This window comes from Algibacter mikhailovii (genome assembly GCF_014651495.1).
Taxonomy (GTDB): domain Bacteria; phylum Bacteroidota; class Bacteroidia; order Flavobacteriales; family Flavobacteriaceae; genus Algibacter_E; species Algibacter_E mikhailovii.
Map to the genome: position 1 here is coordinate 461,373 of NZ_BMWZ01000003.1, position 115,343 is coordinate 576,715.

Annotated in this window: 98 protein-coding genes and 1 tRNA gene (2 of these 99 cut by a window edge); 28 read left to right on the forward strand and 71 right to left on the reverse strand. The window is 34.6% G+C overall.

The features are described from left to right. The 4 genes from gcvP to IE051_RS08175 all read left to right on the forward strand — a co-directional run. Positions 1-2,379, forward strand: partial view of an aminomethyl-transferring glycine dehydrogenase gene (gcvP, locus tag IE051_RS08160; protein ID WP_189360283.1) — the 3' portion only. Its footprint begins 471 nt before the window's first position; only the last 2,379 of its 2,850 coding nucleotides appear in the window; the start codon falls outside the window, past its left edge; it ends in the stop codon at positions 2,377-2,379. Between the two features lie 104 nt (positions 2,380-2,483). Next, positions 2,484-3,542: a 3-oxoacyl-ACP synthase III family protein gene (locus IE051_RS08165; protein ID WP_189360284.1), complete on the forward strand. Its 1,059-nt coding sequence runs from the start codon at positions 2,484-2,486 to the stop codon at positions 3,540-3,542. Positions 3,543-3,544: 2 nt separating this feature from the next. After that, positions 3,545-4,072: a methyltransferase gene (locus IE051_RS08170; protein ID WP_189360285.1), complete on the forward strand. Its 528-nt coding sequence runs from the start codon at positions 3,545-3,547 to the stop codon at positions 4,070-4,072. Positions 4,073-4,120: 48 nt separating this feature from the next. Next, positions 4,121-4,969, forward strand: a complete 849-nt coding sequence (locus IE051_RS08175) for a glycosyltransferase family 2 protein (protein WP_189360286.1) — start codon at positions 4,121-4,123, stop codon at positions 4,967-4,969. Positions 4,970-4,992: 23 nt separating this feature from the next. Here IE051_RS08175 and IE051_RS08180 read toward each other — a convergent pair whose 3' ends face one another. From IE051_RS08180 to pafA, 3 genes are all read right to left on the reverse strand, one after another. After that, positions 4,993-5,802: a DNA/RNA non-specific endonuclease gene (locus tag IE051_RS08180; protein WP_189360287.1), complete on the reverse strand. Its 810-nt coding sequence runs from the start codon at positions 5,800-5,802 to the stop codon at positions 4,993-4,995. A gap of 45 nt (positions 5,803-5,847) precedes the next feature. Continuing rightward, complete coding sequence (locus IE051_RS08185; RefSeq protein ID WP_189360288.1) at positions 5,848-7,125, reverse strand: NTP/NDP exchange transporter; 1,278 nt, start codon at positions 7,123-7,125, stop codon at positions 5,848-5,850. A gap of 191 nt (positions 7,126-7,316) precedes the next feature. Continuing rightward, the gene (gene pafA / locus IE051_RS08190) at positions 7,317-8,960 is read right to left on the reverse strand and encodes an alkaline phosphatase PafA (protein ID WP_189360289.1); all 1,644 of its coding nucleotides are present in this window, start codon (positions 8,958-8,960) and stop codon (positions 7,317-7,319) included. Between the two features lie 110 nt (positions 8,961-9,070). On the opposite strand from pafA, the gene IE051_RS08195 reads away from it, so the two are divergent. From IE051_RS08195 to IE051_RS08205, 3 genes are all read left to right on the forward strand, one after another. Further along, entirely contained in the window at positions 9,071-9,808 is a 738-nt protein-coding gene (locus IE051_RS08195; protein WP_189360290.1) for an MlaE family ABC transporter permease, read from the forward strand. Beyond that, the gene (locus tag IE051_RS08200; RefSeq protein WP_189360291.1) at positions 9,808-10,575 is read left to right on the forward strand and encodes an ABC transporter ATP-binding protein; all 768 of its coding nucleotides are present in this window, start codon (positions 9,808-9,810) and stop codon (positions 10,573-10,575) included. Before IE051_RS08195 ends, IE051_RS08200 begins: the two co-directional genes overlap by 1 nt. Before the next feature lie 324 nt (positions 10,576-10,899). Continuing rightward, complete coding sequence (locus tag IE051_RS08205) at positions 10,900-12,723, forward strand: sulfatase-like hydrolase/transferase (RefSeq protein ID WP_189360292.1); 1,824 nt, start codon at positions 10,900-10,902, stop codon at positions 12,721-12,723. A gap of 39 nt (positions 12,724-12,762) precedes the next feature. Here the strand turns inward: IE051_RS08205 and IE051_RS08210 are convergent, their stop codons facing one another. The 13 genes from IE051_RS08210 to porU form a co-directional block, all read right to left on the reverse strand. Then, positions 12,763-15,195 carry a glycoside hydrolase family 88 protein gene (locus IE051_RS08210; RefSeq protein ID WP_189360293.1) on the reverse strand — a complete coding sequence of 811 codons (2,433 nt, stop codon included), beginning with the start codon at positions 15,193-15,195 and terminating at the stop codon, positions 12,763-12,765. A 98-nt stretch (positions 15,196-15,293) separates the two neighbouring features. Continuing rightward, positions 15,294-16,010: an SDR family oxidoreductase gene (locus tag IE051_RS08215; protein ID WP_189360294.1), complete on the reverse strand. Its 717-nt coding sequence runs from the start codon at positions 16,008-16,010 to the stop codon at positions 15,294-15,296. Positions 16,011-16,014: 4 nt separating this feature from the next. Then, complete coding sequence (locus IE051_RS08220) at positions 16,015-17,490, reverse strand: DUF389 domain-containing protein (protein ID WP_189360295.1); 1,476 nt, start codon at positions 17,488-17,490, stop codon at positions 16,015-16,017. A 6-nt stretch (positions 17,491-17,496) separates the two neighbouring features. Further along, entirely contained in the window at positions 17,497-18,576 is a 1,080-nt protein-coding gene (locus IE051_RS08225) for a mannose-1-phosphate guanylyltransferase (protein WP_189360296.1), read from the reverse strand. Further along, positions 18,569-19,180, reverse strand: coding sequence for a SprT-like domain-containing protein (locus IE051_RS08230; protein ID WP_189360297.1), 612 nt, complete (start codon positions 19,178-19,180; stop codon positions 18,569-18,571). Before IE051_RS08230 ends, IE051_RS08225 begins: the two co-directional genes overlap by 8 nt. A gap of 23 nt (positions 19,181-19,203) precedes the next feature. Continuing rightward, on the reverse strand, positions 19,204-19,845 hold the full coding sequence (locus tag IE051_RS08235; protein ID WP_189360298.1) for an HAD family hydrolase: 642 nt from the start codon (positions 19,843-19,845) through the stop codon (positions 19,204-19,206). 3 nt (positions 19,846-19,848) lie between these two features. Then, positions 19,849-20,532: an SDR family NAD(P)-dependent oxidoreductase gene (locus tag IE051_RS08240; RefSeq protein WP_189360299.1), complete on the reverse strand. Its 684-nt coding sequence runs from the start codon at positions 20,530-20,532 to the stop codon at positions 19,849-19,851. Continuing rightward, positions 20,525-21,496 carry a M28 family metallopeptidase gene (locus IE051_RS08245; RefSeq protein WP_189360300.1) on the reverse strand — a complete coding sequence of 324 codons (972 nt, stop codon included), beginning with the start codon at positions 21,494-21,496 and terminating at the stop codon, positions 20,525-20,527. Before IE051_RS08245 ends, IE051_RS08240 begins: the two co-directional genes overlap by 8 nt. 87 nt (positions 21,497-21,583) lie before the next feature. Next, positions 21,584-23,200: a dihydrolipoamide acetyltransferase family protein gene (locus IE051_RS08250; protein ID WP_189360301.1), complete on the reverse strand. Its 1,617-nt coding sequence runs from the start codon at positions 23,198-23,200 to the stop codon at positions 21,584-21,586. A 3-nt stretch (positions 23,201-23,203) separates the two neighbouring features. Next, positions 23,204-24,202, reverse strand: coding sequence for a pyruvate dehydrogenase (acetyl-transferring) E1 component subunit alpha (gene pdhA, locus IE051_RS08255; RefSeq protein WP_189360302.1), 999 nt, complete (start codon positions 24,200-24,202; stop codon positions 23,204-23,206). Positions 24,203-24,385: 183 nt separating this feature from the next. Continuing rightward, positions 24,386-24,868, reverse strand: a complete 483-nt coding sequence (gene cdd / locus IE051_RS08260) for a cytidine deaminase (RefSeq protein ID WP_189360303.1) — start codon at positions 24,866-24,868, stop codon at positions 24,386-24,388. Between the two features lie 93 nt (positions 24,869-24,961). Further along, positions 24,962-26,188 carry a type IX secretion system outer membrane channel protein PorV gene (gene porV, locus IE051_RS08265; RefSeq protein WP_189360304.1) on the reverse strand — a complete coding sequence of 409 codons (1,227 nt, stop codon included), beginning with the start codon at positions 26,186-26,188 and terminating at the stop codon, positions 24,962-24,964. 35 nt (positions 26,189-26,223) lie between these two features. Continuing rightward, a complete protein-coding gene (gene porU / locus IE051_RS08270) occupies positions 26,224-30,108 on the reverse strand; it encodes a type IX secretion system sortase PorU (RefSeq protein ID WP_189360305.1) in 3,885 nt (1,294 codons plus the stop codon). Between the two features lie 262 nt (positions 30,109-30,370). Between porU and gldJ the strand changes: the two genes are divergently transcribed. Together gldJ and IE051_RS08280 are read left to right on the forward strand one after the other, a co-directional pair. Beyond that, complete coding sequence (gene gldJ / locus IE051_RS08275) at positions 30,371-32,044, forward strand: gliding motility lipoprotein GldJ (protein ID WP_189360306.1); 1,674 nt, start codon at positions 30,371-30,373, stop codon at positions 32,042-32,044. 80 nt (positions 32,045-32,124) lie between these two features. Further along, positions 32,125-33,405: a UDP-N-acetylmuramoyl-tripeptide--D-alanyl-D-alanine ligase gene (locus IE051_RS08280; RefSeq protein ID WP_189360307.1), complete on the forward strand. Its 1,281-nt coding sequence runs from the start codon at positions 32,125-32,127 to the stop codon at positions 33,403-33,405. Positions 33,406-33,676: 271 nt separating this feature from the next. On the opposite strand, the gene IE051_RS08285 is transcribed toward IE051_RS08280, so the two are convergent. The 9 genes from IE051_RS08285 to IE051_RS08325 form a co-directional block, all read right to left on the reverse strand. Next, on the reverse strand, positions 33,677-34,447 hold the full coding sequence (locus IE051_RS08285; protein WP_189360308.1) for a LuxR C-terminal-related transcriptional regulator: 771 nt from the start codon (positions 34,445-34,447) through the stop codon (positions 33,677-33,679). A 562-nt stretch (positions 34,448-35,009) separates the two neighbouring features. After that, a tRNA-Val gene (locus tag IE051_RS08290) sits at positions 35,010-35,084 on the reverse strand. A gap of 64 nt (positions 35,085-35,148) precedes the next feature. Then, the gene (locus tag IE051_RS08295; RefSeq protein ID WP_189360309.1) at positions 35,149-36,366 is read right to left on the reverse strand and encodes a bifunctional folylpolyglutamate synthase/dihydrofolate synthase; all 1,218 of its coding nucleotides are present in this window, start codon (positions 36,364-36,366) and stop codon (positions 35,149-35,151) included. Between the two features lie 3 nt (positions 36,367-36,369). Next, a complete protein-coding gene (locus IE051_RS08300) occupies positions 36,370-37,236 on the reverse strand; it encodes an energy transducer TonB (protein ID WP_189360310.1) in 867 nt (288 codons plus the stop codon). A 3-nt stretch (positions 37,237-37,239) separates the two neighbouring features. Beyond that, positions 37,240-37,632: an ExbD/TolR family protein gene (locus tag IE051_RS08305; RefSeq protein WP_189360311.1), complete on the reverse strand. Its 393-nt coding sequence runs from the start codon at positions 37,630-37,632 to the stop codon at positions 37,240-37,242. Between the two features lies 1 nt (position 37,633). Next, complete coding sequence (locus IE051_RS08310; RefSeq protein ID WP_373294345.1) at positions 37,634-38,326, reverse strand: MotA/TolQ/ExbB proton channel family protein; 693 nt, start codon at positions 38,324-38,326, stop codon at positions 37,634-37,636. A 60-nt stretch (positions 38,327-38,386) separates the two neighbouring features. Further along, positions 38,387-39,778: a sodium:proton antiporter NhaD gene (gene nhaD / locus IE051_RS08315; RefSeq protein ID WP_189360313.1), complete on the reverse strand. Its 1,392-nt coding sequence runs from the start codon at positions 39,776-39,778 to the stop codon at positions 38,387-38,389. Between the two features lie 13 nt (positions 39,779-39,791). Then, positions 39,792-41,018: a Glu/Leu/Phe/Val dehydrogenase dimerization domain-containing protein gene (locus IE051_RS08320; RefSeq protein ID WP_189360314.1), complete on the reverse strand. Its 1,227-nt coding sequence runs from the start codon at positions 41,016-41,018 to the stop codon at positions 39,792-39,794. Positions 41,019-41,174: 156 nt separating this feature from the next. Beyond that, positions 41,175-42,239, reverse strand: a complete 1,065-nt coding sequence (locus IE051_RS08325; RefSeq protein ID WP_189360315.1) for an anhydro-N-acetylmuramic acid kinase — start codon at positions 42,237-42,239, stop codon at positions 41,175-41,177. Positions 42,240-42,334: 95 nt separating this feature from the next. Between IE051_RS08325 and IE051_RS08330 the strand changes: the two genes are divergently transcribed. Beyond that, a complete protein-coding gene (locus tag IE051_RS08330) occupies positions 42,335-43,477 on the forward strand; it encodes an acyl-CoA dehydrogenase (RefSeq protein ID WP_189360316.1) in 1,143 nt (380 codons plus the stop codon). On the opposite strand, the gene IE051_RS08335 is transcribed toward IE051_RS08330, so the two are convergent. After that, positions 43,474-44,715, reverse strand: a complete 1,242-nt coding sequence (locus IE051_RS08335; RefSeq protein ID WP_189360317.1) for a cation:proton antiporter — start codon at positions 44,713-44,715, stop codon at positions 43,474-43,476. The genes IE051_RS08330 and IE051_RS08335 overlap by 4 nt on opposite strands. A gap of 120 nt (positions 44,716-44,835) precedes the next feature. On the opposite strand from IE051_RS08335, the gene IE051_RS08340 reads away from it, so the two are divergent. From IE051_RS08340 to IE051_RS08385, 10 genes are all read left to right on the forward strand, one after another. After that, on the forward strand, positions 44,836-45,171 hold the full coding sequence (locus IE051_RS08340) for an arsenosugar biosynthesis-associated peroxidase-like protein (protein WP_189360318.1): 336 nt from the start codon (positions 44,836-44,838) through the stop codon (positions 45,169-45,171). 127 nt (positions 45,172-45,298) lie between these two features. Next, positions 45,299-46,354: an arsenosugar biosynthesis radical SAM (seleno)protein ArsS gene (gene arsS / locus IE051_RS08345; protein WP_189360319.1), complete on the forward strand. Its 1,056-nt coding sequence runs from the start codon at positions 45,299-45,301 to the stop codon at positions 46,352-46,354. A 10-nt stretch (positions 46,355-46,364) separates the two neighbouring features. Next, a complete protein-coding gene (locus IE051_RS08350) occupies positions 46,365-46,859 on the forward strand; it encodes a rhodanese-like domain-containing protein (protein ID WP_189360320.1) in 495 nt (164 codons plus the stop codon). After that, a complete protein-coding gene (locus IE051_RS08355) occupies positions 46,852-47,451 on the forward strand; it encodes a TIGR04282 family arsenosugar biosynthesis glycosyltransferase (protein WP_189360321.1) in 600 nt (199 codons plus the stop codon). Before IE051_RS08350 ends, IE051_RS08355 begins: the two co-directional genes overlap by 8 nt. A gap of 293 nt (positions 47,452-47,744) precedes the next feature. Next, complete coding sequence (locus tag IE051_RS08360; RefSeq protein WP_189360322.1) at positions 47,745-48,557, forward strand: purine-nucleoside phosphorylase; 813 nt, start codon at positions 47,745-47,747, stop codon at positions 48,555-48,557. A gap of 70 nt (positions 48,558-48,627) precedes the next feature. After that, on the forward strand, positions 48,628-49,596 hold the full coding sequence (arsM, locus tag IE051_RS08365) for an arsenosugar biosynthesis arsenite methyltransferase ArsM (RefSeq protein WP_189360323.1): 969 nt from the start codon (positions 48,628-48,630) through the stop codon (positions 49,594-49,596). A 46-nt stretch (positions 49,597-49,642) separates the two neighbouring features. Beyond that, positions 49,643-50,527, forward strand: a complete 885-nt coding sequence (locus IE051_RS08370; protein WP_189360324.1) for a sterol desaturase family protein — start codon at positions 49,643-49,645, stop codon at positions 50,525-50,527. A 7-nt stretch (positions 50,528-50,534) separates the two neighbouring features. Continuing rightward, positions 50,535-51,404 (forward strand): DUF547 domain-containing protein, encoded by an 870-nt coding sequence (locus IE051_RS08375; RefSeq protein WP_189360325.1) that lies wholly within the window; start codon positions 50,535-50,537, stop codon positions 51,402-51,404. Positions 51,405-51,408: 4 nt separating this feature from the next. Further along, the gene (locus IE051_RS08380) at positions 51,409-52,206 is read left to right on the forward strand and encodes a TIGR04283 family arsenosugar biosynthesis glycosyltransferase (RefSeq protein WP_189360326.1); all 798 of its coding nucleotides are present in this window, start codon (positions 51,409-51,411) and stop codon (positions 52,204-52,206) included. Between the two features lie 74 nt (positions 52,207-52,280). Continuing rightward, positions 52,281-53,804 carry a carboxypeptidase-like regulatory domain-containing protein gene (locus tag IE051_RS08385; protein WP_189360327.1) on the forward strand — a complete coding sequence of 508 codons (1,524 nt, stop codon included), beginning with the start codon at positions 52,281-52,283 and terminating at the stop codon, positions 53,802-53,804. Positions 53,805-53,809: 5 nt separating this feature from the next. Here the strand turns inward: IE051_RS08385 and IE051_RS08390 are convergent, their stop codons facing one another. From IE051_RS08390 to IE051_RS08415, 6 genes are all read right to left on the reverse strand, one after another. Next, positions 53,810-54,541 (reverse strand): metallophosphoesterase family protein, encoded by a 732-nt coding sequence (locus IE051_RS08390; protein ID WP_189360328.1) that lies wholly within the window; start codon positions 54,539-54,541, stop codon positions 53,810-53,812. 70 nt (positions 54,542-54,611) lie between these two features. Continuing rightward, positions 54,612-55,874, reverse strand: a complete 1,263-nt coding sequence (locus IE051_RS08395) for a BamA/TamA family outer membrane protein (RefSeq protein ID WP_189360329.1) — start codon at positions 55,872-55,874, stop codon at positions 54,612-54,614. Beyond that, entirely contained in the window at positions 55,871-56,599 is a 729-nt protein-coding gene (locus IE051_RS08400; protein ID WP_189360330.1) for a hypothetical protein, read from the reverse strand. The genes IE051_RS08395 and IE051_RS08400 overlap by 4 nt, the downstream gene beginning before the upstream one ends. Beyond that, positions 56,596-57,573, reverse strand: a complete 978-nt coding sequence (locus tag IE051_RS08405) for a glycoside hydrolase family 113 (protein WP_229796756.1) — start codon at positions 57,571-57,573, stop codon at positions 56,596-56,598. The genes IE051_RS08400 and IE051_RS08405 overlap by 4 nt, the downstream gene beginning before the upstream one ends. 52 nt (positions 57,574-57,625) lie before the next feature. Further along, on the reverse strand, positions 57,626-58,555 hold the full coding sequence (locus tag IE051_RS08410) for a hypothetical protein (RefSeq protein ID WP_189360332.1): 930 nt from the start codon (positions 58,553-58,555) through the stop codon (positions 57,626-57,628). A 30-nt stretch (positions 58,556-58,585) separates the two neighbouring features. Then, positions 58,586-59,296 (reverse strand): DUF547 domain-containing protein, encoded by a 711-nt coding sequence (locus IE051_RS08415; protein ID WP_189360333.1) that lies wholly within the window; start codon positions 59,294-59,296, stop codon positions 58,586-58,588. Between the two features lie 215 nt (positions 59,297-59,511). Between IE051_RS08415 and IE051_RS08420 the strand changes: the two genes are divergently transcribed. From IE051_RS08420 to IE051_RS08440, 5 genes are read left to right on the forward strand one after another with little or no spacing between them, the layout of a single operon-like run. After that, positions 59,512-60,819: an NAD(P)/FAD-dependent oxidoreductase gene (locus tag IE051_RS08420; protein ID WP_189360334.1), complete on the forward strand. Its 1,308-nt coding sequence runs from the start codon at positions 59,512-59,514 to the stop codon at positions 60,817-60,819. 2 nt (positions 60,820-60,821) lie between these two features. After that, entirely contained in the window at positions 60,822-62,411 is a 1,590-nt protein-coding gene (locus IE051_RS08425) for a 4Fe-4S binding protein (RefSeq protein ID WP_189360335.1), read from the forward strand. 5 nt (positions 62,412-62,416) lie between these two features. Next, entirely contained in the window at positions 62,417-62,899 is a 483-nt protein-coding gene (locus IE051_RS08430; protein ID WP_189360336.1) for a toxin-antitoxin system YwqK family antitoxin, read from the forward strand. Further along, positions 62,896-63,588 carry a glycosyltransferase family 2 protein gene (locus tag IE051_RS08435; RefSeq protein ID WP_189360337.1) on the forward strand — a complete coding sequence of 231 codons (693 nt, stop codon included), beginning with the start codon at positions 62,896-62,898 and terminating at the stop codon, positions 63,586-63,588. The genes IE051_RS08430 and IE051_RS08435 overlap by 4 nt, the downstream gene beginning before the upstream one ends. Beyond that, a complete protein-coding gene (locus IE051_RS08440; RefSeq protein ID WP_189360338.1) occupies positions 63,585-65,075 on the forward strand; it encodes a cellulose synthase family protein in 1,491 nt (496 codons plus the stop codon). The genes IE051_RS08435 and IE051_RS08440 overlap by 4 nt, the downstream gene beginning before the upstream one ends. A 164-nt stretch (positions 65,076-65,239) precedes the next feature. Here the strand turns inward: IE051_RS08440 and IE051_RS08445 are convergent, their stop codons facing one another. The 4 genes from IE051_RS08445 to IE051_RS08460 all read right to left on the reverse strand — a co-directional run bounded on the left by IE051_RS08445 (position 65,240) and on the right by IE051_RS08460 (position 69,872). Continuing rightward, a complete protein-coding gene (locus IE051_RS08445; RefSeq protein WP_189360339.1) occupies positions 65,240-66,220 on the reverse strand; it encodes a HupE/UreJ family protein in 981 nt (326 codons plus the stop codon). A gap of 3 nt (positions 66,221-66,223) precedes the next feature. Continuing rightward, positions 66,224-67,102, reverse strand: a complete 879-nt coding sequence (locus IE051_RS08450) for a peptidylprolyl isomerase (protein ID WP_189360340.1) — start codon at positions 67,100-67,102, stop codon at positions 66,224-66,226. Between the two features lie 2 nt (positions 67,103-67,104). Further along, positions 67,105-67,740, reverse strand: a complete 636-nt coding sequence (locus IE051_RS08455; RefSeq protein WP_189360341.1) for a hypothetical protein — start codon at positions 67,738-67,740, stop codon at positions 67,105-67,107. A 260-nt stretch (positions 67,741-68,000) separates the two neighbouring features. Next, positions 68,001-69,872, reverse strand: coding sequence for a DUF3604 domain-containing protein (locus IE051_RS08460; RefSeq protein ID WP_189360342.1), 1,872 nt, complete (start codon positions 69,870-69,872; stop codon positions 68,001-68,003). A 148-nt stretch (positions 69,873-70,020) separates the two neighbouring features. On the opposite strand from IE051_RS08460, the gene IE051_RS08465 reads away from it, so the two are divergent. After that, a complete protein-coding gene (locus tag IE051_RS08465; RefSeq protein ID WP_189360343.1) occupies positions 70,021-71,418 on the forward strand; it encodes an MptA/MptB family glycosyltransferase in 1,398 nt (465 codons plus the stop codon). 23 nt (positions 71,419-71,441) lie between these two features. Here the strand turns inward: IE051_RS08465 and IE051_RS08470 are convergent, their stop codons facing one another. The 11 genes from IE051_RS08470 to IE051_RS08520 form a co-directional block, all read right to left on the reverse strand. Continuing rightward, entirely contained in the window at positions 71,442-71,807 is a 366-nt protein-coding gene (locus tag IE051_RS08470) for a hypothetical protein (protein ID WP_189360344.1), read from the reverse strand. 323 nt (positions 71,808-72,130) lie between these two features. Beyond that, positions 72,131-72,439, reverse strand: a complete 309-nt coding sequence (locus IE051_RS08475) for a hypothetical protein (protein ID WP_189360345.1) — start codon at positions 72,437-72,439, stop codon at positions 72,131-72,133. Between the two features lie 350 nt (positions 72,440-72,789). After that, a complete protein-coding gene (locus tag IE051_RS08480; protein ID WP_189360346.1) occupies positions 72,790-73,632 on the reverse strand; it encodes a pseudouridine synthase in 843 nt (280 codons plus the stop codon). 54 nt (positions 73,633-73,686) lie between these two features. Continuing rightward, the gene (locus tag IE051_RS08485; protein WP_189360347.1) at positions 73,687-74,649 is read right to left on the reverse strand and encodes a carbon-nitrogen hydrolase family protein; all 963 of its coding nucleotides are present in this window, start codon (positions 74,647-74,649) and stop codon (positions 73,687-73,689) included. A gap of 1 nt (position 74,650) precedes the next feature. After that, on the reverse strand, positions 74,651-75,553 hold the full coding sequence (locus IE051_RS08490) for a geranylgeranylglycerol-phosphate geranylgeranyltransferase (RefSeq protein WP_189360348.1): 903 nt from the start codon (positions 75,551-75,553) through the stop codon (positions 74,651-74,653). Positions 75,554-75,610: 57 nt separating this feature from the next. Then, the gene (locus IE051_RS08495) at positions 75,611-76,540 is read right to left on the reverse strand and encodes a mevalonate kinase family protein (protein ID WP_189360349.1); all 930 of its coding nucleotides are present in this window, start codon (positions 76,538-76,540) and stop codon (positions 75,611-75,613) included. Positions 76,541-76,569: 29 nt separating this feature from the next. After that, the gene (locus tag IE051_RS08500; RefSeq protein WP_189360350.1) at positions 76,570-77,649 is read right to left on the reverse strand and encodes a diphosphomevalonate decarboxylase; all 1,080 of its coding nucleotides are present in this window, start codon (positions 77,647-77,649) and stop codon (positions 76,570-76,572) included. A 3-nt stretch (positions 77,650-77,652) separates the two neighbouring features. Continuing rightward, positions 77,653-78,189 (reverse strand): DUF1697 domain-containing protein, encoded by a 537-nt coding sequence (locus tag IE051_RS08505; protein WP_189360351.1) that lies wholly within the window; start codon positions 78,187-78,189, stop codon positions 77,653-77,655. Further along, entirely contained in the window at positions 78,190-79,401 is a 1,212-nt protein-coding gene (locus tag IE051_RS08510; RefSeq protein WP_189360352.1) for a BaiN/RdsA family NAD(P)/FAD-dependent oxidoreductase, read from the reverse strand. Beyond that, positions 79,398-80,084 (reverse strand): glycerophosphodiester phosphodiesterase, encoded by a 687-nt coding sequence (locus IE051_RS08515; protein WP_189360353.1) that lies wholly within the window; start codon positions 80,082-80,084, stop codon positions 79,398-79,400. Before IE051_RS08515 ends, IE051_RS08510 begins: the two co-directional genes overlap by 4 nt. A 4-nt stretch (positions 80,085-80,088) precedes the next feature. Then, entirely contained in the window at positions 80,089-80,952 is an 864-nt protein-coding gene (locus tag IE051_RS08520) for an acyl-CoA thioesterase (RefSeq protein ID WP_189360354.1), read from the reverse strand. Between the two features lie 130 nt (positions 80,953-81,082). Here IE051_RS08520 and IE051_RS08525 point away from each other — a divergent pair, with 130 nt between their 5' ends. Continuing rightward, the gene (locus IE051_RS08525; RefSeq protein ID WP_229796757.1) at positions 81,083-81,895 is read left to right on the forward strand and encodes a hypothetical protein; all 813 of its coding nucleotides are present in this window, start codon (positions 81,083-81,085) and stop codon (positions 81,893-81,895) included. Positions 81,896-81,912: 17 nt separating this feature from the next. On the opposite strand, the gene IE051_RS08530 is transcribed toward IE051_RS08525, so the two are convergent. The 13 genes from IE051_RS08530 to msrB all read right to left on the reverse strand — a co-directional run bounded on the left by IE051_RS08530 (position 81,913) and on the right by msrB (position 95,316). After that, positions 81,913-82,674: a LytR/AlgR family response regulator transcription factor gene (locus IE051_RS08530; RefSeq protein WP_189360355.1), complete on the reverse strand. Its 762-nt coding sequence runs from the start codon at positions 82,672-82,674 to the stop codon at positions 81,913-81,915. A gap of 5 nt (positions 82,675-82,679) precedes the next feature. Further along, the gene (locus IE051_RS08535) at positions 82,680-83,726 is read right to left on the reverse strand and encodes a sensor histidine kinase (RefSeq protein WP_189360356.1); all 1,047 of its coding nucleotides are present in this window, start codon (positions 83,724-83,726) and stop codon (positions 82,680-82,682) included. A 124-nt stretch (positions 83,727-83,850) separates the two neighbouring features. Then, on the reverse strand, positions 83,851-84,267 hold the full coding sequence (locus IE051_RS08540) for a hypothetical protein (RefSeq protein WP_189360357.1): 417 nt from the start codon (positions 84,265-84,267) through the stop codon (positions 83,851-83,853). Positions 84,268-84,295: 28 nt separating this feature from the next. Next, on the reverse strand, positions 84,296-84,454 hold the full coding sequence (locus IE051_RS08545) for a hypothetical protein (protein ID WP_189360358.1): 159 nt from the start codon (positions 84,452-84,454) through the stop codon (positions 84,296-84,298). A 174-nt stretch (positions 84,455-84,628) separates the two neighbouring features. Further along, positions 84,629-85,048 (reverse strand): hypothetical protein, encoded by a 420-nt coding sequence (locus IE051_RS08550; RefSeq protein ID WP_189360359.1) that lies wholly within the window; start codon positions 85,046-85,048, stop codon positions 84,629-84,631. A gap of 93 nt (positions 85,049-85,141) precedes the next feature. Next, entirely contained in the window at positions 85,142-85,822 is a 681-nt protein-coding gene (locus IE051_RS08555; RefSeq protein ID WP_189360360.1) for a potassium channel family protein, read from the reverse strand. A gap of 44 nt (positions 85,823-85,866) precedes the next feature. After that, positions 85,867-89,571, reverse strand: coding sequence for a metallophosphoesterase (locus tag IE051_RS08560; RefSeq protein WP_189360361.1), 3,705 nt, complete (start codon positions 89,569-89,571; stop codon positions 85,867-85,869). 36 nt (positions 89,572-89,607) lie between these two features. Next, a complete protein-coding gene (locus IE051_RS08565; RefSeq protein WP_189360362.1) occupies positions 89,608-90,570 on the reverse strand; it encodes an aldo/keto reductase in 963 nt (320 codons plus the stop codon). Then, positions 90,570-91,790, reverse strand: a complete 1,221-nt coding sequence (locus IE051_RS08570; RefSeq protein ID WP_189360363.1) for a bifunctional alpha/beta hydrolase/OsmC family protein — start codon at positions 91,788-91,790, stop codon at positions 90,570-90,572. Before IE051_RS08570 ends, IE051_RS08565 begins: the two co-directional genes overlap by 1 nt. After that, positions 91,747-92,301, reverse strand: coding sequence for a peptide-methionine (S)-S-oxide reductase (locus tag IE051_RS08575; protein ID WP_189360364.1), 555 nt, complete (start codon positions 92,299-92,301; stop codon positions 91,747-91,749). The genes IE051_RS08570 and IE051_RS08575 overlap by 44 nt, the downstream gene beginning before the upstream one ends. A gap of 15 nt (positions 92,302-92,316) precedes the next feature. Then, entirely contained in the window at positions 92,317-92,811 is a 495-nt protein-coding gene (msrA, locus tag IE051_RS08580; RefSeq protein WP_189360365.1) for a peptide-methionine (S)-S-oxide reductase MsrA, read from the reverse strand. Between the two features lie 99 nt (positions 92,812-92,910). Next, the gene (locus IE051_RS08585; RefSeq protein ID WP_189360366.1) at positions 92,911-94,473 is read right to left on the reverse strand and encodes a protein adenylyltransferase SelO; all 1,563 of its coding nucleotides are present in this window, start codon (positions 94,471-94,473) and stop codon (positions 92,911-92,913) included. Positions 94,474-94,869: 396 nt separating this feature from the next. Then, a complete protein-coding gene (gene msrB / locus IE051_RS08590; protein WP_189360367.1) occupies positions 94,870-95,316 on the reverse strand; it encodes a peptide-methionine (R)-S-oxide reductase MsrB in 447 nt (148 codons plus the stop codon). Positions 95,317-95,519: 203 nt separating this feature from the next. On the opposite strand from msrB, the gene IE051_RS08595 reads away from it, so the two are divergent. Beyond that, the gene (locus tag IE051_RS08595; protein WP_189360368.1) at positions 95,520-96,719 is read left to right on the forward strand and encodes a Pycsar system effector family protein; all 1,200 of its coding nucleotides are present in this window, start codon (positions 95,520-95,522) and stop codon (positions 96,717-96,719) included. A 1-nt stretch (position 96,720) separates the two neighbouring features. Here the strand turns inward: IE051_RS08595 and IE051_RS08600 are convergent, their stop codons facing one another. The 11 genes from IE051_RS08600 to IE051_RS08650 all read right to left on the reverse strand — a co-directional run. Next, entirely contained in the window at positions 96,721-99,093 is a 2,373-nt protein-coding gene (locus IE051_RS08600; protein WP_189360369.1) for a GAF domain-containing protein, read from the reverse strand. A 94-nt stretch (positions 99,094-99,187) separates the two neighbouring features. Then, positions 99,188-101,062 carry a glycoside hydrolase family 13 protein gene (locus IE051_RS08605; RefSeq protein WP_189360370.1) on the reverse strand — a complete coding sequence of 625 codons (1,875 nt, stop codon included), beginning with the start codon at positions 101,060-101,062 and terminating at the stop codon, positions 99,188-99,190. Between the two features lie 143 nt (positions 101,063-101,205). Next, the gene (locus IE051_RS08610) at positions 101,206-102,864 is read right to left on the reverse strand and encodes an alpha-amylase family glycosyl hydrolase (protein ID WP_189360371.1); all 1,659 of its coding nucleotides are present in this window, start codon (positions 102,862-102,864) and stop codon (positions 101,206-101,208) included. Between the two features lie 6 nt (positions 102,865-102,870). Beyond that, the gene (locus IE051_RS08615) at positions 102,871-104,748 is read right to left on the reverse strand and encodes an alpha-amylase family glycosyl hydrolase (RefSeq protein ID WP_189360372.1); all 1,878 of its coding nucleotides are present in this window, start codon (positions 104,746-104,748) and stop codon (positions 102,871-102,873) included. A 2-nt stretch (positions 104,749-104,750) separates the two neighbouring features. Continuing rightward, positions 104,751-107,138: a glycoside hydrolase family 31 protein gene (locus IE051_RS08620; RefSeq protein WP_189360373.1), complete on the reverse strand. Its 2,388-nt coding sequence runs from the start codon at positions 107,136-107,138 to the stop codon at positions 104,751-104,753. 7 nt (positions 107,139-107,145) lie between these two features. After that, the gene (locus tag IE051_RS08625) at positions 107,146-108,024 is read right to left on the reverse strand and encodes an alpha/beta hydrolase (protein WP_229796758.1); all 879 of its coding nucleotides are present in this window, start codon (positions 108,022-108,024) and stop codon (positions 107,146-107,148) included. 119 nt (positions 108,025-108,143) lie between these two features. Beyond that, a complete protein-coding gene (locus IE051_RS08630; protein ID WP_189360375.1) occupies positions 108,144-109,292 on the reverse strand; it encodes an alpha/beta hydrolase in 1,149 nt (382 codons plus the stop codon). 55 nt (positions 109,293-109,347) lie between these two features. Next, positions 109,348-111,276 (reverse strand): glycoside hydrolase family 13 protein, encoded by a 1,929-nt coding sequence (locus IE051_RS08635; RefSeq protein WP_189360376.1) that lies wholly within the window; start codon positions 111,274-111,276, stop codon positions 109,348-109,350. A gap of 17 nt (positions 111,277-111,293) precedes the next feature. Continuing rightward, positions 111,294-113,600, reverse strand: a complete 2,307-nt coding sequence (gene mdxK, locus IE051_RS08640; RefSeq protein WP_189360377.1) for a maltose phosphorylase MdxK — start codon at positions 113,598-113,600, stop codon at positions 111,294-111,296. Positions 113,601-113,693: 93 nt separating this feature from the next. Next, on the reverse strand, positions 113,694-114,356 hold the full coding sequence (gene pgmB, locus IE051_RS08645; RefSeq protein WP_189360378.1) for a beta-phosphoglucomutase: 663 nt from the start codon (positions 114,354-114,356) through the stop codon (positions 113,694-113,696). A 3-nt stretch (positions 114,357-114,359) separates the two neighbouring features. Beyond that, positions 114,360-115,343, reverse strand: partial view of an MFS transporter gene (locus tag IE051_RS08650; protein WP_189360379.1) — the 3' portion only. Its footprint extends 378 nt past the window's final position; the window shows 984 of its 1,362 coding nt (coding positions 379-1,362); its start codon lies beyond the right edge, outside the window; the stop codon is at positions 114,360-114,362.

A 115,343-nucleotide genomic window follows, 5' to 3' on the forward strand; every position in this document is an offset into this window, starting at 1 on the left:
GAACGTGATCAAAAGAAGGCCGGAATTAATAAATTTTTCGTTTCAAAAAACATCTTACCACAGACACTTTCATTACTTCATACTAGAGCAACTCCAATTGGTATAGAGCTCGTTATAGGCAATGAAGACACCTTTGATTTTTCATCTGATTTCTTTGGTGCCATTTTACAATATCCAGGTAAAAACGGTAAGATTACAGATATAAAATCATTTATCGGTCAAGCAAATAATGTTGGCATTAAGGTGGCCGTTGCAGCCGATATTTTAAGCTTAGTAAAACTAGAAGCTCCCGGGAAATTTGGTGCTGATGTAGTACTAGGTACAACCCAGCGTTTTGGTATACCTATGGGATACGGTGGTCCTCATGCTGCATATTTTGCAACAAAAGAGGCTTATAAGCGTGAATTACCAGGACGTATTATTGGCGTCTCTAAAGACACGAATGGTAACCGAGCACTTAGAATGGCATTACAAACCCGAGAGCAACATATTAAACGGGCTAAAGCCACTTCAAATATTTGTACAGCACAAGTTCTTTTGGCGGTTATGGCAGGTATGTACGCTGTTTATCATGGTCCTGAAGGCTTAAAGTTTATCGCAAATAAAGTACACAATAAAGCGGCTACACTGGCTAATGCATTAGAAGCATTGGGTTATAAGCTAATGAATGACGCATACTTTGATACACTTAGAATAAAAACCAAAGCAAAAAACATAAAAAGAGTTGCGTCAGAGAAAAAAGTAAACCTTTATTACCCAAGCAAGAATACTGTAACAGTTTCCATCAATGAAACAACATCTATTAGGGATATTAATTATTTAATAGCTGTTTTTGCAGAAGCCGCAAACAAAGAGACTATAGTCATTTCATCGATTGACAAACACAATAATATTCCTGAACAGCTTAGAAGAACTTCTGATTTCTTAAAAGAACCGGTGTTTAATAAACATCATTCAGAAACAGAATTAATGCGCTACATTAAATTTTTAGAACGTAAAGATTTAGCTCTAAACCATTCTATGATTTCTTTAGGTTCTTGCACAATGAAATTAAATGCAGCTTCAGAAATGCTTCCTTTAAGTTGGTTTAAGTGGGGAAATATTCACCCGTTCGCCCCTTTAAAACAAGCTAAAGGCTATTTAACAATTTTAAAAGAGCTAGAAGATCAATTAACAGAAATCACCGGTTTTGCTGCTACGTCCTTACAACCAAATTCTGGTGCACAAGGGGAATTTGCTGGACTAATGGTTATCAAAGCCTACCATGAATCTCGTGGTGATCATCATAGAAATATTTGCTTAATTCCTTCCTCGGCGCATGGAACAAATCCTGCAAGCGCTGTTATGGCAGGCATGAAAGTTGTTGTGACTAAATCCACCGCAGAAGGTAATATTGATGTAGATGATTTAAGAGAAAAAGCCTTATTACATGCTGATAATTTATCAGCATTAATGGTTACCTATCCCTCTACACATGGTGTTTATGAATCTGCCATAAAAGAAATAACTAAAATCATACATGATAATGGTGGACAAGTGTATATGGATGGTGCAAATATGAACGCTCAAGTTGGGTTAACAAATCCTGGCAATATTGGAGCAGACGTATGTCACTTAAATTTACACAAAACTTTTGCCATCCCTCATGGCGGCGGTGGTCCTGGAGTAGGCCCTATTTGCGTGGCGAAACAACTTGTGCCATTCTTACCAGGAAACCCTATTATTAAGACAGGCGGAGAAAAAGCCATAACGGCTATCTCGGCGGCACCTTTTGGTTCTGCTTTAGCTTGCCTTATTTCTTATGGCTATATTAAAATGCTTGGTTCGGAAGGACTTACTGAATCCACAAAAATTGCCATTTTAAACGCCAATTATATTAAGCACCGTCTAGAAGGTAGTTATGATACTTTGTATTCTGGAGAGCGTGGCCGAGCTGCTCATGAAATGATTGTAGATTGCAGACCATTTAAAGCCAATGGCATTGAAGTTACTGATATTGCCAAACGATTAATGGATTATGGATTTCATGCGCCTACAGTATCATTCCCAGTTCCTGGAACATTAATGATAGAACCAACGGAAAGCGAAAGTAAAGCGGAAATTGACAGGTTCTGTGATGCCATGATTTCAATAAAAAAAGAAATAGATGCGGTTTCAAAAGAAGACACTAATAATGTTCTTAAAAATGCTCCGCACACTTTAGAAATGATTACTGCTGATGAGTGGCTCTTACCATATTCGCGTAAAACAGCTGCTTTTCCTTTAAATTATTTAAGAGACAATAAATTTTGGCCTAGTGTGAGACGCGTGGATGATGCCTATGGCGATCGAAATCTAATTTGCTCCTGTACTCCTATTGAGGCTTACGCTGAAGCATAAAATAGCAGTTGAACATCGTAAAATGCAACTAAATAGATTTTCGCTTTAAATTAAAGCGTTTATATTGCTTGTCACCTAACTTTTAAAGGCGATTTATCTAATTTATGAATATAAAAATAACCGGAACAGGAAGTTATATTCCTTCTAAAATTGAAAAAAATGAAGATTTTCACAATCATGAATTTTTAAATAGTGATGGTTCCTCAATAAAAGCACCTACTGAAGTTATTGTTAAAAAATTTAAAGCAATCACAGGGATTGCCGAAAGACGATACGCAAAAAATCATTTAACAACTTCTGACATCGCTTCATTTGCGGCTGAAAAAGCCATAGAAAAAGCCAATATCAATCGTGAAGAATTAGATTATATTATTGTTGCTCATAATTACGGAGATGTTAGACATGACAGCAGTCAAAGTGATACAGTACCTAGTATTGCATCTAGAGTTAAACACCTCTTGCAAATTAAAAACCCAAAATGCGTTGGCTATGATGTGCTTTTTGGTTGCCCAGGCTGGATAGAAGGTGTTATTCAGGCTAATGCTTTTATAAAAGCGGGTATTGCTAAAAAATGTTTAGTCATTGGGGCCGAAACGCTATCCCGTATCATTGACCCTCACGATAGGGATTCTATGATATATAGCGATGGAGCTGGCGCAGTAGTTCTTGAAACTACAGATGATGAAGGTGGTATAATAACCCATGATTCAGCTACTTTTGCCCTTGATGAGGCACACTTCATTTACTTTGGTGAAACAAACAACCCAGAGATTAAAGAAGATAGAAGATACATTAAAATGTATGGCCGAAAAATTTATGAGTTTGCACTTACTAATGTGCCTATGGCTATGAAGTCTTGTTTAGATGCCAGTGGATATCAAATTAGCGACGTCAAGAAAATTCTAATTCATCAGGCGAATGAGAAAATGGATGAAGCTATTGTCAAGCGATTTTATGAACTTTTCGACCAAGAACCGCCAGAAGGCATCATGCCCATGTCAATTGGAAAACTTGGGAATTCTAGCGTTGCTACGGTACCCACTTTATATGATATAATTTTAAATGGCGGCATGGAAAATCAGGAAATAAACAAAGGCGATATTATTATTTTTGCAAGTGTAGGCGCTGGTATGAATATTAATGCCTTTATTTATAAGCAGTAGCCATGTACGAGCATACATTCCCTAACAAACGATTCAAGCACACCCTTGAATTCTTAAAAAAACATGTGTCTACTTCAGAAACAATATTGGATTTAGGGGTTGTAAATCCTTTTACTAAAATCATGCAAGAACATGGTTTTACTGTCGAAAACACCCAAGGGGAAGATCTAGACCTTTTCACTACAACTATTGACAATTCAATTTCAGATGCAGTGACTGCATTTGAAATTTTCGAACATTTATTATCACCTTTCACCGTATTAAAAGCTATCAAATCTGACAAATTAGTAGCTAGTGTCCCTTTAAAACTTTGGTTTTCGTCTGCATATCGTAGTAAGACCGATATGCTAGACAGACATTACCATGAATTTGAAGACTGGCAATTTGATTGGCTTTTAGAAAAAGCTGGATGGCGTATTATTGATAGACAAAAATGGACCAACCCTACCAAAAAAATTGGATTACGCCCAATTCTACGCTGGTTTACGCCAAGGTACTATATCGTATATGCCGAAAGAATTGTTAAATAGGATGAATTATCATCTATGATATCGGAATTTAAACATTGAATTTACAAAATGAATTTCTACATCATTATTCCTGCTCATAACGAGGAAACTTCTATAGGCTTAACTCTAGATTCTTTGTGCAAACAAACCTTACTACCTCGAAAAGTTGTAGTTGTTAATGATAATTCAACCGATAATACGGCAGCCATTATTAAAAGTTACTCTGAAAAACATTCTTTTATTACTTTAGTAAATTCAAAATCTTCGAACGAACATTTACCTGGGACCAAAATAATAAATGCCTTTTATAAAGGATACCAAACATTAGATGAACAATATGATATCATCTGTAAGTTTGACGCCGATTTGATTTTTCCTGTAAACTATTTAGAACAACTAGCCTCACATTTTAATCATAACCCTAAGTTAGGGATGGCGTCTGGTTTTTGTTATATAGAAAAAAAAGGCGATTGGATATTGGAAAACCTGACGAGAAAAGACCATATTCGAGGTGCTTTAAAAGCTTACAGAAAATCTTGTTTTCTTGAAATTGGCAAACTAAAACCCTCAATGGGTTGGGATACCATTGACGAACTTTTGGCTAAATATTATGATTGGGAAATCTTGACTGATGAAACATTATATGTTAAACATTTAAAACCTACAGGAGTTAGCTATAATAAAGCCTCAAAGTATTTACAAGGAGAAGCTATGTACAAAATGCGTTATGGCTTTATAATTACATTAATTTCAGCTTTAAAACTGGCCTATAAAAAAAGGAATTTCTCTTTGTTTTTAGATTATATGTCAGGGTTCTTCAAAGCTCAAAAATCTAAAACACCCTATTTAGTTTCAGATCAAGAAGGTGAATTTATAAGAAACTTAAGATGGAAAGGGATGCTTAGAAAGTTAAAATAAAGCAACTACTAAATCTTCATAAATCAATTAAAACTCCAATTTTTATAACTGCTTGACGCTTCCAGTTTATTTTCAATACCGTCATCAAGCTGACTAAAAAAATCAATACCGGTTAAATCTTCAATAACATCAACAGAGACCACAAATTCGTATAACGGTTTATTAGATTTTTCATGCGGCAATAAAAAGGCTATTATTTTTGGATCTCCATTATTATAATCCATCAATACCTTATAAAACATATTGGGCACTGCCACCTGTTCAGCGCCTATTGTTTTCATAGCGTCTTTTAAAACACCTCCTGTGATCACAAAAACACCATCATATTTGCCGGCCCAGTAGCGTACCTTCTGCTCTAGCTTATTCCAAATACCTGCATTAAATTCATGCTCTTGCGGACTAATATTACTAGTCAAAAATGTTTCATCATGAGCAAATTTACTATACCGTCTATCTCCTGCCGGACATAAATGTCCCTTATCAAAACCAGATTGTTTATAATTCCTCCAATGTGCTGCGCCCGTTTTAACAGCGTCATCTATTTCAAAATAAGGGCGCTTAAAATTACTGGAGGATAAATGGGCTTTTTTTAGTTCATAGGCAACCCATTCCGCTTGCTCATGTGGCTCACTATAAGACAGTGAATAGCCCTCATGATGGACAATCTGTCCATGGGTGCTTGTCGGCAAAAAGTATTCATTGGTATTCGTTTTTATCGTATTTCCGATTTCAACAATTTCTGCCTTTTCTTTTTCATCCAAAAAATGATTGTACGCAAAAACACCCAAAAGAATTAGAGCAGCAATAACTGAATATAGATTTTTTTTATTCAAAGTTTCTTAAACAATAAGGATTCCTGAAAAATTAAATGCTCCTAGCTAAATATTATTTTCTTTATCAAATTTCCTACCAAGTCTTAGCCCTACTACCCCCCAAATCACAGCAATAACACTGCAGATAACTAATATAGGTGTTAGAGACAAATTAAAGTATCCCTCGCCTAAAAGAGCTATGACCCAAATCCAAAAAACATCACCTCCCCTATAAATAGCCACATCAATAAAAGGTTTTGTTTTGAAACGCGCTTCATTATCTACTGTTGTAAAAAGAATTTCTCTACTTGGTCGCGTAATGGCATAATTCCCTGATCGCCTGATAATTTGAAGTCCCAAAACCATCCAAACCGCAGGATGGACGCCTATCAACAACATGAATATGGCAATAAAAAATGGCACTATAGATAAGGTTGTAGATAAACCAAATCTAGTTGTTAGTCTGCTGGTGGCAAAAAAACCTAAAATAATGGTCAGTGTATTGGTAATCAACTCTACACTACCTAAAATCTGCCTTCGTTCTCCTCTAGCATATTCTTTTAAAACATTGGTTTGCGTAAAGTAAAAAAAGGCACTAATAGCCGTAAATAAAAAAATGAAGGTAGCAATACCAATAAGCCTAGGATGCCTAATAAATTCCTGAAAACCAGATAAAGGATTAGCACTTAATGATTTTGTATTTATAGTTGTTTGATTGTTGTTCTGATGGTTCGCCATTTTCTTAAATAGCCTATTGAGATAAAAAATTATGGGTATGGGAATCAACAATAAGGTACTTGTAAATAACAAAATGGTGCCTTCATTAACATCCTTGTCAATTATAAAAGTTACAATTACAGGGCCCACAATGGCGCCAATACTAGCTCCTGTGGTTATAAACCCAAAAATTCTTTTGCCTTGTTCTTTATTAAAATTCCCTGTCATAAACCCCCAAAACACGGAAATATGGAAAAGACTAAAAATACTAATCCATACATAAAACACCTTTCCAATATGCGGGATTGTAAACACACCCTGATATGCCAAATAAAACAATATAAAACTAAAAGAAAAGAAAATAAAAACGCCAGGAACCAAATAGCGTAACTGGATTTGAGACGCTATAAAATTGTAGACTATTACAGCTATTGTAGAGAAAATGAAGGTGTATGTCCATTGTGTTGCCAAGGTCACATCTCCCCAATCACTGGGCATGGCATCTCTTACTGGTTTTAGAATCATATAAGATGCCATTAATGTGAATATAAAAACAAACGACATCATGGCCGCTTTGAGTTCAGAGGCTCTTATGTTCGTGAGTTTAAGTATTAGATTAGATAGCATGCTATTTTTCAAGGATTAAATTATTAAAAATAATTCTGCATATAACAAATGTCCAATTGTAGATGTATCACTAAGATAATTTATCATTTAAACACAATATCCCATTTACCTAACCGCTAAATTAAGAAATCTCATTTGCTTAGTACACCACTATAAATATAGCATTAAAATCGACATAAAATGTCTTAAAATCATTGTAGCACAAACTCTAACGGACTTCCTGTAGATGCATTAGGGAAACTAATACCTAAAAGTGCGGACATTGTTGGGGCTATATCTGGAATTACTGTTTTTTGCAATGTTTCACCCTGTTTTATTCCTTTTCCGAAGAAAAGTAAAGGCACGTGTGTATCATAATTAAAACCCGCACCATGCGTGGTACCTGTTTTACGATAATAAATATGGCTAGGGTGTGATACCATTAGAACATCTCCTGAACGCTTTTGATTATATCCATTTTGCAAAAGATTCTCTATGCCATGAGGAAATGAATTTGAACTCATACTCGCAGCTGTATATGCTTTATAAATATCTTGATAGCCAATAATTTCATTCACGATAGATTCCTGAACAACAGATAAAATTAATCCAGATTCCTTTATTTTTTTATGATTCAAAAATATTTGATTATTACTCATATTTTCAATCAAACCTGTAACCTGAAAAGTTTCTATAATAAATGCATTTAACCTCTCCCTAATTCTTTTTGAAATCACATAGTCTGAAGGGATTTTTAAACTTTTCAAATAATTAGGAATATGTACTGCGCCATGATCAGCTGTTAAAAAAACGGTATACTCTCCTTTTCCAACTTTGGCATCAAGTGCTTTTAACAACCTTTCTAAGTCTTGATCTAATCTAATATAAACATCTTCTATTTCCTTAGAATTAACTCCAAAATCATGACCTACTTTGTCTGTGCTCGAATAACTTACAGTTAAAATATCGGTAAAATGGTCTCTTCCTAATTCTTCAGCTTCTATAGCATTAATAGTAAAATCGGTGGTCAAATTGTTTCCAAAAGGTGAATCTGTTATAATTTTAAAATTCCCATTTTCATTCCTTAGCTTTTTTAAATTATATGGAAACGTTGGTGTTTTTTTACCTTTAAACACCCTCTCGAAACTATTTAAATCATTACCACTCTCCGTATAAGAATCAATGTCATACAATGTGTTCCAAACCTTAAAATACGACTCCGCCTTATTAGATTTATTAAACTTATCAACCCATTTAGGCAATTCATTCATATAATAAGAACTGGAAATCCAATGACCTTCCCCGTTATGCTCATAATCAAACCAATAAGCAGCATTGGCAGTATGTCCTGCTGGTAAAATTGCACTTCTGTGTTTAATAGAGATACCAATTGTTTTACCCTTCATTTGGGTAAACAATCTGTTTTCATCAGCAAACGTTGTTACCAACATCCTTTTAGGCGATTTTTTACCATCATTACTTTCTGTTCCAACAGGTGCTACCTCATTATCCTGAACACAGTTTACGCTAGATTTCAAATCCTTATCATACCAATCATTACCGATAATACCATGATATTTTGGCGTAGTTCCAGTATAAATTGAAGCATGACCTGGCCCTGTATATGTAGGAATATAATTGAAATGATTGTTTTTACAATTGAACCCCTCATTAATCATACGCTTAAAACCACCCTCACCATACTTATCGTAAAATCGTGTTAAATAATCATATCGCATCTGGTCTACAACGATACCAACAATAAGTTTAGGCCTTTCATTTTGTCCTTTCTTATTTTGAGCTTGTACGCCTGTTACAACTACCGAAATAAAGAAAAAATAAAGAAGATGTTTCATAATAATAATTAATTTCTTAGCTCCAAAAATACATATATAATGCCATCATAATTCAAAATTAGCATTAAATACAAATAAGTTTTTTTACTTTAGCATCATTAATAAATTGTATGACATACCTAAGTAATATAGGCGCCTATTTTTTAATGATTGTTGAAATGTTTCGCAAACCTACTAAATGGCGAGTTATGCGGGAATTAATATTCAAAGACATTGATGACTTAATTATTAATTCCTTAGGCATAGTATCCTTTATTGCCTTCTTTGTTGGCGGTGTTGTAACTATTCAAACGGCATTAAATATTGATAGCCCCTTAATTCCAAAATCCTTGGTTGGTTTCGCTACGAGACAATCTATTATATTGGAATTTGCACCTACTTTCATCTCAATTATCATGGCAGGTAAAGTCGGTTCTTTTATCACTTCTAGTATTGGCACAATGCGCGTTACTGAACAAATTGACGCTTTAGAAGTTATGGGTATTAATTCTTTAAATTATTTAGTTTTTCCAAAAACGATAGCGCTTTTACTTTACCCATTTTTAATATCTATCGCCATGTTTTTAGGTATTCTAGGAGGAATGGCAGCTTGCGTTTATGGCGGATTTAGTACACTTGAAGATTATATAGTTGGTATTCAAACAGATTTTACGCCGTTCCATGTAACATACGCTTTTATAAAAACGTTTGTCTTTGCTTTTCTTTTAGCCACTATTCCTTCTTATCATGGTTATTATATGAAAGGTGGAGCCCTTGAAGTTGGTAAAGCAAGTACAACATCATTTGTTTGGACAAGTGTATTTATTATTCTTTTAAATTATTTGCTAACTCAAATGTTATTAAGCTAATGATTGAAGTTAAAGACTTACAAAAATCGTTTGGAGAAGCTCATATTTTAAAGGGAATAACAACCTCTTTCAATAAAGGAAAAACAAACCTGATTATTGGACAAAGTGGGTCTGGAAAGACTGTTTTTTTAAAATGCTTATTGGGGCTCTTTAATTATGAAGGTGGTTCTATATCCTATGACGGTAAAGTGTTTTCTCAACTTTCAGAAGATGACAAAAGAAACTTAAGAGCAGAAATTGGCATGGTTTTTCAAGGCAGCGCCTTATTTGATTCCATGACCATTGCTGAAAATGTCATGTTTCCATTACGCATGTTTACCAAACAAAGTAAAAGTGAAATGTTAGATAGAGTTGATTTTGTTTTGAATCGGGTTAATTTACCAGATGCACACAATAAAATGCCGAGTGAAGCTTCTGGTGGAATGCAGAAACGTGTTGCCATTGCAAGAGCCATAGTAAACAATCCGAAATATTTGTTCTGTGATGAACCTAACTCAGGATTAGATCCTAAAACAGCCATTGTTATCGATAATTTAATTCAAGAGATTACTGATGAATATCAGATAACCACAGTAATCAATTCCCATGATATGAATTCCGTAATGGAAATTGGCGAAAAAATAGTTTTTTTAAAAGACGGACTCAAAGCTTGGGAAGGCTCAAATAAAACAATTTTCAAAACAGACAATGAAGTCGTTACAGACTTTGTTTATTCCTCAAATTTATTTAAAAGAGTGCGTAAAATGTATCTGGAAGAAAATGAATAGTTGTATATTTCTTTTTGCCCCTTTACATTTTTCATTGATTAGGCTTGGCAGAGGTTATAGTCATTAATCAAATTTCACATGATCATTAACAAACCACTCTCCTGTTAGAACACCTTTAAACATAGGGATACTCTAATAAAGAAAAACACTTCGCCATTTAACATATTTATCCTCTTTACAGGAGAATCCATCTTTAATTCTCTCCTCAGAAAACGTACAGTTCCATTATTTAGGGTAAAATGTTGCACCTAATGGATAAATCAGCACCTTTTGTTTTAAGGTTTAGAGGCTAGTTTTGCAATAGATCCTATTATATAATTGATTATGAAAATTAAATTCAATATTAAAAAGTCATTTTACATCTTAGCCATAATGCACTTAACCAGTTTTGTTGGAATGAGTCAAAATGAACCCAATATTATTCTAATATTAACGGACGATATGGGTTATGCTGATGTTGGATATAATAATGGCAGTATTAATGATATTGCATCGCCGACCTTAGATAATTTAGCTGCAAATGGCACTAAATTCACATCAGCCTATGTCACGCATCCTTTTTGTGGTCCTAGTCGTGCTGGACTAATGACAGGTAGATACCCTCATGAATATGGATCTCAATACAATATTAATGAAAATGATATGATAGCTGGTATTGACTTAAGTGAAACGTATTTTAGTACTGTTTTAAAAGATGCAGGTTATAAAACCGGTATAATTGGTAAGTGGCATCTAGGTCAATCTACCACCTATGACCCTATAGCAAGAGGTTTTGATTATTTTTATGGCATGCTTAATGGTGGTCATAACTTTTTCACGAAGACAACGGCCAATGGTGGTTACGGAGGCGCCTATAACAGAGACTTAGTTGAGCAAAAAGCGCCAAACACCAGAGGTCCTGCTAATGAACCTCAAGGGGAATATATTACAGATTTGTTTACTGACAAAGCCATTGAGTTTATTCAAGATGCTGAGACATCAGATGATCAACCCTTTTTCTTATTCATGTCTTACAATGCCCCCCATACCCCAATACAGGCTTTAGAAAGTGACAAAAACATTTTAATAAACGACCCCTACAATTTTGATTATAGCGCAAATGACACAAGGCACACCTATGCTGCTATGGTATATGCCGTAGACAGGGGTGTACAAAGAATTGTTGATGAATTGGCCGCTAAAGGAGAGACTAACAACACATTAATTGTATTTTTAAGTGACAATGGCGGTAAAACTGTAAATAACGCAGGAGGTAATAACTTTCCACTGCGCGGCTTCAAAGGAGATACCTATGAAGGTGGTTTTAGAGTACCTATGTTTATGTACTGGCCTAGCACCAACTCTGGAGAAGGGATACCTTCTGGTCAAACCTATGACTTTAATGTGTCAGCACTAGATCTTTATCCAACTTTTGTTGCATTAGCTAATGGTACAACTCCTAATGACAAAGAGCTTGCTGGGAAAGACATTCTAAACCATGTTCAAAACAATACAGATGCTCGAGATGGAGAATCTATCTATGCACTAAGACATCAGGCAAGTAATAAATTAGGAATAAGACGCGGAAAATATAAAGCCTTTCAGCAGACGACTAATTCAGGTAATGCACGTAATTGGTATTTATATGATATAGAAGCTAATATACGTGAAAACAACGGGCAGGCTCTAAATACAAACATAGAACCTTACAAGAGTATTTTAGCCGAAATGGCTAATGAAGCTTACGAGTGGTCCCTTACTCATATAGAACCCTTATTTTTTGACAGTAGCGGAGCGGAAAACACATGGAACAATAATCACAGCAATGTAAATTCTGGCAAACCAGACACTTGGCAAGAAAGGTTATTTAATGGTTATACATTATCAATAGATAATATTGAATTAAACCAAAATATTAAAGGCTATATTTATCCGAACCCAGTTTTAAAATCAGAATTAACGATTAAATTTCACGAAAAATTAAACGACAAAATTAATATTATTATTTATGACAATTTGGGCAGGCCTGTCCAAACTGAAATGAATATTAAACAATCAAACTCCAATAATATTGATTTGAATTTAAATTCTAGCATTGCAAACGGCACCTATTTTGTAAAAGTGATTTCTGGACAACAGTCTTTAACAAGGTCGATTGTTGTCCAATAAAAACAAAAGTTTATAATTACATTACAAGCAGTAATTGAATTAAGTTTTTTTGGGCCTCTCTAAAATTATTCCAATAATGTTAGAATCATAATCCTTGTAATTATACCAAGGACCATATAACCATAAAAGCACCTTATAACCCTCGTTAGCAACTACAATAGGCCTTATATTTCTATACTTGGAATTCAATGTTATTGGATTCCATTTTATGGTGGAAATATCATCTTTTGCATTTATTTTAGCGCTATATATTTCATGCTTTCCTCCTAAGTCTTCACCAGTTGATGGGTCAACATCGGTAGATATATAAACACGCGTTGGATCTATTGGATCAAAAGCAAGCAAACCTGTGTAACTGCTTTCTATATGATATAAATACTTTCCACCATAAGCTATTTCTCTATCATTCCATTTTTCACCATCCCATGAGCTTATTCTATACCTATGATCGCCATCACTTAAATAAAGGGTATACCCAATATGCGGATAGTTGTTTTTATCTTTTGCCATAGCACAAGTCCAAGCACTATTGGGTACGCTTTCATTTGTAATTGCCTTCTCTGTAGTTTCACTTCCAGTAAATAGCTTCTCGCCTTCTAAAGTATATAAAGGGCCATCTTCCAGCAAGTTTTTTATTTTCGTTCCGTCCTTCTTAAAAAAGGTGTCATTGGTATACTCAACGTAAAACAAGCTATTTCCATACTTTCTGGGATGTCCGTCCGTATATGATATACCAACAGTATTGTCATCTACTTGCAAATATCTGGCATACGGACGATGACGCCCAGAAACCTCATTGGCAATAAAATGTGTTCTATTACCCCAGGTTTCTCCATAATCATCAGAAGTAATAAATGCGGGATTGAAGGTTAAACCATCCCTGAAAAAATTAAATAATTTATTCTTATCCTTCAAATAATAAAGGTTCATATAGGTTACTCCTGTATTATGTGTGTAATCATGTTCAAACCGTTTGGTTTCTCCCCACATCAAATAATTATCCAGTAATGAAATATTGTAGTAATGTATTTTTTCTGTCGCATGCTTGGCCCAAACCGCTAAAATACTTTTATCTGGCCTTTCATACAGAGCTGGAACATTATGGTCGTCTATTTGAAAAGCTTTATGAAGTACAATAGTACTATCAGGCTGTTCCGTTTTTAAATCAAAAACACCTAAACGCACATCGCCACTTTGTCCACTTAGGCCACTAATTACAAGCTTACCATTGCTTATTATAACTCTTGGGTCTTGATACCAACACCAACCACCATCTTCCATGAAAGTGATATTACTGGTCGTTTTATCTATAGGATAAAATGCATTGATATATTTATATAATTCTGTACCTGCGGCCAGAAAGGCTCCAATCCCGTAAACTTCAGTATAATCTTTAAAACTTAATCCTGGTGCCGAGCCTATGGGTTGAACATAGCCTATCATACCGTCTGCGTTCACACATTGCTTTAAGGCATCCCATGCTTTGAATAAAACGGGCTCGTAGGTTACTTTATCTAACAAGCCATTATTAATACCCCATGCAATTCCAAAAGCAAAAAATGATGAACCGCTAGTTTCAATATTTGGATAATCCCTTTCGTCGCCTAATAATCCTGCTGACCATGTGCCATCTGCTCGCTGTCTGCTTTTGACAGTTTCTGCAATTTCTTTGAACATGGTTTCATAAAATGCTCTACCCTTCCAATCTTCCGGTAAATCTGGAATCATTAATGCCAAACCACCAAACACCCATCCATTACCTCGCGACCAAAATATTTTTTTACCATTCTTCTCTTTTTTATCAAAGTATGATTTATCCCTATAAAACAACCTATTTTCTTTGTCCCATAATTCATCATATGTCATATGATATTGTTTATCCATATATTCCAAATAGGTACTATCTTTTGTCACTTTTGATAGCCTTGCCCAAACGGGTGGCGCCATAAATAAAGCATCACACCAATCCCATTGATAATCCCCACCTTTTTTACTCTGCATTATAGAATCAAAACGTGATTGCAAGGGCAGTTTATCAACTATATGTTTTAAACGCACGTTTTGATATAAACTTAAATAAAGTTGACCAACAGCATCATCATCTGCATGATACACCCGTTCGCCTAGTTGCCATTTATTTCTATGTCCTATTTGAATGAGCCAATTAGTATATTGTGGATAATTGGATATTTGACTTAGCTCATACATACCAGCATATAATGCGGCATTTGTCCAATCTAATTCATGATGTTTTTCTCTATTATGCCAACTTTTACGATCTTCCTCTGGAGGCAGTGCCCTATATTGGCCCATTTCCTCAAAAGTTTCAATTTGCCAATTGGCCACTTTCTCCGTTAATTCCAATACGTCATCGGCCGACGGTCTCAGAACAGGATCGTTTGACTCGCAACTAGCCAACAAGAAATGACATAAAAAAAGGACATAAATGCCCGTGAATTTTATAGTTTTCATAATTAAATATTAGCATTTTACTTTCTTAAGAATATGGAATCTATAGTCTTAAAAGGGTCTTTTTTTTTGAGAAATTAAAACTTCAATAAAGCCTTTATTTACCAAGGTAGTTCTTCCCCATCAACAGATAAAAACTTCCCACTTTCTTTAAGTGATAACTTATCTATTACTATTCCCAGGTTCAAAATGGCTTCAACTATAGTGACTGGAGCTTCGTTTCCTCCCATATCTGTTTTCACCCAACCTGGACTCATTGCTACAACGATTATGTTTTCACATTGTTTCTTTGATGCCAAACGTCTGCTAAAAATATTTAAAGCTGCTTTACTCATAGCATAGGCATCGAGTCCTAATTCTGGATTAAGATTAAGTGCTATGGATCCCATCCCAGAAGACATATTAATTAATTTGCCATTTGGCTTTATACATGGTAAAATGGTCTGTGAAAATAGTGCGACACCTATTGTATTCACTTTAAATATACTTTCAAAATTTTTAGAAGTCCAATTTCCTAAATTCTCTTCAGTGCAAACCCCGGCATTATTAATGACAATATTAAATTGCAAATGCTCCACCTTTTTTCCTAAACGTGTTATAGAATTCTCTTGAGAAATATCTAATTCATGGATGACCAAATTACTGTTATACTCTCTAGCAAGTAAATTCAGATCTAGGCTGTTATCAATATCTCTAGTACAGGCGATAACATTTAAACCTTGTTTTAAATAATAATGAACAAACCCTAGGCCTAAGCCACGATTAGCACCAGTAATTAAAACTAAATCACAATCGTTCATATTCCCTAAGTTGCCCATACTTTTAATTTAATCGGTTGACAACTAAGGTATCCAGACGTAATTTCTGTTTAAATAATTTTTTAAGTTTTTCGGTATCTCGTCTTCGTTCTTTCTCTTTGGTTTTAGACTTATCCCATTTCAAGAAGAACACAGAAATAGTATCTTTCTTGTTGAAATTTGTTGAGACTAAATTGGCATAAGATATCTCCTCTAAATTCTCATAAATGATTTTCACCTCCTTTGTAAGTTCATCAAAGGCGGCATAACTTTTATCTAATTTGGAAAGCTTTCTAACTTTATCTTTAAGGTAACTAATTTGCTGGTTCTGCGAGAGCAAATCCAATGAATCTCGAGTTCGCAACTCCTCCATATACCTCATATTATCTAAATTTTTGGTCTTATTTTGATTAACGATTAACTCTGTGTTATTTAAAGCACGATAATCCTTAAGTCGACTTCTTAATAAGTCTATAGAGGCTTCAGGTATTTCATCTAATCCAAAAGTATTCAGCTCAATTATAGAAACCTCATCATCACCATAGATATATGAGGCATTATTTTTTATGAATTCTGCGTGTGGTAATTCTGAAAGTTCTTTTTTTATAAAAGTGGCTGCATCTCTTTGAAAGTTACTTTCATCCAAAACAATTAAAAAAGTCCAAATAGCAGGTATCATAACCACTATAGCAAGAACCGTTGCTACTCTTGATATAAGTAACCTTTTCTTTGAATTCGCGTACTTAAGCATTGGAAATCTTAATAACTTAAGCACCAAAAATGTAGCTAAAGCAATAAAAATTGTATTTATGGTGAACAAATACATGGCTTGTCCAAAATAAATAAAATTACCTTTTGCCAATCCATAACCAGCAGTACATAATGGAGGCATTAACGCCGTTGCAATAGCAACACCGAATATCACTGAAGCTATAGTACCTTTCTTAGTCCTTGCGATTATTAATGCTAAGCCGCCAAAAAAAGCAATTAAAACATCTCGAATGTCAGGTCGCACTCTACCTAAAAGTTCTGAGGTATCTTCACTTAATGGGAATAACCAGAAAAACATAAATGCTGTAATTAAACTTAAGGCTATCATAGTCGCCAAGTTTATTAATGATTTTCTGAGTGTATCAATATCATTAATAGCTATTGAAAGACCAACACCCAAAATTGGCCCCATTAATGGAGAAATTAACATCGCCCCAATAACTACGGCAGTAGAATTTGCATTTAAACCAATGGAAGCCACAAAAATAGAGCATACTAAAATCCATGCCGTTGCGCCTTTAAATGAAATATCAGTTTTTATAGCTTGAATGGTAGCATCTCTATCCGTATCATCCCTAAAATCTAATAGCTCCTTAAGAAATTGCCTAATGCTTTGGAATAAACCCTGGGCATCCTTTTGCATGGCCTTTTTAGAAGCTTCTACTGTTTTGGTTTTCTCAGATTCAGATGTATCTTCCTCAGAAAAATTAAATTTACTTTCTTCAGCCATAATTATTTATCCATATTGTTCTCCAAATTTGTTTTTAACATTTTGGAGCACTTTTTTGATATTCTGTTCTTTGCTTTTAGGAAAGATAAGCAAAACTTCGTCTTTATCAACAATAATATAATCATTCAAGCCATCGACAACCACAATTTTATCATTTTTAGTACGAATCATATTCCCTGCGGCATCTTCAACCAATGTTCTTGCATGCACTACGGCATTACTTTCGGCATCTTTATCAAGTTTATCATATAGGCTACCCCAGGTTCCTAAATCATTCCAATCAAATTCTGCAGCAATAACATAAACATTTTTCGACTTTTCCATAAGAGCGTAGTCCACAGAGATATTCTCGGCCTTGGGATAATTCTCTTTTATGAACTCAGCTTCTAAACTTGTGTTATATGCCGGTATACCTTGTTCAAAAAGCGTATAGAGTTCAGGCTGATTGTTTTGAAAAGCATCAATGACACTTTTTACACTCCACATAAAAATTCCTGCATTCCACAAAAAATTACCTTGACTTATAAATTCCTTCGCAGTTTCATAATCAGGCTTTTCTCTAAACTGATTAACCCCTTTTATATCCTCATTTGAAGTTTTGTCAAACTCGATATACCCATAACCCGTATTCGGAAAACTTGGTTGAATACCCAAAGTCATAAGGGCCTTATTCTGCGAACAAAAATCAAAAGCTTGCTGTACATTTTCTGAGAACGTTTGCTCATCTTCAATCCAATGATCACTTGGAGCAACAATCATTACAGCATCTTCATTTTCTTTTTGAATTTTTAAAGACGCATATAGAATACAAGGTGCGGTGTTACGCATGGCCGGTTCTAAAACCACTTGCCTTTGTTTAACATCAGGTAGTTGCTCTAATACTAAGTCATTATATCGTTCATTAGTTAGTATAAATATATTTTCCTTTGGTATAAGATTCGATAAACGCTGAAAGGTCTTCTGTATAAGCGTATCTCCAGTTCCCAACATATCATGAAATTGCTTAGGAAACTCTTGCGTACTTACAGGCCAAAATCTTGAGCCTACACCTCCTGCCATTAAAATGGCATAATAATTCTTATTCATAATCCTCTGTTTTTAATAATTCTACTTCGGCATTAGGGTTAAACAAATACACCCTACCGGTTTCTATTTCAATACACTCAAATCGCTTAACACGTTTCATTCCCATTTTAAATATTCTGCCATTATATAATTTAAAACTTTGTCCCGTGGGAACTTCAAAAATAAGCGTTTTATTATTTGATTGGTCAAATTGTTTTAAAGCCAATGAAAGTTTAACATCTGTATCACTACTCGCTTTAGGGTTCTTAAAATGTTTTGCCAAAAGTGGTAGCAATTCATTAGGAAAAATATCAGGATTTAAAAAAGACAACATTAAATGCTGAAATGTGCGCTTCCATTCTATACCATGTGGCTTTATAAGCATTCCATAAACTCTATAACTCTCATAATGCGCCACCTCATGAACTAATGTAATTAAAAACCGATATGGGTTTAAATTAGAGTTTATCGTTATCTGATGTTTCCCATTAGGCAAACGCCTATAATCACCGTGGCGCGTTTTACGTTCTTTTTTTATTTTCACTTGGAGGTTATCATCTTCCAAAAGTTTTGAAACCTGAATAATAGCTGAAGGCGGTAAATAATTTCTAAGCGAACTTTGCATGACTGTAAAAATACAAGAATACTTTATGCTTCTATCATTTCCAACAAATTTGACATGTTAGAAAATGTTTTTGTTGATAACGCTTCTAATTCATTTCCATAATCATGCTCTGTGTATCCAAAAACATCAAAACCTCCTCTTATAGCACCTTTTACTCCCGAAAGGCTATCTTCTATTACAAGGCATTCACTTGGTTTAAATCCCATTGTCCTTGCTGCCCACAAGTAAACATCTGGTTCTGGTTTCCATTTTTGAATGGCATAACAGCTAAATATATTACCTTCAAAAAAAGGGAGTAATCCTGTTACCTCAAGATTTAGTCTAATTTTATTTTCTGGACCACTTGAAGCCACACAATATGGAATCTCTAAATTTTCAAGAACTTCTTTTATTCCATTTATGGGTTGTATCTCTTTTCTAAAAGCCTCAAAAGTATTTATTCGATAATCTGTCTCAAAGTTTAAAGGCAGTTCTTTTTTAATTCTTTCAGATATTAGCTGCATACATAGGTTTAATGACTTCCCTTTGAGATCTATTAAAGACTGATGTTTATCCATTTTAGCTCCCAAATCATTTGCCATATCAACCAAAACCCCAATAGCAATAGACTCGCTATCAATTAGAACGCCATCGCAATCAAAAATAATGCATTCGTATTTACTCATAAATTAAGGTGTAGAATTAGAAACCTGTAGCAATTTCCCGTTATAATACTTGTTCCCGTTAAGTGAAAAATCAAAAATATAATTCGCCATTTCCAAAGCTGTAGTTGGCGCTTGATAACCTGGAAAAGCTTCTTCGAGCATTTCGGTTTGAACAGCTCCTAAAGCCAAAACATTAAATGATATTCCAGCCTCTTTGTACTCTTCAGCTAAAAGTTCTGTTAAAGTTATTACCGCAGCTTTACTTGAACTGTAGGCTGCCAAACCAGGAAACTTCATACTGCCTTGTACTCCTCCCATAGAACTAACAGTAACCACATGACTATCTTTTAGCATAAATGGTAAGACTACTCTGGTCAATTCTGCAACACCAAAAACATTAGTTTTATAGACATTTTCAAAATCAACCAAGCCGGTTTCAGAAAAAGGCTTGTTCAAAAGGGTTCCTGCGTTATTAATTAAAACATCAACCTTTTTCCAAGTTTTGTTTATAAAATCTTCAACTTTCTTATAAGCATCATTATCGCTTAAATCAAAAGAAAAGCAAGTTACATTTGCCAATTCTAAATTCTCAATAGGTTTCTCATTGCGGGAAAGCGCCAAAACTTGATACCCCGCTTTAGCAAATAATTGCACCAGTTCAAAACCAATGCCTCTGCTTGTTCCTGTTATAATAATATTTTTACTCATTAGTCATTTTAATTTCTTTGCTTGAAGCATTAATCATGCCTTCTAAGGCAGGAATCATTTTATTAATAAAACTAGTCATATGCTCAAAATCCATCTGTTCGGCTTCATCCTTCACATGGTGATAGTAATCAAAATTAGTGAAATCAAAAGTGGAAATAGCCTGAGCTGGAATTTTAAACTCTTGATAAAACGGATAGTTATCTGACCGTTGAAATAAGTTATAAGATTTAGCCTGTGGTAAAAAACCAAGAATATCTTCATGAGCATAACTATTTAACTTTTCACCCATATTGGTCAGATTATAACCCGTTAAATAAGCCATGATTTTATCTCCTGTCCGTGGAACGCCAATCATCTCAAAATTAATCATGGTATACAAATCGAGATCAGATTCCTTTAATCTCCTAGCTAAATGTTCAGAGCCCTTTAAACCCATTTCTTCAGCGGCATAAAGTGTAAACAAAATGCTTCTTTTATTACTTTTACTTTCAGAAAAATATTTGGCCCACTCCATAACCGCAACTGTTCCCGATGCATCATCATTGGCTCCATTGGCTATACTATCACCATCAACTTTTTTTGCAGCTCCAATATGATCATAGTGTGCACCTAGAACGACAAACTCATTTTTTAGATTCACATCATTACCTTCAATGTATCCTACAATGTTATAACCTACAACATCCTTTACTCTAAAGGTATCTCTATAGGTTTTAAAATAAGGTTTAATCTTATTTTTACTAAAAAAATTTTCAATAAATACCGCTGCTTTTTCAATCCCAATAGTACCTGTCTCTCTACCCTCTAATTCATCAGACGCTAAATACTCTAAACTTGTTTGAATACTTTGAAGTTCCGCACGCTCCCCTTCAGCAACATTTTCTTGTTCGGCCTTAATCGGTGTTTTTCGGGTTCCACAACTAAAAATAGCAGTTAACACTAAAAGATAAATTAACAGTCTCATAAATATCCATTTTAGGTATTAAAGATAAAAAAACCTGTTTCAATTAACATGAAACAGGTTTTTATCTAATTAATTATTTACTTGAAATTAAACCAACATAGTTACTGGGTTCTCTATATACCCCTTCAATGTTTGAAGAAATTGAGCTCCAGTAGCACCATCAATAGTTCTATGATCGCATGCTAAAGACAATTTCATTGTGTTTCCAACAACTATTTGTCCGTTTTTAACTACTGGCTTTTCAACAATATTTCCAACAGAAAGAATTGCAGAATTAGGTTGATTGATAATAGATGTAAATGTATCAATACCAAACATCCCTAAATTTGACACCGTAAACGTGCTTCCTTGCATATCATCTGGTGTTAATTTCTTATTTCTAGCTTTTCCTGCAAGATCTCTAACCGCTGCACCAATTTGTGGTAAAGTTTGCTCATTAGCAAATTTAACAACAGGTACAACCAAACCATCTGGAACAGCTACAGCAACTCCGACGTGTACGTGATTATTTAAACGCATTTTATCTGGAAACCATTGCGAATTTACTTGCGGGTGTTGTTTTAAAGCAAGAGCACAAGCTTTTACAACAATATCATTATATGAAATTTTAGTATCTGGAATAGAGTTAAATTGTGTACGGAAAGCAATAGCATTTTCCATATCAAACTCTACATTTAAGTAATAATGCGGTGCTGAGAACTTAGAATTTGTTAACGCTTTAGCAATGGCCTTACGCATTTGTGAGTTATCAACCTCATCAAAATCTTCCTGACCAGCCGGCACAAATTTACCTACTGAAGCGGCAGATGCTGCTGGCTCATAGTTTTCTATATCGCGCTTAATTATACGTCCATTTTCTCCAGAACCTTGAACTTTAGTCAAATTAATCCCCTTTTCTTCAGCCAATTTTTTAGCTAAAGGAGACACATACACGCGACCATTTTCTGTAACCGGTGTTGGTGCAGGTGCACTAGTTTTCTTAGCAACAGCTGGTGCCGCTTTTGGTGCCTCTTTTTTCACCTCAGCAGCCTTGGGCGCTACCTCTTGTTGAGCAGGTGCTCCAGCTGAAAATCCAGCTGCAACGCCAGAAACATCAGTTCCTGCAGGTCCAATAATAGCAAGTAACTCATCTACTTTTGCAGATTCACCTTCCTTTAAACCTATCTCTAATAAAGTACCCGATTGGAATGATTCAAATTCCATAGTTGCTTTATCCGTTTCTATTTCCGCTAATATATCTCCCTCTTCTACAGCATCTCCAACTTTTTTCAACCAAGTTGCTACTGTTCCTTCTTCCATGGTATCACTTAGTCGTGGCATAGTTACCACAATAACACCTTCTGGTAATTCAGAGGTTGAACTTGATACAGCAGTTGCAGGAGCTTCGGCAACTTCTTCTTTTGTTTCTTCAGCTTCTTTGGGAGCAGCAGTTCCACCACCGTTTAATAATCCAGAAATATCTTCTCCTTCATCTCCAATAATGGCCAAAAGTTCATCTACTTTAGTTGTCTCTCCTTCTTGAACTCCAATATGAAGTAAAGTCCCTTCATTGAAAGACTCAAACTCCATTGTTGCCTTATCCGTTTCAATTTCCGCTAAAATATCGCCTTCCTCAATTTTATCTCCTACTTTCTTTAACCAAGCCGCAACAGTACCTTCTTCCATGGTATCGCTTAAACGCGGCATATTTACTACTATTGCCATAGCTTATAATTTATGTTGAATAAATGGATAATCTTCTTGCTCGTATACCATATCATAGAGTTGTTGTTTTTCTGGATAAGGCGATTCATCCGCAAATTTTTCACATTCTAGAACTCTGTCCTTTACACGTTTATCAATAACCTTGATATCGTCTTCAGTGGCATATTTCTTATCTAAAAGCACATCCTTAACCTGAGTAATTGGATCGATTTTCTTGTATTCCTCTACTTCAGCCTTAGTTCTGTAATGCTGCGCATCACTCATTGAGTGTCCTCTATACCTGTACGTTTTAAGCTCTAAAAATGTAGGTCCTCCGCCCTTTCTTGCTCTCTGGATAGCTTCATCAAAAGCCTCGGCAACTTTAATTGGATTCATACCATCAACAGGCGCACAAGGCATATCATAACCTAATCCTAACTTATATATTTCCTCATGGTTCGCTGTTCTTTCAACTGAAGTACCCATAGCGTATCCATTATTCTCACAAACAAAGACCACTGGTAAATTCCAAAGCATGGCTAAATTAAAAGTTTCATGAAGTGAACCTTGTCTAGCAGCACCATCACCAAAGCAGCATAATGTAACACCATCATTACCGTGATATTTATCACCAAAAGCAATTCCTGCTCCTAATGGAATTTGACCACCTACAATACCGTGACCCCCATAAAAACGAAATTCTTTAGAGAATATATGCATAGAACCTCCCATACCTCCAGAAGTTCCTGTTGCTTTACCGTAAAGCTCAGCCATTACACGTCTTGGATCAACCCCCATACCAATAGGTTGCACATGATTACGATATGCTGTAATCATTTTATCTTTTGTCAAATCCATAGCATGTAAAGCACCTGCTAAAACAGCTTCTTGCCCATTATATAGGTGAAGAAATCCTCTTACTTTTTGTTGAATGTATACGGCAGCAAGTTTGTCTTCAAACTTTCTCCAGAATAACATATCTTCATACCACTTGAGGTAAACCTCTTTCGTTATTTTTTGCATCGAATAATGTTAAATTATTAATTAGCGGATTACAAAAGTAATACTTTGTGAGTAACTGAAAAAACGCAATCTTATTAAACTAGAAAAAATATGAAAAAATAGACTCAAATTGAATCCAATTATCTATTTAATAATTTTAAGAATATATTCTTAAACATCTGAAAAACATCATGAATAAAAACACTATAATTCTGACTTATCAAATACAAATGGCAGCAGATTTGATAGAGAATTAGATTTAGCAATTTCACCTGTTTCACCCATAAAAAAAATTTCAATTGGCGATTCTTGTTTCAACTCATATTCCGCTATAGATTGCCTGCATGCCCCGCAAGGCGGAATTGGCTTTGTTGTTTGCTTTTCTGATGCACCAGCAGAGATTGCCATTTTGAGTATTTTCGCATTTGGATATTGAGAACCGGCATAGTAAATAGCTGTTCGCTCAGCACATAAACCAGAAGGATAAGAAGCGTTTTCTTGATTATTACCCGTAATCACCTCATTATTATCTAATAATAATGCAGCTCCTACTTGAAACTTCGAATATGGCGCATAAGCTCTTTTTCTAGCCTCTACAGCCCTTTCCATAAGATTGGATACGGCTAAAGGCAATTCGTCTAAGCTCTGATACATGTATAAAACCGATTCCTTTCTTATTTCTTTCATACCCAAGATTCTAGTAAATTTAAAAAACTCTGATAAATAAAAAAACTATTGCAACAGCAATAGTTTTCAATACTTTTTTAGCAGAGTACTCTGCTAGTACTCAAAATATTCACCAGCACCAATATTAAACGTTAAAGAAAAACGTAATGTACCTTCTAGAGGACTCTGAACTTTTGATGTTGAGAACAAGTAAGATAGGTCAATATTAACTACGTTTGCCTTAAATCCAGCTCCCAAAGCCAAAAATTTCCTAGCACCTTTTTCTTCAGCCTCATTGAAATACCCTGCTCTAAATGCAAAAGAATCAGTATACATGTATTCTGCTCCCAATGCCCATGTCACTTCTTTCATTTCTTCCTCAAAACCTCCTGGTGCATCGGCAAAAGACTGAAACATACCAGATAAGAAACTCACGTCATTAGACTTACCTTTATAAATAACACCATTATCAGGTGAAATTTGGGTATCATATTCCCCATCTCCATTTGTATCTTCAAATTCAGTTCCTAAAATAGGAGGCGTTGGCACCAACAATTTGGTAAACTCAGCAGTTACAGCCAATTTATTATAGTCATCAAAAATAAAATCAAAACCACCACCTAAACGCAAATTGGTTGGTTGAAAATTTTCTACACCACCTTCATCATATTTAAATTTTGGTCCAATATTTTGAATAGCAAAACCACCTCTCCAACGTCCATTAAAATCGGCATAGGCCTCTTCTTCACTTTGATAATACCCAGAGATATCAACTCCAAAGGTACTAGCGGCTACGGCATCAACATCTCCAACATTCAACTTTAAATCAGACCTCAAATAACGCATAGTAACAGCCATTGAAAATGGATCACTTAAACGTAGGGCGTACGAAGCGTCTAGTGCAAATTCATTTGGTCGAGCTACAATAGGCGGCGTATTTTCATCCGGCACAAACTCAATATCTCCTAAAGAAAAGTATCTTAAGCTTGCAGCAAAAGCACTACGTTCATCTATTCTATTAAAATAAGTCAAGCCTCCAAGAAAAATATCATTAACCAATTTGCTCAAATAAGGCGTGTAAGTAACACCCACACCAGACTTTGTTTCAGAAAACACATATTTTGATGCATTCCATTGCTGTGAAAACGCATCTACCGAGGTAGCCACACCCATATCCCCCATACCGGCTGCTCGTGCATCAGCTGAGATTAATAAAAATGGCACACCTGTGGTAATAACCCTGGAATCATTTGGATTAGGCACTATAATTGTAGGGTTTTCTTGTGCTTCAATTTTGAAAATAACAACAAAAGCCAGCAATAGTATTAATTTATTCTTCATGTATTAGTTTTTAATTTAGCAAATATAATTTTTTATTACAGTATCACAAGTTTCTCTATTTTCTCAACGGTTTTATTTAAGGCACTTGAGTGCACCCTGAGCTTATAAATATACACGCCTTTACCTATTTTATCTCCAAAGTCATCTCGACCATCCCAAACAATATCCCTTGATAATGAACTGGCAACTTTGATTCCTCCTGAGGTTTGCCCATTTAAAGTTCTAACTAATTTCCCTGAAACAGTAAACACCTGTATTGAAACGTCCAATGGCACCGAACTATTGTGATTAAACCAAAATTCTGTGTAATTAACAAAAGGATTTGGGTAATTAAGCACATTATTAATCATTAATTCCTGATTTTCATTGAATACAACAAACTGAATTTCAGAAGTAGAAGAATTATTATATACATCCCAAGCCTTGAGCGTTAATGTATGCAAACCTTCCTCTAAATTTCTCAACGGAAAACTAACTGTACCTTTAGTATAGTCATCCATTTCGGTTTCATAGTAATCATTTAATACAATAGGATTCTTTTCATCGCCATCAATAATTGCTACAATATCATGCCCAACCCCACTGGCGGTATTTATACCATTAGAATCCTCTAGCTTGGCTAATATGGTAGGAGATTCATTAGTAATACCTCCAGACACGAAATTTTCATCATTCATAAATAAGGTTAGTACTGGACCAATATTATCCTCTTCTGCATTCTTATTAATCCCCCCTATACGTACAGTATTAACTACTGCCCCAGATTTATCTTGTGTCAATTCTTTGTTTTTTGAGTAAAAACTAACCTTGCCATAACCCACAGGAATACCGATATCTTTGGGCACTATAAAATCAAACTCAAACTTTCCATTGACTACAGAAGCCTGACCTCTAAAAATTATTTCTCCCAATGTTTTAAAATCCATCAACACCAATTCGCCATTAAGCCTTGTACCATCATTGGCTAAGGTTTTTCTATCAATATTTTTATCATAAATAGTTGACGAAATAGTACCATTGTAATTTGACAACAAATTACCTGAAAGATCAGTGACTTCCCCGGACAACTTCACATAACTCAGCGCCTTCAAGGTATCTGTAGCTTGTGCAATTGGCACATCATTTATCTTTGTTAATTTTATACTTGGTTCAGCAAAGGCCAATTTCATAGCTGGATCACCAATAAAGAAAATTAAACGCCTTTGAGAGGCTCCAGTAACTAAACGATCAGCTTTAGCTAACCTCAAGGCTTCTGCCATGGTAGGATATTCATAGCTCACAGTATCATCATTATTATTATAAGAAAACAAATACTGCCCTAAAATTCTATTAAAAGCCACAGCAAAACTCACAAAGATCTGACGCGTAGTTGTAATTAAACCTATAGCGCCAGTATCCTTATTCCAATAGGTAGATTCGCCTGCCGTCGGTCTAAAGGGGTTGTCAAACCTCGTAAACTCACAAGTCACCGTTACAAAGCAATTAAGTTTACAAATATTTCTAAAATCATTAATATCTGGTTTTAATAAAATACGCTCCTCAGCCAATCCGTCTTCTCCTCCATGACCAAAATAATTAAGAACTAATGCTCCTTTGTCAACAGCATTAGAAATTTCAGCATTTACAGCCGGATACCTATCTCCTCCTGCAGATGATTGCTGTTCAAAAGAATCTGAATGAATCTTTACAACATTAATAAATGGTTTTTTATCATTTACTAAATTCCCTATTTCATCTGTAGTTCCCTGAAGTATACCTTCCCAATCTTTATCAACATCATCAGATACCACCACAAAATTATTTCTCCAGCTACCAAAGGCTTCTTTAATATAATAGGATTCAACTTTATCAACCAATTCCTTGGCTCGCTGTGGCGTATCAGCTAACATTCTTCCTACCGCAATATCCAATTTATCTGATGTCAGCATAGTCCCTTCATTCTCATCCATCATACCATAAAAATCATCTGACACATAAGACGTTGCAGCACTAAAACTGTTATAGGAATACCAAGATGGTACAATATTGGTATTATTAGCAATACGATCTTTATAATCAAAAGACCCATCTCCAAATAAGCATAGATATTTCAACCTTTGTTCTTCTGAACTGGCATTATCATAAACATATTTTACCATATTACGTATAGCTCCAACATCCTGATTTCCCGAACTAAACTCATTATATATTTCATTTAATCCAAGCACTTTAACATTCAATCCATATTGAGATCTATTAATATCCGCCAATCGTTCCGCCTGATTTATCATATTATTAGGTGCCACTATAACATAGTCTACATCTTGAAAGCCTCCTTGATCATTTAGAAATATGGTTCCTTTTATATCCTGATTGCTAACTGCCGTATTAGAATCATAACTTGGTGTATAATAATCTGAAGTGGTTAAAGCCACATACTTTTTTAAACTCCCCAAAGTCGCTTTAAAACTAAAGCTGGAAGCATTATCTACATTTTCGGCAGTTGCAACAGTATACAAATCTGTTACATCCCAAACTTCAGTTAGCCTAGAGGTATTCGTTATAATATACTCGCCAATGCCACTAGATGAACTTACAACACTATTTTTAAACAAGAACTGCTTATTTAAAAAATTAAGTTGTCTCACCGCTTCAATTGAAATATAATCGAGATAACCTATGGCACTAGGATTACCCTGATTATTAAAATCAAGCCCTACACTTATTTTTGATGAATTAACATTTATATCACCTGAATAGCTTGCTCCGCTAGCAAATGTTGGAGAGGAAACTCCTGATAAGCCCAAAGAAGCCACATTAACCCCATCAACACTTACCCCCATGACACTAGAAGATTCGGAGGCTGCAGCTACAACCACTTTCAACTTTACTGGCTCAGTTGCAACTATATCTGGAAAATCAAATGTAAATTCTTTTGTATTCTCTATATCAAACTTATCACCAAACCATCGCCTTCCCAGTGACACTAAATTATAATCATCTATTTCATGAAATTTGTAATCTTCAAAGGTATCAATTACTAAATCTGGAACTCCCTCAGGTTGCAAAAAAGGCTGTATTCGCTTTCCTCTACCTGGACTTATGTTTATATAATAATAGGTTTTATCGGTATAGCAATTAATATGTGTTCTACTATCTTCACTATACACTTTTGGTCCTTGTGCATAAAATAAAATATAATCGTTGTTATTAAACACACCATCTTCTTCCCCAATAAATTTTATGGCATTTTCAGGCACATCATAAGGATATGACACGGCATTAGAGAAGGGAATCATACTACCACCATGACCATACAACTTAATATCCCTTGGATCAACACTATTTACATTAACGCCCAATTTCTGCAAAAAATCTTTAGACAATTTAAAAACGCCTGTGGTATCCACATAAAACCGGTACCAATCCCCGTCTTTGAGAACAGAACTAGACAGTGCTTTAGAAGTGCTATACCCTTTTCCTGAGGCAGACAACTTACTTAAACTATTGCCCTGCCTATAATTAATTTGAAATGAAGTGACTTTTTTAAAAGTTCCATTAGACCCCTTTAAAAGAGGAACTAACTGAAAATAGGTATATTTCTTATCTCTTGATTGGGTATTTCTTATATTAAATTCTAACTTAGTTGGTATATTACCAGTGTCCAATTCTTTTAATTCCTCACTAGAGATGGATTCTAAAACAACATTAGATAACGTTATTGAAGACTCGTTAACTTCAAAATTAGACACCCACTGATCAACAAATAATAAAGTATCACCATTATAAACAAAGTTTTCCTTATTAAAGGAAGGGACTTCAATAGAAAAATTATCTCCAAAAAGTTTTTGAGTTCCGTCCCAACTAATTTTGAACTGCCTTTGTTGCGCAACTAACCCAACCGACATCATCAATAATAAAAATAAAATCTTCTTTTTCATTGCAAGAATAACGCTATTAACACCATGTTATTATTAAAAAAAAACAACAATTTTAAAAACTCCATCAAAAATACAATAATAAAACAGTTATGCTAGCGTTTATACATGATAAAACGGTGGTAAATTCAGTCAAAACATCGTTATAATAACCAAAAAACAGGATGAAATACACTTTTTTTTGGTTAAATTGTAAAAAACAGCTTGCGTTATTGGGTTTAATTCTTATATTGCAGCACCAAAAATTATTAGCTTACTTAAAAGTATGGATATGAAAAAAGTAACATCAATAAAGGTTCTATTGATTTTAACACTAGCTGTAGTTTCTACAAGCTGTAAAAAATCTTCTAGTTCTAAAAACAGTTCTAGAGCTACTGGATGGCAAATAAATTCTAGAGACGGTGGTTTTCAATACAACACCAACTTTCAAGAACAAGAAACCGCTCCAGGTCTTGTCTTTGTAGAAGGCGGCACCTTTACAAAAGGTCGTGTTCAAGATGATGTCATGCATGATTGGAACAATAGTCCCAACCAACAACATGTTCAATCATTTTATATGGATGAATCTGAGGTTACCAATTTAATGTATGTAGAATATCTTGACTACATGAAAAAGCTTTATCCACCAGATGATGACTTATATAAAGAAATCTACAGAGGTATTCTTCCTGACACATTGGTTTGGAGAAATCGTCTTGGATTTAACGAAGTTATGACTGAAAACTACCTGAGACATCCTGCATATGCAGAATATCCAGTAGTTGGTGTAAGTTGGATTCAAGCTGTTGAGTATGCCAATTGGCGTACAGACCGTGTAAATGAATTGAATTTACAGAAAAACGGATACCGTGATATTAATCAAACGGAAATGGATCCTGACAACTACTTCAGTACAAGTAGATATCAAGTTGATCCAAGCGCCTATGATAATGGTGAAACGGATACTAGAAGAAATAGAAATATTAAAGTAGATGCTGACGGAAATGAAACTAACGTTTATGCTTCCAAAGAATCTGGTGTTATTGGTCCTAAATATAGACTTCCTACGGAAACTGAATGGGAATATGCTGCATTAGGGTTAAGTGAATTAAGAAGTTTTAACCTGTATCGTGGACGTAAAAAATATCCTTGGGATGGACAATATACACGTTCTGAAAAACGTAAAATCCGAGGAGACCAAATGGCCAACTTTAAGCAAGGTAAAGGTGATTATGGTGGAATTGCAGGATGGTCAGATGATGGTGCCGATATAACTAATGCTGTTAAATCATATCAACCAAATGATTATGGATTGTATGATATGGCTGGAAATGTTGCCGAATGGGTAGCAGATGTTTACCGACCTATTGTAGATAGTGAATTTAATGATTTCAATTATTACCGTGGAAATGTTTATACCAAAAACGCTATTAACGAGGATGGCACTGTAAAAGTTGTGACCTCAGATGATGTAGTTTACGATACGCTATCTAACGGAAAAGTGATTGCTAGAAATTTACCAGGTGAAATTTTACAAGTACCTGTAGATGAAAATGAAACATATTTAAGAACTAATTTCGACAGAAGTAATGCCGTAAACTTCAGAGATGGTGACAAACGTTCTTCACGTTATTTTGAAAGCTTTAATGATGATGAAACTGAAGAAGGTGATACTGACGCTGAAACAAGAAAAATGTACAATTCTCCTAAGCATTCTATTACCAGAGATTCTTTAGGTAATATTATTCGAGAATATGACCGAGGTAACAACCGAACTTCTATGATTAATGATGAAGTAAGAGTTTACAAAGGTGGTTCTTGGAAAGATAGAGAGTACTGGTTAGACCCTGCTCAAAGACGTTACTTTCCACAAGATATGGCAACAGACTATATTGGATTTAGATGTGCAATGTCTAGAGTTGGATCAAAAAGTAAATCAAAAACCAAATCTAAAAATTAACATCTATTAAAAATTTTATAAAAAAAAGTCCTAACCTTGTTAGGACTTTTTTTTATACTTTTATTTCAAAATAAATCGATTTGACAATAGCACAACTACACAGCTTTTTTTTATCCTCTAACGCTGCATGTACAGATACTAGAAAAATTAATAGGGACGACATGTTTTTCGCCTTAAAAGGAGACAACTTTAATGGTAATACATATGCTGAACAAGCCATTGAAATGGGCGCCAAATACGCCATTATTGATGAACCTGAATACCACACCACGGCAAAAACAATTTTAGTTAAAAACGTTCTAGAAACTCTTCAAGAACTAGCCACCTATCACAGGCTATATTTAAACAAACCAATAATAGCTTTAACAGGGAGTAACGGTAAAACAACTACCAAAGAGCTTATTAATGTTGTGTTATCAAAAAAGTATAATACTTCGGCTACAATAGGTAATTTAAATAATCACATAGGCGTACCACTCACCCTATTGGCAATGCGAAAAGAAACAGAAATAGGCATTGTTGAAATGGGGGCAAATCATTTAAAAGAAATAGCTTTTTTATGTGACATTGCGAAACCAGATTATGGCTATATAACTAATTTTGGAAAAGCTCACCTAGAAGGATTTGGAGGTGTAGAAGGTGTAATCAAAGGAAAATCCGAAATGTATGCCTTCTTACTACAAAATAAGAAAACCATTTTTATTAATTCTGATGACGCTATTCAAATTGAGAAAACAAAAAAGGGCAATATATATTCATTTGGCAACTTAGAGACCAACCCAAACGTTCCAATAACTAATTTAAAAACCCAACCAAATGTTACCTGCACTTACAATAACTTAAAAATTAGCAGTCAACTCATTGGCGACTATAATTTTCATAATATTGCTGCCGCTATTTGTATTGGTAATTTTTTTAAAGTTGATGACGAATCTATAAAAGCTGCAATCGAGAACTACGTGTCAACAAACAATCGCTCTCAAATTATAACAAAAGGGTCAAACCAGATAGTTTTAGATGCATATAATGCTAATCCAACAAGTATGCGTGCCGCTTTACTTAACTTTCAAAACCTAAAAGGTAACAAAATAGCCATATTGGGAGATATGTTTGAACTTGGTGTAGATGCTAAACAAGAACATCAAGACATTGTTGACTTAGTCCTATCTTTAAATATTGATCAGGTTTTCCTTATTGGAGAGCACTTTTATGAATCTAAAATAGACGCTAATAAAGCAATCCAATTTAAAACTTTTGACAATTTCGAAACATCCTCTGAATTGAAAGCCATCCAGAATTCTAGTCTGCTTATAAAGGGTTCTCGTGGCATGGCTCTAGAACGCGTTCTCGATATGTATTAGCATAATAAACGACACTATCCTAAAATCTTTGTAGGCTCAAAATATCAGTGTTAAGGCAGAAACTATTTCAATTAAAAAGTGCCTGATTAAATGAATAAACAGACACTTTCTAATAAATTCTCCCTAAGAACTAATTAATAGCACTACAAATATGAATGATTTTAATAAGTCCCACAATACTCAAATTGAGTAGTTTTATTTTTTTTCGACAAAAGACCAGTTTTATCGGACAAAAAGAACACCCAACACTAAATCACTAGATTCTAAGCCTTTAAATAATGCTATTATTCATCTTAAGCATACCTATTAGCTCCCCTGTTGAGGAAATATTCAATTTTTTTAAAATATTTCTTCTATGCGTATCCACTGTATTAGAACTTATCCCCAATTTGTCCCCAATAACTTTACTTGAATGATTTAATACTAAAAGCCTTATAATATCCCGCTCTCTATTACTTATACCATCCGATAATAATTTTTGAGAAAAATTGTTGAAATAAACCGTTTCATACTCACTATTAACATTTAACAATTTAGCCGAAGCACAAATTGGCATTTTAATTTGAGGTGCTAAAACAGTATAATGGGCAAGTCCTATAATAGGCTTATGTGTACTATCAAATTCAAGAGGCGTGGTGTTTTGAATAATGTTTACATAGTCCTCTTGGCCATTTTTAAAACGATAATTCCAGGTATAACTCATTCTATCTCGATCTTCAATACGGATCTCTTTTAAAGTAAAACCCATCAATTCATTTAAAGCTTGAAGCCATAATTCTAGATCGTCTGGATGCATTCTACTCCAAAAGTGACGCATACCCTTACTTTTCATTTCGTCGGCATTTAAGCCTAAGCAAGCCGCCATATTTTTACTTATATATTCAAATGTCAAGTCTTGCGTATTGGTTATGCAAAAAAACGTAGAGCTGTATGGCAAGAAAGCGTCCAGTTCAATAATTTTTTGAATATGCTCTTCCAGCGAAGGTTTTCCATAAGACTCAAATATAGTTTTGTAGCTGTCTCTAATATCATCAATTATCATAAAAACTTAATTTAAAACGGATTACACAATAATTACGCCTATAACAATCGAAGTTACAAAATAAACACCTGTTTCAAAATAATACTTGTAAAGAATTAACTCACAGATTATTAAAAAGAATTTTTATCAAAACCCGCTTAGACTTCCAAAGCCTGATACTATAATGAAACCATAAATCAATTGGATTTAACTCCATAACCGTAGTGATAAGGCAATATTTTCTAGATCTAAACAAGTAGTTCTGAAACGCATACATTTCCTAAAACGCCACTTAAAGACCAATTAAAAAGCGTTCTCTAGACATTCTTGTCCAAGCTTAGCATGTATGCCATACAGATATGCGTTTGCACTACCAACTTTGTGCTGCAACTATAATGACAGTTTAAAATGAAAACATACCACTATAAACTATTTAGTATGGATGAAATTCAATCTAAAAGAAATTACGAAAGTTGGCCTACCAGAAAAAGCAATATCCTTTAAAAACTAAAATAAGCTTAGACCATGACATATTTAAAACAAAAAAAGCTTGATGAAATTCATCAAGCTTTTTTCTTTGAAGTGGGCGCGAAGGGATTCGAACCCCTGACCCCTTGGGTGTAAACCAAGTGCTCTGAACCAACTGAGCTACGCGCCCTTATTATTAGGAGGTGCAAATATAATCTAGTTTTTAACATTGCAAAAGTTTTTTTTAAAAAATTTTAAATTATTTCTGCAACAACAAATGTACTCCCTCCAACAAAAATAAAATCATCTAAATCTGCCATTTCAATTGCCGATTTATAAGCCTCATAAACAGAACGATAAGCACTACCATATAATCCGTATGCCCCAAAAGCCTTCTGAAGCTTATCTGCTTCTAATCCTCTAGGTATATCCGGTTTACAGAAATAGTATTTGGCCGTTTTTGGCAATAAATCAGCAATAGAGTCTAAATCTTTATCGTTTACCACTCCAAAAACAATATGAAGTGTTTTATAGTCTTCATTGCTGAGTTGATCCATTACATGGATTAAGCCTTCTCTATTATGTCCTGTATCACAAACAACCTTTGGCGATTGACATATTACCTGCCAACGTCCTTTTAAGCCGGTGTGATCCACTACCTGCCCCAATCCATTAATTAGCTGTTCCTCTGAAACTGAAAAGCCACTTTTTCCAAGTTCCTTAATGGCTTGAACTACCGTTTTTATATTTTTCGATTGATAACTACCCATTAAATCGGTCTTATAACTTTCAGACACTTCCTGATCAGCAAAATATATTTCAGAATTGTTTTGCATTGCTAATTCCATAAATATAGGTGCTGTGGCGCTTTGGGTTTCTCCAATCACTACCGGTATATTAAGTTTAATAATGCCGCCTTTTTCAAAAGCAATAGCCTCAAGGGTATCCCCTAAGAATTGCATGTGATCTAAACCTATATTCGTTATTACCGAAACTTCAGGGGTAACAATGTTAGTTGAATCTAAACGTCCTCCCATACCAACCTCAATAACCGCTATATCTATTTTCTCTTTAGAGAAATAATCAAATGCCATACCCACAGTCATCTCAAAAAAAGACAACTGATTATTTTCAAAAAATGCCTTATTCTCTTGGATAAATTCTACGACATTTGCCTTACTAATTTCTTTGCCGTTTATTTTTATACGCTCCCTAAAATCTTTTAAATGAGGAGAAGTATATAAACCAACCTTATATCCCGCCTCCTGCAAAACAGAAGACAGCATATGACTTGTAGACCCTTTTCCGTTAGTACCAGCCACATGAATAGATTTAAAAACCTTCTCAGGGTTCCCTAAATGCTTTGCTAATAGTATAGTGTTTGATAAATCTTTTTTAAAGGCAGAACTACCTTGCTTTTGATACATTGGAAGCTGAGAAAACATCCAATTTAATGTATCTTGATAGTTCATGTATTATTCGCTTATTTTGAAGTTCACCCTAACAAATCCTATTTGCCTTGTAGGTGCTTTTGGATTTGCAGGCCACTTATGTGACAGTGCAATTTTTTTAGCTGGGTCTAATAAGCATTTAGCTGTATTAGTTGTGTATTTAACGCCGGGAACCGCCTCAATTACATTGCCCTCTCTATTTACAACAATCTTAACTATTACCATTCCAGACTCGTTACAATCTTGAGATATTCTTTTAAATGAAGCGACACCCCTGCCCTTCAACCCATAACCAACACCGCCACTTCCAGATCCTTTACCTCCAAAATAACTTGCTGCGTAGGGATCACCATCCAACTGACCTTTATCACCAGCCACATTATCATCACCTTCGCTACCGGTTTCAGTGCCTTCAGATTTACTCACACCTCCAATTAAGGCGTCTAACTTCTTCTTTTTCTCTTCTTGTTCACGCTTTTCTTTTGCTATGCGCTCGGCTTCAGCTTTTGCCTCAGCTTCGGCTTTTGCTTCTTCAAGCGCCTTTGCTTTGGCTTCTGCCTCTTTTTGTTTTTTAATAGCAATAGTTTCGGCATTATCCTCAGTAATAACTTCTTCCTCGGATTCTGCAGATTTAACGGGCTCAGCCTCTGACTTGGAAACATCTGGTTCTTCAGGCTCTACAACTTCCTGCGGCTCAGATTTTACAGGTTTTAATGGTTGTTTATTCCCCGATCCTACCATGGAATTACCAAAATTAACAGCAACACCATATTCTTCAGGTGGGTCCATATAAGTTGTACCAACCACAAACAGTAAAAGCAACAAAATTATTGAAATTAACGCCGTTAATTTCGCAGAATTCCGCTCATGTTTGGTTTGCAAATACTTCATCCCTTATTTTGGCTTTACAGCCAATATCACCTTAAATTTATTTCGATTTGCAATATCCATAACCTTCACTACGTTTTCAACAGGCACAGATTTTTCAGCACGCAAAACTATAGTGGGTTTCTCTTTTGAAGACAATGCCGCTAATAACTCATTTTCCAAGACACTCTCTCCAACACGTTTCTGATCTATGTAATAGGTCAAATCTTTTTTTATACTTACTGCAACCGACTTTTTATTCTCAGTTTTCCCACTTGCCTTAGGCAGTAATATATCAATAGCATTGGTAGTCACTAAAGTAGAAGCAATCATAAAAAAGATAAGCAATAAGAATACAATATCTGTCATAGATGACATATTGAATTCTGGAGTTACTTTATTTCTCCCTCTAAAATTCATACTATGCAGGTTCGTTTAAGTGATCTAAAAACTCTAATGAGTTTGCTTCCATTTGATAAACTACTTTATCTGTTTTAACAACCAAATGGTTATATGCCATATAGGCTACAATACCCACAATTAAACCAGCCACTGTAGTAGTCATAGCCGTATATAGGCCACTAGCTAAAACATCCATCTGAATGGTTCCACCAGCATTCGCCAATTCAAAAATGGCTAAAATCATACCTATTACGGTACCTAAAAACCCAATCATTGGTGCCGCCCCGGAAATAGTAGCCAAAACGCTTACATTTTTTTCCAGTCCGTAAATTTCCAATCGGCCAGCATTTTCAATGGCTGTATTAATATCAGCTAAAGGTTTTCCTATTCTTGAAATCCCTTTTCCTATCAACCTAGACACTGGTGAATTCACCTGAGCACATAACATTTGTGCTGAATCAATTTTCCCATTACTTACATGGTCCTTTATCTGATTCATAAAATTAGCATCTACATTAGAGGCCGCCTTAATGGCAAAAATGCGTTCAAAATAAATATAAATAGCACCTACTAAAAGTAAAAACAAAACAGCAATAATAACTTGACCAGCAAGTCCTCCGCTACTTATTAATTCTATTATTGAAAGTGTTTTTTCAACGGATTCACCATCCGTAACAATCTCTGCTCCATCTTGAGCATCCTGTATTCCCATACTTAACATATAATAATTATCTAATGAACTTAATAACGTACTTAATTCTCTTTCCGTATATTAAAATAATGTTCTTGTGAATAAAAAGACTAATGCCCCTGCTATGAATCCGGATAAAGCTAAAATTGATATCTTTTTGAGATACCAGAAAAAATCTATTTTTTCCATACCCATTGCTACAACTCCAGCAGCTGAACCTATGATCAACATACTTCCTCCTGTACCAGCGGAATACGCAATGAAATGCCATAGTTGATCGTCTAAAGCAGCACTAAACATACCTAAACTAGCAGCTACTAATGGCACATTATCAATTACTGCAGATCCTACACCTAACAATAGCACCACCAAATCTGACACTTTCGTACCTACCATTTCTGTACCAATCATAGGCACGCCTTCTTTAAGGGTTAATGCAAACCCGTATAATGTACCCAATGATTCTAATGCCGCCACGGCCATTAAAATTCCGAGGAAAAACAAGATACTTGGCAACTCAATTTTTGATAACGAATAATGTACAGGACTATGAAGTGCGTGAGCATCACTCTCTTCGGCACCGTGCTCTGTCATACTAAACTTGGAACTACTATAAATCTCAGCAAAAGTTGCCACAACACCTAGAGACAACATCATACCTACATAAGGCGGTAAATGTGTAACAACCTTAAAAATAGGCACAAAAACAATAGCTCCTAAACCTAAATACAACATAGTAGCACTAAACTTACTTTTTGGTTTTTCTTCAACAACTTCAACATCTAACTCCCCTTTAAATACAGGTAAAAAAGTGGCTATTAACGTTGGCACTACCATACATATAAGCGATGGTAAAAATAAGTATCCAAACAGGTGTCCTGTAGATACTTTATTTCCAATCCAAAGCATTGTTGTGGTTACATCACCTATAGGTGACCAAGCACCACCTGCATTTGCAGCAATAATAATTAAACCTGCATACCAAATACGAATATTTCTATCCTTAACAATTTTTTGAAGTATAGAAATAAGTACGATTGTAGCGGTTAAATTATCTATAATTGCAGATAAAATAAAGGCAAGAATGGCAAAAATCCATAAGATTTTACTCTTCTTTTTTGTCTTTATGAAGCCTTTTATTGTTGAGAAACCATCAAAATAGTCGATAATCTCAACTATAGTCATAGCCCCTAAAAGAAATACCAATATTTCAGAGGTTTTTCCTAGATGATGCAATAAGGTTTCCTCCATTAAATGCATTTTATCGTCGTGACCAAGCAAACCAAAACCATCTACTAAGGCATGTTCACCAGAATCAAACCAATTTGGAAACGCATCAATGCCTAAGGCAATTAATGCCCAACAAATAGCCATCATGACTAGTGCCGGAATCAATTTATCTATTTTTATACTGTGCTCTAGGGTTATGGCTAAATAGCCAATAACAAATACTAAGATAATTGCTGCTTCCATAAATCTAATTTGATTAAATAAGTTGTTCCAATGCTATTTCATAGGCGGTTGCACTGATTCCCGTTTTTGATTTGTTTTTATTGTATACTTTTTCTATCGCTTCTCTAATTCTATTTGAGGTATCATTAAAAATAGCCTCATCTGTCATTTGAACCTTACGCTCCATGAAATATGCAAATAAACGCGCCATCCCACAATTTGAAATAAAATCTGGAATTAAACTAACTTTATAGTCTGTATGTTCCATAATTGGTCCAAAGAAAATCTCTTTATCGGCAAAAGGCACATTAGCTCCACAAGATATAACTTCTAATCCACTATCTATCATTTCATCAATCTGATGTATTGTTACTAATCGCGAGGCCGCACAAGGTGCAAAAATTTGGGCATTTAAAGACCAAATTCTTTTATTTATTTCATCAAATGGAATTAATTTTTCGGCGACTAAGGTATTACTCTTTTTGGCTAGAAAAAAATGACATATATCATCAAATGAAAAACCTTCCTCATTAATGACCCCTCCAAAAACATCAATAATACCTACAATTTTTGCTCCCATTTTAGACAAATAAAATGCAGCAGAAGCACCAACATTACCAAATCCCTGTACTACGGCACATTTCCCCTTAATAGAGCCACCATAAATATTATAATATTGCTTTACCGCTTCAGCGACACCAAAACCGGTGATCATATCTGCCACGGTATATTTTCTTGACACATCTGGAGAATACTGAGGATTCTCAATAACCTTTATAACACCTTGACGCAATTGGCCTATTCTATTAATTTTATCCGCTTCAGTTGGTTTAAAATGCCCATTAAAAACACCCTCCTGAGGATGCCAAACACCACTTTGCTCTGTGATAGGGATTACTTCATTTGTTTCATCAATATTCAAATCACCACCCGTACCATAATAGCTCTTTAAAAGTGGAGATACAGCGGCATACCATCGTTCTAAAACTTCTTTTTTTCTAGAATCATGAGGGTCAAAATTAATCCCAGATTTAGCACCACCAATAGCTGGACCAGAAACTGTAAATTTAATTTCCATTGTTTTTGCTAGCGATAACACCTCGTTCATATCAAGTCCTTTGCGCATTCTAGTTCCTCCTCCTGAAGCCCCTCCACGCAGGGAGTTTATGACTACCCATCCCTCCGCCTCAGTTTCAGAGTCTTTCCAATTAAAAACAATTTCGGGTGCCTTATTTTCGTACTTCTTTAATAATTCTTTCATTTCTATATATAAATTGATTCATACTAATAACTTGTTCAATCTTCTGATACTTAAAAACCAAACGAAGCTAAAGCTGATTCATATAAAAAAGTTTAAATTATTATTGTAACAAATATAAAAAACTAAAAAATGAATGGTAATAAATTTTTGTGATTTTTAGGAAAGGAATATGTTTCCCGAGCTATGATTTTTTGTGGCACCGGTCACACTTTTCAAACAATTATTTTGCCCTCTAAGCCTAAGTACGCCCAAAAAACCAAAAATAAGTGCTTCTTTAAACTCTAAGACATCTTGAGAAGGAATGATTATCATACCATCTGTAAACGCTTTAATTCTTTCAATCAAAAAAGTATTGTATGCGCCTCCACCTGTAATCAAAATAGTCGCAGAAGTATTTGACTGGATTTGATTGGCGATTTGAATCGCAACATGCTCCACAAATGTTCTTAAGACATCTTTAACCATTAAACTATAGGATTCAATTACCGGAAGCACATGCGTATTCACCCACTCTAAACCTAATGATTTTGGATATGATTCGTTATAAAAAGGAAGACTATTCAAGACCTCTAACAAATGGGTATTTACGTTCCCTTCTGATGCATTTCTACCTTCGGGGTCATAATCTAACTCCAGTTTATTTGCATAATAATTCAACACTATATTCACGGGAGCAATGTCATATGCAATCCGCTCTTCATTAACATCCATCGAGATATTAGCAAAGCCACCAAGGTTTATGCAGTAGTCATATTCTGAAAACAAAAGCTTATCACCAATGGGAACCAAAGGAGCTCCCTGCCCTTTAAGTTGAACATCCTGAACTCTGAAATCACAAACTACGGTTAGATTCAATAACTGAGCCAATTCAGGCCTATTCCCTATTTGATAAGTCAATCCCTGATCCGGCTGATGCAATGCGGTGTGCCCATGCGAACAAACAGCATCAATATTTTTAATCTTGTACTTTCTTATGAAAGCATTTATAACGGTTCCGAGATAGGTCGTATATGCGACATCAATTTCTTGCAATTCTTCCAAAGACTTACTTACCAGATTGGCAAGTATGTCCCGCCATGAATCCTCATAATCAAAGGTTTCTGTATTTAAGATTTCAAAACGCCAATATTCTTCAAAATAGAATTTGGCTTGAATCAAATCTATTCCATCTAATGAGGTTCCTGACATCACCCCTACAACATGATATTCGTTTTTATTCATAGGGCGGTAAAAATAATAATCCTAATTAAATAATTCGCACTAATACCTTATATTTGTAGATATTTTTTACTGAAACAATAAATTTATTACGAATTATGGATTTTAGCCTCACTGAAGAACACATTATGATTCGAGATGCAGCTCGCGATTTTGCAAACACAGAACTACTTCCTGGTGTTATTGAACGCGACAACCTACAAAAATTCCCAAAGGACCTTGTAAAAAAAATGGGCGATTTAGGTTTTTTAGGTATTATGGTAGACCCAAAATATGGCGGTAGCGGTATGGATGCTATTTCCTATGTTCTCATTATGGAAGAACTATCAAAAATTGATGCTTCTGCATCTGTAATTGTTTCTGTAAACAATTCACTGGTTTGCTATGGCTTGGAAACTTATGGCACGGAAGAACAGAAAGAAAAATATCTTACAAAATTAGCAACAGGAGAATTTATTGGCGCTTTTTGCTTAAGTGAACCGGAAGCAGGAAGTGATGCTACCTCTCAAAAAACAACAGCCATAGACAAAGGCAGTCACTACCTTCTTAACGGTACAAAAAACTGGATTACAAATGGTGGTCGTGCGGATGTTTATATTGTTATTGCTCAAACCGATCGAGATAAAGGCTCACATGGAATCAATGCATTTATTGTAGAAAAAGGCACTGAGGGTTTCCATGTTGGACCTAAAGAAGATAAACTAGGAATTAGAGGTAGTGACACGCATACCTTGCAATTTAATGATGTAAAAATTCCTAAAAAAAATAGAATAGGGGTTAACGGCTCTGGATTTCGGTTTGCAATGAAAACATTGTCTGGTGGACGTATTGGCATAGCAGCTCAGGCTCTAGGTATAGCATCCGGTGCTTTTGAGTTAGCTCGTAAATACTCTAAAGAACGTAAAGCTTTTGGTACCGAAATCTGCAATCATCAAGCTATTGCTTTTAAACTTGCTGACATGGCAACCGACATTGAAGCTGCAAGACAGCTTGTTATGAAAGCAGCCTGGGAAAAAGATCAAGGCAAAAATTACGATTACTCTAGTGCCATGGCAAAATTATACGCTTCAAAGGTTGCTATGGAACATACTGTAGAGGCCGTTCAAATTCATGGCGGTAATGGTTTTGTAAAAGAGTATCATGTAGAACGCCTTATGCGAGATGCGAAAATCACACAGATCTATGAAGGCACTTCTGAAATCCAAAAAATAGTTATTTCAAGAAGTCTGCTTAGAGATTAGATTTTTACTTTTTGCACTAATTTACTAACAGTCAAACCTTGTACTAAAATAGAAAACACGACAACTATATAAGTTACAACAAGAAACAAATCACGATGCATGGCCTGGGTTAATCCCAGTGCTAATGCTATGGATATCCCGCCCCGAAGGCCTCCCCAAGTCATAATTAAATTAGTTCTCGGCACAAAATCTAATCGTTTTTTGAAAAAGTTTATTGGAAACAATAATGATGCAAATCTGCAAATAAGCACTGTGGGAATAGCAAGAATTCCTGCTAAAATATACTTTCCATCAAAGGCCAGAACTAGGATTTCCATACCGATCAAAACAAAAAGAATATTATTCAATAAAATATCTATAAGCTCCCAAAACTTATCAACATAATTCTCTGTTATTTTAGACATGGCACTACCCCTTATAGTATCATTACCTATAATTAATCCAGCAGTAACCATGGCCAATGGCGCCGATAAATGATAATGATGGGCAATAACAGTACCCCCCATTACAGCTGCTAAAGTTATGATTACTTCAATATCATAATCATCTATTGATCGCATCAACCTATAGGTTATCCAACCCAAAACACCTCCCAGAACAATACCGCCTAAAACTTCTTGACCAAATAAACGTAGCACATCAAAAGCCTCAATATCACCATTCCCCACGGAGGCTATTTGAAAAATAGTTAAAAAGACAACTACCCCTACACCATCATTAAAAAGTGACTCCCCAACAATTTTTGCTTCCAACTTTTTAGGCACACCCGCCTTCTTTAATATTCCTAACACCGCAATTGGATCTGTAGGTGAAATTAAAGCTCCAAACAATAGGCAATGCACAAAACTTACTTCTAGCCCTATAATCTGTAATACATAAAACATCATAATACCCACAAGAAAAGTAGATACTAAAACCCCAAAAGTAGAAAACACCAAAACTGGCCATCGCTGTACTTTTAGCTGTTGAAAATTCGTATGTAGTGCTCCAGCAAAAAGCAAAAAACTCAGCATGACATCCAATAAAACCTCTTTAAAATCAATATGCCTTATAATATAGCGCTCAGCGTCTAAAAGTGTAGTATCCACATAACTGAGTGCAAAAACACCAAATGTAAAAACAATGGTAATCAACATTAAACCAATACTATTGGGCAGCTTCAAAAAGCGCACATTAATATATCCAAAAAGTGCTGATAAAAATATTATTACCGTAGCAATTACAAAATAGTCATCCATAGTTATTGTATTTTACACAAAAAATAAAACTATAAAATCTTTATGAATAAATTGTGTTAAGTCTCAGTATTTATATCGACTTAAGTTTTTACATTTATAGCTTTAGAAAAATTAAATTTTATGCAAAAGTCTTATTACGACCCTGCCGACTTAAAAAAGTTTGGAAAAATAAGTGAGTGGAATCAAGAATTGGGAGATAAATTCTTCGAATATTACGGGAAGGTTTTTGAGGAAGGCGCTCTAACTGCAAGAGAAAAATCACTTATAGCCTTGGCAGTATCGCATACTGAACAATGTCCATACTGTATTGATGCTTACACCAAAGACACACTACAACGTGGGGTTACCAAGGAAGAAATGATGGAAGCTATTCATGTAGGAGCAGCAATAAAAAGTGGTGCAACTCTAGTTCATGGCGTTCAAATGATGAATAAAGTCAACAAGTTAGATGGCTAATCCTATGGTAAATCTGCAGGGTTATGCTATTAAATTACCTGTTCCCTCCTAATTTGAAACTTTTTATTGCATCCCAAAGACACCTAAGCTTTAACCAAATCGATTATTAATAAATAATGCTTAATTAATGGCCTTAAAGTCACTCCATAAACGCGAAAGCGACTTAGCGAATAGCAAAAGACAATTAGAAATTTTGTCTAACGGTATTTTTCAAAATGGAGAATTACCTACTTTTAAAAATAAAATTGCTGAAACCAATCAGTTTCCTCTAAAAGCAAAGAAATTAGAAATTCTTCAAATTAATGTTGGTTACATGTGCAATCAAGTATGTGATCATTGCCATGTAGATGCAGGACCAGACCGGAAAGAAATCATGACTAAGACAACCATGACTCAATGTTTGGAAGTTATTAAAAATACCGGAGCGCATACTTTAGATTTGACAGGAGGAGCACCAGAGATGAATCCTAATTTCAGATGGTTTGTTGAAGAAGCTGCTAAGGCGGGCATTAAAGATTTTATAGTACGGTCTAACCTAACTATTATAAGAGCCAACAAAAAATATTATGATTTGCCGGAGTTTTTCAAGAAGCACAATATTCACGTTGTAAGCTCAATGCCCCATTGGACAAGAGGGAAAACGGACAAACAAAGAGGCGATGGTGTTTTTGACAAATCTATAAAAGCTTTACAAGACTTAAATGCCATAGGCTATGGCATGCCTGAAAGCGGATTGAAATTAGACTTAGTCTACAATCCCTCTGGAGCCTTCTTACCGGGAGACCAAATGGCTATGGAAAAAGATTTTAAAAAGGCACTAAAGGAAGATTTTAATATTCAGTTTCATAACCTATTTGCAATAACTAATTTACCTATCTCTAGATTTTTAGATTATTTAATAGCCTCTGAAAATTACGAAGACTATATGTATAGCCTAGTTGAAGCTTATAATCCTGCTGCGGTTAAAAACGTCATGTGTACAAATACGTTATCTATAAGTTGGGATGGGCATCTATACGATTGTGATTTTAATCAAATGCTTAACCTACCGGTGAATAGTAAGGCGAAACATATTTCAAAGTTCAATGAAGAATTACTTGAAGGACGAGAGATTGTAATTTCACAGCACTGCTATGGTTGTACTGCTGGCGCAGGAAGCAGTTGTCAAGGTAGTGTTGCATAAAAGATTAATTATGAAAAATTATATTATAGCCCTCTTATTGCTTTGCTCTATTTTTGGATATGGACAAAAAAAACTATCAAAATTACTCAAGCAAGAAAACACAGAAAGTATTCCATATATAACTGTTGATTCATTGGCAAATCATGCGAATTCCTATGTTTTACTAGATTCTAGAGAAAAACAAGAGTATGAAACTAGTCATATCAAAAACGCCTTATTTGTAGGCTATGACAATTTCAACCTAGATCATATCACAAAGCAACTACCAGATAAAAATGCCGATATAGTTGTTTACTGTTCATTAGGTATTCGATCTGAAGATATTGCTGAACATTTAAAGAAAGTCGGCTATACTAATGTTATGAATTTATACGGCGGGATTTTTGAATGGAAAAACCACGACCTACCTGTGTATAACCAAGCTGAAAAAGAAACGGACAGCGTTCATACCTTTTCAAAATCCTGGAGTAAATGGCTCCAAAAAGGCATCAAAGTATATGACTAAAGAACTCCTTATCATATTTGTCAAAAACATAAAAGCGGGAAAAGTTAAAACTCGACTTGCAAAAACTATTGGTGAAGACAGCGCGCTTAAAATCTATCAAGAACTCGTTAATATCACTGAAAAAGTCAGCAAAAAAATAGCATCAGATGTTAGGATTTATTTTTCTGAAGCCCCAATTGAAAACCAATGGAAATCCTTTTATAAAACAACTCAAGAAGGAGTGGATTTAGGTGAACGTATGAAAAATGCCTTTCAAGATGGATTTAATGATGGATACCAACGTATTGTTTTAATAGGCTCTGATTTACCTGAAATAGCCGAAGAACATATAAACCATGGTTTAAATGAACTGAAAAAAAATGACGTTGTATTTGGCCCAGCCTTAGATGGTGGCTACTACCTTATTGGTTTAAGTAAAATGCATCATCGAATTTTTGAAAACAAACCATGGAGTCAACCTAATTTACTCGAAGACACCCTAAATGAACTTAAACAAAATAAAATTACCGTTGCTACCTTAAACACTTTGAATGACATTGACACTTTTGAAGATTTAAAGAAGTTCCCAAAATTGCTACAACTTCTGTCCTAAACCATAGGTTCAAAAACTCCTTTTATCTTTTTAAGTTGTCCAAATATTTTAAAAGAATTACACATTTCTTAAGAAATAAAATCAATAGATTTCATTAAGTTAGTCGCTAAGAAAATGCAATTCGCAAAAAAACACCTACGTTACTATGCAATTGCTAACGGCCAGAAAACATTTAGCCTCAAGCTAATTACCATTTAACATACTACATATCAATACAGTATTACTTACTAATTACCAAACACAAAAATGAAAACCCCAAAATTGACTAATATTAGATCTTAAAAAAAGACCATATGATTAAATACATTGAAGAAACGGTAAATTACTTGCACAATAAGGGCTTTGACCAACCCGAAGTTGGTATTATTTTAGGCACGGGGTTAGGGCAACTTATAAGTGAAATAAACATTATAAGAGAAGTAAGCTATAATCACATACCAAATTTCCCAACAGCCACAGTTGAATTTCATAAAGGGAAACTCATTTTTGGTGAGCTAGCAGGGAAAAAAGTTATCGTTATGCAAGGCCGTTTTCATTTATACGAAGGCTACACATTGCAGGATGTTACCTATCCTGTTCGTATTATGGAAAAACTAGGCATAAAAACCCTTTTAGTCTCAAATGCGGCAGGGGCTATAAATCTTAATTTCAAGAAAGGCGAATTGATGTTGATTGACGATCACATAAACTTGCAAGGTGGGTCCCCGCTCGCTTTTAAAGGAGTAGAACAATTAGGTGAACGCTTTACAGACATGAGTGCTCCTTATGATGATGCCCTAAATTCCAAATTTGAGGCTTTAGCACAAGCAAATGACATAAAACTTCACAAAGGGGTTTATGCAAGCGTCGTGGGGCCTCAGCTAGAAACAAGAGCAGAGTATCGCATGTTAAAAATTATTGGTGCTGATGCTGTTGGCATGAGTACGGTTCCAGAAATAATAGTTGCAAATCATTTGAATTTAAAAGTAGCTGCGGTGTCAGTTTTAACAGATGAATGCGACCCAGATAATCTAGAGCCTGTAAATATAGAAGACATAATTGCCAGCGCAGTGCAAGCAGAACCTAAGATGATCGTGCTCTTTAAACAACTAATTAGCAGCCTGTAAATGTGTAATAAAAGTTACAGCCATTTACTTCTTAAGACATTACTTTTATAAAAAGAAAAAAAAATAAAATATGAGTTATTTAGAAACCACCCACGATGTATACAAAGAAGCCGCACTAACACCAGATGTTGGATTATGCTGTACTACTAATCCTATTTGGGAATTGCCTGGACTGAAAATCCCAAAAATTATGCAGGAAATGAATTATGGTTGTGGTTCTACTGTGCATGCGCGCGATTTAACTAACAACCCAAAAATGCTGTATGTTGGAGTTGGCGGAGGCATGGAGTTATTACAGTTTGCTTACTTCAATCGTCAAAAAGGAGGCGTTGTTGGCATAGATGTGGTGGATGAAATGCTTGAGGCCTCTCGTAAAAACTTTCAGGAAGCTGAAGCTCAAAACTCATGGTTTAAAAGTGAGTTTGTGGACCTAAAAAAGGGAGACGCCATGAATTTACCTGTTGAAGACAATAGTATTGATGTTGCAGCGCAAAACTGTTTGTTTAATATTTTTAAAGCTGATGATCTCAAACGTGCTATAGAAGAAATGCATCGGGTTTTAAAACCGCATGGACGCTTGGTTATGAGTGACCCCACCTGTGAGCAACCTATGAATGATGCCTTGCGTAATGATGAGCGTTTAAGAGCTCTTTGCTTAAGCGGTAGCCTGCCAATAGCAGAATACGTTAAAGCCTTAACAGATGCCGGTTTTGGTACTATTGAAATTAGAGCTAGAAAACCCTATCGAATTTTAGACCCTAAGAACTACCCAACAGATGAATTAATCTATATAGAATCTATTGAAGTAGCTGCAATTAAAGACCCCATGCCCGAAGACGGCCCGTGTATTTTCACTGGTAAAGCCGCTATTTACTATGGTAATGAAGATTATTTTGATGATAAAAAAGGACATGTTTTACTTAAAAACCAACCCTTAGCCATTTGCGACAAAACAGCCGGTGCATTGGCTAATTTAAATGGAGACGATATATTTATTAGTGAATCTACTTATCATTATGATGGTGGGGGCTGCTGCTAAGTAATTAGCAAATGTTACATCATATTAATTGATGTAAGACTCATTTATGGAGAAATATTTAGACATCATAAAAAATTCGTATTCCGGGTATTGGAATTATCTCAAGTATGAGTTAATAAATCTAAACCACTGGGATAACTATTTTTATGGATTAATTGCTATTTCGCTTTTAGTATGGTTACTTGAATATGTATTTCCATGGAGAAAAAACCAGTCCATTATTAGAAAAGATTTTTGGTTGGATACATTCTATATGTTTTTTAATTTTTTTCTACTCAACCTCATTGTACTCATTGCACTTTCAAACACGGCTTCCGTATTTTTAGATGATACGCTATCACTTATTAATCTTTCCCTCCCAGATTTCCAATTGCTAGATATAAATAAACTACTAAAATGGTTAGGCTTATTAATTTTTTTCTTGGTTTCAGATTTTGTACAATGGAATACCCATCGATTACTACATAGAGTACCCTGGCTATGGAACTTTCATAAAGTACATCATTCTGTTAAAGAAATGGGGTTTGCCGCACACTTACGCTATCACTGGATGGAGCCTATTGTCTACAAATCTTTACTTTATATACCTATAGCTATAATTGGCGGATACACATCCAAAGATATAGCTATAGTCTACTTTTTTACTATAATTATAGGCCACCTAAACCATGCCAATTTAGGATGGGATTATGGCTACTTGAAATATATATTCAACAATCCTAAAATGCATATTTGGCATCACAGTAAAACCTTACCTCAACATGTTAGGTATGGTGTAAACTATGGACTAACACTGAGTATTTGGGATTATATTTTTAAAACCAATTATATTCCATATAGCGGCAAAGACATTGAACTGGGATTTAATGGTGATGAATCTTTTCCTGACAATTTCATTGACCAAGAATTATATCCGCTGAAGAAAAATTAAAACCTCAATGAAACACCTACTTGTCTTAGCTTTAATTATTTTAATAACCGCCTGCTCTAGCTCTAAAAAAGCTACCAGTAACACTTCAGATTCGGTAGCTCCTACGACACCCCAACCCACTAAATCTGTAGCGAATAAAACAAAGGCACCTAATAAAACTCAAAGAGAAAAAACCCTTGAAGAACCACAGGCTTTGGTAGAAAAAAACAATCCTAACAATGCCAGCTCTTCAGAGACATTAAATTATGAAATCTGGACCAATCTACTTGAGAAGCATGTTTCAGACCAAGGCCATGTGAATTACCATGCATTTATGAATGATAAAAAGGCGGTATCTCATTGTATTTCCTTTCTAGAAGAAAACCTACCGAGTAATACCTGGAGTAAAAATGAAACACTTGCTTACTGGATAAACGCTTACAATATCATGACGATCGATTTGATTTTACGTCATTACCCCGTAAAAAGTATAAAGGACATCAAAAAACCATGGGATCAACGGTATTGGAAACTTGGTGAAAAATGGTACAACTTAAATGACATTGAACACCAAATATTAAGAAAAATGGACGAACCTCGTATTCATTTTGCCATTGTTTGTGCGTCAATATCTTGTCCGAAATTACTAAACAAGGCTTTCACAAGTCAAAATTTAGATCAAGGACTCACCAAGGCCACTAAAGATTTCGTAAATGATACGAGTAAAAATTTTATTTCTGAAAACAATTTAGAACTCTCTAAAATATTTCAGTGGTTTGCCAAAGACTTTAAACTAAATGGAAGTATCATTAATTTTTTAAATCAATATTCAAGTATAACTATTTCCGAAAAGGCACAGAAAACGTATAAGGTTTATAATTGGGATTTAAACAACTGATTCTATGACGCATACCATTTCCATAATAATCCCTGTTTTAAATGAAGAAAGTCATATTGGAAAACTACTTGAACACTTATTAGCTAATTCAACACCAAACCATGTATGCGAAATTCTCGTGGTTGACGGGGGGAGTCAAGACCAAACCATTGCTATCTTAGATTCATTTGCTCAAGTTCATCAATCACATTTAAAAAGAGCGTTTCATTTTATTGATACTCGCATTTCGACTACTAAAACAATATCTCCAAATAACATAAAAACAAACATCATTGCACTCCACTCAGAGAAAGGACGCGCGAAACAGATGAACTATGGGGCAAAACATGCTCAAGGAGATATCTTATATTTTTTACATGCAGATTCCTTCCCGCCGCCCTATTTTGACCAGCTCATTATTAATGAAATACATAAAAGGAACAAGGCCGGCTGTTTCAGAATGCAATTTAACAGTAATCATTGGTGGCTTAGGCTAGCCAGTTGGTTCACGCAATTTAATTGGAGACCATGCCGGGGTGGCGACCAAAGTCAATTTATATCGAAAAAACTATTTCATACTATTGGTGGTTTTGATGAAAACTATACTATTTATGAGGACAATATACTCATTAATCATCTTTACAAAATAAAACAGTTTGTCGTTATAAATAAAAAACTGCAGACTTCTGCCAGAATGTATGAAACCCATGGTATTTGGAAGCTTCAATTCTTTTATTGGAGTATCTACATAAAAAAATGGCTGGGTGCTGATGCTACAACCCTTTATGCTTTTTACATTAAATTTATAAATGTTAAAAAGTGATAAAAAACCCTTAAGGAAAAATTAATTGTTACAAATGGGTCAATGAATCGTTTACTTTTATAGAAACCGCTTTTATGAAACGTCTTTACACCGCATCGTTATTCATTTTGATAACTGTACTCTTAAATGCTCAAGAATCTATAAATGCCAAATTAATAGATTCCATTTCAAGTAAACCTATTCCTTTTGCCACCATTTCCCTAAATGATAATTCTGGAGTAATAAGTAATGCCAATGGTGATTTCTCAATCTATTTAAGAAAAAAAACGTCTAATAAAGACTCATTAAAAATTCGCTGTTTAGGTTATGAACCAAAGCAAATTGCTATCAAAACATTTAAAGATAGCATCATTCTTTTAAACCAAAAAATCATAGAACTCAATGAAGTTTTGGTGTCCAATAAAAACTATTCTACTGAGGAAATTATAGAAAAAATTAATGAAAACCTAAAGATTAATTACGACTATAGTCACATAAAAAGCAAACTCTTTTACCGTGCATCCTATTTTACTAATATTACAAAAAGTGACGTAGATATTAAGAAATCCACAATCCCTGAATTCAACCAACAATTTGTTGACAGTATTTTAATGGCAATGCCAAAAAATTCTGATGATTACACTGAAATATTAGCCAATATCTATGGGAAATCTGGCGTTAAAAGTGAACAAAAACTTGACATTATCAAGGCTTCACATTTATATGATAAGAGTAAAGAAGTCTCTTTCGAATCTTATGAAGAAAAGTTTAATAGCATTGTTAAAAAGCATGTAAAAAGAGACTCATACTTCAAAATTAAATCAGGTTTTTTTGGCACTAAAGAAGACATGGACTCGACCTATTATGACAATATAGGTAAAGATGAAAAAGCCCAACAAACTGATGCCATCATTGAAGAACAAAAGAAACACGAAAAAGAGCGTAAAGAGAACTTTCTGAAGTATAGAAAATCATCTATTTCAAGTCTTCAGCGAAACAGTTTTATTTTTGAGGATAGTGATTTTAATTTTCTAACAAAATCAAACCGTTATGATTTTGAACTTGAAGACTACTCCTTTTTAAATGACAATTTTGTCTATAAAATTAGTTTTAAACCTAAGCGCAAGGAAGATTACAAAGGAACTATTTATGTAAACACTGATGATTTTGCCATTGTAAGATTAGATTATGAAAATGTAAGACCCTTGAAAAACTTCAATCTTTTAGGGCTTTCATACCAACATTTTTTAAAGAAAGGCACCCTTATTTACAGTAAAGCAGATACAGACAAGTATGTATTAAAATATGCCGACACAGAGGACGGCACTAAATTTGGCATAAAACGACCTTTAAAAATTATTGAAAAAAACAAACATACTAAAGGGCGTCGAAAACAAAATGAATTATCTTCTGACATTCATTTTGCCTTATCAAATACTGAAAAAAGTGAATTGGTTGTCTTTGAAAACAACCCGCTTTCTGAAGCAAATTTTGAAACAATTACTGAAGAACCTAAAATAAAACCAATTTATCTACCGGCTTATGACCCTGATTTTTGGGAAGGGTATGACGTCATAGAACCTAATCAAGCCATTAAAGATTTTAAAAGTATTGAATAACTGTACTAATCCTTATTACGTCCACGCTCATTAGGGTATAAACTCGGTAAATTATCACTTTGAACTACCACCTTTGTCTCAATATTCATAGCAGATAATTTCCCTTTAAAGGCTGCGCCTGTGTCTACATTCCAAACATTAACGGCATTCATTGGTACGTTAAATCCAAAATTTGTAGTAGGCGTATGACCTATATAAACTTCCTTGTAGTGCTTAAGTCGCTTAGGATAAATTAAAGATTCCTTTGAAATCTGACTATCCATGGTTAGAGCCATTTCCCACAAGGTTCTATCAAAATATAAAGTCTTTTCATAAACTTCCTTCTTAACACCATGCATGGATGTAAATCCTGCATGCAGAAACAATCTATTCTCGTCATCTAAATAATATAGCAGCATATCTTCAAAAAAAGCTAAATGCCGTTCTTTGTCATCCTGTGAAAACCCTTTATAACTTTCAAGAGTTTCTTTTCCACCGTGCATGTACCAGGTCATATCAACATGTTCAGACCGTAACCAGTCCTCACACCATACATCATGATTTCCCTTTATAAATACGCAACTAATCTTTTCTGAAAGTTCGATTAAAAACTGGATTACTTGAGCTGAATCAGACCAGCCATCTACATAATCCCCTACAAACAACAGCTTATCATGCTCCGTGATTTCAAGTTTATTCAAAACCTGTAATAAAGCTTTTAACCCCCCGTGAATATCCCCGATAACAAAAGTTCTCATAATCCAAAAAATTTTTGGCTAAACTAAGGGATTATATCTAAAAATATAGCGTTGAAAAGTTAAGTTAAGATTAAAAATACTGACCTATACCGAAAACAAATCCTTGGCTAGCATCTTTTGTAATGCCATAACCATAGTCAATTCTAAATATGGCATTATATATTTTTTTATGAATAAATCGCACCCCTACTCCCGGATATACTTTGATATTATCACTATCTGTGAAGTTTGAGAACGGACCTCCGGGATTTCGCCACGAACCAGCGTCAATAAATCCATTCCCTTGCAAAACAAACCAATCTTTCTCAATTAAGGTATGCCTATATTCTGTATTCAACACAATAGAACCGGTACCTCGATCAATGACATTACCTACACCACGAATATTTACATTATTATCAACTGAAAATGGAGCGAATGGTGTTTTGTTATTAGAGGCCAATCCAAAACGAACTCTATTTGCCCAATTTCCCCGCTGCCCTAAACGTTTAAAAAAGAGGAAGTCATTCCACCCCACCAAAAAGTCAGGCAATGAATTATCCATAGCATGGACATATTGAAAATTAAGCTGACTCTTAAACCCAGAAACGTACTGATAAAAGTAATCTAATTTATTATATTCATAAATAACCTTTATGAGCCATTTTTTAACATCGAGTTCTTGCGGGACATCCGGATTTGTTGCTCCAAATTCATAATTATATTTTTCATTGAAATAATTCAAACCTAATTCCATTCTATTAACAAAATCAAACTCATAAAGGCCTAAAACTTCAAAAGAATCATTGTTATACTTGTAATTAGAAGAGGTGTTGTCGAAAAATACTGGTTCTAGTGTCGTTAAATCTTGCCGATTAATAGCCAATCCTAATTTATTAGAAAACAGGTAAGGCGCTCTAAAATTTATGGCATAAGAGCTAAAAATATCCTTTTGATAGAAACCACCAAATATTATATTTCGCCCTAAGGCGTTAAACTCATAAAGCCCCAATCTATATGCAAATTCATCATTATTGGTGGTATACACATTAAGCGATGGAATAAGGGTGAAGTTTTCTTCAATATGGTAAAACACATTGTATTTGTTATCAACTGAAGGAAACACTTGATAATAGGCATGAGATACTGAAGGTAATCGTTTTAATCTCAAAATATCTTGTTCTATCACTACAGAATCCAAGACTGATCCCGACGTTACTGAAGATATTTTTTTTACAAATGAGGATTTTAATTTTTTATTACCTTCAATCTTTAAGTCATCCACCACCATTGTTTGAGCGGACACATTGCAAATTAAAAGCAAATACAATAAGGCAAAACAATTTTTTATCATTCTACTTCAAACGGTTTTTGAACCACCCAATTTACCCAATTATCAACACTTACATCCATTAAAGTAAAATTATATTGCGCTTTTGAAATTAAAGCAGGCGGGGTTTGGGTTGTAACGTTTAATACTACATTATCTAATTTGTAATACTGAAATTGATTTTTATACGTATAGGTTCCTGACAACAAATTATTCTCAGCGTCTGAAATCACCTGAAAATAAATGGCATTATCCCCAACGGGGTTATCTTCCCATACAAAATTAGGCATTCCACTTTGACTTTCACTAATAGTAACCGCATTATTCCAAAGGGTTGGTTTTGTAAGTTGTTTTGACCGTATTGGATTAGAAATTTTTATTTCACCATCTAATTCAAAAGTTACAATAATCCATTTTTCATTTTCGCCACTTAACTCATATTTTCCTAAGTGGCCATTAAAAAATGGTTCATTTTCAGCAATAAACTGCGTGTAATTAGAATAATCTTTCTCATCGATATTGACACCAGCCGTTTTGTAAAGTCTAATATTATCAGCACCAGATTCTGGGTAATAAAATGCAAGAATATCATTGGTTTTACTATCACTAGCGGCACAGGCTATTACCGCTCCTTCTTCAATCGTTTTCCCTTGAATGTAACTGCTTAGTGTTTGTTCAACCGTTTCTACAGTATCATCATTACATGATAGGATTAACAGACAAAAAACAAATAAGATTATACCTTTCATTTTATATTATATTGAGCTCTAATTAATTCTTCTACTGGCTTGTTCTGGGGTGTAAACCTTGAATCTTTTAATCCACCGGCATTTTCATGGTTATGAAACCATTTCCAAACAAAACCACCTGCAAACCATTCTTCTTGCCAAAAACTATCAAATAAGGCACGCGTTGTATTTGTTTGCGCCTCAAAATTTACCCCAGTCATACTTCTGTCGCTCTTCCATGGTGCCTTACCAGAATAATCCACGCTTCTATAACCATACTCAGTAAATAAAATGGGTTTATCATATTTCTTACTGAGAAAATACATGTTCTCTTTAATAGGCTTCCAGCTATCTAAACACTCAGCCACAGTTGGCGTTTTAGTTTCACTTAAGGGAAAATAAGCATCAATACCAATATAATCTAAATGAGCTATAAAAGGCGTGCGCGTATATTCATCCCAATTCGCAGAATAGGTTAATTTTCCTTTGTAAACCTTTTTAATTTGACCAATTAGGTCTTCCCAATAAGTGGGCCTATTAGAAATAAACTTTTCCAATTCAGTACCTATGCAAAAAATAGGAACTTCCATTTCCTGCGCTAATGCAGCATAGGTTAATATAAACTTTGAGTATGATGTTTCAAGAACCCTCCAATCGTTCTCATTTTGCATTTCAATAAGCCCGGTAAATTCACCACGCCAAACCCAAATTTGAGGTTTCAACATGATACTTACCTCATGCTTCTGTAAGGTTTTAATATATTGTTTTGCTCCAGCTTTAGTTTCTCCAAACCATTGTCTATCGGTATCAAAAACAATATTTGGATTTGCTAAATCCTTTATAAAACCAAAAGGCATAATAGCCGCATAATTTGCATTTAAATTAATCACAGATTGTATATGATTTTCTGTAATAGCATCCTTAGATGCAACAAAGCTAACCCCATTAATCTTGGCTTGAGAAGCACAAGATTGAATACAGGTTAGCACTATCATTAACAACTTAATCCGCATACAAATTTTTCAATTTATAAGATACTACTTATCATCAAAATAAGGCCCGTAATCCCAAACTAAATGTCTCACCGAGACCTTGAAAATTATTTCCTCTCACAAATTTATTATAAGATAATTCAATATTTAAAACTTGGGTAATTTGATATTTCCCTCCTAAACCAAGCTGCGTATAGTTTTGCTCAAAATTATTTCCTAAATCTATCAAAAAGGCCTGTTGCGCATTAACAAAAACAGTAGACTTTGATGATGGAAAATAACTTAAAAAAGCACTTAAAGGCAGAAATAAACTATTATTCGCGAACCTTTCATTCACATTAGAGGTATTAAAATCGGCATCTGCAGATTTTTCTCCAAAATTAAAACCGAAATCTGCTTCGGTAAAAATTTGCCATTTATTACCACCAAATGTTTTATCAAAAAAGAACTTTGTTTCCCAAAATACACTGCGCTTGTCTAAGTAAGCTGGATCGTTATTCTCCCCCGGAAAAGCCTCATCCTTAAACAGAGGAAAATATACCGATGAAGTAAACGAAAATGTAGGAATGCTTCTAAAGGGCTGTACTCTAATTGATGGCGCCAAAGTAGTAAACCCACTTCTTGAATTCACCAAATCATTTTCAAATTTAAATACATCCAATGTATTAGCTCCATTAAAGGTATTAGATCGTATTTGAAATACAAACCCAATATTTATTCTAGAGTTTTCACTTATTCCCGTATACACTTCAGTAGTATTAGTGAAAAACGATTGTCGTTCTATAGGCACTGAAGAACTTCCAGAATCGGTTCTTTCTGTTTCAGTATATAGACCATTAAAAAATTTGATATCCCATTGCCCTTTTTTCAAGAGCTTAGAAGGTGTATAGGTTTGAATGTTACTCTTTTGTACTTCTGGTGCTTCTTGAGCATGCACTGCAATTGATGCTACTATCAACACTAGCACGGTAATTAATCTTTTCATCTGATTTTATTTTTGATTTGTTGGCGTTCGCTATTGCTTGTTCACTTTCCAATCATAAGGAAAGTATTTTAGTTTGAAATTATTTGGAATTTTATCTGTTCGGTATTCATTAATAAAATCTATTTCAGTTTTACCTTTCATGGTAAAATCTTCTTTATACCATTCCATAATTTGAGAAACCTCAACACGTTTCTTTTTCATGTTTACCCTCAAAAAATCTCCATTTAAAGCAAGCTTTGTTTGTGTATTTAATTGTTCGTTTAAATCTTTAGGTAAATACGCTTTGCTTATAAGTGGCGGACAACCTACAGCGCCACAAACCAAAACAAAATGAAAACGGGCATCACTAAATTGCCCTCTTAGTAATTTATGCTCTATATCATTCAAGGTTATCTCTTTTCCTCCTAAGGCATAAGTTGTTTTATCAAAAAAACCAGCAATGTCCAGCGGTGAATTTGTTGGATAATTATCTATTATCCCTTTTATAACCGACAGATTATAAGCATTAATCCAGAATGCCTGATAATCATTAGCCGCTTCTTTTGAGACTGAAATAAGCTTTGCTTTACCCATCAATTCATTTAATTGAGATTGCTCCTTATTAATGTTAGAATAAGCAACTTTACCATTGGTAACATGCGCTTTAAAAAACGTATCCGCTTCAGTAAAAAAAGCATTTAAATCTTGAGCTTTCATTGAGAGTGATCCAAAAATCAAAAGAGTGAGACATATATTTTTCATCTGTTTTTCCAGTTGTTTTATAATTAAAGTTCTTTTTTTCTGATAGCTAAGTCTATCCCTTAGCAACAAACTTTCAAAAAAAAATAAGTTTTTTCCCGTCTAAAATTTAATAGGTTCCTTACACCATTCATTCAATTTAAACTTGTTCTAAATTAAAAATCTACATTTAAGTTATTACCTTTAGCTACGACCTAATAGTATTCAACAACCAAAACATGGAAGAACACATCGTAATTATAGGTAACGGTATTTCTGGTGTTACCGCAGCTCGGCACATTAGAAAATTGTCTAACAAAAGAATTACAATCGTTTCTGCTGAAACAGATTACTTTTTTTCCCGTACTGCGCTTATGTACGTTTATATGGGGCATATGAAGTTTGAACATACACAACCCTATGAAAACTGGTTTTGGAAAAAAAATCGAATTGAACTCAAAAAGGCTTATGTGAGATCTATTGATTCCACTAATAATGCTTTGTATTTAGACGGTGGAGAAACCATACCTTATAACAAACTCATTATTGCCACCGGCAGTAAGCCTAACAAATTTGGCTGGCCCGGACAAGACTTAGACGGGGTAATGGGCATGTATCACAAACAAGATTTAGAAAATCTTGAACATTATGCGCCCAATAATAAAGTCTGTAAGCGTGCTGTAATTGTAGGTGGCGGTTTAATTGGTATCGAGTTAGCAGAAATGTTAAATTCTAGGAATATACCGGTTACATTTTTAGTGCGTGAAGATAGCTTTTGGAATGGTGTTTTGCCAAATGCAGAAAGTCAAATGATTAATAGACATATAAAAAACCATCATATTGATTTACGACTAGGTACGAACTTAAAGGAAATCACTTCTGACAAAAATGGTAAGGTTAAATCAATTATTATTCAAGAAACTGGAGAAGAAATCATGTGTGATGTGGTTGGGCTTACGGCCGGAGTTTCTCCAAATATAGACTTCATTAAAACATCAGGTATTGAAATAGGAAGAGGGGTAAAAGTCAATAGATTTTTAGAAACAAACATTACAAACATCTACGCTATTGGTGATTGCGCTGAACAACATGAACCTATTGGACAGCGACGACCAATTGAAGCTGTTTGGTATACGGGTAGAATGATGGGAGAAACTTTAGCCCATACCATCTGTAATAACAAAACAGCGTACAATCCAGGCCATTGGTTTAACTCAGCAAAATTTCTTGATATTGAATATCAAACTTATGGCTGGGTACATGCCGCAAAAGGGAAACCAGATTATGAATCACAATTTCATTGGAAGCATGATGATGACACAAAATGCATCACTGTTGCCTACCATAAAGACACTAAAAAGTTTCTTGGCATAAATACCTTCGGCATACGAATGCGTCATGAAACTTTTGACCATTGGTTGTCAGAAAAAAGAGATGTATCCTATGTTATTAATCATTTAGCTGAGGCCAATTTTGATCCGGAATTTTATAGCCATTATGAAACCGAAATATTAAATGCTTACAATAACCAATTTCAAACTGCATAGTCATGAGTAATAAGATAAATCATAGTATGTCCATTGCTAAGCCTGATGCAGTAGATATTTCAACGACCCAAAAAATAGCACTTTCAGCTGGAATTATTGGTTTATTCATAATGATTCTAGCGCTTTTTAACACTAATTTTCCAAGTCAAGGATTGTTTTTAGCCCTGGCATTAGGTCTTATTTCGGCAGGAACCATTGTATACTCCAGAGATGCCTACCTCACAAAATTAGAAGGTATAAAAAATGATGGTGTTTGGTTTAAATCAATTTCATCAAGAGGACTATGGGGCTGGATAGTTGGCGTTATACTCACTACATTTTATATTATTTTATATTTCTTCCCGAACTACTTGGGCTTGGGTACCGATGGTGCAGAAAATAAAGGTCTAATAGCTTTATTTGACCCTCTTAGTAAATTGTTAAGTGGAAGACCCGCAAGTCAATGGTTTGTATATGGCACCCTCTATACCGTGGCTATATTAGCTTTTGGGTATAAATTTATTCTTAAATATCGCCATAATAGATACCAGCAGATAAGGACTATTTCTGTCATGTTTTTTCAGCTAGGCTTTGCTTTTTTAATTCCTGAATTCATGTATGTCATGAACAATGACCTACCCTATTATGATTTAAAAAGTGTTTGGCCGCTAAACTATTATATTTTTGATGAATGGTCAGTCAAAGGATTTTTATCTAATGGCAATATTGGTCTAGCTTTAATAGTTTTTGGCATACTATCCATTTTTGTTATCACCCCTATTTTAACATATAAATTTGGCAAACGCTGGTATTGTTCCTGGGTTTGCGGGTGTGGCGGTCTAGCTGAAACAGCAGGTGATTCTTTTAGACAATTGTCCTCAAAAAAAATGTCGGCTTGGAAATTAGAGCGCTGGCTAATTCACACTGTTTTGGTCTTTTCGGTGGTTATGACCACTGCCATGATATATACCTATTTAGGCTATGACAAAAACAACTTTTGGCTAACAAGAAGTGTTTTTATTAGTTTAGTAATTGCTTTCTTAACACTAATATTTGTTGGTGTTATGGTTTTTAAACGTCATGAGTTAGGTAATGATGCTAAATACGGTGCAATAGGTTTCTTTGCAACCATTGCCTTATTGCTACTTATGCATTTCACAGGTACCACAGATCAATTGTTTTATATGAAATCTGGAACGCTAAGATCCGCCTATGGATTATATATTGGCTCTATTTTTTCAGGAGTTATAGGCACTGGTTTTTATCCTATTCTAGGCAGTAGAGCTTGGTGTCGATTTGGTTGCCCTATGGCCGCTATATTAGGCTTTCAACAACGTTTGTTTTCAAAGTTTAGAATCACCACTAATGGCGGACAATGCATTTCCTGTGGAAACTGCTCAAACTCTTGTGAAATGGGTATTGATGTACGGGCTTATGCACAAAAAGGCGAAAACATTGTACGCTCAAGTTGTGTGGGTTGTGGCATATGCTCGGCGGTATGCCCCAGAGGCGTTTTAAAATTAGAAAATGATAGTATGGATGGTCGAATTAATCCAACTGAAATTTTACTAGGAAACGATGTTAATTTAATGGATTTAGTAAATAAAAAATAATCTTTGTGAACCACGCAATTATTTTAGTAGTTCTAATAACCGGTTTTAATCTAACTACTTATGCACAAAAAACCTATCAGAAAAACTATGATAGTAATAATCGTTTAACTTCTGAAGGTTGGCTTGATAAAAATCAAAAAGTGGACTACTGGCACTTTTATTATCCAAATGGAAACATAAAAAAAGAAGGGCATTTCACATCCGGAGTAGCCAGCAAATACTGGAGATTCTATGCTAAGAATGGCAACCTTAAAATGGAAGGACATTTTGAAAACGGTAAAAAAACTGATTGGTGGCTATTTTATGATAACATGGAAAAAGTTAACCATAAATGCCAACTAAAGAACAATAAAAAAAATGGGTATTGTTTGATGTATGATAATGAAAAGTTAATTGCAGCCTCGAAATATAAAGCGGGAAAAAAAATAAATGAATGGACTACCTTTGCATCTTTTAAAAAAGAAAATAGCTTAAGCGACCTTCAATGATAAAAATCAAAGTCATTATTCCTGCCTTTAATGAAGCAGATTCAATAGCACACGTTATCCATGCTATTCCCAAAACGGTAGATGAAGTTATTGTAGTTAGCAATAATTCTACCGATGCCACAGAAGGAAACGCAAAAGCTGCGGGGGCAACGGTATTGCAGGAGACAAATAAAGGCTATGGCTATGCATGCTTAAAAGGAATGGACTATGTTTCCAATCAAATAGAGAAACCTGACATTATAGTTTTCCTTGATGGAGACTATAGTGATTATCCGGAGGAATTAACTCAAATTGTTGCACCCATTATAAATGACAATTTGGATTTTGTAATTGGAGCAAGAGTAAAGGAAAAGCGCGAAAAAGGCTCTATGACAATACCTCAGATATTTGGAAATTGGCTTGCCACTAGCTTAATGAAATTATTATTTAAGGGTAATTTCACAGACCTAGGACCTTTTAGAGCCATTAAATATGATAAGTTGTTAGCCCTTAATATGGAAGACAAAACCTATGGTTGGACCGTTGAAATGCAGTTGAAAGTATTAAGGCATAATTATAACTATATTGAAGTGCCTGTAAACTATAGAAACAGAATTGGCGTATCTAAGGTGTCAGGTACAATAAAAGGCGCTATATTTGCAGGCGCAAAAATCCTAGGATGGATTTTAAAATATAGCGTTAAGAAATGATTCTAGAAACATCCATAATAGTTATTTATAGCATATCGCTGGTGCTTATTTTCTTATATGCATTGGCACAATTAAATTTGCTTTTCAACTACCTTTCATCTAAAAAAACTGAAGACCACTGTCCTAAGTTGGACTTGTCAAATCCAGACGAAGTGCCATACATTACAATTCAGCTTCCAGTTTATAACGAAATGTATGTTATGGAGCGTCTTTTGGATAACATTGCGCTTATAGAATACCCTAAAAATAAACTTGAAATACAGGTTCTAGATGACTCTACAGATGAGACCGTAGAAAGCACGCGTTTACATATTGAAAAGCTTCAAGCCACAGGTTTAGATATTAAACAGATAACTAGAACAGATAGAAAAGGTTTTAAAGCTGGTGCTTTAAAAGAAGGCTTAGAAGTAGCAAAAGGAGAGATCATTGCTATATTTGATTCTGATTTCCTACCCCAATCAGACTGGCTGAAACGCACTGTCCCTTATTTTAAAGATGAGGCTATTGGTGTTGTACAAACACGTTGGGGACATATTAATAGAAATTATTCCATTCTAACAAGAATTCAGGCCTTTGCCTTAGATGCCCATTTTACTTTAGAGCAGACAGGAAGAAATAGCAAGGGTCATTTTATAAACTTTAATGGCACTGCAGGATTATGGCGTAAAGCATGTATCATTGATTCTGGTAACTGGGAAGGCGACACACTTACAGAAGACTTAGACTTAAGTTACCGCGCTCAATTAAAAAACTGGAAATTTAAATATCTTGAAGACGTAGAGACACCTGCTGAACTCCCTATTGTTATTAGTGCAGCACGTTCACAGCAATTTAGATGGAATAAAGGTGGCGCTGAGAACTTCAGGAAAATGTTAGGCAGAGTCATCAGCAGTGATAATATTTCTCCAAAAACTAAAGTACATGGTGTATTACATTTACTTAATAGTACCATGTTCTTAAACGTGCTAATAGTGGGTGTTTTAAGTATCCCTATGTTATATATAAAAAATGAATATGCGCATTTAAGACCATACTTTTATGTCATGAGCTTTTTTGTAATGAGTACAATCATCTTTTTTATCTGCTACTGGTTTATGTTCAAAAATATTTATGGTGGTGGTTTTAAAAATTTCTTTAGATATATAGGCATGTTTTTTGTCTTTTTCTCTATTGCCATGGGATTTTCATTGCATAATTCAATCGCTGTTTTAGAAGGTCATTTAGGAAAAAAGAGTGAATTTGTACGAACACCCAAATTTAATATCAGCAAATACAAAGACAACTGGAAAAATAACAAATACATGAAAAAGACTGTTTCTGTGCATGTTGTTTTTGAAGGATTGCTCATGCTTTATTTTGCTTTTGGACTGTATAGTGCATTTGTAGTTGGCAATCAAGGTGGAGACTTTGGATTATTTCCTTTTCATTTAATGCTATGCATTGGTTTTGGGTATGTCTTTTTTAAATCTTTGGCTTCAAAGGTTTAATTGCTTTACACGCATAATTTGGCAGCGCATATCAATAGAAGTACTTCTTTCATTAAACTAGTGGATGACTAATCTTAATGTCATCGCCATGACATATAAAAGCCTGCGATATTCATTACGGAGTTTTCATTTTAGAGCTGCATAATTTCAGCGGAAAAATTAGATCAAAAAAATCCTGACACCCGTTCAATCAACCAAAAAGAAGCCATCCCACCTATTACATAAGGAGGCACTTTTTTACTCCATGTTGACCAATTGATTTTAGTTTTACCCAATAACCAAATTACTGCTAATACTACAAGGACAAAAGCTAATTGCCCTAGCTCAACGCCAATATTAAAAAAGGCCAGCGCTATTGGAATATCAAGTTGAGGCAAGCCTATACTTGATAATGCACCAGCAAAACCAAAACCATGTAATAGGCCAAATGTAAAAGCTACTAGCCATGGCTGCTTACTCGTAAGTGTCTGCTTGCCATTTAAAACTTTTAATATTTCAATAGCAAGAAAAACAATACTTAAGGCAATCACTGCCTCTACTGGCGGTGCTGGAAAATCTACGTAACCTAAAGCAGCCATACTTAATGTAATACTATGTGCTATAGTAAAAGCTGTAACGGTCTTTATAATCTTCCATTTCCCCTTGGTTATTAGAATTAGCGCAAGAACAAACAAGAGATGATCAATCCCCAAAAGAATATGCTCTACGCCCAATATGGTATAGGTTTTTATAACCTCTGAAGTTGAGTACTGCCCCGGTATAACCTCAGAATCTTTATCTGGCTGAAGCATAAAGGTCACTTTCTCACCATTCAAATAACTAATATTAACTAACACATCAATAAGAGTTCTATTGAGTCCATTAATCCTTAATATGCTACCTTGAAGAAGTTCATCTGACGACAACTTATAACTATAAATAACAGACCCTGGAATTTGATTGGGCGCATTCAACACTTCCATCTGGATGAAAGGTGCAAAAACAGGAGTTATTTTTGGTACGCCATCACCCATACTAGGTACTTTCCAGAACACATTATAGCTAGACTCATTGGTTTGCACTATTTGCAAAAATGCAGGTCGAATTTCATGTGACCACCCATGAAAAGTGAAAACAATAAACAGCAAGGTTAGGAGCTTTTTCATAATCTACTGGTTTATTTCTTCCTGTAAATAATCTACAAACTTTGGGTCAAAATCTTCAGATTTTATATCAATTTGAATATCATATTGCTTCTTTAATTCTTGATATATATTTTCATCAAGTTCCTTCTGGTAATCATATTCAAAATCTCTTTTAACGGCCTTTTTAATATCCGCTAATTCTGGAAGCCTTGGTTCTATGCGTTCTGTAATATAAACCAAATGCTCTCCAAAACCAGAAGTTACAGGACCTACCCATTTATTAAGCTCTTGATTCACGAGCATTTCTGGAAACCTCCCCCCAAATTTAAGAGCTACCTCAGTCGCATTTATAGTTCTAAAATGGTAGGCAAATGGTAAGTCATCGCCTCTAGATTTCATTTCATCAATTGTAGCATTTGAAAACTGCTTTAAGACATCTAAAGCATCTTTTTGATGGTTTTCTCTATTATCTGGACTAAATATGATTTGATAAAAGGAGTATGTATAAGGTGTTAAATATTTATCTTGATGTTCTTTCAAATATTCATTTAAATCTTCGTCTGTTGGCTTCATGATAGAAGCAATATCGTTTGACAAAAATTGCATTTTTTGAGCCAGTCTTCTTTTAATGATTTCATCATTATGATCTAAATTCATCTTCAAAGCCTCTTGATAAAAGACTTCTTGTTTAACATTTAAATTAATTAACTTTTTCAGCTCTTGCTCTGTTGGTTGCCTTTTCCATTGCATTTCCCAAGTAGAGATAAGGTTACTAACGTCAAAATCATTGATAACAATAGTGTTTTTTGAATCTTCCTTTTGATTCACTAAACCGTATAAAATAAACAAACCAAATCCTATACATATAAAATGTAAAAAAGGCTCTCTAAGTATTTTCTTCATAATTATTTTCGACCAATCAAATTTATAATATAACCCATAGTAAAAATTGTAAATGCCACCAAACTAATAGGAGGTAAACCGCCCCATTCAGACGGGTTTAACCACCCCCTGAAACCCATGAAAAACAAATGTAACAATGAAAACAGCATGGCTAGTAATAAAAACCTACGGGACGTTATAGCTTCAATAAAGACCTTATCATCCCTTAAATTTGTTTTAAACGCCAAATTATAAGCCCAAAGTATAACAAAAGATATAATACCACCTAGCATGCTTAAACCAGCATACAACGTGAGACTCCCGTTTTCCTCAAAGAATCTAGCAAAAATTTCAGGTTTAAAAATCATAAAACTCATTAAGGCATGAATGAGTACAAATAAAAATCCAGTCATTCCTAAAGCTTGCCTAGAATTCATCCAGCCTTCAGATACTTTTACCCCTAAATTATTAAGTGGCCCAATACTAAAATTGAAAGTAATAAGAATAAACCCGGCAAGAGAAAACCCTTTATTGAGAATATAAAAAGGAAAATCTTTCCACGGTACATTGCCCAAAATATGATATCGCAAAACGGCATAGGCCAGCGATAAGACACTTATAATGGCTATAATTTTTCCAGCGTGATTTTTCTGAATCATGAATATTAAAACAATATAAACGTAAATATATATTAATTAATACTACTATTTAAACCTTGAAGGTCTTAATAAGATTTACCACGGGCCAAATTTATTGTGGATTAACAACTTTTAGCACGTCTTTAAGCATGGCTCTTACCCTATCTTTTTTGGTAAACATTTTAAACTTCCGGAGCATTATAAAAAACACTTTAAGAAGATTCAATTCCTTGATTCTTCTTAAAGCGCTTCTTATTAGGCAAATCTGCTAATAGTCTATTTTATTTGGGTGAATACCAGATTGGTGACGTATATCCTCTTTCGGTTTGCGTTAATGGCACCTCTTTACTTAATTCAGCACCATACCTTAACTTGTCATATAAAGTCCAACGTGGGGTTGGAATTTCTAATACTCGTACATAATAAAAGGCCTCTAAAGCAGGATCAAAATCTGGATCAACCCAGACAGCTTTCAACTCAGTAGCACCAATTGAATTATCCCAAGTAGCATCTTCCAAATTAACACTATTTCCAATAGAAGGCACTTTACCATTGGCATCGACTATTCTATCGCCACTCCAAACAACGTCATAGACTTTTTCTTCTAAAGTTCCATCGGTATTTGACCAACCTTTTACAATTTGAATTCTATCTAAACTTCCACTAATTGGATCCATTAGGGTGTGCACCATAAATGTTGGTGATTTTGATCCAGCATTGTTTAAATCACCGCCCATAGGAACTCCTTTTTCATAACCGGCCTCAACTAAATTGGCCAAATCATTATCCTCATAATCCCAACCACCAAAAAAACGAATTTGCATTCTTGAACCAGTAGTACCATAAGTTTCTTTTCTTTCCATGGCATCCCAAATAGAGGCTCTAGTATTCTCTTGCGCCCATACAGCAGCATATCCTGATGCCACTGTTTGCCATGTATATATCGTAGCTTTTTCTGCTTTCACAAAAGGATGATCCCAACGTTCTTTTGAAGGTTCAACATTAGATGCTTTTCCAAAAAAGTTATCATCATCTGCTGTAGCCAAAGAAGTATGCGAATCAGTACTTCCTATCATACCAAATTTATAAGGATTAGTACCCATCGAAGCCTTATATTTTAATCCTATTTTCAATGCTGATCTGGCATACTCATGCTCCAACATATCATCACTTTTTAAAGTACTCAAATCCAAATTACCAAAGTCCCAGTTTTCATAATCAGCAAACTCATCATTTGGTGATAAAAATGGATGTGCTTCACCATCACCTTTTATTTGAGTAACTTCATACAAAGGTTCCCATTTCGCTCTTTTTTTCAAATAAGCCTCATCAAACTCCTTTCCAGAAATAGTTTCTTCCATAAACATCATACCATTAGATAGGTTTCCATTATGCGGAATAGCCAATACTTTCCCACCAGTACGCTCCTCATAAGAAGCTAAATTCTCCCATAATTTTTCAGGATCAGAACTATCTTCATTGGTATACGGCAATTGCGTTATGGCTTTATCTCCATTATCCCTGTAGATCACATTTCTATGTAGGTTATTTCCTTTAATTAGGGAAGTCCATTCATAACCAATAAAGGCTGTAAATTTACCAGGCTCGTTATACTCTTCAGCCTTAGCCACAATATCCTCCCAAACCGGTTTCATAATATTGGGGTCATTTGTTTTAAATGAAAAATTCCCCTGACTAAAATTAAAAATAATATCTAATGCCATTTCACTATTCTTTCCTTCATCATAAAGCTTTCTCCATCTCGGATACTCGTCCAATTTTACCGCCCACTCCTCTTTATTAACGATAGCTGGAAATAATCCCATTCCATCAGAGTGATCTGCAATAACTAAAAAATCCAGAGGCCTATCTAACTTAGTTTTTAACCCTGTTGAAGACACCACTTCTTCGCCTCGGGCAAATCTATAGGCTTCGTCCATCCCAATACGATTTCCAAATGCACCTGCATCCATAGATAAATCTGTATGTAAATGGGTATCTCCCCAAAATACTTGCGTTGGATTCGTGTCACTACTAGGCGCTGCCTCTGTACTTAAATCTGATTCATTAACCACTGATTTAGTGCTTGTTGCCTTATCATTTTTACACGCCATAAAAACGAAGAATAACAATAGAAAGGATAGTTTTTTCATAATAAAAGTTGTAAAAAATATTTTAAGTTGTAATTTACAAAAAAAAGCTATCCTAAACACCTCAAATTCGTTGAAATTTATTACAGATATAAGCTTTTACTTTGTAAGTATTAGCTCCTTTGAGCAACAAATAAAACGGTAATACTTCATGCTTTTTATGCCTAATTTTATTAAACAAAACAAAACGGCCACACTTCTAATTCTTTCCAGTTTAATAGCCTATTGGGTATTTGCCTATGATTTAATTAGAGTAGACTATTTTAAATTAGTCGGGCTTTACACTGTACTATTTTTACTTTTTTACAAACTCTTATCAACCTTTAAAACTAACGTAGTTGTATTAACATATTTAGCATTTATTTTTAGAGCCATTTTCGTTCTAGCCATACCAAATCTTTCGCAAGATTTTTATCGTTTTATATGGGATGGGCGCATGATTTTAGCCGAAATAAACCCATTTCTCTACACGGTTGAATCTTTTATAACTTCAGGACAATACCCGGTTGCCGAAGCATTAGAACTCAGGCAAGGGATGGGTGCATTAAATGCGAGTCACTTTTCTAATTATCCGCCAATAAATCAGCTTTGCTTTTTAATTGCAGCTTTATTTTCAAGCAAAAGTATTTTGGGATCTGTGGTTGTTATTCGCCTCATCATTATTGCGGCTGATTTTGGAACATTATACTTTGGAAAAAAGCTTTTAAATAAACTTGATATCCCTACCCACAATATATTTTGGTACATACTCAACCCCTTCATTATTATAGAACTTACAGGCAACCTTCATTTTGAAGGTGTTATGATTTTCTTTTTGATTTTGAGTTTGTATTTACTGTATAACAACCAATGGAAATGGGCTGGAATAGCCATGGCAGCATCCATTTCAGTAAAGCTCATTCCGTTAATTTTTTTACCTCTATTTTTTCAATGGTTTACAAAACAGGATAACGACAATAACATCAATGATACTAATACTACTAAGCTAGCAAGGCTCATTGGGTTTTATGCCATAGTTTTAACTACCGTTATCCTACTCTTTTTGCCGTTTTATTCCGCCGAATTGATAACAAATTATTCAAAAACCGTGGCACTATGGTTTCAAAAATTTGAATTTAATGCTAGCTTGTATTACGTGGCACGAAGCATTGGCTACTTATTTAGAGGATACAACGAAATAGCCATCATTGGAAAAATCACTCCTGTCTTAGTTATCCTATTTATTTTAAGTCTGACGTTCTTTAGAAAAAACCTAAGCATGAAGCAGCTCATTACTGCAATGTTAATGGCATTATCGATATATTTCTTCACTGCGACTACCATCCATCCGTGGTACATAGCTACCTTGCTAATCTTGTCAGTATTCACAAAATATAAATACCCTTTAGTATGGAGTTTTGTCATAATATTGAGCTACTTGGCATATATCAATTTAAACAAAGCTGACAAGTCTGAAAACTTATGGATTATTGCCCTAGAATATATTATAGTCTATGCAGTATTTATATGGGAAGTGTTCATAAAAAAAGCTTCCAAATTGGAAGCTTAATTTTATACTTTTAAGATATATTTCTAACTTTTTTCTAAATCTGTGATGGTATGTTTGTCATCCTGAGTATCCTCTGTAAAGTTATCATCTTTATTAAAAGTGATTTTAAAAAGACTGCCTTTTAATGCGTCTGATTTAAGATCATATTTTTTAAGAGCTGCCGGTTCAATATGATGAAATGTGAAGGATACAATAGCTCCATTTTTAGCTTTTTTCTCAAAAGCATACCCATCGTCTTTCATCCCGATATAAGTGGCATATACAATTAATCCATTCTGATATTTAACAGACTTACTAACTGAATCTACGTGTTCCTTAACTTTAAAACTTGAAAAGGTTAAAAGTGATAGTCCTAATACACCGATTATAAATAGTTTCTTTTTGTTCATGTCATTGACGTTTAAATTAATTCATAGTATGTTTTCATTGGGTAATATTCAAAACCTGTCATTACTTGGGTTACGAATATTTGAATATCTAAATATACAGATTAAAAATAAATCAGGTAAAAAAAAACTAGACCGTTAAAAAAAAGACGAAATACCTGCTTACAAATTATTCAGGTTAACCCTTTGGGACTCAATCTTGCAAGTCTATTACCAAGTGGATTCCAAAATATGACTCAATTTATAGTCCCTCGTTATTTAATTCATACAACGTAATAACCGTTTCCGTAGAACTTAAAAACAGTGCATATGAGATATAAATATTATCAATTATTATTTTCAGGGTTTTCTGGATTTATTTCCTGATTAATATCTTCATTTAAACTATCAAAACTTTCCACATCATAGTTCTTCATAGTCAATGCCAGTTTTGAACTTACCTTAACCAAATACATGGTATCTAAGGTAGTAACCTCTACAGCTTCAATGATTTCATCGTGATGATTTCTAAACGTTATAATCTGACTTTCATCATAGCCATCTGGATACCGTTTAACTAATAAATCCAAAATTTCTGGAGTCAACTTTCTAAAATCAACTATGACATGTTTTAAATTATTGTTTTTATTTTTCATAATTCAAAAGATTAAAATACTAAGAATTGACACAGCTATAAGATACAAAAAAAATAAAAATAATTAACACTAACAATCTACATACCAACCCTTTAATGTCAATATACTCAATCAACAAAGAAGACCGACAATATTTAACTTTATGTTAAAACAATTAAAATTTAATGCTAATTATACCGCAAATTAGGGCACTCTTAAAAGAAAGAGGTACGAAGTATACGTCAATTATGGAATTGAAAGAAAAACTAATCAGTATTGTTTTACTCCATGAGTATTAATAAATCCTGGTCTCAAAAGGCACACCAGCCTTAAGACCACAGACCGATTTAAGAAATAAATCTTAAAACCGTTTAAAGCATTTTTAAAGTGTTTAATTCTTGCTCTGTTAAATGTTTCCAGTGCCCACGAGGAATATCTTTCTTGGTTAAGTGTCCAATGGCAACACAGTCTAGGCTCAAAATATCATATTTAAAGTATTCAAAAATGGTTCTTATAATCGTATTGCCTGTGTTTTTAATTTTTAAACCAATTTCCTTTTTTGAAGCCCCGTCTATATAGCTTATTTCCTCTACTTCTACTAACTTACCTTCTACTTTAAAGCCGCCTTGAATCTTTTTTAAATCTTCTAGTTTTAAGTTTTTATCCAACTCAATATGAAATAAACGCGGCACCCCATTTTTAGAATTTGTAAATTTATTTGACACGCTGTCATCATTAGTAAATAACAATAACCCTTTGGAATTTCTCCCCAAACGACCAATAGGTTTTATACGCGATGACGTAGCGTTAGCCACTAAATCCATAACGGTTCTGCCCTTACCTTCACTTGTAGTCGTTGCAAAACCTTTAGGCTTATTAAGCAACACATACGCTTTCTGTTCTGGTCTTATACTGGCCCCATCATATCTTACCTCATCAGTTAATTTTACTTTATATCCCATTTCGGTAATGACTTTCCCATTAACAGTAACCAATCCAATAGCTATATGTTCATCCGCTTCACGACGCGAGCAGATCCCTGAATTAGCAATAAACTTATTCAGTCTTATTTCATCAGGATTTCCTGATTTCTTAGGCGCTGAATTATTTTTATTGGTAGGTGTATTTCCTTTTGCATTTTTTACGAAACGCTTACTTCCACTACCAAATCCTGTTGGCTTCCCTTTTCCTTTACCCCCTTTATGTTTGTTCATTACTTATAATTTTGTGCAAAGATAAATTTAAAATTATGATATACTGTTTAAGAATTACGATTTGTTCTTATCCATAAATTCAACAGTAGACTGTCGCTCTGTATTGACATGTAACTTCGTAACATCTGGCCTTGAATAATGCCCTACAGGGTCAAAGTTTTGACGCTCTTCGTAAACCCGATTAAAATCAATAGTGTGAATAATCAATCCAGCCTTATCTATAACAGGCTCTACAATCCATTCTCCGTCTGGCCCTGCAATGCAACTACCTCCATTAGCGAGTACTTCAGGTGCATTTTTATATAACTCATCAAAGTAAGGCGTGTCCTTAGGAAAGTCTTCTTTTGTCATTAAACAGGACACAGATATTACATAACTTCTAGATTCCCTTGCTATAAAACGTGTAATATCTTTAGTATTATGATCACTTCCTGGCCAAACTCCAATATGTAAATTTTCACCTAGCCCGTAAAGTGCAGCCCTAGGTAAGGGCATCCAATTTTCCCAACAATTTAAGCCACCAACCGTGAAATCTTTAAGCGCATGTACCTTTAAACCATTACCGTCACCTGGAGACCATGTTAAGCGCTCATCATACGTAGGTTGTAACTTCCTATGTACAGATTTGACAAGCCCCATTTCATTGATATAAACTAAAGAAGCATAAACACTATGTCCGCCGCGGTCAATAGGCCGCTCTATAACACCTAAATAGATTGCAATACTATTTTGCTTTGCTAATTCACATATACTATCTAAATCACCATTTTCAATAGTAATGGCATTTCTAACGTAATGCGCATGCAATTCTTTATTTATAGCCTTATTCCATTCAGCACCACCGGTTAAAGAAAGCCAAAAAGGATACCCAGGAACCAGACCTTCACCAAACACAATCAATTCACACGATTCCTTTGAGCCCTCAATAATTGATTGCTTGACCTTGTTAAGTGTTTCAACTTTATTCAACCAAACCGGTGAAATTTGAGCTAAAGCTACTTTTAATAAATTTTGCATTTTAGATACGATTTAAAATAACACTAACATCAATTAATAAAATACTAAAAACACCTGCAAGAATTATAAACTTTAAGATATTATGCAGTATCAAGTAGTGTATTTTTGTTTTAGACATCCATAACAAAAACAGAAAAACAGCTAATAAAAACAGGCTCAAATAGAAAAAGAAATACATATGCCCAATTTCAAAATAAAAGAGCAGCAAATATGCGGGAACTAAAGTTAAAACAGCTAAAGCTGTTAACATTATTTTTGATGTTCTTTCACCGTAAGCCACAGGAATAGTAACATACCCCTGCGCAATATCTCCCCTAATATTCTCTAAATCTTTAGTCAATTCGCGCATTGAAATCATTAAAAACAAGAAAATAGCATGTACAAAAATGACTGTTTCAAAATTCTTGTAATACATGAAGATAGCGAAAAACGGCGTGATTGTAAGAATAGCAGAAGTTAAATTACCGATAAAGGGTAATCTCTTTAATTTATGGGAGTAAAACCAAATTCCGAAAATGTAAATAGAGAAGAAAACAACCGCCCTAAACGAGACATAGCTTGCCAGTATAACAGCGATAAAATTCAAAACAAAATAAAAAGAAAGCTTGGTATTCTGACTTACCAATCTATCCAATCTGGACTTAATTGGTCTGTTTATTAAATCCTTTTCCGAGTCGTAAAAGTTGTTAATAATATACCCTCCAGCAATAGTTGCCGCCGAGGCCAACACCAAAAGAAACAAATTCAAATCTAACAATACAGCCCTTAAAGGCAAATCATAAGCTAGAATATATATAGCGGTTAAATATTGTGCTATTGTAATGATGAGAATATTATAGCCTCTCACTACAGAAAACATACTAAAAAATTTAAGTAATATATGTTTCTGTTTTCTAGATAACATCTAATAAAATATTTGATACCTTCCCTTAACTATGTTAAAGAGGACAGTATAAGACGTTTAGAAGCTATAAACCACTTCTAATTTATAATCTGAAAGTGCTTGTTTTGCTTTTTGAATATCCTCAGTAAACCCAAGAATATAGCCGCCACCGCCAGACCCACAAAGCTTTAAGTAATATTCATTGGTTTCAATACCTTTACTCCAAAGGTCATGAAATTGCTTTGGAATCATAGGTTTAAAATTATTCAAAACAACCTTTGATAGTTGCTTGGTGTTTTTAAACAATGACTTAACATTGCCTTGCAAGAAATCGTCCACGCAAGCATCAGTATGCTTAATAAACTGAGTTTTTAGCATATTCCGGAAACCTTCTTGCTTCATTTTTTCCATAAATATACTTACCATAGGTGCTGTTTCACCTATAATACCACTATCAATTAAAAACACAGCGCCCTTGCCTTCAATTTCTTGGGCAGGAATTCCAGTAGCTTCAATATTATCTTTAGAATTTATCAGAATTGGAATACTCAAATAGCTATTTAATGGATCTAAACCTGAAGATTTTCCATGAAAAAAAGATTCCATGGCTGCAAATATGGTTTTTAACTTTAATAGTTTCTCGCGGGTTAAATTTTCAAGAACCGTAATTTTATCAAAAGCATACTTATCATATAGCGCTGCTACTAATGCACCGCTACTTCCTACACCATATCCTTGTGGAATAGAAGAATCAAAATACATTCCTGAATTTACATCTTCAAGTAACCGCGCGTAATCAAATCGCGCAATGTTTTCATCAATATTCTGAATATGAGCAGCAAAACGTTTTAAACTTTTATTTGAATTTATAGCTTCCTCAGAGGGGTGGGCATCTTTCTTTAAAGCGCCATTATAAAAACTATATGGAATAGATAAGCCTTTAGAATCCTTAATAATTCCATACTCACCAAAGAGTAAAATTTTAGAGTAAAAAAGAGGTCCTTTCATAAAACAGCTTTTAATTTGGTTCTGCAAATTTACGACTGTTTCGCTCCAAATCCAATTATATCGTTAATATACTGCCCATTTTGGCAATATGCAACTAATTCATCCTTAATGAATTCTAAAACAGCATCCTTTTCTCGGGCAGGATAAAGCACATGCACATTAGCCCCAGCATCTAAGGTAAAACAAACTTTAGAGTCAGAGGATTTCCGATAAGCCCATATTTTATTAATAATCTCTAAGGTGTTTGGTTTCATTAAAATAAAGTATGGCATGCTGGTCATCATCATACTGTGTAGCGTTAAAGCCTCACTTTCCACTAGAGCAATAAATCCATCCAAGTTACCCTCTTTTAAAATGGCAATCATTTCTGAAAGATTTTTATTAGCCTGCTTAAAACGCTCTACCGCAAAAGGATGTCCATGCATTAAATTATGCCCAACAGTACTACTCACCTGCTTCTCTCCTTTATCTACTAATAAAATAGTATCCTGATAATTTTCAAAATCTTGGTGCACTTCATAGGGATATTTTACCCCGAATAAATCTGAGCTCCCTTTAATTTTATCATGTTTGCCCCAAACCACTAAGTCGCCTTCTAAACTTCTACAGGCACTTCCAGAACCTAATCGTGCTAAAAACGATGCTTTCTGAATAAAATTTTCTTCAGAAACACTTTCTATCAACTCTTTTTCAATACTCATTAAACACAAAGCTAATGCACTCATCCCTGAAGCCGAAGACGCTATACCAGAGCTATGTGGAAAGGTGTTTTCGGTTTCAATTTTAAAGTGGTAATCTTTTAAAAATGGCAAATAAGCTTCTACTCGCTTAAAAAAAGTTTTTATTTTCGGTTTGAAATCGTCTTTCTTTTCTCCATCTAAAAAAACCTCAAAAGAATAATCTACATCATTTTCCTTTTTTGAAAAATGCACAGTAGTGGTTGTTTTACAATTATTGAGCGTAAAACTTATAGAGGGGTTTTCAGGAATCTGATCTTGTTTCTTACCCCAATATTTCACTAATGCAATGTTACTTGGTGATGACCATGTAAAGCTTCCTTTTGCAATACTTTTAGAATATGGTTGTGGAATAAAATCTTGTACTATCATGTATTAAATATCAGTTGACAAAGATAACAACTTTACCATGGTTTTGTAATTTCTCGCAGTAGCTGTTACTCTCAATTTTCTTTCAAAAAAATTATTACTCATTTTGGCTTTGCCGTACCCCGTTGCGCAATAAAAGTAGATGCAATCATTTGTTATATTAAATGCTTCATTGGGGTACGAAATTTTCAAAACCTGATTAACCATTTCTCTATCCGGAGCCTCATATAACAACATAAAATAACTGCTTACCTTTTTTTCTTCCGTGAATGGACAATCATTAAAAATTTGTTGAAGTTCCTTAGGCGTTTTGAGCAAAACAGGGACTTCGAAACCAAAGTGATCCTTAATACTCGTATGGATGTTTAATGAAAGATTTTCAGCACTGTTATTATCAGACTGAAAAATAATATTACCACTTTGAATGTACGTTTGAACATTTTGCAGTCCTATTTTTGACAGTAATGCCCTAAGCTCTGCCATGGGCATTTTCTTTTGCCCACCTACATTAATACCTCTTAAGAACCCTATATATGTTATCATCTATTTTGAAATATTTTGAGCGGCTATATAAGCTCCAGTCCATGCATTTTGGAAATTAAAACCGCCTGTAACGGCATCTATATTTAAAACCTCCCCAGCAAAATATAGATTCTTAATATATTTACTTTCAAATGTTTTAAAATTAACCTCCTTGAGGTTTACACCACCAGCTGTTACAAACTCTTCTTTAAACGTACTTTTTCCATTTACATTAAAAATGGCTTGGGTTAACTGGCCAGACAAAGATTCCAATTGTTCCTTATTCAAATCGGCCCAACGTGTTTCTTCTTTTATTGATGAAGCTAAAACCAATTTGTGCCAAAGGCGTTTGGGCAAATCAAACTGTGTAGATTTAAAGACTGTTTTTTTTGCTAAATCTTGTTTTCTTACTTTTAAAGTATTGAAGCTATCTTCAAAACTTTGTTTGATAAAGTTTATTTCTATTTGGAACTTATAATCTCTTTTAGCAAACTCTAATGCACCAAAAGCAGACAATTTTAATATTGATGGTGCGCTCAACCCCCAATGCGTTATAAGCAGAGGGCCTTCACTACACAAATTAGAATTCAACACGTTAACCTCAACATCTTGCGCTACAACTCCAGGGATATTTTTTAGACGCTCGTCTTCTATATTGAAGGTAAACAAGGAGGGCACTGGTGCAGAAACTGTGTGCCCTAAATTTTCTAAAAGCTGCCATATTTTGGGGTTACTACCTGTAGCTATCAAAACTTTTTTTGACAAAAACTGACATTGAGACGTTTCTATTTGAAAAATACCGCCTTGATTTTCAATGGCTTTTACAGAATGATTATATAATACTTCAACACCGTGTTGGTCGGCCTCACTTAAAAAACAATCTATAATTGTTTGAGACGAATTTGAAACAGGAAACATTCTACCATCTTCTTCAATTTTCAAGGGTACCCCACGCTTTTCAAACCATTCAATGGTATCTCCAGTCATAAACTGATGAAAAGGTCCGCGTAATTCTTTTTGTCCTCGTGGGTAATTTTGAATAAGTTCTGATGGAATAAATTCAGCATGAGTAACATTACACCTTCCGCCACCAGACACCTTTACTTTGGTTAAGCCTTCTTTTCCGCGCTCAAGAATAGCTACTTTTAAATCCGGATTCTTTTCCGCAATATTTATGGCTGCAAAAAAACCGGCTGCTCCACCACCAATAATGATGACGTCCTTTTGGATCATATTCTATCTGGATAATCAGAAATTATAGCATCAACGCCATAAGATTTTATACGCGCTAAAGGATTTAAATTATTTACGGTAAAAGCAAACACTTTAAAATCTTCCTTTAACTCCTCAACAACCTCCTCAGTAAGCATTGTATAATCCAAATGAATGGATACCGCATTAATGCGTTTAGCAAGAGACAAGGCTTTTTCTAGATTATTATCTGTTATTACTCCTAACGGAATTTTATCATTTATTTTATGTACTGTTTCTAATAATTCTTCTTGAAAACTAGATACCAAAATATTATCATAGTCCCACCCCTTCTTTTCTGCATAGAATGTAATAATACGAGCAGCTTCTTTGGCTGTATCTTGCCCCTTTAAATCTATGTTTAATAAACACTTATTATCTATAAAAATTAAAACCTCAGCTAAGGTTGGAATTTTATAAGTGCCTTTAGTTTTTAAATTTTTCAGAGACCTTAGCGGATGTTTAGCAACCTCCCCCGTTCCATCTGTAATTCTATCAACGGTAAAATCATGAAAAGCCACAAGCTCGCCAGAGGCGCAACGGTGTACATCTATTTCTACACCATCAACTTTTAAAGCCATGGCCTTCTTAATTGACTCAATTGTGTTTTCTGTGATATGACCCTTAGCTCCTCTATGGCCAATTTTTAAAATGTTGTTACTCATATTCTTAATTTAATGGACGCATTAATCCTTCCTGTGCTACCGAGGCAATTAATTTACCATCGCGGGTAAAAATATTTCCTCGTGCAAAACCTCTTGCTCTTGAAGCACTGGGAGACTCCATAGAAAACAATAACCAGTCTGAGAAATCAAATTCTCTAAAAAACCACATCGAATGATCAAGGCTCGCCGTTAGCGTATTGGTCCAGTCTGCTATTTTAGCATGCGGATTTAATGCCGAAATCAAAAGATTATAATCTGATATATAGGTAAGCACCTGCTGTTTTTTTGACAAATTCAAACCGTTTATATCTCCTTTTAATTTAAACCAAACATCACTATATGGTGGTAAATTTTTCCGATCAAAAGGATTCACAATTTCTGTAGGTTTAAACTCTATTGGGCGATTAATTTCAAAAAACGCCTTGAGGTCTTTAGGTAGAATATCACCCCATTTCTTCAACATATCTGTCCAACTCAATAAATCCTCGGGTTGTTTTAAGTTAGACTTCATTTCTATTTGATGATCATATCCCTCTTCTGCTTTATGAAATGATGCGGCTAAAATAAATATAGGCACCTCATTTTGAATTGCAGTAACCCTTCTCACAGAAAAACTACCACCATCTCTAACTTTATTAACCGTATAGGTTATTGATGTATTAAGATTTCCTGCTTCTAAAAAATAGGCATGCAATGAATGTAAGACCCGCTGGTTTGTAATTGTCCTACTTGCTGCATTAACAGCTTGAGCTAAGACCTGACCACCAAATACAACGGGACTACCAACGGTTTCACTAACTCCATTAAACTTACAATCATCTACTTTTTCAAGTATTAAAAGATTTAATAAATCATTAACCGTGGTCATATATTATTCTTTCTTTTGTAAATGAATCATCGAAATAATATGAAGTTTTGTATAAAATTTTTATAACTTCAAATTTTAATTCGCTTAATCAAGACATAATCTTCTAGTAACAAAGATAAACAGACTATCTATGACTTTTACAATGAAATCCATATTCATTTTATTATTACTGCTATTATCTTGTAATACAGGAGACTTAAATGTTATTGCAGAAATAGATAATGAGGTAGATGAATCCTCGGCATTAGAAATTGTACAAGGGTCTAATTTGCTATGGACTATAGAAGATGCAGGGAACAAAAATTATTTATATGGCTTAAATAATAAAGGTAAAGTCAAGAAGAAAATTAAAATTACCAACTCAAAAAACATTGATTGGGAAGACTTAACCTCAGATAACTCTGCCAACATTTATATTGGAGATTTTGGAAACAATGCTAAAAAAAGAGAAAAATTTACCATCTATAAAGTCAACATAGACACCTTAACAACCAATAAAACTACGGCTAAAAAAATCCATTTCACAACACCTAAGGATGTAAAATCTGAGGATTATGAAAGCTTCTTTTTACTTAATAACAACTTTTATATTTTCAGTAAAAACCACAAAACAAGCCTCTTACTAAAAGTTCCTAATAAAATCGGATCACACAAAGCCGAATTGATAACTAAATTTAAACTGGATGGTAAATCCACAAAAGTTACTGCAGCAGCTATAAGTCCGAACAAAAAAACAATTGTCTTATTAAACCATGATAAATTATGGAAAATCACCAATTTTTTATCTGAAAACTTTTTTGAAGGTGATATTGAAAAACACGATTTTAATCATAGCTCTCAGAAAGAGGGCATCTGCTTTAAGGATGAACATACGGTATACATTTCTGACGAACGAAATAAAGCCAATGTTAGCTATATCTATTCCTATCAATTCAAGGATTGAATTTGATACGGACTTACCTACATATTCATCCAGTTTTTAACTGCCGAGGCTTTTGCTTTACTTACCACAATGCGTTCTGAAGCTGTAGGATTAACATTCATGATAAGTTTTCCATTAAAATAAAACTTAATATTTGCAACGGCATTTCTATTTACAATAAATTGCCTGTTAACGCGATGAAATAATTCTGGATCCAGTTCAAGTTCTATATCCTCGAGTTTCTTATCGATTATATATGGTTTGTTTGTAAAAGTAACAGCCTTAACTATGCCTGTTTCAATATAAAAATAAGCTACATCATCTGTTTTAATTGGGAGCAATTCGTCCCTATGATGCACTAAATAGGTTGTTTTAAAGGATTTTGTTTTTGAATTAATAAGCTCCAATAAACCTTCCAACTGGTTGTCATTTGTAGCACTCTGCGTAGACCTATCTTTAAATTTGTTTATAGCCTCTGTTAACTCTTCTTCATTTATAGGCTTCAGCAAATAGTCAATACTATTTACTTTGAATGCCTTAAGCGCATATTGATCATACGCCGTTGTAAAAACCACTGGGATATTTAGAACTACTTGATCAAAAATCTCGAATGAAATGCCATCAGCGAGATGAATATCCATAAAGACCAAATCAGCTTCAACTTTTTGAGAAAAGTAAGCAACCGAAGCCTTAACAGAATCTAACACTTTAATAATTTCAATATCAGCATCAACACTATTTATAAGGTAGGTTAGGTTTTCGGCTGCAGCTATTTCATCTTCAACAATAACAACTTTCATACGTTTTATTTTAAAGGTAATTTTACTTTAAACACCTTGTTAGAATCATTAATTAAAATATTTTTTTTCATCAGTATTTCGTAGCGCTTTTCTAAATTCGCCAACCCATTTCCTGTACTATCCACAAAGGTGGTTCTTGGCTTAATAGGGTTTTCTACAACAACAAGCGCATCTTCAACATACACTTTAACCAGCAATGGGTTTGACTCTGAAATCTCACTATGCTTTACCGCATTTTCAACCAATAATTGCAATGCTAATGAGGGCAATTTTTTATTCAAATATTGTTCTTCGATATCAATACTAACCTCAAATCGAGTTCTATAACGTGTTTTGATAAGAAAAATATAACTATCTAAAAACTTTAATTCGTCGCTTAAAGTCACTAAGTCCTCACTACCACTTTGCAAAATATAGCGGTACATGAAAGACAACTTATTTACAAAAGTTGTGGCTTGCTTATTATCCCTAATTAATGAATTGAGTGAATTTAAAGAGTTAAATAAAAAGTGTGGGTTTATTTGATTTTTTAGAGCTTCTAACTCATTTTTCAAACTTTGTTGTTTTAATTGTTCCTTTTCTGCTAAATCAACTTGATGTGCCATTTGCAACCTTATTATTCTAGCAATAAAAATTATAATTACCATTATAACGGCGTAAACCATATGTATAATAGTATCTGCCAAATCTGTTATAATTTGTCCGGTCACTATCTCGTCTATGAAAATAAAAGAATGAACGGCTATTATAAACAGCAAAATATTAGCTAATATTCGCATGACACTCCTTGTAAAAATGCTAAGATTTGAATATAGCACTCTCCAATTCGTATTGATTTGAAGCAGCAACCAGGAATAGATAAAAATAAAAAACAACCTAAGCAAGATATCTTTTACCGTAATTTCCGGGAATGAATTTGACCAACTTTTGCCTACTAGTTCATATAAAGCAAGTATTCTAGGTAAATTAATAAAAAATGATATTAACAAGGCCACACCTAAAATCATGGATTGCTTGGCGCTCTTATACTCGAAAATATTGTTTTTATTCATATTTATAGTTAGATACATTGCTAAGATAATTAATAGGTTTTATTAAACAAGAAAAGAGACTGTCATACCCTGAGGACAGTCTCTTAAGAAATTGCTATTAATCATTCTCAGGGCAAAATGAATTCTACATTTCCACTTCGTACAGCTCTATATCCTGAATATTTAAAACCCCATCATCCGCTATCTCACCAAACACTTCTTTAAACACTATAGATTCTTCATATTCCAACTGCTTCTCATACTCCAATCCTTCAACTGGATCAAAATTTTCTGGTAAATACTTTTTTGTATCAAACCCTAGGTTAACGTCCTCCTCTACTTCATAAACTTCAATTTGGTTAACCCTTAATATTCGGTTTGCTTCCGGACCATCCATGCTTTCTATAGAAGTCAATTCTAGAACATAGTCGTCATCCAGAACTTCCAAATATTCATTACCATGATAATTATTTTCTATTCGTTCAATATTCTTTTTTATTCCGAAAGATGTCAACAGCAATACAAACATACCTCCTGCCAACGTTATCATAACTTTTTTCATAATTCTCTTTTTTAGTTACTAACCTGCTTTAAATAAATAAAACAGAATCTTCATTGTAATCATTTAACGTGTAAACTTCTTTTGATTCTAAAGTCTCTTCTTTGATGTTTTTCCAGTCTATGGCGAATCGCAACCAATTATTTTTTTTATTTGATACTTCCATAATGCTATTATTTATTAAGTTCATTTTTGATTTCTGGGACAAATATATAGCGCTGCTCATGCCCTGTTGAGCATAATTTAGGTGAAGCAGCCAAACCTTAATTTGAACTAACTTTATATAGAAGTAAAACGAAAAAATCCTATTGCAGAAAGCATAAACCTTCACGCAATAGGATTAAATATTTTGAAAAATTATAGGTTATTCCTTAACCAATTTTTCCAACCTTGTATTCACACTGTAAACTATTTTATGTATATTTTCTAAATGCATAACATATTCTTTTGGGCTGAGCATTTCCTTGACCTCTGCATTCATTTGATCAATGTTTTCTGAAAACTTAATTTTAACTTCCTCTGGAGAATTTCCTTGGTCCTTATCATTAAGTCGTACCATTTTAGAAACATACTTTAAAACAATAGCGTCATACTGCTCCAGTTTGTCTTCAGAAAGTTTCATGGCATCTACACCTTCCCTGAATGCAATTTGCAAATTATCATATTCATCTGGTGTATAAATTTTTACTTTATTCTTTTCTCTTTCCTTTTGTTTTTCAGTTAAGTTTTGAGCTCCAATATTGGCAACAAGTAGTAGGCAGATTGTAAGAAGCAAATGTTTCATATAAAAAATACTTTTTAAGATTAGGGCACTAAATTAAGACTTTCTTCTATTTTGGATACACGGTACATTGAATTTCTTTAAAATGTTCTATTTCTACTTTCTGTTTCTTGAATTATAAATATACTTTTCTACCACAACCGTAGTGACAATAATTATATAGAACTGTCCTAAAATGCCAACAAAAAAAGAACTTTTACGAGCGACATCCGTAAGGGGAACAATATCTCCATACCCAATAGTTAACAATGTTATATAACTGTAGTACAATAGCGCATCTACTTTATTTAAAAAAGTTCCACCGGCGGGTAATAAGCCTTTAAATGACCCCGGCACTGCAATCTCAATAGTAGTAAACATAAAGAAGGCAAGAAACCCCATGGATATATAGCCACTCATCAAACCAGTTATAACATTTTTACTAACTGACTTCGTTTTAAGGACTTGTTTAATGATTTCAATAGTAACAAAAATGTAAAAAACGAAATAGACACCAAATCGAATAAATGAGAGCAAATTACTCTCTGATTTTTTAATTAAATTAAATCCAAAAATAACTATCAAAATTAAAAACAATATGGCAAAGGCCTGGGTAAGCCGCTTGTTTTTGGATGTCAAAAGAAGGCCAAAAAGAATATTAAGCATAAATAAAATAGGCATAATCACACTATCATATAACGCAATGGGCATAATAAGTGAACCAAATAGTATTGCCAATTGACTACAAAAGAACAAGCCGTATCTTAGATCATGAAGCTTTCCATAAATTTTATTCATGTCATCTATTTATTAGCAAATAATACCATCCCTCTAAGCAGTGATTAAAGGCTTAAACTAAACCCAAATGAAAACCGTAAACCTTCAACACTATTGAACAAGTTAAAGGTCCCTGATATTTTTTCAGCTGCTGTTACCCAGAAACCTCCACCATAATCATTATGCCATGTATTGGATGATTCCCCACTCAACCAAACTCTACCCACATCCCCTCCTGCAAATACACCAATTTGAAAAGGAATAAAAGAGGTTCTAAATGATGGAAATCCATAGCGTAGATCAGCACTTGCCACCAACGCATTTCTTCCTGTAAAACGTTCTGTACGAAAGCCTCTTAAACCATTATTACTACCAATATTAGCCGCTTGATAAAACACCAAGTCATCACCAAATCGCCATTGTGTTCTCAAATCTGTTTTTAGAACCAACTTTCTATTTTTGGAAATAGCATTATAAAAACCTATGTTAGAATTTATATAACCATAGGTATAAGTACTATTATCAAACTCAGTTTTACCGCCTACATTGAAAAGAAAAGTCATACCTCTAGTAGGGTTTAATACATCATCAAAGCTTTCATAATTAAATTCGGCCTCAATACCTCCAAAATATCGTCTTTTGTAGAATTCAGTATCAGACGGAGGCACTAAATCTGTAATAAACCTACCTTCTGTATCCCCTATTTGAATGCCATCAAACAAGGCTTTAAAAGCCAATTCACTCCCGTAATTCCCGTGTCTTACTACACCAAAATTAACAGACCTAATACTTTGTTTAACCCTATTATAGTCTAAATCTAAATCCTCATCTGGATTCATAGTTTCATTTCCATAACCAAAAAAGTTATTGGCAAAATTCTCAGTGGTAAATAATCCACCTACCTGAAAATTCCAATTTTTAAAAACATTGGCAAACTCCCCATCATATTTTAAAGCAAAGCCTTGGGTGGCAAAAAAGTAGCCGCCTCTAAATTTATGCTGTTGCGAAAATGGGTTACGTTGAAAACCTTGTTTTGTTATCGCCACAGAGGCTCCTAAGGACACTCCATCATCTGGATTAAACCCAATAGCCGGTGATATTGTGGTTGAAGTCATGATGTTTTTTGTGTAATCAAAAAGATTCAAATTGTAAACATTGGTGAAATTAAGATTAGCACCTTTGTTCTCTACAACCGTATTCTTTTTACTCTTATGATCGTAAACTTTAATAGCTTTTCCACTTTTTATATTATAGGTATCATTATTTTGCCCTCCTATTAATCTTATAAATATAGGTTTATCAGCCTTACCCGTGACCTCAAATACATCCTTGTCGTCCAAACCATATATCCACATTTCTTTAGTTATCTCTCTATTAAAGGTTTTGTCTAAAATAACCCTTCCTTTTTCTCCATCCTTTATTCTTGAAACCTTAACCCGTGTCTCCTGACTACCAAGCCTCTCTATTTCAATAAAGTCATCTTTATCAGTACTTGTTATGATCACTAACTTATTAACTATTTCAAAATACCTTTCGGCAATTTCCATCATGTTTGCGCGCCTTCCTCTCAATTTCTCTTTAATATCAGCTATATCTTCATCTTGTACTTCTACAGGTATTTTAGAGAATGCCTTATCAATCACCTCATCAGTAATGTGCTCTTGCAGAAACTTAGCATGCTTTAACCATGTTTCTTTATTTGCTCTTTGAATTAAAATTCTATCTAATTTTATTCCATCGGTGTTCATTCGTTCTATATCCTTTAACTCCTCATCATACTCCTGTAACTCGCGGGTTGCACCAGATAGACTTCTCAAAACATCTAACAAAGCACCATCAAAATTACTATACACCTGATCTCTATCTCTTGGTATTGGCTTATAATGTTTATTGCCATTATCTTGATTAAATTGAGCCCAACGCCATTGATCTTGGTGCCTATCCCAATCGCCTATTAGCATATCAAAGAGACGTGCTCTAATAAAGGCATCTTCATCTATTTTATAACTTTCGTCTTTTCTTATTTTTTGAATAACATCATGCGTACTTTCAATATCATCGGCAAATCCAAAAAGAGCTGTACCAGAATAGTTTTTCTCAGGCCGTTCTTCAATAAGATATAATTCATCACCATATTCATTATTAAATTCCCCCAATTGTTTGTGTTTAGGAACATAATACAATTTAGGATTGGTATGAAAAACCTCTGCTGCATCAGATAAATCTGGCACCGTAGCAAAAGCATAAGGGTGTGCCGAGGTATAAAAATCAAGAATAAAACTTTCTACAGATGTTCTTTTAAAATCATCTTGTATGTATTTGTTTTTATAAAGTGTTGTTTGCAAAAACTGAGTGGCACTTTTTCTAAGGGCTCTCATATTCATTTGCCTGCCATCCTTTCTTTGAAGCCTTAAGGACTTCGTTTGATTCCCGCCACCTTTACGAACAATTTTAAGCCCGCCATATAAGGTATCTAAAGTAGCAACCTCAGCATTAATAACGGTGCTATAAGCCTGTCTGTAATGATCGCCCAATATTTTTTCAGCAACTCTAGAAACGTCTGTTTCATCATTGTTATAAACAGAAACCTCTATACTTTTAGGAAAGCTATCTGCTAAGTTTGATACATCATAAGTTTCCTTTGGCTTAAAGACCTCCTTAGTATATATAAGCTTAGGCTCTCCATTACTTTCGCCATAATAATTCACTCTTGCACTTCCATCTTTAAAAAATTTCAACTCAGCAAAACCTTGCTCTCCTGAAGAGAACAGCCCATTATTACCTAAAGCCGCATATGAAGATTTAGCTCCTGCTCCTGATACAATTTGCTTAATATTTCCTTTTTCTATATACTGTAAAGTATGCTCATGACCAGAAGCCAATACCACGTTATCCTTATCGAAAATAATGGTTTCAATACGCAACATTAACTCATTATAGCGCTCATTAAACCTATCTTGCATAGACACACCGCCTTGACTACGAACCTGAGCGACAAAAGACCCCAGCCCTGGTAGCGGCACTTTTGATGATAGTGGAAAAAGATGTTTTTCCCAAGCATATTTTCCTCCATGTATTCCGTTAGTATACATGGGGTGATGCATGGCTAAAACTACTTGCTTGCCCTGTGCTTTTTTTATTTCACCTTCTAACTCTGCAAAAAATCGATCTCTCGTTTTTATCTCACAATGATCATTAACTGTGGGATGCTTATTCCAATTTTCAAGATACCACTCACTGTCTACAACAATCAATTGGATGCTTTCATGAACTTCTATACTTTCTATAGGGCATCCTTTTTCAGGGATTAGGGTATGCTTTCCTAATGCCTCCTTTAAGTACGCTTCTTCACGAGCTAAACCTTTTAACCCATCAGAATACCAATCATGATTTCCAGGAATAAAAACAGTTTTCCCTTCAAATTTTGATACGGCCTTTACTTGGGCATTTAATGCATTCTCTGCCGAAGCTCTATTCTTATGATCTTTTTGCGGCATTCCAGCAGGGTAAATATTATCTCCTAAGAAAATAGTATAATCACCTTGTGTTTCCCTACTTGCTATATGCTTATTGAAAATAATTAAACCTGTAGACATACCTCCCATAGGAGATTTCCCCACATCTCCCAATAAATAGAATGTTTTTAAAAGCTCTTTATCGGCAATTTCATCTGCTATCTCAATATCTTCAGCATATTGCGCTTTATAAGTAGCGCAAGCGTTCAAAAAAAATATTAAGACTACTAAAAATGCTATTTTATAGAATTTCATAAAAGGCTTAAGTTTAAATAAAGATAATCATTTGATTTAATTCCAACTCAATTGATTGCGTTCTTCCCAATATGCTGGCGGTAAAACTTTTAGGGTTTGCAACATACGTAGCTCTTCTTTAAGAAAACTAAATTCTAGTGCTTTCATATTTTCCTTTAGTTGACGCATATTAGATGCTCCACTTAACACATATGTTGGTTTCAAACTATCAATAACAAAACGTAGCGCTATGGCGTCAATACCTACTTTATATTTGACGGCTAACTGATTTAAAATCTTGTAAGTTGCTTTATAATTTTGAAAACTATCACTAGAAAACACTCTTCCATTAGCCAAAGCTTCTTTAATTATAACATCTTTTCCATGCTGAAGCAGTTTTTTTAACACATCAAAGGTATCCTGTTCAAAAAGATTATAGGTCACTTGAAAGCTATCAAACAATGGGGTATCACCTATCATTATTTTAGAAGCCAATGCTATCACCTCCTTTTGATTTGCGCCACTAGTGGTAATTCCTATTTTTAATCCAGTTGCTTTTTTTATCTCAAACAGCTCATTTAAAACAGCTTTATTCTCAAGAATCCCACTATCAAAAGTTGCGGAATGCACTTGGTAATATTTCAAATTAGGCAATAGGTTTTTAGAAACCTGCCATTGTTCAAGCAATTTTTCCAGAGAATGCTCTTTAATTTCATGTTTCCCGTTATAGCCAAGTTCCCAATTAGCCACATAGGTATAACCCCACTTAGTACCTAAAACAATATCTTTATGTGCTCTAGAGTCATTCCAGTCTTGCAAAAATGCCTCTCCCTTACCATAGGACGGTGCCGTATCAAAATAGCGAACACCTAAATTATAAGCTTCATCAAGCACCGAAAGCGTGTTATGCTTAAAGGCAGCCTCAGATTTATCAATGGAACTATTATCCCTAATATTTATATATTCCGGTCTACCCAAAGCAGCTAAACCTAATCCAATTTTTGTATTATTTTCACTCATTAATCTATCACTTTGGTTTCTATAATAGTTTCAGATAGTAAAGTTCGATGCACGGGACATTTAGACGCGATTTCTTTAAGTTTTACTTTTTGGGTATCATTTAAATCTCCAATAAATTTAAGACGTTTTTTTAAATGATCCATACGTTTTGGCTCGTCTAAATCTAGCATTAAATCATCACTATGTTTTTTAGAATAGGTAATATATACATACACTTCCTGTAAATCCCATTTTTTACGTTGCGCATACATTTTTAAAGTCATAGCAGTACAAGCTGCTAGCCCAGCACTTAAAAAATCATAGGGAGAAGGTCCAAAATCATCCCCTCCAACACTTTCTGGTTCATCGGCTATAAAAGTATGTTTTTTTGTCTGAATGGAGGTAGTAAAATTATCTTCCATAAAATTAAGATACGCCACTAATTGTTCTCCATCAACATCCAATACCGCGTTATCATGCGCCTCAAAATAACGATCTACCCACGCACCAATCATATGTCCAGCATAAGTACTATCTTTTGACTTTGATAATAAATGATCTGCTGTATCTAAACTCACAAAACTTTTCGGGTGATGCGCATTATGATATAATTCTTGAGCATTATTTATCCCCACCGTTTTATCAAATGGTGCATGCATAATTAATAAGGGCTTTCTAAGGTTCTTGGTGATTTCTGGTAAATCAATTTTTCCAAAATCTGAGATAAATTCCTCATTAATCTTAAAAGGCCGTCCACCAATATCAACTTTAACTTCGCCTTTTTGTTTTACTTCATCAATCCCATGAGAAAATAAATGAGTAACATGACTTACCCTTGAAGGAGCTCCAATTGTTACTACAGCCTTAATATTATCTAATCGAGATGCCGCTACAATAACTGCGGCACCGCCAAGGGAATGCCCAACCAACAAGCCTGGAGCTTCATAATGTTTTGTGATATAATCATTCACCGCAATAAGGTCATCAACGTTCGCAGAAAAATGGCTTTCGGCAAATGCACCTTCACTTCTTCCCAAGCCTGTAAAATCAAAACGTAGCACTCCAAAACCATGTGCCGTTAAAGCTCTACTAATATGCTTTACTGCAGATAAATTGCTTGTACATGTAAAACAATGTGCGAAAATGGCATAATACTGCGGTTTTTGATCTACGGGTAACTCTAAATAAGCCTGTAACTCATGACCCTTGATATTTGGAATAGTTAGTCTCTTGCGGTTCATTTTTTAAATGCTTTAATTTATTGTGATTGGCGTATTTCGAATACTTGCTCATTAACATTTTCAGCTTAGGAGTGATAAACCTTTCGCAAAATGGCTTTGTTGTATTGGAATAATAATAATTTTGTATCTGTTCTCTTGATGCTTTAAATCTTTCAAATGGCAATACTTGCGTTACCAATTTCTCTTTAAATTGAAATTGCAACAATTCTAATTGTGATTTTACTACATGCCTTTGTGCTTCTGAAAAAGTATACACTGCAGAACGATATTTTGCGCGCATAGAATGGTTTACCGTACTTTTATGTGTATGCAAATGAATTTCAATTAGGACGGCTAAGGAAATTTTAGCTGCATCAAAATGCACGATAACCGCTTCCGAAAAACCACTATTTTCATCAATAGAGGCTACGAATCCCTGCTCCACTTTTGAAACACCAATCAGCGATTGAAATACTGCTTCAGTACACCAATGACAACCGCCTCCAAATGCTATTTGGGTAAGCTCTTTCAATGCTTAACACTTCGTTTAAATATAAGACTCTTCAAATCGTAAAAAGTGACAGGTATAACCATTGGGGTTTTTCTCCAAGTAATCTTGATGATATTCTTCCGCTTTCCAGAACGTAGACCATGGCTCTAAGGTGGTAACTACCTTATCCTCCCATTTGCCAGAACCATTTACTCTATTAATCATGTCTTCGGCCATTTGTTTTTCTTCTGCATTTTGATAAAAAATAGCAGAACGGTAACTGGAACCTCTATCATTTCCCTGCTGATCCACAGTGGTTGGATTATGCATTCTAAAGAAATAATCAAGTAATTCTTCAAAGCTAGTTTCGTCAGGGTTATAGGTGATTTCTAAGCCCTCAGCATGTCCGGGGTGGTATTTATACGTAGGATTAGTATTCTCGCCACCTTGATAACCTACCTCTGTATCTACCACTCCTGGACGCGTTCTAAAAAGATCTTCCATTCCCCAGAAACACCCCCCTGCTAGATATGCTTTTTTATATGTACTCATCGTTTTATTTTTAAATATTGTTAGTTTACTTTTTATGTAGCTGTTTTATCAAGTAATTTTACTTTATATTCTGCAATACCCGCATGCCGAAAAATGGCATTAAGAACTGCAAGACAACATAGAACATCCTACTTTATGCCGCGCCCAATCCGGTCGTTTTGCAAACCATTTTTGGTATTCCGGTTGCTCGTCATAAGGCTTTTTAAGCATCTGGAACAACTCATCAATCAAATGATAATTGCCTTTATCAGCATCATCAATAGCCAATTGCGCCATATAATTACGCAACACACACTTCGGGTTTACAACATTCATTTTTCCCTTGCGTTCATTATCAGAACATGCTTCTTTTTGAAGTCTTTCTGAATAGTTCTCAAACCATGTTATCCATCTTGTTTCAATATTACCAGTTACTTCATCAGGTTTATAAAATGCGTCATGAATTACCTCTAGGCCTTTAGACGGGGTTTCTTTTTCAAAATTAGCCAGATTTCTGAAGAAAATAGTCATATCAGTTTCTGTAAGGTGTAAATTATCTTCCAACTCCTGAATCAATATTTGATCCTTTTCATCTGTAATTTCCAATCCTAATTTTGAGCGCATCATGTTCAAAGATCCACTTTCAAAATCACTTTTATATTGATTTAAAATAGCTTCTAAAGGTGCTGCATCCCCAATAAGAGGATATATGGCATTGGCTAGTTGTATTAAATTCCACAACCCCATGTTGGGCTGATTGCCGTAACGATAACGTTTGTTTTGCCTATCCGTGGTATTTGGTGTCCAACCATACTCATAGCCTTCTAACCATCCGTAAGGCCCATAATCAATAGTTAAGCCTAGTATTGACATATTATCAGTATTCATAACACCATGCACAAAACCTACCCGTTGCCAATGGATTATCATTTCTAAAGTACGCTGAGTCACCTGCTTAAAAAACTCAATGTAAGAGACTTTAGACGGTTCTCCTATATCGGGGAAATGGTGTTTTATGGTATAATCAACCAATTGCTTGAGATGTTCTTCATCTTGCCTAGCCGCAAAAATCTGATAGTTTCCAAAACGTAAAAATGATTCTGCTGTTCTACATACAATAGCCCCTTTTTCATAAGCGGTATTTCCATCATACATGACATCTCGAAGGACTTGATCACCAGACAACGCCAATGATAATGCTCTTGTAGTAGGTACGCCTAAATGAAACATAGCTTCACTACATAAATATTCTCTAATAGAGGAACGCAAAACAGCCAAGCCATCAGCGGTTCTTGAGTACGGTGTTTCTCCTGCCCCTTTTAATTGTAATGCCCAATTTTTATTGTCCTGTTCAATTTCAAATAAGTTGATGGCACGACCATCTCCCAATTGGCCAGCCCAGTTTCCAAATTGATGCCCACCATAACACATGGCGTAGGGTTTTGTGTTGGGCAATATCGCATTCCCTGTAAACACCTTTAAAAACGAATCACTTTTGGCATCTGCTTCAGACAAACCCAATGATTCTAGCATATCGTCAGATACATGAAGCATCTCTGGTTTAGCCGTTTGTTTTGGTGTTGCATAAGAAAAACAGGCTTCAGAAACCTGCCTTCTATAATTATCCTTAATAGGGTCTGCAGGTAATGCTTTATTAAATTTATCTCTTATATTTAAGTTCATAGTCATTTTTCAATCCACTTTTTTAATCACCGTCCAAAGGACTACTTAATGTTTTGTATCCAATTTTAATCATTGAAAATTAAGCATCCTATGGTAATATCCTTTCTCTGTACTATACAGCCTTCTCTATTGCTTCACCTTTAGAAGGTGGTAAATAAAATTTAAAAAATATCCTGATAATAATTTGGCTTATATCACCTATCAATAAGATAAACTTTAATTTGAAATGTCATAACTTTCGCATCGTGTTAAGCTTGTATTGGAAGCCCTGCTCGTATAAGAGTAGATGTACATTGACCATTGAAATTAATTCCTGAATTAGAACGAAACAACTCTTAATATAAAAACCACCCGCCATCTTTAGTGGCTAAAGGTATATTTTCAGGCAGCACCAATTTATTCCTTGTCTAATTTCATAGATTCAGAGTTAATACAATACCGTAAACCACTAGGTTCTGGGCCATCCGGAAAAACATGTCCCAAATGTCCATCGCAGGTATTACACATCACCTCTACACGTACCATTCCAAAAGCGGAATCTTTTTCATACTTAATGGCATTCTCCTTAATTGGCTGCGTAAAACTAGGCCATCCAGTTCCTGATTCAAATTTAATGGTTGAATCAAACAAGGGTGTATCACAACACACACAATTATACTTTCCTGCCTCATGAATTGAACACAGTGCCCCACTATGCGGCCTTTCTGTCCCCTTGAGTCTTGAAATTCTAAATTGCTCTGGCGTTAACAAAGCTTTCCATTCACTTTCTGATTTTTCAACCCTTTGGTCTGGAGTTGGGTTTCCTTTTACAGAAAAACGTATCACTTCTTTCCAAGTTAGCATATAATAATGTCCTTTCTTTTAATTAATCGAGTCTGTTTTTAATCATAAAGATAGTCGAATTTACACTCAAAAAATTACACTAAGCATTTGCTTTATGATTTTTGATAGCATTTGTAAAATTTTCGACCAATAAAACCGTTAACCGAATCAAAACACAATTACTTAAAGTTTTAGTATTTTTACTTTACAAACAAAGTTGACTCATGGAAAAGCTGATTGTTGAAACCAAAAAATTCACAACAAAATTACTGAATGAAAAGTTAGACGCCTCTTTTCTATACCATAACTTAACCCATACGCAACGTGTGGTTGAAAAATCTATATTATTAGCCGATCAAGCTGGACTTGATGAGTTAGAGAAAAATATTCTAACCCTTGCTGCTTGGCTTCATGATACAGGGTACACGAATAGTATAAAAAATCATGAGGATGAAAGTGTAAAAATTGCTATGCAATTTTTGAAAGAGAAAGATTGTCCAGAAGATCATATTGACACTATTTGTATGCTCATTAGAGCTACAAAAATGGAGTATTCTCCAAAAACTCAATTAGAAAAAATCATTAAAGACGCAGACTGTTCTCATATAGGGAGCAAATCATACCTTGAAGTCATAGAATTGCTTAAAAAAGAATGGGAATTAACCAGTAATAAGCATTTATCTGAAATGGCATGGCTTGATGAAAACATCAATTTCCTATCTACCAAACATCGTTTTTACACCACCGAAGCCGCCTTAAATTGGGATAAAAGAAAAGGTAAAAATATAGCTGAATTATTAAAGGCTAAAAAAAAATTAGACACAGAAAGCAGAAAATTAAATCAGAAAAAAGACGCCTTAAGTTTTAAAAAGAATAAAATAGAAATGCCTGAGCGTGGTATAGAAACCATGTTTAGAGTCACCTTAAAAAACCATATGCACCTGAGTAATATTGCTGATACAAAAGCTAATATTTTACTTTCTGTTAATGCCATTATTATTTCAATGGTCTTATCTAACTTAGTTTCTAAATTAGACAATGCCTCTAATGCCTACCTCATTCTACCAACTGTGATCTTTGTGTTATTTACAGTAGTATCTATTATACTTTCTATATTGGCTACTAGACCAAATATTACTAGCGGTAAGTTCACCAAAGATGATGTTGCAAAGAAAAAGGTGAATTTATTGTTTTTCGGAAATTTTCATAAAATGAGCCTAAATGATTTTGAATGGGCTATGGGAGAAATGATGGAAGACAGAGATTACCTCTATTCTTCCATGAAAAAAGATTTATACTTTCTAGGCCTAGTTTTAGATAAAAAATACAAAATACTTAGACTGACTTACACCGTCTTTATGGTAGGTATTATTGTAAGTGTTTTAGCCTTTGCCATTGCTTTTCAAAGCGTGGACTTATCGTAAATTAGGCTTTAATTTCCTTCATTAAATCATCGTAAGTATAATACTCTTTGTCATCTTTTGCCTTATGATAAAGCACGCTTACACGAATAGCTTTTAGGCCTGTTACAGCTTGCAAATCTTCAAGTTCAACAATCTCAATATCTGTGTCTAAATAGTTTTTAGACTGCAAAAACTTAACGTAGCCTAGATACTCTCTTTCATCTTGTTTTTGAGAATAGACAATGGTAATTTTTCCTTTTTCAGTGACACGTTTATTCGTGCCTTTTATGAACGCCTTGTCTACACGTTTTTTTACAATTTCATATCGAGCATTATACGTACCATCAACGTCAAACTGTTTTTCATCCATTCTAAAGCTTATTGACAGCGGTTGATTAAATACTAAAATCATAGAGGCCACATCTAATTGTACGGGCCATTCCGATTGCTTTTGATAATAGGCATTTTCCATTTCACACATCACCTGAAGTTGCCATAACCTCAAATTATATAAAAATATTGGATTAAAACTATCCTCTTTGGTAATGGATTCACCAATATACATATTGTGCTCTACACCATCCGTTTTGAAACGTTCGAAAAAATGAGGATACATGGCCTGCGCATCAAGCTGCTTTTCATCTAAGAGCGACGTCATTTCTCTATTTATTTTAATGATAGAATCATCATAATCCTTTCGATGGAAATAAAATGTATTTCCTTTTTCGTTTATACTTTCAAAATATTGGTCAATTTCTTCTTTTAATTCATACGAGGCGCGTACATGCCTAAATACCGGTTCAATATCTTCGTTCAAAAAGGCAGATATTTGTTGTTCACTGTCTACTTGAAAATTCTTATTTAAATCTGCTAAATACTCATTGATTTGATAAATAAGTTGTTCAAATATGGGCAAAGCATCCTTTTTAGAAGCCTTTTCAAACAAACTCCTTGCAGCACTTAACTGTAATGTCAAATCGCGTTTAGTTGCAGTATTTCGCGCTATAGAAGACCCTTTAATATCAATTTGTCCAAAAAGCGGATATACATTGTCAAAAGCAATTTTCTTAAAACTAGGCTTTTGCCCATGTAATTCGGCTTTGATGAAATTTTTAGCCTCCTTGGCAAAACGCCACTTCACACTGGGATGAATTGAAGTACATTCCTGTTGAATAATAGCTTCAACAAGGTTTTCTTCCTCACTTTTAGTCCGCTCAACTGCAGACACAATAAAAGGCATAACATCAATTAACTTATTCGCATTAATACTGTTAAGTACCTTTGGCGTACCAGACACTATTTCAATGATTCCCATTAAACCTTCTTCATTGGCAATTGGCGCAAATATGGCACTCTTTACACCTTGACTATAAAGGCTCTTTATATGAGGAGGCGGCACTTCATTATTATTAAACATGCCCTCAACATCTGATATTGAAATAAATTTACTCTCCCGCAGTAGTCTATCGTATGAACTATTGCATAGCGCATCACTACATGTTTTACTCGCCTTATCGCCTATGAGGTAACTATTCATTCCTGAACCATAGACACGCTCAAAGAAACCTTCATCCTGGTTGTAAATTGAAAATCCTACTTTTAAATCGCTTATCCCAAAAAGCGATCTAAAAACATCGTGAAACTCTCCGCTAAATTCATCATCTTGTCTCTTCTTATCACCTATGAGGCTTGTCTTAATATTTGATATCGATTGATCATCTGTTACATCAAAAATATTTGAAATCACAAACCCTTTGAACACATAGCTATTTGGAGGGAATTTTTTCTTCCACAGCTCAATATTTTCAAAATTATCTAATAATTCATCATAATCAGACTGCGTAATTTCAATGGCATTTTCTTTTGGAATTATTTCACAAAAATCAGCATTATACAAAATTTTATAAAACCTTAAAATCCCATCAGCATCTGGTATTTCATAATAAAATGGTCTTTTAAAACTTAAATTAAAACCATAACAGAAATTTAGAATAATGGTACATGAAATTATATACACATCATCTTCAGGCATGTTTTTCATTTGTAATTGAAAATCCTCACCTGCCGTTTTTAGAATGGAATTAAAACGCGTTGATGAATTAAAAATAAAGTTATGAAAAGGTACAGACGCCGTCTTTATTTCATTCTTAGTTAAAATAGGACTAAATGAGTCTTGCAGAATTGTTTTAATCACATCTTTTCTAGTCTCGAGAACAGAAACATCAGAAAACCCATCACGCAATTCTGGATAGTCCCTGGCTAATTGCAAAATATAATTTGCTCTGTTCGACGTAAAAGCGTCTTCACTATTAGATAAAGCTTCATACTCCTCTATGAGCTTATTAAAACTTATCTTAAGCTCTAATGGCGAATCAATATTATCATTAATATCCATAATACCCCCTTTTTAAGAATACAAATTTACAAATAATTGATTTAGTCGGTATTAGTAAGACTTCTTGACAAAGATATTGTTACAATAAAACGAATTATTTTTTTGTTGTCAAGACCATACTTCCTCTTTCTTTCAAGGTGAAATTATCACCCCAGAAAAACTCATATCCAGTAATAATATTTCTTACCGCTTTGCCTTTCAATTCAATTTCAGCAAACCGTGTTAAATCTAATAAAAAGTCGTCTTCATTTTTATTTAAGATACAAACGACAGTCTCATCACCAAAAATTCTAAATAATACATATATACCATTTTCAGGAACAAAATGCACTGTTTTACCTTTATGGATGGCTTGACTATTTTTCCTGTAATTCAACAGTTTTTTAAGATAGAGTTGCATATCTTTTTGTGCATCCATTAAGCCTTCTCCTGTGAAGGCATTAACTTCATCACCCTCCCAGCCACCAGGAAAATCTGAACGAATCAAACCATGATCTCCGGGGATACTAGAATCACTCATTAAAATTTCAGTACCGTAGTAGACTTGTGGAATTCTAGGCAGCACCAGTATATAGCCCATGGCCATTTTTGTATTTACAACATCTTCTCTCAATTGAGTGAAAATCCGGCTCATATCATGATTATCAGCAAAAACCAAAAGATCTTCTGGTTTTGCATAAGCAAAATCGTTTGCCAGCCCTTTATAGAGATCAATAAGCCCCGTTGAAAAAGATTCCTCTTGATTTAACCCTCTAACAATTTGATCTTGTAAAGCAAAATCCATTGGAGATTTTAAATTAGAGTTGTAACCATCTCTATTCTGATGATCATTTTGCCAGTACGAAATAATTAGAGGATTAATGGTCCACTCTTCACCTACAATACTAAAGCTGGGGTACTCATGCATAATTTCACCCGCCCAATACCGCATAAATCCTTTGTCTGGGTACGAGTATGTATCCTGACGAATACCTCCTAATTGCATGGTTTCTATCCACCAAATACTATTTTGAATGGTATACTTCGCCATAAAAGCGTTACGTTGATTCAAATCTGGCATTGATGATACAAACCACCCTTCACTCATCCCTTTCTTATCGTATTCAGAAGCGTAAAAGTCTTGATTCGTTGTACGTCTATGAGAAGTAATAATAGTAGCCTTAAGACTACCGCTATCAATACCTTCTTCATATGACCTTTGGTGATTAATCCAATCCTTAAATGGCAGATCCTTCATCCACCAATGTTCTAACCCACAATGATTCACAACTTGATCCATGATTAATTTCATGCCTTTCTGAGACATGCTTAGCGCTAATTCTTTATAGTCATCTAAGGTACCAAAACGAGGATCTATTTTGTAAAAATCTGTCATGGCGTACCCGTGGTAAGAGCCTTGATACATATCATTAATTAACAAGGGGCAGGACCAAATTGCTGTAAAACCTAAATCTTCTATATAATCAAGATGATTTATAATACCTCTTATATCACCGCCGTGGCGGGCAGAATTATCCGACCTATCAATTATTTTTTCATTGAGACCTTCAATGATATCATTATCAGGATCCCCATTAGCAAAACGATCTGGTGTTATTAAATAAATAGCATCAGAACTATTAAAGCCTATATAATTTTCTGAAGGCTTTTTCCTAGATTTTAATTCATAAATACAAACTAAATCATCTTTATCAACCCTTTTAAAACTAATGCTAAACTTCCCAGACTTTGCTGTTTTATCAATAAGCAAATCGATAAATAAATAATTAGGACTATCAGCTTTATGAACCTTTTTAATAGAAACACCCAGATAAGAAACACTAGGTACAGCATCAGAGATATTAGGATGCTGTATTAAAAGTTGAAGGTCGTTTTTTTTAAAACCAACCCACCAGTTTGGGGGTTCAATGCGTGCAATTCCATGGTCCTCTACTTGCAAAGATTTTGAATGAATCGCTTTTGAAGTCATTTCATTTTCTGATTTATGTAAAGCATTAAGGCTTAACTTTTAGTAGAGATAAATCTATTGAATTTTTCTTTAAACTTATCAGAAAATACGCATTCTAGCATTATAATTTTAAAGCAACTTGAATAAATTGCAATAAATAGAGCTTAGATAATTTTGGACAATAAGACGATATCATAGGCAGAGTCAATACTCACCATGCCATTTTTAACTTCAGTTTGAGTTCCAGAATAAGCATCAAAAAGAGTATCTCCCTCTTCAAACACAGTGGATACATCCAAATATTTTTTCCCAGAAGCTAAATCCAGTCCTACTACAACAAGATCATTATACCCCGCTTTAGAATACCTCCGTGAAAACAGATAAGGCTCCTTTGAAATCATTTGATGGCGCCCGGCTCCAACTGCAGGATGATTTACTCTAAACCGTCCCAATTTCTGCCAGTGATTCAATATATTTTTGGTCTCATCATCATTTTGTATCGCTTCCCAATTCATAAACGAACGTAATCTAGCATCACCTTCTGCGCCTTCAATAGCCAAATGACGTGCAGATTCATCGCCATAGTATACTTGAGAGGTTCCAGGACAAAGTAATAGTTTTATTCCTGCTTCATAAGGTTTCTCTCTATTGGGATCAAAAGGTTGTCCATCATCATGTGAACTCAAATAATTTAAAACGCCATACCCCTCTAAATCTGAATTTAATATTTCGGAATATTTGGTAAACATACTATCTAAATCTAATTGAGCGGCATTCCATTTCAACTCAAAATTTATCAGGCTATTAAAGCTGTTTTCAAAATAGTTTACCTTTTTATCTCCAAAATCAAAAGCCTTTTTGGCACTAATACTATAATTATAAACCTCGCCTACAAGGTAAAAATCTTGCGTGTTTAAAACTTTCGAAGGATTATTTTTTTTGAAGGCCTCAAAAGCGTAGTCACATTCCATTTTAAATTCTTGCCAAACATAAGGCTCTGTATGTTTTACCGTATCTACTCTGTAGCCATCAATCCCGAATTCGGTAATATAATCTGTCAGCCATTTCATTATATAAAACCTTGGTGCTCTTGGGTGTCCTGTTCGTTTAAAAAACGCATCTAATTCCGCCATTTCTTGCTCATAACGTCCTTCTTTCTGCCATTTTTCAACCAATGGCAATGGCAGTTCTACAGCCTCATTACGCTCTGTTCTTACATCTGGAAGGTTATCCACCAAGGTACATGTCACTGTATTTTCAAAATTATTATAGTCACACTTAGGTGATGTCCTAACCCAATTATCTGGCCAAACAGCATCATTTTCAGTTACAGGACCAGTATGATTTATTACAGCATCTAACAACACACGAATACCCTTTTTATGCGCTGCTTCTACCATGTCATGTAAATCTGCTTTTGTACCAAAATTTGGATCTAGATTGGTCCAATCACTAGCCCAATAGCCATGAAAACCATAACTCATTCCTGTACCTTCATCTGTACCGCCATGTATTTGTTCTACAACCGGAGTCATCCAAATGGCATTTATCCCCAAGTCAGTAAAATACCCTTCATTTATTTTTGCTGTCACACCTTTAATATCACCACCTTCAAATCCACGAAGCTTCGCTGTTTCTAGGGTTCGATTAAAGTTTACATCATTAGCTTTATCCCCATTGTTAAATCGATCTGTTAACAGAAAATACACATTGGCACCTTCCCAGATAAAAGGAACCTTTACATCTTTAATTTGGGCTTTTTTAGCATTTTGACAACTGCCTAGGGTCACACAAAGGAATAGGAAAACAAGTATTTGTTTCATATGATTTTATTGAACTTTTAATATTAATGATTGCAATGGATCTAGTTTTACTGTCAACGTTCCTTGCCCCTTACTCACAACTAATTCAGACTTAAATTGATTGTACAGTTGGTCGCTTACCGTATAAATCCCATCTTGTAAACCAATTAAATTTAAAACATCCATTGGAATATTCAAATCAAACTCGAATTCATTTTCTGCATCAAAATTGGAAATAATAATTAGCTTTTCAGATGAGCTCCACCTTATAAACGACAATACTTTATCTGTATAATTTTCAGTATTCAGCCTATTGTATGCATGAATATCAACATATTCTCCAGCAAGCGCCTCGCTGTTAATGGTAAAATTCAATAAGCGTTTATAAAAATCTCTTAAATCTTTTTCAGCCTTGGTTAACTGACCACCGTCAAACTTTTTATCATTTAACCACCGTTGATGTGCAGGCACGCCAACATAGTCAAAAATAGAGGTACGCGTAGGCGAACCAAAACCTGCTTGCTCAGAACCATCTTCCCCAACTTCTTGACCAAAATAAATCATTGTTGGGGCCGTTGAAGAAGTTGCCGAAACAACCATAGCCGGCTTAGATTTTTCCGCTTTTCCAGCAAAATCTGGACTAGCTATGCGCTGCTCATCATGATTTTCAAGAAAATGTAACATATGGTGTTCAATATCTTTTAAATCATCCAATATTGGAGGAATATTATCTGTCTTACCGTGTCCTTGAATCACATGCTTAATGGTATCATAAAGTTGCACCTTATCATAGAGATAATCCATTTTACCCTTCTTGATATAATCTCTATAAAGTGAAGGATTGTAAACTTCGGCCAATAAAAAGGCTTCTGAATTCTTCATTTTAATGCTTGAATTCATATAACTCCAAAATTCAACGGGTACCATTTCAGCCATGTCATATCTAAATCCATCAACCCCCATATCTAACCAATACAAGGCAATATCTCTAAATTTAACCCAAGAATTTGGAACAGTTTTATCTTGCCAAAACGCATAGTGTTTCTTGTAACCTTTCTGATCAAAACCTTCTGGTAATTCATCAAAATCCTTTTTTCCTTCAGGCGAAACACCGTAATTAACCTTCACCGTTTCATACCAATCATTCATATTTGGTTTTGATGCCCTAGACCCATTACCCGTCCATTTTGAAGGATTTTCATCAAACACGCCATCAATAAGGGGGTTTTCTTCTCCGCCGAGAGGTAAATAATTATTTTCCCATGTTGGCAACTCGAAAGACTCTGTTGGGTTGTAATAAAAATTATTATTAACATGATAGGCTAAACTTGTATCATCGTCCTCTCCAAAATCTTTGACACCTTCAGGTTTAGAGCTACTCTTATAATTTCGCGCCACATGATTAGGAACAATATCTATAATAACTTTTAGCCCTGCAGAATGAGACCGTTTGATTAAGGCCTTAAATTCTTGAAGTCGGTTCTCCACATGTTCTGCTAAATCAGGATTTACATTGTAATAATCTTTTACAGCATATGGCGAGCCTGCACGTCCCTTAACAACTTCAGGGTCATCATTTGAAATGCCATAATTAGTATAATCCCTTATTACATCATGATGCGGCACTCCGGTATACCAAATATAGGTTACCCCTAAATCTTTTATTTCTTGCAGCGCTTTATCTGTAAAATCATTAAACTTCCCTACGCCGTTTTCTTCTATAGTACCCCATGGTTTATTTCGCGTATTGGTATTACCGAACAAACGCGTAAACACCTGATAAACAACATCTTTTTTCTTTACCTCAATAGTTGAAGACACTGTAACCTCAACTTTATTTTTCTTTTCTTCGCATGCTAAAACGCAAAAAACTAACGCCATTAATGTAATTTTTATTGGTTTCATTTTTAAAATTTTATTTTCACTTCTTTTTCTTCAGAAGTACCCCAAACTAAGGGAATCGTTAGGGTCTTTGATTCAGAAGACCAGTTAAATGGAATTTTACCACCATTAGTCTTTATATGTTTTGGTTTGTTTGATATATTATGAATTATCAATTCCATATTTTTTGTATTTAACTGACCCTCAATTTCATGATTTGATTCAAAGTCAATTTTCAATTTATTTTTTTCCACATGTGCTTTGAAAGTTAATAGTTGGTACTGCCCTTTCTCATAAGCCATAGGTGTTTTACCATCATCATCATAAAGTTGACCATCACTTTCTTTGACAGAGTGATGATGATAATAATGAAGTTCTAGTGCATCAGAATTGTACTCCGCTGTACTTTGCATAGGCTTTGCCATAGGAATAAATGCTCCTGCACGCACATAGGTTGGAATGGCATGCTCTACAGTTAATACCGTTTTAAACTGCCCGCCTTTAATAACTTCAGTACTGTAAAAATGAAACCAAAAACTGTGTTTTGGGAAATACACATGTTGTTCTTTTAAACCAGGTTCTAAAATGGGAGCGACTAAAAAGTCATTGCCCCATAAATACGTTTTAGAATATGACTGAAGTTTTGCATTTTCTGGTTCCTCAAAAAACAAAGGACGCATGAAAGGTTTACCCATTTGATTGTTTTCAAAAACCAAATTATAATTATAGGGTAACAACTTATAGCGTAATTCTATGGCTTGTTTAGCTAAGGCCTTAGTGCTATCACTTCTATAAACGGGCTCACTAGGCACTTCTTCCTGAGCATGAGGTCTGTAAACGGGTTGAAAAACACCATATTGCAACCACCGTATGTATAACTCGTCATCCAAATTTGGACCAGCAAAGCCACCTAAATCAGAATGCATATAACTCAAGCCTTGCATCCCCATTTGTATTGCAATTTCGGGTTGACTTTGTAAGCCTCCCCATGTTCTATTCACATCACCTGACCAAGGAATTAAACCATAGCGCTGTGATCCTGAATACCCAGCACGCATTAAAATAAAAGGTCTTACCTCGGGGTAATCTCTTTGATAGCCTTCAAAAACCAACCTTGCCCAATCATGTCCGTAGATATTATGAACTTCATTAGCTGTCCCCGTAGCATGCAGTAGTTCTTTAGGATGTACTTCGGGTTCACCCAAATCACCCCAAATACCAGCGACACCTTTATCAATAATTTCACTTTTATAAATATCCCAAAACCATTGTTCACCTTCAGGTTTATATATATCAATGAGCCCTGTATTACCAAAATAAAAATCATAAGTAAAAGGGTTGCCTAAAGAATCTTTTGCCATGACATCTTTTGAAACAGCATCTTCCCAACGGCTTGAAGTGGTTAAAACAAAAGGTTCTGTTATTGCAATTGTTTTAACGTGTTTATCATTTAAGCGTGACACCATACCTTCAAAATCTGGAAACGAATCTTTAAACACTTCCAAATTACCCATAGTACCTTGAAGCTCCTTTCCAAACCAGTACAAGTCTAAAATTATTGCATCAACGGGTATACTATCAGACTTGAAGGCCTCAATAGTTGCCTCAGTCTCCTCTTGTGAGTGATATCCAAATCGACTTGAAAAATTACCCAAAGCCCATCTTGGAGGTATGGGCTGCCTTCCCGTTAATTTGGTATAATTCGCAATAACATCTAACCAAGAATCACTAGCAATTACTTGATAGGTTTTACGCCCCGATATGGTTTCATAAGTAAGCGTATTATCAGCATTACTATCTAAATCTAAAAACCCTATTGGCGCATTGTCAAAATGGACCATATACTGCTTAGAAGAGATAACTAAGGGCAATGTGAAATTCATCAATTCGCTCGTCGTTTCGTAACCATAATGGGCTTTGTTGTATAATTCTAGTCTATGACCACGGCGATTCATCCCTAATGCTCTTGCACCTCCGCCGTACAAAATTTCATCTTCTTTTAAATTAAATTGAATGGTCTCTAAACTATCATTTTTAACATAGCCAGTCTTTTCAGAAATCATCGGGTTCCCCTTATAGCTATACGAAATTTGAAAAGGTTGTTTTTGTATAAAAACTGAAACGCCTTGGGTTTCAAAATCATATCCAGAATCAGAAACTGATGACGTATATTCAACGTTCTTTTTCTCCAAAACTACAGCATGAGACGCTTTTTGAACAGGATCACCCTTAGGAATAAAGGTGGTTTCAACAATGTGCTCATTATAAAATTGAATATGATATGCTCCATCATTTACTAAAACCTCAATGCCGTTTTGCCTTTCATTCAACGTTTCAAATTTCCTATCGGTGTTCTGGGCAATACTCCCTTGAAAAACAAGGGCAGCTAACCATGTATAAACAAACTTTTTCATATCAACTTTATTCTTTTCCTAATAAAAAGGTTAATGGAATGTCTAACCTCTGATTCCACGAATTCTCAGAATGGTCTGTGCCCTCAAATTTAAAGTTTTTAAAATTCGCTTCTGTGTACCCTTTTTTAGTTAAAATAGTATTAACCGTAGTTGCGTATTGGGGATAATGTACGTCTAATGTTTCCGTTCCATAATCAAAATATATTTTATGTGTGCTTGAATCCGGTAAATAGGATTTCATATAGTTAAAAATAACCTTTGGAAGCGGATTATCTTCAATAGGAGCTGCCCCAATCCAATGCGTTGAAATACATGCCGCCCCGCTAAAAATATTAGGATATTCAGAAATAGCGTACATACTCATTAAACCACCCATACTTGACCCCATGACAAAAGTATTTTCCATATTTTCATGTACTGAAAACTCAGAATCAACAATTGGTTTAAGTTCTTCAACTAAAAACTTCAAATAATTATCACCATAAAGTATATTCCCTTGTTTAATGTGATTTGATTGTAATTCAATTATTTTTTTTTCTGCTTCATTCAATAAATAAAAAGCTTTTTGCGGGAACAGATCTTGCCAACGTAACTCAGGAATATTGTGAATAGCCACAACAATAAAATCTTCAGTTTTACCATCTTTCATTAGTTTTGAGGCCCATTCATCAACTTTCCACTCCTGCTTGTTCCATGTGGTGGTGCTATCAAAAAGCATTTGACCATCGTGCATATATAGCACTGAATACTTATTTTCTTTAGAATAGCTTTCGGGCAACCAAACATCTACCGGTCTAGACTTAATAAATTTGGACGGAAAACTATCCATTCTCATGAGCTTCCCACTAAATAATTGAGCATCTGAATATCCTTTGAAATATTTCATGGATACTTTTTGATGATCAACTAAATCTTCTTTTCGATTTTCATTTTTGCATGACATTAAGCTCAACAAACCAATCATTACAGCTAAATTCGATATAAAAAACAACCTTTTTCTCATAATTATTCTACCTTAAATAACCACTTAATAGCATCTTCAAATTCTGCGCTCCAAAATGATTCTGAATGCGTTCCATTAGGCGCTATCTTTTCAATTATATTTTGTTCAGGAAAACCAGTTGACTTAATTAACTGAACCATTTTAGTCATGTTTTCAACATGTTCCTGCCCTTCATTACCCCCAATCAAATAATACAACCTTGTATTAGGGATATCACTATGCTTCTTTGTAAAGTCATAACAAGCCCCAACCGACCAAAATGAAGGCGAAAACACACCAGCCTTGCCAAAAACATCCGGAGCTTTAAAGGCGGCATAATGTGCAAATAACCCACCTAGTGAAGCGCCCATAATTGCTGTATTTTGAACATCAATCTGGGTTCGAAAAGCAGCATCTATTTTGGGTTTTAATGTTTCTACTAGGAACTGTAAAAAAGATGCAGCCCTACCTTTTCCAAAGGCATCATTATCCCAAGCAGAATACTCACTAAAGCGTTTATCTCCACCGTGATCAATGGCAACAACTATTACATTAAAATCTGTTTCTTCATGGATCCTGTTTAATGTCTCATCAACTTTCCATTCGCCGCTGTAAGAGGTGGACTCATCAAAAACATTCTGGCCATCTAGCATATATAAAACAGGATAACGCGTGTTGACCTCATCATATTTGGACGGTAAATAAACACTAATTTTGCCTTGTCTATTCAGTTGAGGAAATTCAAAATTAGCATCAAATACTTGAACATTTTTAGAGGCCGTTGACACTTTCTTATGTGTACTTGAATCCTGCCATTGTGCAATGTTTACTTTAACGGTATCCTTTAATTTGTTAAAGGCGTAAAACCTATTGTCTATAGGGTTTCCATTTAAAGCACATTCTACGGTCTCCCAATTACCTTTGGTAAATTTAAAAGTGAAAAGCTCTTTATACTTAGGAATGGAAATGTAATATTGTTTTCCTACTTGTTTTAATTTAAATTGCTCTCGCCCTCCTGACCAACCTTCAAAATTACCAGACAGATAAAGATGATCATCGTAACTATGATTTTCAGGTAAGGCATCTATAACAAATGTTACAACCTCTTCTCCTAAAACCGCATTATCATCACCCTTTCTGTTGTCCTTACAACAGATTAAAATAGTGATCATACCGAAGATTAAAACAAGGCTTCTCATTTGTACTATTACATCTTTAAGTGACCTATTAATTTAGTTTAGTAGTCAAAACAAGACTACCTTTTGTGTCTAATTTTAATGTATTCCCCCAAATAAATTCAGCACCGGTTATAATATTCTTAACCTTCTTCGCATTCAAACCTACCTCATCAAATCTCGTTAAATCTATTCTTACAGGTTTTTCATTCTTATTAATGACATGAATTACGGTTTCATCTTGAACCTGTCTAAACAAAATATAAACGCCATCCTTTGGCGCGAAGTGTACGGTTTCGCCCTGATGAATGGCTTTGCTTACTTTTCTGTAATTCAACATTATTTTTAAATAAGACTGCATGTCTTTCTGCGCTTCAGAAAGGCCTTTACCAGTAAAACCATTAATAGCATCTTCGGACCAACCCCCCGGAAAATCGGTTCTTACTAGCCCATGATCACCTGGTTTTTCAAAATCATTCATTAGAAGTTCTGTACCGTAATAAATCTGTGTAATTCGGGGCAGCACTAACATATAACTCAAGGCCGCCTTTGTGTTATTAATATCACCATTTAGTTGTGTGAAAATGCGGCTCATATCATGATTATCAGGAAAAATCATAACATCCTTAGGGCTCGCATAATGAAAATCATTAGCTAAGCCTTCATACATTTTAACCAAGCCTGTATCCCACTTTTCTTCCTCATTTAAAGCTTCAACAATTAACCGTTGCATGGCAAAATCCATGGGAGATTTCAAATTTGAATCATAGCCATCTTTATTATTTGCACCATCTTGCCAGTAACCAATTAATAAGGGATTATAACTCCATTCCTCACCTACTATTGAGAAATTGGGATACTCTTCCATAATAGCACCTGCCCAGTTACTCATAAATGTTTTATCAGGATAAGGATATGTATCTTGACGGATACCTCCTAACTCTGCCGTCTCAATCCACCAAATACTATTCTGAATAAGATACTTGGCCATAAAAGGATTACGCTGATTTAAATCTGGCATAGTAGAGACAAACCAACCATCAGACATTCCTTTTTTATCACTTTTAGAAGCATAACGATCTTGATTGGTAGTCCGTCTATGATTTGACGTGATTAGCGTTCCTTTATTCTCAAAGTTTTCTTGATAATTAAGCCAATCTTTAAAAGGCAAATCGGTTATCCACCAATGCTCACTTCCGCAATGATTGACCACCTGATCCATGACCAATTTTATACCATGTTTTTTTGCTTCTTCAGCCAATTCAAGATAATCATTCATGTCACCATACCTCGGATCTATTTCATAATAATCTGTAATAGCATAACCATGATAGGACGACTTAGGCATATTATTAGTCAATAAAGGACACGACCAAATAGCCGTAAAACCCATATCTTGAATATAATCTAAATGCTGTATAATACCCTCTATGTCACCGCCATGGCGCGCATAGTCATCTGTTCTATCAATGGTTTTTTCCTTTAAGCTTGTATTAATGTCATTACCATTGTTTGCATTTGCAAAACGATCTGGGGTTATTAAATAAATGGCATCACTACTATCAAAACCAACAAAATCTTCTGCTTGTTTTTTACGTGCTCTAAGCTCATATGTTTGCTCTAATAAGTCACCATTTTTAAATTTAAACGTAATATTAAACTTCCCGGGTTTAGTTTTTTCTGAAATAATTAAATCAATAAACAAATAATTTGGACTGTCAGCATTGTGAACTTTTTCTATGGAAACACCTTGATAAGCTACTTCTGGTTCTGCTTGAGAAATATTAGGATGCTTCACCAGAAGTTGTAGCTCCGTGTTTTTAAAACCTATCCACCAATGCATTGGTTCAATGCGTTCAATATCATCCTTAAAATCGACACCTACTGATTCTTCTTGGGCAGTAACAGTCTCCGCCACTTGCTCTTTGCATGATAGAAGGAGACATAGACTCAAAATAGGTATAATAAAAACAGCTTTCATAATTTGCTTTTTTATAGCTACACTGTCACCAAATTATTTGGTGCAATAGTAATTAGCTTATTATTAACTAACAACTCCATTGCCTCGTTAGCTTCTAACTCAAAATTAGTCTCCGCTTGACTTACATTAACCTTCAATATTTTACCTCTAAAATTCACTTTAAAGGAATACGCTGACCATTGTTCAGGAATCTTAGTTGTAAAAGACAACTTATTATCTGAAACTCGCATACCACCAAAACCTTCAACAATACTCATCCAAGTACCGGCCATAGAGGTAATATGAAGCCCCTCATGAACCTCATGGTTGTAATCATCTAAATCTAACCTAGATGTTCTTAAATAAAATGTATATGCCTGATCCATTCTATCTAATTTAGCCGCTTGAATACTATGTACACAAGGTGACAATGAGCTTTCATGAACCGTAAAAGGCTCGTAAAAATCAAAATGTCTTTCTAAGGTTTCATCATCAAATTGATCTTCAAAAAAGTAAAAACCTTGAAGTACATCGGCTTGCTTTATATAGGGTGAACGTAAAATTCTATCCCATGACCATTTTTGATTTATTGGTCGTTGACTTTTATCCAAATCAGAAACTGTGATTAATTCTTTATCCAAAAAGCCATCCTGCTGTAAAAAGATATCATGCTTTTCAGAATAAGGATAGTACATATTATCAGAGACCGATTTCCAATCTTTCAGTTCTGAATCTGACAGCTTCACCTTGTCCATAATTCTAGCATAATCGCTAGGATACTCTTTTTTAACTTGACTAATATTTTCTAGTGCATATTCAATGCACCATTGCGCCAAATAGTTTGTATACCAGTTGTTATTTACATTATTTTCATATTCATTTGGCCCAGTAACTCCCAAAATCATATACTGATTTTTATTTGTTGAAAAGGTGGCTCTTTGCTGCCAGAAACGTGCAATTCCTATAAGAACTTCTAAGCCTTTCTCAGGGATAAAACTATAATCACCTGTGTAGCGGTAGTAATTAAAAATTGCGAAAGCGATAGCGCCGTTTCTATGAATTTCTTCAAAGGTAATTTCCCATTCATTATGGCACTCTTCACCGTTCATAGTAACCATAGGGTAAAGGGCCGCTCCATTTTTAAAGCCTAACTTTTCTGCGTTTTCAATAGCCTTATCTAAATGATGATATCTATATTCTAGTAATGTTCTTGCAACATTTTGGTCTTTAGTAGCCATATAAAAGGGGATACAATACGCTTCAGTATCCCAATAGGTACTTCCGCCATATTTCTCGCCTGTAAATCCTTTTGGACCAATATTTAGTCTAGCATCCTTGCCTAAATAAGTTTGATTTAATTGAAAGATATTAAAACGGATACCTTGCTGAGCTTTAACGTCACCGTCAATTGTAATATCCGCCATTTCCCATATTTTTGCCCAAGATGCTTTCTGTTCTTCCAATAATTGATCAAACCCTTTTTCCTTAGCTACTTCTAAATTTTGTTTAGCTACTGTTATAAGTTCAGACTTATCATGGTTACTATCAACAACGTAACCACCAAATTTATGAATGGCAAAGACTTGATTCTGTTTTATTAAGCCCTTATAATTATAAACGACTTTATTATTAGCTGCTTGAACCTCAGGATTAATAGTTATAGGCTTGGCATTAATACTAAAACTAGACTCCATATAAGTGCAAGTGTAGAAATCTGTTTTCATGGTTTTCGCCTCAATGAAAGCCTGACAATCATTTTGAACAATACTTGAGGTGTCCCAAAACTTATCATCCCAATTTGTATCTTCATTGGTTATTCCGGAATCTAAATACGGCTGAAAAGTGATTTCGGCATCACCATTTGTGGGTATTATTTTATACTGAATAGCCCCAAGTTCATCTAAATCTAGACTTAGAAAACGCTTAGCCGAAACATTAACTTCCAAACCATTCTTTAAGATGGCCGTAAAGCTTCTTGAAAGCCATCCTTCCTGCATATTCAATTCTCTCCTAAAATGGTTAACAGACTTACAGGTATATAAATCCAATGGTTCTCCGTTAACAATAACATTAATACCTATCCAATTAGGTGCATTCAACACTTTTGCAAAATACTCTGGATACCCATTTTTCCACCATCCAACACGGGTTTTATCTGGGTAATATACTCCTGCTATATAACTTCCTTGAAAAGTTGGTCCTGAGTATTGCTCTTCAAAATTAGCACGTTGTCCCATGGCACCATTGCCCAAACTAAATAAACTCTCAGAAGATTTAACACGGTTAACGTCAAAACCCTCCTCTATGATTGACCAGTTATCTGGTTTTATATAATCTTGATTCATCGATTTTAAATATTTATATTCATACAGTCCGTTAGGACTTTTATATCAGAAACTATTAATCTTAGTTAATGCCTCAATACGATTTAAATTGTTTTAAACCTTCTCGGCAAGAAACATATTAAAGAAGTTCTGAGGTAGTTCTGTTAAGTTATTATAATTATAATCTGCTTCATTAAGTGTTTCAGCATCTCCTATACCTATTGAAGTCATGTTAGCTCTATTTGCGGCTTCTACACCTGCAATAGCATCCTCAAATACGATACAGTTTTCAGGTGGAAGACATAATTTTTGTGCTCCTATTAAAAACACTTCTGGGTCGGGCTTAGCAGAAGACACGCTATTTCCGTCAACGATGCCTTTAAACCGGTCAAATAAACCAACCTGTTTTAAAATTAATGGCGCATTCTTACTGGCAGAACCTAATACATATTCAATATTTAGCCCATCTAAATTATCGAGTAAACTTAGCACACCAGGAAGAATTTCTTCCGATCCCATTTGGGTGATATATTTTAAATAATGTTCGTTTTTACTTATTAAATACTCTTGTTTTTTTTCTTCAGACAGCTCTAAGTTTCCAATATCTAGTAATATTTCTAGAGACCTAACTCTACTCACCCCTTTAAGTAATTCATTATGAGCTTCAGTAAACTCAAAGTCTAAATTATCAGCAAGGCTTTTCCATGCTAAAAAATGATATTTCGCGGTATCTACTATGACACCATCTAAATCGAATATAACTCCTATAGTTTTCATTGATTATGATTGTATTACATCGTCAACATCCTTTACTTTATACACTAAAGATGCTGCAATTAAGAAACTTACACCACTCATCATCAAAGCGAAAATAGCTTGATTGCCGTACGCGTATTTAACTAGTGGTCCGCCTATTAAGGCATTAATAATTTGTGGGATTACAATGAAGAAATTGAAAATCCCCATATAAACCCCCATTTTTTTTGAAGAGATAGATCCTGCTAGAATAGCATAGGGCATTGCTAATATACTTGCCCAAGCAATTCCAACACCTATCATGGATACAATAAGCCAGTTTTTATCTGGCATAATATAAATGGAAAGCATACCTAGACCACCAATAATTAGTGATACCGAATGCGTTTTCTTTCTTCCAATTTTTTTGGCAATATATGGCAGCGCAAATGCATAAAATGCTGAAACGACATTGTACACCCCAAATAGAATTCCCACCCAATCGCCAGCATCTTGATAATCGCCACTACTACTATCGGTATAAGACAACCCATAAATATGTTGTGCAATAGCGGGGGTAGCAAAGACCCACATACCAAAAAGACCAAACCAAGAAAAAAATTGAACCCAACTTAATTGGCGCATGGTTTCCGGCATTTTTTTGAAATCTTCAAAAATATCCAACAAACTCGATTTTTCTTCGGCGTTTTCTTGCTCTGCAGTTTCATCAGATTCACTGTCCGTCTCAAAACTGGCTAATTCTTCAGGAGAATATTCTTTAGTGGTTAAAACGGTCACTAAAATTGAAAGGACCAAAATCAATGCACCAATAACAAAAGATAAAATCAGGTGTGGTGGCACAGCACCTTCTGCCGCATTATTAGAAATACCAAACCAATTCGCCAAAACATAAGGCAGCCATGAACCAATTACAGCACCAAATCCAATGAGCGCTGTTTGAACACTAAAGCCTAAAGTTCTTTGATCTGTTCTTAGGTTATCACCAACTAGTGCACGAAAAGGCTCCAT

Excerpts from the sequence above, each read along its gene's own strand:
- IE051_RS08455 (WP_189360341.1), bottom strand. The coding sequence starts at position 67,740 with ATGATTCAGAAAAATCACGCTGGAAAAATTATAGCCATTATAAGTGTC.
- gldJ (WP_189360306.1), top strand. The coding sequence starts at position 30,371 with ATGGATATGAAAAAAGTAACATCAATAAAGGTTCTATTGATTTTAACA.
- IE051_RS08405 (WP_229796756.1), bottom strand. The coding sequence starts at position 57,573 with ATGATAGTGCTAACCTGTATTCAATCTTGTGCTTCTCAAGCCAAGATT.
- IE051_RS08545 (WP_189360358.1), bottom strand. The coding sequence starts at position 84,454 with ATGAACTTAATAAATAATAGCATTATGGAAGTATCAAATAAAAAAAAT.
- pdhA (WP_189360302.1), bottom strand. The coding sequence starts at position 24,202 with ATGCAAAAAATAACGAAAGAGGTTTACCTCAAGTGGTATGAAGATATG.
- IE051_RS08300 (WP_189360310.1), bottom strand. The coding sequence starts at position 37,236 with ATGAAGTATTTGCAAACCAAACATGAGCGGAATTCTGCGAAATTAACG.
- IE051_RS08560 (WP_189360361.1), bottom strand. The coding sequence starts at position 89,571 with ATGAAATTCTATAAAATAGCATTTTTAGTAGTCTTAATATTTTTTTTG.
- msrB (WP_189360367.1), bottom strand. The coding sequence starts at position 95,316 with ATGCTAACTTGGAAAGAAGTGATACGTTTTTCTGTAAAAGGAAACCCA.
- IE051_RS08520 (WP_189360354.1), bottom strand. The coding sequence starts at position 80,952 with ATGACCACGGTTAATGATTTATTAAATCTTTTAATACTTGAAAAAGTA.
- IE051_RS08490 (WP_189360348.1), bottom strand. The coding sequence starts at position 75,553 with ATGTTATCTAGAAAACAGAAACATATATTACTTAAATTTTTTAGTATG.
- IE051_RS08615 (WP_189360372.1), bottom strand. The coding sequence starts at position 104,748 with ATGAAACCAATAAAAATTACATTAATGGCGTTAGTTTTTTGCGTTTTA.
- IE051_RS08635 (WP_189360376.1), bottom strand. The coding sequence starts at position 111,276 with ATGAAAGCTGTTTTTATTATACCTATTTTGAGTCTATGTCTCCTTCTA.
- arsS (WP_189360319.1), top strand. The coding sequence starts at position 45,299 with ATGGCCTTAAAGTCACTCCATAAACGCGAAAGCGACTTAGCGAATAGC.
- IE051_RS08435 (WP_189360337.1), top strand. The coding sequence starts at position 62,896 with ATGATAAAAATCAAAGTCATTATTCCTGCCTTTAATGAAGCAGATTCA.
- IE051_RS08555 (WP_189360360.1), bottom strand. The coding sequence starts at position 85,822 with ATGAATAAAATTTATGGAAAGCTTCATGATCTAAGATACGGCTTGTTC.
- IE051_RS08630 (WP_189360375.1), bottom strand. The coding sequence starts at position 109,292 with ATGATCACTATTTTAATCTGTTGTAAGGACAACAGAAAGGGTGATGAT.
- IE051_RS08250 (WP_189360301.1), bottom strand. The coding sequence starts at position 23,200 with ATGGCAATAGTAGTAAATATGCCGCGTTTAAGCGATACCATGGAAGAA.
- IE051_RS08460 (WP_189360342.1), bottom strand. The coding sequence starts at position 69,872 with ATGAAAAAACTATCCTTTCTATTGTTATTCTTCGTTTTTATGGCGTGT.
- IE051_RS08225 (WP_189360296.1), bottom strand. The coding sequence starts at position 18,576 with ATGAATAAGAATTATTATGCCATTTTAATGGCAGGAGGTGTAGGCTCA.
- IE051_RS08410 (WP_189360332.1), bottom strand. The coding sequence starts at position 58,555 with ATGAAAAGATTAATTACCGTGCTAGTGTTGATAGTAGCATCAATTGCA.
- IE051_RS08585 (WP_189360366.1), bottom strand. The coding sequence starts at position 94,473 with ATGAACTTAAATATAAGAGATAAATTTAATAAAGCATTACCTGCAGAC.
- IE051_RS08370 (WP_189360324.1), top strand. The coding sequence starts at position 49,643 with ATGGAGAAATATTTAGACATCATAAAAAATTCGTATTCCGGGTATTGG.
- IE051_RS08465 (WP_189360343.1), top strand. The coding sequence starts at position 70,021 with ATGCTTTTTATGCCTAATTTTATTAAACAAAACAAAACGGCCACACTT.
- IE051_RS08515 (WP_189360353.1), bottom strand. The coding sequence starts at position 80,084 with ATGAGTAACAACATTTTAAAAATTGGCCATAGAGGAGCTAAGGGTCAT.
- IE051_RS08220 (WP_189360295.1), bottom strand. The coding sequence starts at position 17,490 with ATGGCTGAAGAAAGTAAATTTAATTTTTCTGAGGAAGATACATCTGAA.
- porV (WP_189360304.1), bottom strand. The coding sequence starts at position 26,188 with ATGAAGAATAAATTAATACTATTGCTGGCTTTTGTTGTTATTTTCAAA.
- IE051_RS08470 (WP_189360344.1), bottom strand. The coding sequence starts at position 71,807 with ATGAACAAAAAGAAACTATTTATAATCGGTGTATTAGGACTATCACTT.
- IE051_RS08625 (WP_229796758.1), bottom strand. The coding sequence starts at position 108,024 with ATGAAATATTTCAAAGGATATTCAGATGCTCAATTATTTAGTGGGAAG.
- IE051_RS08415 (WP_189360333.1), bottom strand. The coding sequence starts at position 59,296 with ATGAAAAATATATGTCTCACTCTTTTGATTTTTGGATCACTCTCAATG.
- IE051_RS08305 (WP_189360311.1), bottom strand. The coding sequence starts at position 37,632 with ATGAATTTTAGAGGGAGAAATAAAGTAACTCCAGAATTCAATATGTCA.
- IE051_RS08450 (WP_189360340.1), bottom strand. The coding sequence starts at position 67,102 with ATGAAGAAAATACTTAGAGAGCCTTTTTTACATTTTATATGTATAGGA.
- IE051_RS08565 (WP_189360362.1), bottom strand. The coding sequence starts at position 90,570 with ATGAGTGAAAATAATACAAAAATTGGATTAGGTTTAGCTGCTTTGGGT.
- IE051_RS08170 (WP_189360285.1), top strand. The coding sequence starts at position 3,545 with ATGTACGAGCATACATTCCCTAACAAACGATTCAAGCACACCCTTGAA.
- IE051_RS08440 (WP_189360338.1), top strand. The coding sequence starts at position 63,585 with ATGATTCTAGAAACATCCATAATAGTTATTTATAGCATATCGCTGGTG.
- IE051_RS08375 (WP_189360325.1), top strand. The coding sequence starts at position 50,535 with ATGAAACACCTACTTGTCTTAGCTTTAATTATTTTAATAACCGCCTGC.
- IE051_RS08600 (WP_189360369.1), bottom strand. The coding sequence starts at position 99,093 with ATGGATATTAATGATAATATTGATTCGCCATTAGAGCTTAAGATAAGT.
- arsM (WP_189360323.1), top strand. The coding sequence starts at position 48,628 with ATGAGTTATTTAGAAACCACCCACGATGTATACAAAGAAGCCGCACTA.
- IE051_RS08165 (WP_189360284.1), top strand. The coding sequence starts at position 2,484 with ATGAATATAAAAATAACCGGAACAGGAAGTTATATTCCTTCTAAAATT.
- IE051_RS08390 (WP_189360328.1), bottom strand. The coding sequence starts at position 54,541 with ATGAGAACTTTTGTTATCGGGGATATTCACGGGGGGTTAAAAGCTTTA.
- IE051_RS08340 (WP_189360318.1), top strand. The coding sequence starts at position 44,836 with ATGCAAAAGTCTTATTACGACCCTGCCGACTTAAAAAAGTTTGGAAAA.
- IE051_RS08500 (WP_189360350.1), bottom strand. The coding sequence starts at position 77,649 with ATGATAGTACAAGATTTTATTCCACAACCATATTCTAAAAGTATTGCA.
- IE051_RS08240 (WP_189360299.1), bottom strand. The coding sequence starts at position 20,532 with ATGAGTAAAAATATTATTATAACAGGAACAAGCAGAGGCATTGGTTTT.
- IE051_RS08395 (WP_189360329.1), bottom strand. The coding sequence starts at position 55,874 with ATGATAAAAAATTGTTTTGCCTTATTGTATTTGCTTTTAATTTGCAAT.
- IE051_RS08485 (WP_189360347.1), bottom strand. The coding sequence starts at position 74,649 with ATGCAAAATTTATTAAAAGTAGCTTTAGCTCAAATTTCACCGGTTTGG.
- IE051_RS08285 (WP_189360308.1), bottom strand. The coding sequence starts at position 34,447 with ATGATAATTGATGATATTAGAGACAGCTACAAAACTATATTTGAGTCT.
- IE051_RS08550 (WP_189360359.1), bottom strand. The coding sequence starts at position 85,048 with ATGAAACATTTGCTTCTTACAATCTGCCTACTACTTGTTGCCAATATT.
- IE051_RS08495 (WP_189360349.1), bottom strand. The coding sequence starts at position 76,540 with ATGAAAGGACCTCTTTTTTACTCTAAAATTTTACTCTTTGGTGAGTAT.
- IE051_RS08310 (WP_373294345.1), bottom strand. The coding sequence starts at position 38,326 with ATGGGAATACAGGATGCTCAAGATGGAGCAGAGATTGTTACGGATGGT.
- IE051_RS08245 (WP_189360300.1), bottom strand. The coding sequence starts at position 21,496 with ATGAGACTGTTAATTTATCTTTTAGTGTTAACTGCTATTTTTAGTTGT.
- IE051_RS08175 (WP_189360286.1), top strand. The coding sequence starts at position 4,121 with ATGAATTTCTACATCATTATTCCTGCTCATAACGAGGAAACTTCTATA.
- IE051_RS08445 (WP_189360339.1), bottom strand. The coding sequence starts at position 66,220 with ATGAAAAAGCTCCTAACCTTGCTGTTTATTGTTTTCACTTTTCATGGG.
- IE051_RS08385 (WP_189360327.1), top strand. The coding sequence starts at position 52,281 with ATGAAACGTCTTTACACCGCATCGTTATTCATTTTGATAACTGTACTC.
- IE051_RS08215 (WP_189360294.1), bottom strand. The coding sequence starts at position 16,010 with ATGGGCAACTTAGGGAATATGAACGATTGTGATTTAGTTTTAATTACT.
- IE051_RS08210 (WP_189360293.1), bottom strand. The coding sequence starts at position 15,195 with ATGAAAACTATAAAATTCACGGGCATTTATGTCCTTTTTTTATGTCAT.
- IE051_RS08235 (WP_189360298.1), bottom strand. The coding sequence starts at position 19,845 with ATGAGTAAATACGAATGCATTATTTTTGATTGCGATGGCGTTCTAATT.
- IE051_RS08360 (WP_189360322.1), top strand. The coding sequence starts at position 47,745 with ATGATTAAATACATTGAAGAAACGGTAAATTACTTGCACAATAAGGGC.
- IE051_RS08620 (WP_189360373.1), bottom strand. The coding sequence starts at position 107,138 with ATGAAAAAGTTTGTTTATACATGGTTAGCTGCCCTTGTTTTTCAAGGG.
- pgmB (WP_189360378.1), bottom strand. The coding sequence starts at position 114,356 with ATGAAAACTATAGGAGTTATATTCGATTTAGATGGTGTCATAGTAGAT.
- IE051_RS08295 (WP_189360309.1), bottom strand. The coding sequence starts at position 36,366 with ATGAACTATCAAGATACATTAAATTGGATGTTTTCTCAGCTTCCAATG.
- cdd (WP_189360303.1), bottom strand. The coding sequence starts at position 24,868 with ATGAAAGAAATAAGAAAGGAATCGGTTTTATACATGTATCAGAGCTTA.
- IE051_RS08230 (WP_189360297.1), bottom strand. The coding sequence starts at position 19,180 with ATGCAAAGTTCGCTTAGAAATTATTTACCGCCTTCAGCTATTATTCAG.
- IE051_RS08535 (WP_189360356.1), bottom strand. The coding sequence starts at position 83,726 with ATGAATAAAAACAATATTTTCGAGTATAAGAGCGCCAAGCAATCCATG.
- IE051_RS08355 (WP_189360321.1), top strand. The coding sequence starts at position 46,852 with ATGACTAAAGAACTCCTTATCATATTTGTCAAAAACATAAAAGCGGGA.
- IE051_RS08425 (WP_189360335.1), top strand. The coding sequence starts at position 60,822 with ATGAGTAATAAGATAAATCATAGTATGTCCATTGCTAAGCCTGATGCA.
- IE051_RS08320 (WP_189360314.1), bottom strand. The coding sequence starts at position 41,018 with ATGAAAGAATTATTAAAGAAGTACGAAAATAAGGCACCCGAAATTGTT.
- nhaD (WP_189360313.1), bottom strand. The coding sequence starts at position 39,778 with ATGGAAGCAGCAATTATCTTAGTATTTGTTATTGGCTATTTAGCCATA.
- IE051_RS08185 (WP_189360288.1), bottom strand. The coding sequence starts at position 7,125 with ATGCTATCTAATCTAATACTTAAACTCACGAACATAAGAGCCTCTGAA.
- IE051_RS08200 (WP_189360291.1), top strand. The coding sequence starts at position 9,808 with ATGATTGAAGTTAAAGACTTACAAAAATCGTTTGGAGAAGCTCATATT.
- pafA (WP_189360289.1), bottom strand. The coding sequence starts at position 8,960 with ATGAAACATCTTCTTTATTTTTTCTTTATTTCGGTAGTTGTAACAGGC.
- IE051_RS08510 (WP_189360352.1), bottom strand. The coding sequence starts at position 79,401 with ATGATCCAAAAGGACGTCATCATTATTGGTGGTGGAGCAGCCGGTTTT.
- IE051_RS08205 (WP_189360292.1), top strand. The coding sequence starts at position 10,900 with ATGAAAATTAAATTCAATATTAAAAAGTCATTTTACATCTTAGCCATA.
- IE051_RS08380 (WP_189360326.1), top strand. The coding sequence starts at position 51,409 with ATGACGCATACCATTTCCATAATAATCCCTGTTTTAAATGAAGAAAGT.
- IE051_RS08475 (WP_189360345.1), bottom strand. The coding sequence starts at position 72,439 with ATGAAAAATAAAAACAATAATTTAAAACATGTCATAGTTGATTTTAGA.
- IE051_RS08400 (WP_189360330.1), bottom strand. The coding sequence starts at position 56,599 with ATGAAAGGTATAATCTTATTTGTTTTTTGTCTGTTAATCCTATCATGT.
- IE051_RS08610 (WP_189360371.1), bottom strand. The coding sequence starts at position 102,864 with ATGAAACAAATACTTGTTTTCCTATTCCTTTGTGTGACCCTAGGCAGT.
- IE051_RS08605 (WP_189360370.1), bottom strand. The coding sequence starts at position 101,062 with ATGACTTCAAAAGCGATTCATTCAAAATCTTTGCAAGTAGAGGACCAT.
- IE051_RS08195 (WP_189360290.1), top strand. The coding sequence starts at position 9,071 with ATGACATACCTAAGTAATATAGGCGCCTATTTTTTAATGATTGTTGAA.
- IE051_RS08420 (WP_189360334.1), top strand. The coding sequence starts at position 59,512 with ATGGAAGAACACATCGTAATTATAGGTAACGGTATTTCTGGTGTTACC.
- IE051_RS08480 (WP_189360346.1), bottom strand. The coding sequence starts at position 73,632 with ATGAACAAACATAAAGGGGGTAAAGGAAAAGGGAAGCCAACAGGATTT.
- IE051_RS08595 (WP_189360368.1), top strand. The coding sequence starts at position 95,520 with ATGGAAAAGCTGATTGTTGAAACCAAAAAATTCACAACAAAATTACTG.
- mdxK (WP_189360377.1), bottom strand. The coding sequence starts at position 113,600 with ATGAATCAAGATTATATAAAACCAGATAACTGGTCAATCATAGAGGAG.
- IE051_RS08525 (WP_229796757.1), top strand. The coding sequence starts at position 81,083 with ATGACTTTTACAATGAAATCCATATTCATTTTATTATTACTGCTATTA.
- IE051_RS08325 (WP_189360315.1), bottom strand. The coding sequence starts at position 42,239 with ATGAATAAAAACGAATATCATGTTGTAGGGGTGATGTCAGGAACCTCA.
- IE051_RS08330 (WP_189360316.1), top strand. The coding sequence starts at position 42,335 with ATGGATTTTAGCCTCACTGAAGAACACATTATGATTCGAGATGCAGCT.
- IE051_RS08570 (WP_189360363.1), bottom strand. The coding sequence starts at position 91,790 with ATGAACCGCAAGAGACTAACTATTCCAAATATCAAGGGTCATGAGTTA.
- IE051_RS08530 (WP_189360355.1), bottom strand. The coding sequence starts at position 82,674 with ATGAAAGTTGTTATTGTTGAAGATGAAATAGCTGCAGCCGAAAACCTA.
- IE051_RS08505 (WP_189360351.1), bottom strand. The coding sequence starts at position 78,189 with ATGATAACATATATAGGGTTCTTAAGAGGTATTAATGTAGGTGGGCAA.
- porU (WP_189360305.1), bottom strand. The coding sequence starts at position 30,108 with ATGAAAAAGAAGATTTTATTTTTATTATTGATGATGTCGGTTGGGTTA.
- IE051_RS08335 (WP_189360317.1), bottom strand. The coding sequence starts at position 44,715 with ATGGATGACTATTTTGTAATTGCTACGGTAATAATATTTTTATCAGCA.
- msrA (WP_189360365.1), bottom strand. The coding sequence starts at position 92,811 with ATGAGTACATATAAAAAAGCATATCTAGCAGGGGGGTGTTTCTGGGGA.
- IE051_RS08350 (WP_189360320.1), top strand. The coding sequence starts at position 46,365 with ATGAAAAATTATATTATAGCCCTCTTATTGCTTTGCTCTATTTTTGGA.
- IE051_RS08540 (WP_189360357.1), bottom strand. The coding sequence starts at position 84,267 with ATGAAAAAAGTTATGATAACGTTGGCAGGAGGTATGTTTGTATTGCTG.